Origin of the sequence: Mycolicibacterium arenosum, assembly GCF_024320865.1 — a bacterium.
GTDB classification, from domain to species: Bacteria; Actinomycetota; Actinomycetes; order Mycobacteriales; family Mycobacteriaceae; genus Mycobacterium; species Mycobacterium arenosum.
In genome coordinates this window covers 112,765-228,107 of record NZ_JANDBD010000003.1, presented here as the reverse complement: position 1 = coordinate 228,107, position 115,343 = coordinate 112,765, and the positions used below count along the sequence as shown (strand labels likewise).

98 protein-coding genes, 1 tRNA gene and 4 pseudogenes (2 of these 103 only partly in view) are annotated in these 115,343 nt (G+C 68.3%); 54 read left to right on the top strand and 49 right to left on the bottom strand.

Annotated features, from left to right (window positions below; translation table 11 throughout):
• A protein-coding gene (locus tag NM203_RS08300; RefSeq protein WP_255059355.1) for an endonuclease/exonuclease/phosphatase family protein crosses the window boundary here: on the top strand, positions 1–198 show its end. Its footprint begins 2,043 nt before the window's first position; only the last 198 of its 2,241 coding nucleotides appear in the window; its start codon lies beyond the left edge, outside the window; it ends in the stop codon at positions 196–198.
• Positions 199–208: 10 nt separating this feature from the next.
• Here the strand turns inward: NM203_RS08300 and NM203_RS08295 are convergent, their stop codons facing one another.
• Complete coding sequence (locus NM203_RS08295; protein WP_255059354.1) at positions 209–562, bottom strand: VOC family protein; 354 nt, start codon at positions 560–562, stop codon at positions 209–211.
• A gap of 113 nt (positions 563–675) precedes the next feature.
• Here NM203_RS08295 and ppk2 point away from each other — a divergent pair.
• A pseudogene (gene ppk2, locus NM203_RS08290) lies at positions 676–1,520 on the top strand (polyphosphate kinase 2).
• A gap of 22 nt (positions 1,521–1,542) precedes the next feature.
• On the opposite strand, the gene NM203_RS08285 reads toward ppk2, so the two are convergent.
• A complete protein-coding gene (locus tag NM203_RS08285; protein ID WP_255059353.1) occupies positions 1,543–2,577 on the bottom strand; it encodes a glycerophosphodiester phosphodiesterase family protein in 1,035 nt (344 codons plus the stop codon).
• A gap of 89 nt (positions 2,578–2,666) precedes the next feature.
• Between NM203_RS08285 and NM203_RS33100 the strand changes: the two genes are divergently transcribed.
• The 10 genes from NM203_RS33100 (at position 2,667) to NM203_RS08230 (ending at position 11,308) form a co-directional block, all read left to right on the top strand.
• Positions 2,667–3,566 (top strand): peroxiredoxin, encoded by a 900-nt coding sequence (locus NM203_RS33100; RefSeq protein WP_303624314.1) that lies wholly within the window; start codon positions 2,667–2,669, stop codon positions 3,564–3,566.
• Between the two features lie 148 nt (positions 3,567–3,714).
• Positions 3,715–4,575 carry a glycoside hydrolase family 26 protein gene (locus NM203_RS08270; RefSeq protein WP_255059352.1) on the top strand — a complete coding sequence of 287 codons (861 nt, stop codon included), beginning with the start codon at positions 3,715–3,717 and terminating at the stop codon, positions 4,573–4,575.
• Positions 4,572–5,813: a GAF domain-containing SpoIIE family protein phosphatase gene (locus tag NM203_RS08265; protein ID WP_255059350.1), complete on the top strand. Its 1,242-nt coding sequence runs from the start codon at positions 4,572–4,574 to the stop codon at positions 5,811–5,813. Before NM203_RS08270 ends, NM203_RS08265 begins: the two co-directional genes overlap by 4 nt.
• A gap of 50 nt (positions 5,814–5,863) precedes the next feature.
• On the top strand, positions 5,864–7,789 hold the full coding sequence (locus tag NM203_RS08260; protein WP_255059721.1) for a glycosyltransferase: 1,926 nt from the start codon (positions 5,864–5,866) through the stop codon (positions 7,787–7,789).
• Complete coding sequence (locus NM203_RS08255; RefSeq protein WP_255059720.1) at positions 7,789–8,124, top strand: STAS domain-containing protein; 336 nt, start codon at positions 7,789–7,791, stop codon at positions 8,122–8,124. The genes NM203_RS08260 and NM203_RS08255 overlap by 1 nt, the downstream gene beginning before the upstream one ends.
• A complete protein-coding gene (locus NM203_RS08250; RefSeq protein ID WP_255059348.1) occupies positions 8,117–8,530 on the top strand; it encodes an ATP-binding protein in 414 nt (137 codons plus the stop codon). The genes NM203_RS08255 and NM203_RS08250 overlap by 8 nt, the downstream gene beginning before the upstream one ends.
• Before the next feature lie 153 nt (positions 8,531–8,683).
• Positions 8,684–8,986, top strand: coding sequence for a hypothetical protein (locus tag NM203_RS08245; protein WP_255059347.1), 303 nt, complete (start codon positions 8,684–8,686; stop codon positions 8,984–8,986).
• A 59-nt stretch (positions 8,987–9,045) separates the two neighbouring features.
• Positions 9,046–9,669, top strand: a complete 624-nt coding sequence (locus NM203_RS08240) for a CYTH domain-containing protein (RefSeq protein ID WP_255059346.1) — start codon at positions 9,046–9,048, stop codon at positions 9,667–9,669.
• A gap of 94 nt (positions 9,670–9,763) precedes the next feature.
• Positions 9,764–10,633 carry a glycoside hydrolase family 16 protein gene (locus NM203_RS08235; RefSeq protein WP_255059719.1) on the top strand — a complete coding sequence of 290 codons (870 nt, stop codon included), beginning with the start codon at positions 9,764–9,766 and terminating at the stop codon, positions 10,631–10,633.
• 42 nt (positions 10,634–10,675) lie between these two features.
• A complete protein-coding gene (locus NM203_RS08230; protein ID WP_255059345.1) occupies positions 10,676–11,308 on the top strand; it encodes a TetR/AcrR family transcriptional regulator in 633 nt (210 codons plus the stop codon).
• Here the strand turns inward: NM203_RS08230 and NM203_RS08225 are convergent.
• From NM203_RS08225 to NM203_RS08205, 5 genes are all read right to left on the bottom strand, one after another.
• Positions 11,295–11,585, bottom strand: coding sequence for a DoxX-related protein (locus tag NM203_RS08225; RefSeq protein WP_255059344.1), 291 nt, complete (start codon positions 11,583–11,585; stop codon positions 11,295–11,297). The genes NM203_RS08230 and NM203_RS08225 overlap by 14 nt on opposite strands.
• A 38-nt stretch (positions 11,586–11,623) precedes the next feature.
• The gene (locus NM203_RS08220) at positions 11,624–11,968 is read right to left on the bottom strand and encodes a hypothetical protein (protein ID WP_255059343.1); all 345 of its coding nucleotides are present in this window, start codon (positions 11,966–11,968) and stop codon (positions 11,624–11,626) included.
• 1 nt (position 11,969) lies between these two features.
• Positions 11,970–13,061, bottom strand: a complete 1,092-nt coding sequence (locus NM203_RS08215; RefSeq protein WP_255059342.1) for an oxygenase MpaB family protein — start codon at positions 13,059–13,061, stop codon at positions 11,970–11,972.
• Between the two features lie 157 nt (positions 13,062–13,218).
• Positions 13,219–13,566, bottom strand: coding sequence for a hypothetical protein (locus tag NM203_RS08210; protein WP_255059341.1), 348 nt, complete (start codon positions 13,564–13,566; stop codon positions 13,219–13,221).
• 334 nt (positions 13,567–13,900) lie between these two features.
• Complete coding sequence (locus tag NM203_RS08205; RefSeq protein WP_255059340.1) at positions 13,901–16,978, bottom strand: ATP-binding protein; 3,078 nt, start codon at positions 16,976–16,978, stop codon at positions 13,901–13,903.
• Between the two features lie 111 nt (positions 16,979–17,089).
• Between NM203_RS08205 and NM203_RS08200 the strand changes: the two genes are divergently transcribed.
• Together NM203_RS08200 and NM203_RS08195 are read left to right on the top strand one after the other, a co-directional pair.
• Positions 17,090–17,929 (top strand): class I SAM-dependent methyltransferase, encoded by an 840-nt coding sequence (locus NM203_RS08200; protein ID WP_255059339.1) that lies wholly within the window; start codon positions 17,090–17,092, stop codon positions 17,927–17,929.
• A gap of 516 nt (positions 17,930–18,445) precedes the next feature.
• Positions 18,446–19,219: a dienelactone hydrolase family protein gene (locus NM203_RS08195; RefSeq protein WP_255059338.1), complete on the top strand. Its 774-nt coding sequence runs from the start codon at positions 18,446–18,448 to the stop codon at positions 19,217–19,219.
• Here the strand turns inward: NM203_RS08195 and NM203_RS08190 are convergent.
• From NM203_RS08190 to NM203_RS08180, 3 genes are read right to left on the bottom strand one after another with little or no spacing between them, the layout of a single operon-like run.
• The gene (locus tag NM203_RS08190; RefSeq protein WP_255059337.1) at positions 19,216–19,590 is read right to left on the bottom strand and encodes a VOC family protein; all 375 of its coding nucleotides are present in this window, start codon (positions 19,588–19,590) and stop codon (positions 19,216–19,218) included. The two genes, NM203_RS08195 and NM203_RS08190, sit on opposite strands and share 4 nt — an antisense overlap.
• Before the next feature lie 55 nt (positions 19,591–19,645).
• A complete protein-coding gene (locus NM203_RS08185; protein ID WP_255059336.1) occupies positions 19,646–20,500 on the bottom strand; it encodes an SDR family oxidoreductase in 855 nt (284 codons plus the stop codon).
• A gap of 33 nt (positions 20,501–20,533) precedes the next feature.
• Positions 20,534–21,277: an SDR family oxidoreductase gene (locus tag NM203_RS08180; RefSeq protein WP_255059335.1), complete on the bottom strand. Its 744-nt coding sequence runs from the start codon at positions 21,275–21,277 to the stop codon at positions 20,534–20,536.
• A gap of 96 nt (positions 21,278–21,373) precedes the next feature.
• Here NM203_RS08180 and NM203_RS08175 point away from each other — a divergent pair, with 96 nt between their 5' ends.
• On the top strand, positions 21,374–21,997 hold the full coding sequence (locus NM203_RS08175) for a TetR/AcrR family transcriptional regulator (RefSeq protein ID WP_255059334.1): 624 nt from the start codon (positions 21,374–21,376) through the stop codon (positions 21,995–21,997).
• 467 nt (positions 21,998–22,464) lie between these two features.
• On the opposite strand, the gene NM203_RS08170 is transcribed toward NM203_RS08175, so the two are convergent.
• From NM203_RS08170 to NM203_RS08135, 8 genes and pseudogenes are all read right to left on the bottom strand, one after another.
• Positions 22,465–22,617, bottom strand: coding sequence for a DUF2256 domain-containing protein (locus tag NM203_RS08170; RefSeq protein WP_255059333.1), 153 nt, complete (start codon positions 22,615–22,617; stop codon positions 22,465–22,467).
• Between the two features lie 75 nt (positions 22,618–22,692).
• Complete coding sequence (locus NM203_RS08165; protein ID WP_255059332.1) at positions 22,693–23,583, bottom strand: alpha/beta hydrolase; 891 nt, start codon at positions 23,581–23,583, stop codon at positions 22,693–22,695.
• A 150-nt stretch (positions 23,584–23,733) separates the two neighbouring features.
• Positions 23,734–24,978 (bottom strand): acyl-CoA dehydrogenase family protein, encoded by a 1,245-nt coding sequence (locus NM203_RS08160; RefSeq protein ID WP_255059330.1) that lies wholly within the window; start codon positions 24,976–24,978, stop codon positions 23,734–23,736.
• 59 nt (positions 24,979–25,037) lie between these two features.
• Positions 25,038–25,670 (bottom strand): TetR/AcrR family transcriptional regulator, encoded by a 633-nt coding sequence (locus NM203_RS08155; protein WP_255059329.1) that lies wholly within the window; start codon positions 25,668–25,670, stop codon positions 25,038–25,040.
• Positions 25,671–25,741: 71 nt separating this feature from the next.
• Positions 25,742–26,074, bottom strand: a pseudogene (locus NM203_RS08150) (class I SAM-dependent methyltransferase); the annotation flags it as partial.
• A 12-nt stretch (positions 26,075–26,086) separates the two neighbouring features.
• Positions 26,087–26,197, bottom strand: a pseudogene (locus NM203_RS08145) (nitroreductase/quinone reductase family protein); the annotation flags it as partial.
• Positions 26,198–26,306: 109 nt separating this feature from the next.
• On the bottom strand, positions 26,307–27,623 hold the full coding sequence (locus NM203_RS08140) for a DUF1254 domain-containing protein (RefSeq protein ID WP_255059327.1): 1,317 nt from the start codon (positions 27,621–27,623) through the stop codon (positions 26,307–26,309).
• 308 nt (positions 27,624–27,931) lie between these two features.
• Positions 27,932–28,002: transfer RNA gene (locus NM203_RS08135), tRNA-Gly, on the bottom strand.
• A 515-nt stretch (positions 28,003–28,517) separates the two neighbouring features.
• On the opposite strand from NM203_RS08135, the gene NM203_RS08130 reads away from it, so the two are divergent.
• A complete protein-coding gene (locus NM203_RS08130) occupies positions 28,518–29,672 on the top strand; it encodes a hypothetical protein (protein WP_255059326.1) in 1,155 nt (384 codons plus the stop codon).
• Positions 29,673–29,760: 88 nt separating this feature from the next.
• Here the strand turns inward: NM203_RS08130 and NM203_RS08125 are convergent, their stop codons facing one another.
• On the bottom strand, positions 29,761–30,615 hold the full coding sequence (locus NM203_RS08125) for a cutinase family protein (RefSeq protein ID WP_255059324.1): 855 nt from the start codon (positions 30,613–30,615) through the stop codon (positions 29,761–29,763).
• A 107-nt stretch (positions 30,616–30,722) separates the two neighbouring features.
• Here NM203_RS08125 and dcd point away from each other — a divergent pair, with 107 nt between their 5' ends.
• From dcd to rfbA, 11 genes are all read left to right on the top strand, one after another.
• Positions 30,723–31,292 (top strand): dCTP deaminase, encoded by a 570-nt coding sequence (gene dcd / locus NM203_RS08120; RefSeq protein ID WP_255059323.1) that lies wholly within the window; start codon positions 30,723–30,725, stop codon positions 31,290–31,292.
• Between the two features lie 16 nt (positions 31,293–31,308).
• Positions 31,309–32,595, top strand: coding sequence for a VWA domain-containing protein (locus NM203_RS08115; RefSeq protein ID WP_255059322.1), 1,287 nt, complete (start codon positions 31,309–31,311; stop codon positions 32,593–32,595).
• Between the two features lie 26 nt (positions 32,596–32,621).
• Positions 32,622–34,346, top strand: a complete 1,725-nt coding sequence (locus NM203_RS08110; RefSeq protein WP_255059321.1) for a hydroxysqualene dehydroxylase — start codon at positions 32,622–32,624, stop codon at positions 34,344–34,346.
• Positions 34,347–34,348: 2 nt separating this feature from the next.
• A complete protein-coding gene (locus NM203_RS08105) occupies positions 34,349–37,150 on the top strand; it encodes a helix-turn-helix transcriptional regulator (RefSeq protein ID WP_255059320.1) in 2,802 nt (933 codons plus the stop codon).
• Between the two features lie 86 nt (positions 37,151–37,236).
• Positions 37,237–38,553 carry an ammonium transporter gene (locus NM203_RS08100; protein WP_255059319.1) on the top strand — a complete coding sequence of 439 codons (1,317 nt, stop codon included), beginning with the start codon at positions 37,237–37,239 and terminating at the stop codon, positions 38,551–38,553.
• Between the two features lie 177 nt (positions 38,554–38,730).
• On the top strand, positions 38,731–40,395 hold the full coding sequence (locus NM203_RS08095) for a DUF7159 family protein (RefSeq protein ID WP_255059318.1): 1,665 nt from the start codon (positions 38,731–38,733) through the stop codon (positions 40,393–40,395).
• 88 nt (positions 40,396–40,483) lie between these two features.
• Positions 40,484–41,824 (top strand): UDP-glucose dehydrogenase family protein, encoded by a 1,341-nt coding sequence (locus NM203_RS08090; protein WP_255059317.1) that lies wholly within the window; start codon positions 40,484–40,486, stop codon positions 41,822–41,824.
• 23 nt (positions 41,825–41,847) lie between these two features.
• Positions 41,848–42,174: a DUF1330 domain-containing protein gene (locus NM203_RS08085; protein WP_255059316.1), complete on the top strand. Its 327-nt coding sequence runs from the start codon at positions 41,848–41,850 to the stop codon at positions 42,172–42,174.
• On the top strand, positions 42,171–43,481 hold the full coding sequence (locus NM203_RS08080) for a cytochrome P450 (RefSeq protein WP_255059315.1): 1,311 nt from the start codon (positions 42,171–42,173) through the stop codon (positions 43,479–43,481). Before NM203_RS08085 ends, NM203_RS08080 begins: the two co-directional genes overlap by 4 nt.
• 2 nt (positions 43,482–43,483) lie before the next feature.
• The gene (locus NM203_RS08075) at positions 43,484–44,230 is read left to right on the top strand and encodes a maleylpyruvate isomerase family mycothiol-dependent enzyme (RefSeq protein WP_255059314.1); all 747 of its coding nucleotides are present in this window, start codon (positions 43,484–43,486) and stop codon (positions 44,228–44,230) included.
• Between the two features lie 9 nt (positions 44,231–44,239).
• Positions 44,240–45,103: a glucose-1-phosphate thymidylyltransferase RfbA gene (rfbA, locus tag NM203_RS08070; protein WP_255059313.1), complete on the top strand. Its 864-nt coding sequence runs from the start codon at positions 44,240–44,242 to the stop codon at positions 45,101–45,103.
• On the opposite strand, the gene NM203_RS08065 is transcribed toward rfbA, so the two are convergent.
• From NM203_RS08065 to NM203_RS08045, 5 genes and pseudogenes are all read right to left on the bottom strand, one after another.
• The gene (locus tag NM203_RS08065; RefSeq protein WP_255059312.1) at positions 45,057–46,316 is read right to left on the bottom strand and encodes a YibE/F family protein; all 1,260 of its coding nucleotides are present in this window, start codon (positions 46,314–46,316) and stop codon (positions 45,057–45,059) included. The genes rfbA and NM203_RS08065 overlap by 47 nt on opposite strands.
• A gap of 174 nt (positions 46,317–46,490) precedes the next feature.
• On the bottom strand, positions 46,491–47,642 hold the full coding sequence (locus NM203_RS08060; protein WP_255059311.1) for a cytochrome P450: 1,152 nt from the start codon (positions 47,640–47,642) through the stop codon (positions 46,491–46,493).
• The gene (locus NM203_RS08055) at positions 47,639–47,893 is read right to left on the bottom strand and encodes a ferredoxin (RefSeq protein ID WP_255059310.1); all 255 of its coding nucleotides are present in this window, start codon (positions 47,891–47,893) and stop codon (positions 47,639–47,641) included. Before NM203_RS08055 ends, NM203_RS08060 begins: the two co-directional genes overlap by 4 nt.
• A 5-nt stretch (positions 47,894–47,898) precedes the next feature.
• The gene (locus tag NM203_RS08050) at positions 47,899–49,095 is read right to left on the bottom strand and encodes a cytochrome P450 (RefSeq protein WP_255059309.1); all 1,197 of its coding nucleotides are present in this window, start codon (positions 49,093–49,095) and stop codon (positions 47,899–47,901) included.
• Between the two features lie 670 nt (positions 49,096–49,765).
• A pseudogene (locus NM203_RS08045) lies at positions 49,766–51,274 on the bottom strand (MFS transporter); the annotation flags it as partial.
• 59 nt (positions 51,275–51,333) lie between these two features.
• Between NM203_RS08045 and NM203_RS08040 the strand changes: the two are divergent.
• Positions 51,334–51,897 carry a TetR/AcrR family transcriptional regulator gene (locus NM203_RS08040; protein WP_255059308.1) on the top strand — a complete coding sequence of 188 codons (564 nt, stop codon included), beginning with the start codon at positions 51,334–51,336 and terminating at the stop codon, positions 51,895–51,897.
• 101 nt (positions 51,898–51,998) lie between these two features.
• Here NM203_RS08040 and NM203_RS08035 read toward each other — a convergent pair whose 3' ends face one another.
• From NM203_RS08035 to NM203_RS08020, 4 genes are all read right to left on the bottom strand, one after another.
• Entirely contained in the window at positions 51,999–53,273 is a 1,275-nt protein-coding gene (locus NM203_RS08035; protein ID WP_308212816.1) for a pyridoxal phosphate-dependent aminotransferase, read from the bottom strand.
• 31 nt (positions 53,274–53,304) lie between these two features.
• Positions 53,305–56,283, bottom strand: a complete 2,979-nt coding sequence (locus NM203_RS08030; protein ID WP_255059717.1) for a (Fe-S)-binding protein — start codon at positions 56,281–56,283, stop codon at positions 53,305–53,307.
• A 342-nt stretch (positions 56,284–56,625) separates the two neighbouring features.
• Positions 56,626–59,070, bottom strand: a complete 2,445-nt coding sequence (gene iniR / locus NM203_RS08025) for an isoniazid response ATPase/transcriptional regulator IniR (RefSeq protein ID WP_255059307.1) — start codon at positions 59,068–59,070, stop codon at positions 56,626–56,628.
• Positions 59,067–61,037 carry an Hsp70 family protein gene (locus NM203_RS08020; protein ID WP_255059306.1) on the bottom strand — a complete coding sequence of 657 codons (1,971 nt, stop codon included), beginning with the start codon at positions 61,035–61,037 and terminating at the stop codon, positions 59,067–59,069. Before NM203_RS08020 ends, iniR begins: the two co-directional genes overlap by 4 nt.
• Positions 61,038–61,246: 209 nt before the next feature.
• On the opposite strand from NM203_RS08020, the gene NM203_RS08015 reads away from it, so the two are divergent.
• The 4 genes from NM203_RS08015 to NM203_RS08000 all read left to right on the top strand — a co-directional run bounded on the left by NM203_RS08015 (position 61,247) and on the right by NM203_RS08000 (position 66,530).
• Complete coding sequence (locus NM203_RS08015) at positions 61,247–61,801, top strand: Rv0340 family IniB-related protein (RefSeq protein WP_255059305.1); 555 nt, start codon at positions 61,247–61,249, stop codon at positions 61,799–61,801.
• 265 nt (positions 61,802–62,066) lie between these two features.
• A complete protein-coding gene (locus NM203_RS08010; RefSeq protein WP_255059304.1) occupies positions 62,067–63,083 on the top strand; it encodes an IniB N-terminal domain-containing protein in 1,017 nt (338 codons plus the stop codon).
• 100 nt (positions 63,084–63,183) lie between these two features.
• The gene (locus NM203_RS08005) at positions 63,184–65,019 is read left to right on the top strand and encodes a dynamin-like GTPase family protein (RefSeq protein WP_255059303.1); all 1,836 of its coding nucleotides are present in this window, start codon (positions 63,184–63,186) and stop codon (positions 65,017–65,019) included.
• An 11-nt stretch (positions 65,020–65,030) separates the two neighbouring features.
• Positions 65,031–66,530 carry a dynamin family protein gene (locus NM203_RS08000; protein ID WP_255059302.1) on the top strand — a complete coding sequence of 500 codons (1,500 nt, stop codon included), beginning with the start codon at positions 65,031–65,033 and terminating at the stop codon, positions 66,528–66,530.
• Here the strand turns inward: NM203_RS08000 and NM203_RS07995 are convergent.
• The 9 genes from NM203_RS07995 to NM203_RS07955 form a co-directional block, all read right to left on the bottom strand.
• The gene (locus NM203_RS07995; RefSeq protein WP_255059301.1) at positions 66,527–67,042 is read right to left on the bottom strand and encodes a hypothetical protein; all 516 of its coding nucleotides are present in this window, start codon (positions 67,040–67,042) and stop codon (positions 66,527–66,529) included. The genes NM203_RS08000 and NM203_RS07995 overlap by 4 nt on opposite strands.
• A gap of 28 nt (positions 67,043–67,070) precedes the next feature.
• A complete protein-coding gene (locus tag NM203_RS07990) occupies positions 67,071–67,505 on the bottom strand; it encodes a hypothetical protein (RefSeq protein ID WP_255059300.1) in 435 nt (144 codons plus the stop codon).
• Positions 67,506–67,545: 40 nt separating this feature from the next.
• The gene (locus NM203_RS07985) at positions 67,546–68,475 is read right to left on the bottom strand and encodes an LLM class F420-dependent oxidoreductase (RefSeq protein WP_255059298.1); all 930 of its coding nucleotides are present in this window, start codon (positions 68,473–68,475) and stop codon (positions 67,546–67,548) included.
• Positions 68,476–68,484: 9 nt separating this feature from the next.
• The gene (locus tag NM203_RS07980) at positions 68,485–69,105 is read right to left on the bottom strand and encodes a TIGR03085 family metal-binding protein (protein ID WP_255059297.1); all 621 of its coding nucleotides are present in this window, start codon (positions 69,103–69,105) and stop codon (positions 68,485–68,487) included.
• A 2-nt stretch (positions 69,106–69,107) separates the two neighbouring features.
• Positions 69,108–70,940, bottom strand: coding sequence for a glycoside hydrolase family 15 protein (locus tag NM203_RS07975; protein WP_255059296.1), 1,833 nt, complete (start codon positions 70,938–70,940; stop codon positions 69,108–69,110).
• Positions 70,933–72,327, bottom strand: coding sequence for a glucose-6-phosphate dehydrogenase (zwf, locus tag NM203_RS07970; RefSeq protein WP_255059295.1), 1,395 nt, complete (start codon positions 72,325–72,327; stop codon positions 70,933–70,935). The genes NM203_RS07975 and zwf overlap by 8 nt, the downstream gene beginning before the upstream one ends.
• Positions 72,324–73,703 (bottom strand): mycothione reductase, encoded by a 1,380-nt coding sequence (locus tag NM203_RS07965; protein ID WP_255059716.1) that lies wholly within the window; start codon positions 73,701–73,703, stop codon positions 72,324–72,326. The genes zwf and NM203_RS07965 overlap by 4 nt, the downstream gene beginning before the upstream one ends.
• 67 nt (positions 73,704–73,770) lie before the next feature.
• Positions 73,771–74,316 carry a hypothetical protein gene (locus NM203_RS07960; protein WP_255059293.1) on the bottom strand — a complete coding sequence of 182 codons (546 nt, stop codon included), beginning with the start codon at positions 74,314–74,316 and terminating at the stop codon, positions 73,771–73,773.
• 52 nt (positions 74,317–74,368) lie between these two features.
• Positions 74,369–75,085 (bottom strand): oxygen-binding di-iron domain-containing protein, encoded by a 717-nt coding sequence (locus NM203_RS07955; RefSeq protein ID WP_255059291.1) that lies wholly within the window; start codon positions 75,083–75,085, stop codon positions 74,369–74,371.
• 40 nt (positions 75,086–75,125) lie between these two features.
• Here NM203_RS07955 and NM203_RS07950 point away from each other — a divergent pair, with 40 nt between their 5' ends.
• A complete protein-coding gene (locus NM203_RS07950) occupies positions 75,126–75,995 on the top strand; it encodes an alpha/beta hydrolase family protein (protein WP_255059290.1) in 870 nt (289 codons plus the stop codon).
• On the opposite strand, the gene NM203_RS07945 is transcribed toward NM203_RS07950, so the two are convergent.
• On the bottom strand, positions 75,992–78,493 hold the full coding sequence (locus NM203_RS07945; protein WP_255059289.1) for an excinuclease ABC subunit UvrA: 2,502 nt from the start codon (positions 78,491–78,493) through the stop codon (positions 75,992–75,994). The genes NM203_RS07950 and NM203_RS07945 overlap by 4 nt on opposite strands.
• 235 nt (positions 78,494–78,728) lie before the next feature.
• On the opposite strand from NM203_RS07945, the gene dnaK reads away from it, so the two are divergent.
• Genes dnaK through NM203_RS07925 form a run of 4 tightly spaced genes read left to right on the top strand, consistent with a single transcriptional unit; the run spans position 78,729 to position 82,881 of the window.
• Positions 78,729–80,582, top strand: coding sequence for a molecular chaperone DnaK (gene dnaK / locus NM203_RS07940; RefSeq protein WP_255059288.1), 1,854 nt, complete (start codon positions 78,729–78,731; stop codon positions 80,580–80,582).
• Positions 80,583–80,626: 44 nt separating this feature from the next.
• Positions 80,627–81,259 (top strand): nucleotide exchange factor GrpE, encoded by a 633-nt coding sequence (gene grpE, locus NM203_RS07935; RefSeq protein ID WP_255059286.1) that lies wholly within the window; start codon positions 80,627–80,629, stop codon positions 81,257–81,259.
• 37 nt (positions 81,260–81,296) lie between these two features.
• The gene (dnaJ, locus tag NM203_RS07930; protein WP_255059285.1) at positions 81,297–82,487 is read left to right on the top strand and encodes a molecular chaperone DnaJ; all 1,191 of its coding nucleotides are present in this window, start codon (positions 81,297–81,299) and stop codon (positions 82,485–82,487) included.
• A gap of 31 nt (positions 82,488–82,518) precedes the next feature.
• On the top strand, positions 82,519–82,881 hold the full coding sequence (locus NM203_RS07925) for a heat shock protein transcriptional repressor HspR (protein WP_255059284.1): 363 nt from the start codon (positions 82,519–82,521) through the stop codon (positions 82,879–82,881).
• Between the two features lie 68 nt (positions 82,882–82,949).
• Here NM203_RS07925 and NM203_RS07920 read toward each other — a convergent pair whose 3' ends face one another.
• The 3 genes from NM203_RS07920 to NM203_RS07910 are packed head-to-tail and all read right to left on the bottom strand — an operon-like array spanning position 82,950 to position 85,703.
• Positions 82,950–83,843, bottom strand: a complete 894-nt coding sequence (locus NM203_RS07920) for an aldose 1-epimerase (protein ID WP_255059283.1) — start codon at positions 83,841–83,843, stop codon at positions 82,950–82,952.
• 15 nt (positions 83,844–83,858) lie between these two features.
• Positions 83,859–85,025, bottom strand: coding sequence for an FAD-binding oxidoreductase (locus tag NM203_RS07915; RefSeq protein ID WP_255059282.1), 1,167 nt, complete (start codon positions 85,023–85,025; stop codon positions 83,859–83,861).
• Between the two features lie 27 nt (positions 85,026–85,052).
• The gene (locus tag NM203_RS07910) at positions 85,053–85,703 is read right to left on the bottom strand and encodes a GAP family protein (protein WP_255059281.1); all 651 of its coding nucleotides are present in this window, start codon (positions 85,701–85,703) and stop codon (positions 85,053–85,055) included.
• 144 nt (positions 85,704–85,847) lie between these two features.
• Between NM203_RS07910 and NM203_RS07905 the strand changes: the two genes are divergently transcribed.
• Positions 85,848–89,000, top strand: coding sequence for a multicopper oxidase family protein (locus NM203_RS07905; protein WP_255059280.1), 3,153 nt, complete (start codon positions 85,848–85,850; stop codon positions 88,998–89,000).
• Between the two features lie 5 nt (positions 89,001–89,005).
• Here the strand turns inward: NM203_RS07905 and NM203_RS07900 are convergent, their stop codons facing one another.
• Genes NM203_RS07900 through NM203_RS07890 form a run of 3 tightly spaced genes read right to left on the bottom strand, consistent with a single transcriptional unit; the run spans position 89,006 to position 93,503 of the window.
• The gene (locus NM203_RS07900) at positions 89,006–89,956 is read right to left on the bottom strand and encodes an antibiotic biosynthesis monooxygenase (RefSeq protein WP_255059279.1); all 951 of its coding nucleotides are present in this window, start codon (positions 89,954–89,956) and stop codon (positions 89,006–89,008) included.
• A 2-nt stretch (positions 89,957–89,958) separates the two neighbouring features.
• Positions 89,959–92,679: a molybdopterin-dependent oxidoreductase gene (locus tag NM203_RS07895; protein WP_255059278.1), complete on the bottom strand. Its 2,721-nt coding sequence runs from the start codon at positions 92,677–92,679 to the stop codon at positions 89,959–89,961.
• Entirely contained in the window at positions 92,676–93,503 is an 828-nt protein-coding gene (locus NM203_RS07890; protein WP_255059277.1) for an FAD binding domain-containing protein, read from the bottom strand. The genes NM203_RS07895 and NM203_RS07890 overlap by 4 nt, the downstream gene beginning before the upstream one ends.
• Positions 93,504–93,677: 174 nt before the next feature.
• On the opposite strand from NM203_RS07890, the gene NM203_RS07885 reads away from it, so the two are divergent.
• A complete protein-coding gene (locus tag NM203_RS07885) occupies positions 93,678–94,628 on the top strand; it encodes a putative antibiotic biosynthesis monooxygenase (RefSeq protein WP_408633314.1) in 951 nt (316 codons plus the stop codon).
• 4 nt (positions 94,629–94,632) lie between these two features.
• Here the strand turns inward: NM203_RS07885 and NM203_RS07880 are convergent, their stop codons facing one another.
• Entirely contained in the window at positions 94,633–95,199 is a 567-nt protein-coding gene (locus tag NM203_RS07880; protein ID WP_255059275.1) for an Rv0361 family membrane protein, read from the bottom strand.
• A gap of 198 nt (positions 95,200–95,397) precedes the next feature.
• On the opposite strand from NM203_RS07880, the gene clpB reads away from it, so the two are divergent.
• On the top strand, positions 95,398–97,944 hold the full coding sequence (gene clpB, locus NM203_RS07875) for an ATP-dependent chaperone ClpB (protein WP_255059274.1): 2,547 nt from the start codon (positions 95,398–95,400) through the stop codon (positions 97,942–97,944).
• A gap of 68 nt (positions 97,945–98,012) precedes the next feature.
• Positions 98,013–99,311 (top strand): alpha/beta hydrolase domain-containing protein, encoded by a 1,299-nt coding sequence (locus tag NM203_RS07870; protein ID WP_255059273.1) that lies wholly within the window; start codon positions 98,013–98,015, stop codon positions 99,309–99,311.
• Here the strand turns inward: NM203_RS07870 and NM203_RS07865 are convergent.
• Complete coding sequence (locus tag NM203_RS07865) at positions 99,308–99,988, bottom strand: SDR family NAD(P)-dependent oxidoreductase (RefSeq protein ID WP_255059272.1); 681 nt, start codon at positions 99,986–99,988, stop codon at positions 99,308–99,310. The genes NM203_RS07870 and NM203_RS07865 overlap by 4 nt on opposite strands.
• Before the next feature lie 179 nt (positions 99,989–100,167).
• On the opposite strand from NM203_RS07865, the gene ttfA reads away from it, so the two are divergent.
• The 8 genes from ttfA (at position 100,168) to NM203_RS07825 (ending at position 108,609) form a co-directional block, all read left to right on the top strand.
• A complete protein-coding gene (gene ttfA, locus NM203_RS07860; protein ID WP_255059271.1) occupies positions 100,168–100,971 on the top strand; it encodes a trehalose monomycolate transport factor TtfA in 804 nt (267 codons plus the stop codon).
• A gap of 14 nt (positions 100,972–100,985) precedes the next feature.
• Positions 100,986–101,762: an SDR family NAD(P)-dependent oxidoreductase gene (locus tag NM203_RS07855; protein WP_255059269.1), complete on the top strand. Its 777-nt coding sequence runs from the start codon at positions 100,986–100,988 to the stop codon at positions 101,760–101,762.
• A complete protein-coding gene (locus tag NM203_RS07850; protein WP_255059268.1) occupies positions 101,762–102,664 on the top strand; it encodes a hypothetical protein in 903 nt (300 codons plus the stop codon). The genes NM203_RS07855 and NM203_RS07850 overlap by 1 nt, the downstream gene beginning before the upstream one ends.
• Positions 102,657–103,304, top strand: a complete 648-nt coding sequence (locus tag NM203_RS07845; RefSeq protein ID WP_255059267.1) for a TrmH family RNA methyltransferase — start codon at positions 102,657–102,659, stop codon at positions 103,302–103,304. The genes NM203_RS07850 and NM203_RS07845 overlap by 8 nt, the downstream gene beginning before the upstream one ends.
• A 77-nt stretch (positions 103,305–103,381) precedes the next feature.
• A complete protein-coding gene (locus tag NM203_RS07840) occupies positions 103,382–104,539 on the top strand; it encodes a glycoside hydrolase family 76 protein (RefSeq protein ID WP_255059266.1) in 1,158 nt (385 codons plus the stop codon).
• A complete protein-coding gene (locus tag NM203_RS07835) occupies positions 104,540–106,492 on the top strand; it encodes an acetoacetate--CoA ligase (protein ID WP_255059265.1) in 1,953 nt (650 codons plus the stop codon). It begins immediately after the preceding gene.
• Complete coding sequence (gene nhaA / locus NM203_RS07830) at positions 106,489–108,327, top strand: Na+/H+ antiporter NhaA (protein ID WP_255059264.1); 1,839 nt, start codon at positions 106,489–106,491, stop codon at positions 108,325–108,327. The genes NM203_RS07835 and nhaA overlap by 4 nt, the downstream gene beginning before the upstream one ends.
• Before the next feature lie 111 nt (positions 108,328–108,438).
• A complete protein-coding gene (locus NM203_RS07825) occupies positions 108,439–108,609 on the top strand; it encodes a hypothetical protein (RefSeq protein WP_255059263.1) in 171 nt (56 codons plus the stop codon).
• A 3-nt stretch (positions 108,610–108,612) separates the two neighbouring features.
• Here NM203_RS07825 and NM203_RS07820 read toward each other — a convergent pair whose 3' ends face one another.
• Positions 108,613–109,167: a TetR/AcrR family transcriptional regulator gene (locus NM203_RS07820; RefSeq protein WP_255059715.1), complete on the bottom strand. Its 555-nt coding sequence runs from the start codon at positions 109,165–109,167 to the stop codon at positions 108,613–108,615.
• Positions 109,168–109,261: 94 nt separating this feature from the next.
• On the opposite strand from NM203_RS07820, the gene NM203_RS07815 reads away from it, so the two are divergent.
• From NM203_RS07815 to NM203_RS07800, 4 genes are read left to right on the top strand one after another with little or no spacing between them, the layout of a single operon-like run.
• A complete protein-coding gene (locus NM203_RS07815) occupies positions 109,262–110,281 on the top strand; it encodes a Rieske 2Fe-2S domain-containing protein (protein WP_255059262.1) in 1,020 nt (339 codons plus the stop codon).
• Between the two features lie 7 nt (positions 110,282–110,288).
• The gene (locus tag NM203_RS07810; protein WP_255059261.1) at positions 110,289–111,365 is read left to right on the top strand and encodes an NAD(P)H-dependent amine dehydrogenase family protein; all 1,077 of its coding nucleotides are present in this window, start codon (positions 110,289–110,291) and stop codon (positions 111,363–111,365) included.
• Between the two features lie 18 nt (positions 111,366–111,383).
• On the top strand, positions 111,384–112,283 hold the full coding sequence (locus NM203_RS07805) for a TIGR03620 family F420-dependent LLM class oxidoreductase (RefSeq protein WP_255059260.1): 900 nt from the start codon (positions 111,384–111,386) through the stop codon (positions 112,281–112,283).
• Positions 112,284–112,331: 48 nt separating this feature from the next.
• The gene (locus NM203_RS07800; protein WP_255059259.1) at positions 112,332–112,868 is read left to right on the top strand and encodes a hypothetical protein; all 537 of its coding nucleotides are present in this window, start codon (positions 112,332–112,334) and stop codon (positions 112,866–112,868) included.
• Positions 112,869–113,385: 517 nt separating this feature from the next.
• Here NM203_RS07800 and NM203_RS07795 read toward each other — a convergent pair.
• Complete coding sequence (locus NM203_RS07795) at positions 113,386–113,547, bottom strand: hypothetical protein (RefSeq protein ID WP_255059258.1); 162 nt, start codon at positions 113,545–113,547, stop codon at positions 113,386–113,388.
• A 19-nt stretch (positions 113,548–113,566) separates the two neighbouring features.
• On the opposite strand from NM203_RS07795, the gene NM203_RS33295 reads away from it, so the two are divergent.
• Positions 113,567–115,057 carry an SMP-30/gluconolactonase/LRE family protein gene (locus NM203_RS33295; protein ID WP_255059257.1) on the top strand — a complete coding sequence of 497 codons (1,491 nt, stop codon included), beginning with the start codon at positions 113,567–113,569 and terminating at the stop codon, positions 115,055–115,057.
• 226 nt (positions 115,058–115,283) lie between these two features.
• On the opposite strand, the gene NM203_RS07785 is transcribed toward NM203_RS33295, so the two are convergent.
• Positions 115,284–115,343, bottom strand: partial view of a hypothetical protein gene (locus NM203_RS07785; RefSeq protein WP_255059256.1) — the 3' portion only. Its footprint extends 474 nt past the window's final position; 60 of the gene's 534 nt are visible here — the last part of the coding sequence; its start codon lies beyond the right edge, outside the window — the gene reads right to left on this strand; the stop codon is at positions 115,284–115,286.

Here is a 115,343-nt window from a genome sequence, read left to right as displayed (position 1 = left end):
ATCGAGGAGGACGACATCGACGACAACGACGTCGGGACTGGCGTCATCCCCCGAGTCGAGGACGCGCACGCCGCCGCCGGGTTCACCGTGCTCCACGAGGGCATCGACGGCCGGATCTCCGGGAGTCTCCGGATCCGGGTCGACGACGGCTGGTACGCGTTCACCTGCGCGATATCGCGGTGGCACCCATCAGCATGAGTGCCCCCGACTAGTACTCCACGAGGAAGTTGCCGATCAGCGCGATCGTGTTGCCGTCCGGGTCGCTGAGCCTGGCGATGTCGACGCCCTTGTTCACGCTCTCGACCGCACCGGGGGCCAGGCCGTTGGACGTGGCGTCGTCGACAGCTGCGGCCAGGTCGTCGACCGCGAAGTTCAGCAGGCCGGAACCGGCGCGTTCGTGATCGACGAAAACCTGCACCCAGCCTCCGGGAACCACCTGCCACTCCACCAGGGCGGGCATCGGATTGTTGTCGGCAGGCCGGCCGAAGAGCTTTGCGTACCAGCGTTCCGCCGTGTCGATGTCCGACACGGGAACGACGGCGAGTAGATGGTCGAATGACACGGTTGACTCCCTTGCTTCACGAGTACTGACCCGCCCGGACGGCGAAACTCGTCGGTGAGGCGGGCACATCGGGTGGGTACCCGATCAGCGGACAATCGCACTACGATTCGCCGATGAGTAAGAAGAAGCCCGCCAAGAAGCGCAAGCGCCTCGACGGCAAGCTGCCCAAGGACGTCTACGAGGCCGAATTATTCCGTCTCCAAACGGAATTCGTGAAGTTGCAGGAGTGGACCCGACACACGGGCGCACGCGTCGCGGTGGTCTTCGAGGGCCGCGATGCCGCGGGCAAGGGCGGCACCATCAAGCGCATCACCGAGTACCTCAGCCCGCGCGTCGCCAGGATCGCCGCGCTGCCCGCGCCCACCGACCGGGAGCGCGGTCAGTGGTACTACCAGCGCTACATCGCCGAGTTGCCCGCCAAGGGCGAGATCGTGCTCTTCGACCGGTCCTGGTACAACCGGGCCGGCGTCGAGCTGGTGATGGGATTCTGTACGCCGCAGGAGCACACGCTGTTCCTGCGGCAGACCCCGATCTTCGAGCAGATGCTTCTCGAAGACGGCATCCTCCTTCGCAAGTACTGGTTCTCGGTGTCCGACGACGAGCAACTGCGACGGTTCAATCCCGGATGAACGACCCGGTCCGGCAGTGGAAACTCAGCCCAATGGACCTCGAGTCGGTGTACCGCTGGGAGGACTACTCGCGGGCGAAGGACCAGATGATGGTGCATACCGACGTTCCGGAGAGTCCTTGGTACGTCGTGGAGTCCGACATCAAGAGGCACGCCAGGCTGAACATGATGGCGCACCTGCTGTCGACCATCGACTACGAGGAGGTCGAGCTTCCGAAGGTGGAGCTACCGGAGCGGCCGATCCTGAGCCAGACCTACGAGCGGCCCCCGCGTTCGCTCTCCACCTACGTCGACGATCACGTCGCCACGTTGATCGGGGATCGCGAGTAGGCCCAGCGTGTTCCGGCGTCTTTCACGTACCGACCTTGCGGTACGCGGGCGGCAGGGGCATGCCCCGCTCCGCCATCACCTGCCGCAACACGGTGGGATAGTCGGTGATGATGCCGTCGGCCCCGGCGTCGATCTGCGCGTTCATGCTGCCGGCGTCGTTGATCGTCCAGGGAATCACCTTGAGCCCCAGCGCATGTGCGCGGTCGACGAATGTGCTGTCAGCCACCAGCGCGAAGCCGGGATCCTTCGGTGTCAACCCGTACGGTACCGAGTATCCGGGCGAGAGAACGTTGGCCCCGACGAGGGTCGCGGCCGTAATCGGGTCACCGACCACCGCCGGATCGACTCCGTTCAGCCACGGTGAACCCGGCACCCAGGTCGTCTCGTCCCAGAGTGCGACCAGGGGCACGGAGGGTTCCCGCGCCCGCACCATCGGCAGCGTCCGCCAGTCGAAACTCTGGATCTCGACCTTGTCGAGCTTGCCGGCCGAGCGGACCGCACCGAGTATCACGTCGACGAAGTCGGCTGGCGGCGCTGATGTTTCGGGCCTCTCCGCCTCCACCTTGGTTTCGATGTTGTATCGCACGTTCGCACCGTAGGAGTCGGCGAGCGCGAACACCTGCGGCAGCGTGACGATCCTGTTACCGGTGACCACCTCGGCTTTCGGGAACGCGGCCAGCAGTTCACCGCAGTCCAGGGTGTTCAGTTGTGCCGCGGTGAGGTCGACCACCAGCTTGCCGACATAGGGGTATTGCGGATCATCGGGGAACAGGGGTGCGGTGTCGGCGCACTTGTCCGCCTGGATCACCGGGTCGTGCCAGACCATCGGCTGGCGGTCCCTCGACAGGACGATATCGAGTTCCAGCGTGCTCACCCCGAGTTCGAGGGCTTTCGCGAATGCCCGCAGTGACTCCTCGGTGGTTTCACCGCGCCCTCCGCGATGTGCCTGCAGGTCGAAGTCGGATGCCGCGGCCACGGCGTTCGCGGGTGAGATCAGCGCTGCGATGACGGCGCCGGTGCCGAGAGTACGAGCGACGGTAGTGCGGGGTGGCCTCATCCGTCGACGCTAACCCGCTGCCGGAACCTCGAGGGTCTGGTCGAGCCGAAGCCGCGGTGATCGATCGAGCCCCGCGTTAGTCTTCGCACATGATCGCGGGCGACAAGGCGCCTAACTTCACCCTGTCCGATCACACCGGTCGGCCCGTGGCGTTGTCCGCGCTCCTCGCCGGGGGACCGGTCGTGTTGTTCTTCTTCCCGATCGCGTCCTCGCCGATCTGTACCGCCCAGGCGTGTCACTTCCGGGATCTGAGCGACGAGTTCGCCAGGGTGGGCGCCCAGCGGGTCGGCATCAGCACCGACACCGTCGGCAGGCAGGCCCACTTCGCCAGGCAGCGCTCCTTCGACTATCCGCTGCTCTCCGATGCGGACGGGGTGGTGTCCGAGATGTTCGGGGTGCGCCGGGGCAGATTCGCCAAGCTCAGAACCTCCGTCGCGGCACGCGAGACGACCCGCCACGGCAGGCACACGCGGCGCCGCGGCGTGCTGGCCCGGTTGATGCCGGTCCGACGGACGACCTTCGTCATCGGCACCGACCGGACCGTACTCAAGGTCGTCTCGAACGAGGTGCGCGCGTCGGTCCACGCCGACGAGGCCCTGCGGTTCCTCGAGGAGCACACCGCCCTCCATGGCGGGTCGACGCCCGCGGAGCCGGACACCGCGCAGGGGGATGCGGCGGCCGACCGCATCGACTCCGGCATCGACCTGGCGCTCGAAGCTCCGATCGAAGCGGTACACAGCGCGGCGACTCCGCCGAGTTGGCCGAGAAACGATGTGCGGGGTCAGATCCTCGCGTGGTGCGCGCACCGCACCTCGGTTGCGGAACTCGCCGCCCGGCTGGCCCTGCCGCTCGGTGCGACGCGGTTCCTGGTCGACGACCTCGTGACGCAGGGGTACCTCCGGGTGCACGCCCCACTGGGGGACACGATGTCGATCGCCGAACGACGCGAGTTGTTGACGAGAACCCTGGCCGGTTTACGCGCCCTCTGAGGGTTGACGCGGGTCGGCATCGGCGTTTGCCGAGCACCGGAAAATTATCGCTGGAGACGATTTCTCGATTACCCTCATCGGCCTTCCGGTTTAGCGATGTACTTTGTCGTGAATCACTCTCGCTGTCGTTGCTCACCAAGGGAGGACCATGGACCGCCCGTTGCGATTCGGCGTCAGCACCCCCGGTGGACCGCTGGCTGTCGAGGAGTTGCGGTCGGTCGCGCGCGTGATTAGCCGTAGCCTCGATATCGTGCTGTGGTTCGAGGATTTCGCCTCGCCACCGCCAATCGCGGAATTTGCTGTGGCCCGTCGGTGGGGCGCGCGTCCGATTGTCACCTGGGAGCCCTGGCTGTGCCGCGGCCATGCCCGGAATGTCTCCTCGGAACCCTTCCAACTCATCGTCGAGGGCCGCTACGATGCCTACCTTCGACGATGGGCCGACGAGCTTCGGGACTTCGGTTCCACCGTCTACGTGCGATTCGCTCACGAGTTCAACGGCACCTGGTATCCGTGGTCACCGGCGGGCGGCACCTCGGCGTCGGCGTACACGGCGGCCTGGCGGCATCTGCACTCACTTTTCGCGGCCCACGGCGCCGCCAACGTGAGGTGGGTCTGGGCGGCCGATGCCTCCAGCGAGCAGGAGGGTGCGCTTCAGGACTGGTATCCCGGCACCGACTGCGTCGACGTGCTGGCCGTCGACGGCTACAACTGGGGTACCTCACTGCCAGGGGCGCGCTGGGTCACGCCACCCGATCTGTTCGCGAGGCCCCTCGAGCAGCTGCGCGGCATAGACGACGGCAAGCCCATCCTCGTGACCGAGGTGGCGTGCGCCGAGGCGGGCGGAGACAAGCCGGCCTGGATCGGGGACCTCGTACGGGAGCTGTCCGGCCAGCGAAACGTGACCGGGTTCGTGTGGTTCGACCACGACAAGGAAACCGATTGGCGGTTGACGAGCTCGCCCGAATCGGCGCAGGCCATGGCGGCGGCGTTGCAGGACGTGGCGGCGTGACGGCCGCCGAGTTGAACGTCCGGTTCGCATTGCCGCCGGACGTCGAGGACCACCGGGTGCGGGCGGTCGAGCAGCTGGAGATGCTCGACTCGCCACCCGAGGAGCGGTTCGCGCGGATCACCCGGATGGCGCGCACGGTCTTCGGCATTCCCATGGCGGCGGTGTCGCTGCTCGACCGCGACCGCCAGTGGTTCAAACAGGTCGACGGTCTGGAGCTCGGTGACAACGGCAGCATTCCCAAGGGCAACACGGTGTGTCAGGCGACGATCGCGCGGGCGTACGACAACCCGAACAACCCCGCCCTGATCCTGGAGGACGCCACCGAGAGCGAGTTCGCAGCCGTACCCGGAATCGGCGGCGAGGACGGCATCCGGTTCTACGCGGGCTACCCCTTGTACGGGCCGGGCGGTCACGCCGTCGGGACGTTCTGCATCTACGACACCGTTCCGCGGGCGCTGAGCGACGCCGATCTGGAGACTTTCACCGAGCTTGCGGCGTGGGCGCAGCGGGAGCTGGAGCGCTCCGACGACCTCGATCGGGCGTCCTCAGTGCAACAGCAGCTACTGCCAAGGGAATTGGGGGATCTCACCGGCTACACGGTGCGCTCGATGTGCCTTCCCGCGTATGCCGTCGGCGGCGACTTCTACGATCACTACCGGGTCAAACGGGGCGTCGTCTTCACCGTCGCCGATGTCATGGGTAAGGGACTCGGTGCCGCCATTCTCGCGGCGAGTGTGCGGTCGGCACTGCGCGCCGCATCGCGCGCGGTGGATCAACTCAACGTCGAGGTCGACCTGGCCGACGTCGTGACTTCGGTCGCCGAGCAACTGGCCGACGACCTGACGCTCACCGAATCCTTCGTCACCGTCTTCCACGCCCGGCTCGACGTAGAGCGCGGACTGGTGAAGTTCGTCGACGCCGGACACGGATTGGCGGTGATCGTGCGGGCGGACGGCTCCGTCGAGCCGCTCCACAGCGCGGGGCTCCCCATGGGAGTGCTGCGCGACGACGTCTGGCAGTCGGTCGAGGTGCCACTCAACCCCGGCGACACCCTGGTGATCGCATCCGACGGGGTGCTCGACCTGGTCGGCGACGGCGTCGACGTGCGGCCGGCCTTGCGGTTCGTCGCCGAGCACCCGGGCCCCGACGACTTGTGCAAGCAGGCGCGCGCTTTGGCGGCTGCGCGGCCGCCGCTAGACGATGTCACCGTGGTCGCGGTGCGCCGGGAGCCGGTGTGACGCGGCACCGGCTGCCCGAGCAGTCACCGGGCACCTACCCGTCGCCGGGTATGCGGCTGCTCATCCTGGTGACCACTCTGCTCGGCGTCAACTACATCGTGTGGCGGTGGCTCGCGTCGGTGAACTGGGCGGCGTGGTGGATCGCGGTCCCCTTGGTGATCGCCGAGACCTACAGCGTGATCGACTCGCAGTTGTTCGGGCTCACCATGTGGCGGCTGCTTCGCCGCAACGCACCGCCGCCTCCGCCCGAGGGCGCCACCGTCGACGTCTTCATCACGACGTACAACGAGCCGATCGAGATGGTGATGGAGACCGCCGCTGCGGCCCAACGGATTCGGTATCCGCACACCACGTGGATCCTCGACGACGGGGCCCGCGACGAACTGGCTGCAGCGGCCCGCCAGCAGGGCGTCGGGTACATCACGCGGTCGGCGCACTGGACCGACGACAAGCCGCGGCACGCCAAGGCGGGCAACCTGAACAACGCCCTGCTCGAGACGCACGGCGAGTTCATCCTCGTGCTCGACGCGGATCAAGTGCCCGACCCGAAGCTGCTGGACAACACGCTCGGCTACTTCCGCGATCCCTACATGGCGCTCGTGCAGACGCCGCAGTACTTCCACAACGTTCCGCTCAGCGATCCGCTGGGGAGCCAGGCGCCGCTCTTCTACGGGCCGATCCAGCAGGGCAAGGACGGCTGGAACGCCGCCTACTTCTGCGGATCGAACGCCGTGCTGCGGCGCGAAGCCCTGATGCAGCTCGGCATCTCGAGCTATGTCGCGGCGGTCGAGGAGGGCGTCAAGCGCACCCTCTACACCGCGCGGCGGATCCTGAAACACGCCGCTGCTCAGGATATGTCGGATCAGCCCGAGCTTAAGGCGGCCTTGGCCTCGGTGCAGCAGGCGGTGCGTGAGGCGCGCAGGCAACTGCACGACAAGCAGCCTCTCGCCGAGATCACGTTCGAGTTCCAGCAGAGAGTCGACGCCGCCGCACGCTCGGTGGTCGATCGGGACGTCAGCGCCATGCGCGCCGATCTGGAAGCCATCGCCGCCCTCAACGAGGACCCCGAAACCACGGCTACGACGGTGCTCTTCGACGACGAGGCGTTGGCGTCGCTGGCCGGGCGTGAGTGGTCGCCGTTGGGCGCGATCGAATCGATCCAGGCGATGATCCGCGCCGTGGACGTCGGTCGTGACGACGAAGCGCAACCCGTGCTGCCGATGGCGACGATCTCGGTGACGGAGGACATGGCGACCTGCATGCGTATGCACGCGATGGGTTGGCGGTCCGCCTACCACCACGAGGTGCTGGCCAAGGGGTTGGCGCCGGACGACGTGCGCACGATGCTGACCCAACGGCTGCGCTGGGCGCAGGGCACCATTCAGGTGATGTTGCGTGAGAACCCGTTTCTGAAGCGGGGTTTGAGCATCGGCCAGCGGTTCATGTACTGGGCGACGATGTACAGCTATCTCGCCGGATTCGCCGCGCTCGCGTATTTCGCCGCGCCGGCGATCTACCTGGTGTTCGGAATCATGCCGGTCCAGGCGTACAGCTGGGACTTCTTCGGCCGGTTGATCCCGTTCCTGCTACTCAACCAGTTGATGTTCTTCATCGTCAGCCGCGGGACCCCGACGTGGCGGGGGCAGCAGTACAGCTTGGCGCTGTTCCCGGTGTGGATAAAAGCCTGCTACACGGCGTTTCTCAACGTGTTCTTCGACCGTCCGCTGGGATTCGCGGTGACTCCGAAGACCCGTCAGGAGGTCGGTGCGGTGCCCTGGCGCCTGGTGAAGTGGCAGCTCGCCACCATGGCACTGCTGGTTTTCGCCTCGGTCATCGGAATCATCCGCCTGTACCTCGGCGCCAACTCCGTTCTCGGCGTCGGGGTGAACCTGTTCTGGGTGATCTTCGACATTCTGATCCTGAGTGTTGTGGTGCAGGCGGTGCGCCACCGCGGACACGTAACGGAAGGGACATGATGAGCCGTTTTCCCACGCGGACAATCGAATCGGGGGTGGTCGTGGTACGGCCGGAGGGGCGGCTCAACATGGTGGCGGCGCCCGCGTTGCGGAAGGAGCTGAACGGTCTCATCGAATCCGGGGCGACGCGCGTCGTGGTGGACCTCTCCGGCGTTGAGTTCATCGACTCATCGGGGTTGGGTGCGCTCATCTCCGGGCTCAAGGCGGCGCGTCAGGCCGGAGGCGACCTGCGCATCGCCCGGCCCACCAAACAGGTCAGCACGGTGCTCGACATCACCAACCTCAACCGTGTGCTGACCGCATTTCCCGATCCGGAGGCGGCATTCGATGCCTAGCCCGGAATCGGCGCACGTGCTCGAGACCAACACCGGTCCCGACACGTTGGCGGCCATTCAGGCCACCCTCGACGAGGTGTGGTCGGCACACGACGTACCGGAACTGGTGCGGATGCATGTGGATCTGGCCGCGGGGGAGATCGGCGCCAATATCGTCGAGCACTCGGCGGACGGGCGTTCGGTCCGAATGCGGATGGAGGTCCGGGTGTCACCGGAGGCCGTCCGGACGACGTTCACCGACGACGGTCGGGCCACGCCGATCGATCTCAGCGAGCTGGCGATGCCCGACGACATGTCCGACCGCGGCCGCGGCCTGGCCATCGCGTACCGGGTCCTCGACGAGCTGTCCTATCGCCGCGACCGCGAGGGTAACCACTGGACCCTGGTGCGCGTGCTCGAGGAGTAGCCGGCCCACGCGCGTGAGCGCAATGCGCACAACCAGGGTAAACGCGAGCAAGATCCGGTTGTGCGCACAAGCGCGCCACCGTGCCCGCACCGGCTTAGCTTCAATCTCGTGAATCGAATCCCCCTCGGGGACAACAGAGATTGGAGACATCCCGTGTACACCTTCAAACGCATCATCGCAGGACTCGTGGTTGGCACCGCCGTGACCGTCGCCCCCGCGGTCGCCATGGCCGCTCCCGCGTTCGCCTCGCCGAAGGAGAACGTCATGACGGCTGCCGCGGAGCACGATGCCGCAGAGAACCTCGCGCACGCTCACCACGGAGCGGGCCTCGGCACCGCCCACGCCCAACACGACGTCCTCCGCGTGTCCCGCGCCGGCCACATGACGTTCAAGGACGATGGCGGACACCAGATGACCTACGCCCGGCACGTTGCGGCGACGGCGGAGAGGCCCTGACCGGGCGTACTTTCCGCTCCTTACCCGAAGTGCCCTGCTGCCTGGGCTACGGTGAGCGCATGTCCGAATCCGACGGCGGTGATTTCGAATTCGAGCGGAAGTTCTTCGTCCGCGAACTGCCGGCGTCGGCGTTATCGGATCCCACTCCCGCCGTGATCGTGCAGGCGTACCTGTTCGCCGCCGACGGGTACGCCGTCCGGGTGCGGGTGCAAGGGCCCGCTCCGCGGTCGGGCGGCGACACGTCCGCCCAGCTGCTGGAAGCCGTGGGCGAGGAGTGGATAGGGACCATGACCGCCAAGGGGCCCGCGATCGGTGGCACCCGCTACGAGGCTGAGCGCGAACTCGATCCACTCGTCGCGGCGGAGATCGTGCGGCGTTCCGAACACGTCGTCGCCAAAGTCCGATACTCGATGTGGTTGGGCGAGGACGGGTGGATCATCGACCGGTTCCTCGGCGGCAACGCGCCGCTCCTGCTCGCCGAGGTCGAACGAGCCAGTCCCGTCGTCGGTCTCGCCATTCCCTCGTTCTGCGTGTCCGAGGTGTCCGAGGACGACCGGTTCCGCAACGAATACCTGGCCCACCAGCCGTTCGGCGCCTGGGTCGGCGAGTACGTCCGTGATCTCGACCGGCTGGGCCCCACCTTCGTCGACACGCTGGGCTCGAATCGGTTCGAAGACACCTGAGCGACTCGCTTGGCGATCGACGGTCAGCGCTCGGACACGCTGCGTTCGAGTTCCGGATTCGTGTCGGCCCCCTTATTGTGTGCCTGTGCCTGAGATGGATCGCCGCAGTGTGATGATGATGATGGGTCTGGGAGTGGCGGCGGTAGCACTGCCCGCCGGGGTGGCCAGTGCGGAGCCGGTCGTGGGGGACAGCCCACCCGTGCCGGGGGCTCCGACTCCGCCGACGGCCGACGTCGGACCGCTGTTTCTCTTCCAGGACGAGTTCAACGGTGCGGCGGGGAGCCCACCTGACCCGGCGTCGTGGCACATCGTGCCCGCCCGCGAGACCATCAAGAATCCGAATGAGTGGGACAAGCCGTTCAACATGGGCCGGTACGTGACCGACCAGGAGCACGTCTTCCAAGACGGCAACGGCAACCTGGTGATCCGCGCGACGCGGGGACCGGGCACCACGATCCAGGAGAAGTACGCCAGCGCGAAGATCGTCGGGCTGTGGCGGGGCGGCATCGGCACCACCTGGGAGGCACGCGTCAAGCTCAACTGCCTGACGGACGGGGCGTGGCCGGCGTTCTGGCTCCTGAACGACGATCCCGTGCGCGGCGGCGAGGTCGACCTGGTGGAGTGGTACGGCAACCGCGACTGGCCGTCGGGCACCACGGTGCACGCCCGACTGGACGGTGAGTCGTTCGCAACCGATCGGCACCCCGTGGACAGCGAGTGGCACACCTGGCGGATGTCGTGGACGCCGGCGGGGATGTACTTCTGGAAGGACTACGTGCCCGGCATGGAGCCTTTCTTCCAGGTTCCGGCGAACTCGTTGCAGGACTGGCCCTTCAACGATCCCGGCTACACGATGGCGCCCGTGTTCAACATCGCGGTGGGCGGCTCGGGTGGCCGCGAGCCGGCTGGGGGCAACTACCCGGCCGAGATGCTGGTCGACTGGATCAGGGTCTTCCAGGGTTAGCGTCGGGGTTCCTCCTGTTCAGGGGGTGTTAGATTCGGCATCATGCCCCCCGCCAGCAGCGCCGCGCCACGCGGCCGGGCGGCCCACCTCGGCCCGGAGCGGCGTCGACCGCAGGTGCTGGACGCGGCGTTGGCCATCACCGTGGAGCAGGGGGTGGCGCAGGTGACGATCGGTTCGATCGCCGACCGCTTGGGCGTCACCCGCCCGGTGATCTACGCCTGCTTCGACGATCGCGTCGCGCTCATCACCGCGCTGCTGGAACGTGAAACGGCCGCACTGAGCGAGGCACTGGTCGCCGCCCTGAAGTCGGCGCGGGGTGAGGAGCCGGAAGTGGCGTTCATCAACGGCTACCAGTCCCTGCTGAGGGCGGTGGCCCAGCGACCGAATTCCTGGCGCGTGATCTTCTCGGCCAGTCCCGACCCGGCGGTCGCAGGTCGTTTCACGCGGGTCCGTGCACAACTCGGTGAGGCGGCGTCCGCGTCGATCGGCCCCGTGCTGACCCGCTGGTGGGGCATCACCGACGCCGAGGCGAAACTGCCGATCCTCGTTGAGTTCCTCATGTCCTCGTGTGAAGCCGCGGTCCGTTCACTGCTGGACGACGACAACCCCTGGGGGGTAGATGATCTCGGGGAGTTGTACGGGCGGATCGTCTGTGCCGCTTTCAGCGCCGCCTGAGCACACGTCGCCGCGCAGTGCTGGACGCGCGGCCGCCGAGGTGTGCCCCGTAGCCGACGCCCGCGATCGTCGCCAGCATGCGCGTACGCGGCGCCCGGATGCCGAGTCCGATTGCGGTCGCTGCCACCCCGTTGAGGTAGACGTATCGCCGCGTTCGTCGGGGAAAGGCCCGTCGGGTCAGTGACGTGAAGAGGTGCGGGTTGGTCAGATGGGCGACCCCGACGCCGGCGAGGATCACGCCGGCGAGTCGGGGGAGACGGGCACCGGTTGAGGCCATGCTCTCGCTCCTAGCGTGAATGTTGCTGTTGAGAAACATCATTCGCTGACTCGCCTGTCTTCCGGGTTGAGGAGAAGCACGAGTCCGGCGCCGACACCGAGCGCCAGCACCGCCGAAGCCCACCCGCGCCGCCACAGGACCGCCGACTGACATCCGTCGACGTAGCCGCTCTGCGATTGCGGGGGCGACGGGGGCTGCTGATCGGCGATGGCCGCTTGGTCGTACGAGGACGCGAAACCCGTTCCGCAGTCGATGCGGAAGCCCCACCGGTCGTACTCGTCGAGCTCGACCGGCCAGAACAAGGCGAAGATCCCGATGACGAGCAGCGCGCCGACGATCAGTGCTGAGACGAGCGGGTCCCGCAGTAGTGCCGCTGGTTTCATGTCAGTTCATGGATCCCAGGATGGGCTCCGATTCGATCAGCCCCTCGTCGCTGGGCTCAACGCGCTCACCGAAGACGCGAGCCGCCTGGCGAGCCCTGAGTTCCTGATGCGCTACGGCGGGCGCCTCGAAGCCGTAGCGACGGCGCGCCTCGGCCGGGGTGAGTATCTCCGGGGTGACCGGCGGTACCCCGAGCAGGATGGGCGCCGCGATCGGCACCGTCGACGGCGACAGCACTCCCAGTGCGAGTACCTGAGCCCTCGGGCTGAGACTGCCCACCAGGAACGCCGTCCGCAGCACCGGGCGCACGAGGACGTCGATGATTCGGGACTGCTTGATACCGCTCATCTCCCGCATCCAGTCCGGCATCGTCGCGATGCTGCCGGCCCGCAGAACCTCAGCCGCGATGCGGGCCACCGGCCGGGCGGCCTTCGGCATCGGCGGCATCATCACCTTGGCGTTGAGCAGGTGCTCCATTGCCTCCGTGGCTATTTCGCTGGCGGCAAGGTGCGGGCGCATGCGCGCGAAGTACTGGCGGACACCCTCACGGGTGCGCGGCACGTCATCCGGTGAGCAGGTCTGGAATTCGGCGGCGACGGCGCATTCGCGCCAGTAGCGCGCTTCCTCCTCCGGCGAGAGTGGGCCGGGCCCGTACTTCTCGTAGCAGTAGAGGATGGAGTGCCAAGCCGTGAGGTGAATCCACAGCTGCGAGGCGGGGTCGTTGGCGTCGTAGCGACCGCCACCGTAGGGTTCGGTGCCGATTGCCTTGGAGTGGATCTTCACCAGAACGTCTGCAGCCGTCGATGTTTCGCGGGAGCCGCCGAAGGCGACCATGGCGAAGTAGCGAACCGTGCGGTCATAGCGCGTCCGCGGGCGCCTGTAGATGTCGTGGGTCTTGTCCACGGCGGCAACCAGGCTGGGATCGAGTTCCTCGATGACGACGGCCCGTTGGAATCCCACGGTCAGGGAGGACGGGTAGCTCCATACCTTCCAGGCCACCGAGTCCGGGCCGAAGAAGCCGTAGTCCTGGTGGGGTTGCACTCGGCTGCCGGCTAGGCGCCGGCGGAGCGGTCGCGGTGTTGTCGTCGTGGTCATGGGACCGACCATAACCCGAGAAAATACATATGTGAAGGAAATTCCTTCACATATGTACGGTAATGCTTCACGGGCGTAGCAAAACACCTATCTCCGCCGCGAACACGACGCCGCCCGCGCGCTCTGATGAGCGCGCGGGCGGCAGAAGTGTGAAGGGTTACCGGTTGTTGCCCGGCGCATTGCCCGAGTTGCCGGGGCTGGTACCGGCGTTCTGGGTGGCGGTGAGGTCGCCACCCGGAAGGCTGCAGAACGTCTGCGTGTCGCCGGTCTGGTCGACGGCGCCCAGCACGGCGGCTGTCACGTCGGTGCCGCAGACGGCGGCGATGATCTGAGCGGCAACATCGACGTTGACGTTCTTGGCGATCTCGACGTTACCGACGCCGACGTTGATCAGTCCGTCCTGCAGGTTCACGGGCGGGGCGGCGTTGGCGATCCCGAAACCGCTGAACAACAGCGATCCGCCGATGGCCGCGCTGATCGTCGTCCGCTTGATGGTGTTCTTCATTCGTGTTCACTCCTTGTGATCTGGGAAGCGACAAGCCGGTCCCCGACCGTTTATGACTTGCACCGGAGGCAGGATCGGCCTGCCTAGAGCGGTGTGCACTTTGCGCTTCCCGTTCTCCTGGCTACCCCGTGACTGTGGGCGAGAAACACATCTGGCAGGAGTTTCATCGGAATATTACTGAACACAGCAAACCTAATTAACTGAAGCGATAATAATTTCTCGCGGTTATTTGTTTCGACGTGGCTCTTCTTGAAGTCGGGGCGCCCGTCAAGATCGTTACTCGCGCACGGTCACTGTTGCGCGATTACCGACCGTTGATCTCTGACGGCGGCCATCAGCCGGTGATCTCCCAACGATCTTCGCCGCGATAGCTGCACCGGATTCCGGTGACGAGATTCCGGTCGAGATGCTCGGCGGCGTTCGGTAGCACCTGCTCCAGGCGACGCAGTGCATCGCGGATTCGGCCGGCGACCGCCTTCCGCGCACGCTCCGTGGGGTTGTTGGCGAACGCCCGCTGACGACCACCGAATCCGGTGCCGGCGCGGATCTCTGCGACTAGCGCGTCGTGCTCGTCGTCGATGTCGGCCAAGCGGTTCGCGTCGCCCTGCTCCGTCGCTTCCTCCCGCATCCCGGCCAGTGCGGCGATCCGTCGGCGGTACTCGTCAGCCGAGCGGCGATCGTGGATCGGGCCGGCGTCGTCGGACGTGACGCCGGAAGCCACGAGGTCCAGCACGTGCACCTCGACGCCCGGCTGTCGTACCAATGAGGCGATGTCGCGCATGCCCTTGCAGTCGCGTACGGCAGCGGTCTGCCCGTCGTACGTCACCTCCCAGTCGAGGCCGCGTCTGCGCAACACGTGGGACGCCGCCGTCGCCGCGCTGCGCTGCACCGCGTCGAGATCGGCGCGTGCCTCGGCCGACATCGAGGCACCGAGTCGTTCGTATACCCGGCACGCCCGCGTCAGTAGGTCCTCCGCACGGGCGTGTTGGCCGAGGGCGGCGGCGAGCTTGCCCGCCGTGTGGGCGTGGCTGCCCGCGAACGCGACGAGTGCGCCGTTGACGCCGCATGAGTCGGCCAGCGGTTCGAGCTCGACCAACAACTCGGCACACAGGGTCCGGTCGTCCACGGCGACGGCGGCGACGGCGAGTTCGCGGACGAACACCGACCAGAGGTAAGACCGCTCCGCGCGCCAGGTGCCCAGGTCGTGGACCGCGGCGATGTGGCGGCTGGCGTCTGCGAGGTTGCCCGCCCTTGCGTTGAAGCCCGCGGCGACGGCGTGCGCGTGTATCGGCGCGCCGGTCCAGTGCCTGACCGCCTCGTCCGCGAACGCCACGAGCTCCGACGCCGCTCCGCGGGCGCGGACCAGTTCCAACCGCTGAGACATCGCAACGTTCTGCGTGTCCGGCTCGCGGAGCCGCTCGCCCAGGGCGACTGCGGCGTCGATCAGCGACTCGGCCTTCTCCAGCTCGTTGTGCAGTAGCGCGCGGAACGCCCGCCGCGTGGCCAGCGTGTAGCGGTGCCGCAGCTGTCCTTGCCGTGCCAACAGCGCCAGGCACTCGTCGAGGGTGCCGTCGAACGACACGCGTCCGTTCTCCAGCAGAGCGTTGGCGTGCAGCAGCAGCCGCTCCGCCAGGCGTTCGGGATCGCCGCCGCGCCGAGCGAGACCGACGAGCTCGACGGTCACCTCGACTCGCTCCGAGGCGGCGCCGGGCGTCCAGAGCACGTCGTGGCGGGCGAGGAGGCAGTCGGCGAGGACGTCCTGGTCGCCGGTGGTCCGTCCGAGAGCGAGCGCCTGCTCGGCGAGCTCCCTCGCCTGCGAGCGTTCCTCGGCGACCGAGTGCGCGAGCTCGCGGGCGAGGGTGGACGTGAGCTTGGCCCGCAGTGCGGCGTCCGCATTGGGAACGTGGTGCAGTGCGGCCTGGAGTTCCGCGGTGACCTCGTCCCGTCGGGTCGCGAACTGCGAGCCCAGCCCGGCCGCGGCCAACGCGACGAACGCACCGGCCCTGGGGTCGTCTGCGAGTCGCGCGGCGCGGCGAGCCTGGTGAAGCAGGTTTCGGGCCTCGGCGGCGCGGCCATCCCGAGCCAGCAGGTCCACCTCGGCCAGCAGCACCTCGACCAACACGATTGCGGGCGGATTCACAGCGGCGTCGGCGATCGAAACGCGCAGCAGCCGGAGATGCTCGGCGGCCTCCGGGAGAGCCGATGAGGCGCGATCCGTCCGTGCGGCTCGCAGGGCCCACCTGACAGCCTCGTCGAGGCCGCCGGTCGCCACTGCGAAGCGGAGGTGCCGGGCGATCTCGGAGGGAGCCACCCCGGATACCCGTTCGGCTCGCGCCGCGAGCGCCCGACCCACGGCGAGGTGCAGAAGCGGCCGATCCTCGGGCGCGACCGACGCCGCGAGGACTTCGCGATAGAGGTCGTGTGCGAACCGCGTTCGCCCGTCGGCGATCATCAGGACGCCGGCCGCCGCAGCATCGTCGACTGCCTGCTCGACTTCGGCACGGGAGCAGCCGAGCGTCGCTGCGACGACGTCCGGCATCACAACCGACCCGGCGAGCGCCGCCGCGCCGAGCATCCGTGAGGTTCGCGGATCCAGGCGCCGGGCCCGGCGGTCGATGGCCTCGCGGATCGCGGACGGAACCTCGTCGGCCGGGGAACCGTCGGCGGCCGCCAACGCGAGTTCTCGGAGGAACAGCGGGTGACCGCCGGCCCGGCGAAGCAGCGTCGCCACCTCGCGGTCCTCGAGCGAGCGTCCGGTCAGCACGGTCGCCAGTTGGGCGGCCGCCTCGGCGCCGAGGGCTCGAAGTCTGACGTGCTCGGCGCGGGCCGTCACGGCGGCCAGTCGCTCCGCCAGCCGGTCCCCGAGCTCGTCGTGTCGGTAGGCCCCGATCACGCTCACCGACGACGGCCACGCGGACGCGGCGGCGAGTTCCAGGAGCTCCAGCGACGAATCGTCAACCCACTGAAGGTCGTCGAGTACTACCACCACGCCGCGGTCGGCGGCCAGCGTTTGAAGCCAGACCAGAGTCGCGTCCAGCATCAACATCCTTCCGCGGCTTGATGATTCGACGCCCGCCGGCTCGCCGAGACTCGACACGACCGTTGCGACGAGGCCGACGTCCGCTCCGGCCGCGGCGCGGGCCGCGTCGGTGCCGACGGCCCGCACCACCGCGTTGAGCGCCTGGGTCCACGGCCAGAAGCCGGGCGCTGCACCGCCGTACAGGCAGGTGCCCCAGGCGAGGACGGATTCGGACGGGGAGCGCAGCGACTCCCGCAACAGCGACGTCTTACCCATGCCGGCGGATCCGCTCACGAGGATCAAGCGACCCTCACCGCGCCGCGCGCCGGTAATGACGCGGCTGACCGCGTCCAGCGGGGCGTCGCGTCCGAACAGAACGCGCGCGTCTGTCATCCACCCATTGTCGCTGGCGGCGGTCTAGCAAACTGCCAGAACGAATCTTCCGTGATGTCCGATCGATCTGGCGCCTTCAGGGTGACGGTGACATCGAATGAGGAGGACGTCATGGGATTCGATCCGATTCAGTACAAGCAGACGACGCGTCAGCAGTGGGAGGACGCGGCCGAGGCCTGGCACCGCTGGGGGCCGGTTCTCGAGGACTGGCTGGGCGCTGCGACCACGCTCATGCTCGACGCCGCGCGGATCGGCGATGGGGTGAGGGTGCTCGACGTCGCAGCGGGTGCGGGCGGACAGAGCCTCGCCGCCGCTCGGCGCGGTGCGCAGGTCGTGGCCACCGACATCTCGCCGGCGATTCTGCAGTACGCCGAGAAGCGGGCTGCCGACGAGGGACTCGTGCTGAAGACCGTGGAATGCGACGGGGAGCAGCTCAGTGACAGGGTGGGCGGGCGATACGACGCGGTGATCTCGCGCCTCGGCCTGATCTACCTGCCCGACCAGCGCGCGGCGGTATCCGGATTTCGCGACGCCCTCGACGACGGGGGCCGGGTCAGCGTGGTGGTCTACTCCACGCCCGACCGGAACGGTTTCTTCGCCGGACCGGTGTCGGTGATCCGAGCCCGCGCCGGCCTGCCCGCCCCGGCACCGGGCCTGCCCGGCCCCTTCAGCCTCGGCGCGCCGGGGGTGTTGGAGGAAATGCTGACGTCAGCCGGCTTCCACGACGTGACCGTAGAGTCGTTGGACGCACCCCTTCGGCTCCCGTCCGCTGCCGAGTGCCTGCGGTTCGAGCGAGAGTCCTTCGGGGCGCTGCACCAGATGCTCGCGGGGGTCCCGGACGACGAGCGCGAGGACGTCTGGGACGAGGTGCACCAGGTGTTGCGGCAGTACCAGGCCGATGACGGGTTCGTCGGACCCTGCGAGCTGCTAGTCGGATCGGGGACGCGATGACCGAAGCGGGGTCCAGCAGTAGGGCGGACGAAAGAGGCTCGCGCGGCCGATAAGAGTCACGGCGTGATTCGCATCAGTAGCCGTGTCCGTGCAGGCCCGCGGGGGGAGATTCCTGCTGAATGCGCCTCTTGGCACGTTTCTTTGGGGCGCTATCGCGACCTATGCAGTGAAGGTTCTATTCCACGGCCATCGGCATGCACGTGCAAATCCCCGGCATGCAGCCACTGACCTTCAGCTGCCGCGACTCCGTCTCTGGTTGGACAAGCGATTCTCATGGCAGGGCAACGCACCGGCCGCACGTGAACGCGCCGATTACGAGGTGATGGGCACGGATTGGCTTACGCTCGTTGAGAAATTCGGGCTGGCCCAGTATCTGCACATACGCGGGTAGTGCTGAACGCATTGCCCTTGCGGTCGACCCCGCAGTCACACGCGATGGCCGAGTGCGGCACGCCAGCCGATCAGCTTGAGGCGAACGCGGTTCTGGCGCGCGCGAATCGTGGCTAGCGTGACCACATGATCGCCACTAGAGAAGTCACCTACGACGCCGACGGACTGACGATGGTGGCGCACCTGGCGCGGCCAGACGGCGAGGGGCCCTGGCCTGCAGTGCTCATCGGACATGACGGGATCGGTCTCGACGACTATCAACGCGGCCGCGCCGACGACCTCGCAGAGCACGGCTACATCGCCCTCGCAATGGACTACCACGCGGGCCGGACCTATTTCGGCGACCCGGAGGCGATGTTGGCGCGGGTGATGCCCCTGATGGCCGACCCCGCCCGCATGGAGGCCATCGGCCGTGCGGCGCTCGACGTTCTACTCGCCGAGCCCGGCGCCGACCCCGACCGGCTCGCGGCGCTGGGATACGGTGCCGGCGGCCGAATCGTGTTGGAACTCGCCAGTGCGGGAGTGCCTTTCAAGGCACTCGCCGCAATCCACCCCGGCTTTCCGGCCGCCCGCGCCGACGATTGGCGGGGCGTGGACGGAGCCTACCTACTGTGCACGGGCTCCGAGGACCCACTGTGCACGCCGGATCAACTGCTCGCATTCACCGCCGCGCTCCAGAATGCCGGAATCGATTGGCGCGTCAATGTTTACGGTGGTGCCAAGCACGCCTTCTGGGCCGCTCCGACGAACGCCGACGGTTCGTTGACCGGAGGCACCACTCACGTCCTCGACACGGTGCCCGGCGTGGGTCACCACGCTGTGCACGCGACACGGGCGTGGCAGGCGGTGCTCGACCTGCTCGACGAAGCGGTTGGATCGGCCGATAACCCTGTGCCCTAGGCGGATTGACCGACGTAGTAGCGATTGCCGTCGATGTCTCGGAAGCTGAACATGAGCGGAGCCGTTTCCCAGTCGAGGAGATCGCCGACGTCGAGTCCCTGTTCCGCGAGCGCAGCGTGCGCGGCGCGGGCGTCGGGCGTCACCAACCGGATGCCCGTGTCGATTCCCGTCGGAAGCTCGCTTCCCGTGGATACGAGCGCGAGCGATGGACCACCCGTCGAGGGTGCGAGTTCGATCCAGCGAAAGCCCGGCTGCAGTTCCGCGTCCATCGTGGTGATGAACCCCAGTGTCTCGAAGAGGGCCTTCGATTGATCCTGATCGCGGACGGGCACGGCGACGCAGTGAAGTCCGGTGAAGAGTTCGGCTGTCATGTGCGTGGTGACTCGAATCCGCGCGAGAACTCATCGGTGCCGCCCCCGAACGGGATCACTCGGTGAATCTCACCGACGCCGCGACGGACTTCTGGGGCGCCAGTGCCGCGAGGCGCTCGGTCAGTGCAGTCCGAATGGCCTCGTAGCTGTCTTCGCCGAGAACGAGCCGTAGTGGGGGATCGCTCTGGCGTGTGGTGGCGTAGACGAGCTCTGCGATCTTCCGCGGATCACCGGTGAGCAGGGCGCCCGCGTCGGCGTCGCGCATGTCCCGTCGCAGCCGGCCCACGGCGGTCGACTCGTACGGGGGCGTCGCCTCGACGAATCGCATGCCGGAGAGGAACGACGTTCGAGTGGCTCCGATTTCGACCAGTGTGAGATGGATGCCGAAGTCGACGACCTCCTGCGCGACACTCTCGGTGAACCCCTCCAGTCCCCATTTGCCCGCGTGGTAGCCGCTGTGCGTGGGCACGGTGGTCTGTCCGCCCAGGCTGGAGATCTGGATGATCCGGCCGCCTCCCTGCTCTCGCATCGGCTTGAGGAACGCTCGCGTAATGAGCATCGGGGCGACGAGGAGGACCTCGATCTGATCGCGGATCTGATCGGGGCTCATCTCCTCGGCGGCACCGACGAGCGCGTAGCCGGCGTTGTTGACGACAACGTCGACGGGATGCGCGGCGAGCACGCGTGAGATCACGGTATCCACATCGGCGGGCGGGCTCAGGTCGAGCACCTCGACGGTCAGGCGATCGCCGTAGCGCTTTCGGAGGTCGTCGAGCCCGTCCGCTCGGCGCGCGGTCGCGGTGACCGAGTCACCTTGCTGCAAGGCGTATTCGGTGATGTTTCGGCCTAGTCCGCCCGTCGCGCCGGTGACGAACCAGTGGCGAGGGGAGTCATCACGGCCGTGAGTCATGACAAACACATCCTTTCGTGAACGGTAACCGGGTCAGAACTGGCTGGCTCCACCGTCGACGTAGACCTCCGAGCCGGTCATGAAGGAGCTTCCGTCGGACGCCAGGAACGTCACGACGCTACCGATCTCCTCTGAGCGGGCGCGCCGTCCCAGCGGCACGGTGGAGGTCAGGTCGGCCAGCGCGTCGTCGGCTCCGGAGAAGAGGTCGTTCAGGCCCGGTGTCTCGGTGAGTCCGGGTGCGACGACGTTCACGCGGATCCCACGGTCGATCAGTTCGGCGGCCCAGCTGCGGCCCAGGGACCGGATCGCGGCCTTGGACGCGGCGTAGACGCTTGCACCGGGGGCCGCTTTCACGTCGCCGTTGGACCCGCACAGGATGACCGACGCGCCCTCGTTGAGCAGTGGAAGAGCGGCCTGCACCGCGAAGATGATTCCGCCGACGTTGGTATCGAAGATCCTGGTGTGGTGCTCCCAGGTGAGATCCCCGAGCACCGCGAACTCGTTGATGCCCGCGTTGGCGAACACGACGTCGAGTCGGCGCCCCGTGTCGGCGATGGTGGCCGCCATACCGTCGAGGTCGGACTGCTGTGTGACGTCGGCGCGGATGAACGAGGCCCGGTCGACGCCGATGTCGGCGACGGCTGCTTCGAGGGCGTCCGCACGCCGACCCACGAGAAAGACGTAGGCCCCCTCCTGCGCAAGTGCACGAGCCGCGGCCAGCCCGATTCCCGACGTTGCTCCGGTGACGAGTGCGGTCTTTCCTACCAGTGACGACACGGGACCCTCCAGTTTTGTACCGATCGGTTTCACGGTCAACCTATCAGTTTTGTACCGATCGGTAAACCGAGTGCGAGGTGCGCCTAGGATCGGGGGATGGACGCAGAGCGACGGCACGCCGGAGGTCGACCTCGCACCTTCGACGAGGGTCGAGCGCTCGACGCCGCGATCGAGGTGTTCTGGCGGCTGGGCTATGAGGGGGCGTCACTGACGGAGCTCACCAGGGCCATGGGGATCAACAAGCCGAGTCTGTACCACGTGTTCGGTAGTAAGGAGGCGCTCTTCGCCCGCGCCCTCGAGCGGTACGGTCTGGTGGCCCACGGCGAACTGGATGCGGTACTGGCGAAGTCCACTGTCTACGAGGTTCTCGAGTCCTATCTGCGCTCCACGCGGGAGGCCATGACCCGCACCGGCACCTTGCCGGGGTGCCTGTCCATCCAGGGTGGGCTGGCCTGTGCGCCGGACCACGCCCGGATCCCGCTACTGCTCGCCGAGTACCGGCAGGGCCTCGAGGACGCCGTGGCGAAGGCGCTGTCCAGGACCGAGGACGCGTCCGGCGTTGACACCGCGGCACTGGCGGCCTACACGGTGACGGTCGGGCAGGGGCTCGCGGTCCACGCGGCGGCGGGAGTCGCCCCCGAGCGATTGGACGTCGTCGTTGACGTGGCCCTGGCGGGGCTGAGAGCTCTTGTCCCGCAGGGTGTGCCGACGTGCGACTGACCGGCGCACCGGCCGCCACGCCGACCCTGAAACCGCGCGGTTTCAGCACATCTCGGCACACCACCCACTACCTCGAGTGCGGGCTCCTCCGGTGGACCCCGCATGATCTTCGTCCACGGCTGGCCCGGCATCGGTCTGATGTGGCGCGCACGGACTTCGACGCGCTCGCGCGGGCCTACCGGGAGAGCGGCTACAGATCCTCGTGCGCGTGGTATCTCAACGGCGCCGCCAACACCGCCTACGCGCGTGCGGCACCCGAGGGCGGGCGTCTCACGATGCCGGTCCTGTTCGTCAACGGCGAATGGGATCCGATCTGCACCATCACCGGCAATCGCCAGGGGCGACCCCATGCGCGCGGCCTGCGCGGAGCTCACCGTCGCTCACCTGCCCGCGGGGCACTGGCTACCGCTGGAATGCAAGACGCAACTCGTCGAGACCATTCGAGATTGGCTGCGCGGGTAACCGTCTCACTTGGCAGGCTGCTCATCGGCTCTCCCGGTGCGACGGCAGCGCTCCGAGCAGTACACGACGCGATCCCACACTCCGCGCGTGCGCCACTTGCGACGGTTCGTGAACGGCCGTCGGCACACAGGGCACGTCTTGGTTTCCTCGGGTGGCATGACGAGGGCATTCCCGTTTTCGCGCGGATCCAGTCGATCGGTGCAGTGCACAACGGCGCCTGTGCTGCGTACGTGTCAGGCCACCGGCAGATGCCGGTGCAGGAAGTCGACGTAGTCTCCGACGGCGTGTTCAAACGCGTCTCCCAGGTAGATGTCGAAGTGCCCGCACGGGTATTCGACGATCTCCGCGCAAGCCGCTCGTTCCCCGTGCCTGCGACTCGCCGCTGCGGGCGCGACGGTGTCGTCTCGGCACAGCGCGAACAGGATGGGGCAGTCGAGCCGAGCGGCACGGCGGCCCGGAAAGTAGGTCGCGATCGCGAGCGCGAAGCGTGCGCACACTTCGTTGCGGAACGCCGGAGCGGTGTCGGTCAGCGCCCGGTATCCGGGTTCGCAGTCGTGGGCCGACATGAGCGAGGCTGATCGAGGGGGACCGGACAGGGCGGCCATCACCGGAGTGCGTCCGAGTGCGGCCGCCACCACGTCTCGAGTGGCCAACGCCGTCACCTTCACGGTGGATATCGTGCCGCTTGCGCGCGCCGAGGCGAACCCGTCGGTGAAGGGGCACTGGGAGATTACGGCTGAGATGCGACCGTCGGCGGCGGCGACGTCGATGACCAGACCGCCGCCGAACGACGAACCGAACAAGGCGATTCGATCGCCGTCGACGCCCTCGAGACGGCGAACGTAGGCGACGGCGGCCGCCCAGTCTGCCAATTCCTTCTTGATGTCGAGAAGCTGCCGGGGCAGACCGCCGCTGGCGCCGAAATGCCGGTAGTCGAAGACCAGGCACGCGTAACCGGCCTGCACGAAGCGCTCGGCGTAGGCGTCGAGTCTCATCTCCTTGACCCCGCCAAGGCCGTGCCCCAAAATCACCGTCGGCCGCGGTGCGCCCTCGGTGGCGGGGGTGTACAGCCAACCCGCGCACCGGTCGGCGCCGGATTCGAACGAGACGTCCACACGGGTCATGCGGCGCACCTGCGACGGCACTGTTCCGCGGCATCGGCCATCCGGTCGTCCTCCTCGCCGATTCGCTTCAGTGAACAAGTGTACTTACTTCACGGTAATATAGCGGACGAATCGCGTGCAGACGTGGGCCTGAGGCGCAGGCCGGCTTCCCTAGCCGGTGACGTCGCGGCCGATGAGCTGTCGGGCGATGATCCACTGCTGGAGCTCGTTGGCGCCTTCGAAGATCTCGAGGATCTTCGCGTCGCGATACATCTCCTCGAGCCGTACCGACTCGCCGGTTTCGCCGACGTGCCGGGCGAAACCGAGCGCACCGTGGATTTGGATGGCCTCTCGAACAAGGTCGTTGGCCAGGCGGGTGCCGTACGCCTTGGCCATCGCGGCTTCCGGCTCGGCGCTGCGGTCGCCACGATCGAGCAGGGTGGCCGCCTTCTGGTATAGCGTGCGGGCGCACTCGATCTCGGTGGCGCGCTGAGCCATGGTGAACTGCCAGTGCTGCATCGCGCCGAGTGGGTGCCCGAAGACGTGGCGGGTCCGTAGTCGTTCGACGGCGAGATCGAGTGCCGCCTGGGCGACGCCGACTCCTGCGGCGCCGATGCCGATCCGTCCGCGTACGAGCGCGGATAGCGCGACCCCCAGGCCGCCGCCCGCTGTGCCGAGCAGGTTGGCGTGGGGGACTAGGACGTCGGTGAACTCGATGTCGGCGGTGATCTGTCCGCGGTGTCCCATCTTCAGGTCCGGGGTGCCGATGCGGACCCCCGGCGACGACAGATCAACCAGCAGCATCGTGGCCCGGTTGCTTCCGGCCCCGGCTCGCACCAGCACCGAGACCCAGCCGGCCACAATGCTGTTGGTGATCCAGCGCTTGCGCCCGTTGACGACGAAGCCCTCCGGGGTGTCCTCGGCGACGGTGCGCATCCGTTCGGCGGTGAGATCGGAACTGGTGTCGGGTTCGGTGGTGGCGAAGGCGAAGGCCGTGCGTCCGCCGATCAGTTCCGGGATCAGGCGTGCTCGCAGGGCGTCGGTGGCGAAGGTGAGCGTTTGGGGTACGAGGATGCACTGGCCGTCGTAGACCCCGGCCATCGACGAGGAGTGATAGGCGATCTCCTCGGTCACGGTGCAGGTGCCGAGCATCGGATGCTGTAGTCCGCGACCGTATTCCGAGCTGAAGGGCACGGCGAACAAGCCCTCGTCGGCTAGCCCGCGGAAGGCCTCCCACGGAAAGCTGTCGGCGGACTCCTCGCGTTCACCGATCTCGCGTGCGTGAGGGACGAGTCGCTTCTCGACCGCGGCGCGGGCTTCGGCGCGCAACGCGACGATCTCCTCGGGCAACCACACGTCGTGGGTCATCCGGTCTTGGGTGCGCGGGACGGACGGCGGTGCGTCGACCTCGGGCATGTGGCCTCCTTCGAACGATCGCATGACAATAACAGTCACGATTGACCGGTTTTCCTCGGCTACGCGTCGACGCCGAGCAATCGGCGGGCCAACGAGCGCCACAACGCGAGGTGAGGGTCGGTCGCGGGATCACGTTCGACGAACGAGTAGGTGAGTGCTACTCCTCGCATGCTGGTGAACAGCACGTCGCGCACGTCGTCGAACGCCGGGTGGCTGCTGTGGACCGGTCCGAACATCGTGGCGACGACGTGCTCGATGGCGCGGCCCAGCCTGCGTTCGGATGCGGCGAGTTCACGTCGCACACCGTCGTCAGTGCGTGCGGCGTTCCACAGTTCCATGGCGGCCCAGAAGTACGGCTGCCGAAAGGTGTTCCACAACTGGCCGACTGCCCGATCAACCCGCGCTCCGCCACCGGGATTCCGGTCGGCGGTGTGCTCGAACCACCGCTCCATCTCGGCGATCCGCTGATCGGCGAGGTGGTGTACAGCGGCGACGACCAGGGCGTCGCGAGAGGGGAAGTGGTGCAGAAGTCTGCCTCTGGTGACGCCGGAGCGCTCCTGGATGGCGACGGTCGTCGTGCCGCCGTATCCCCGCTCCACCAGGAGGTCGACGGCGGCGTCGAGGATGAGCGCGTGACTGTCGGCCCGCCGACTCGTCTGCGACCGACGGAGTTGCGCGGCGGTGGATGCCATGCGAGCAGACTAACGAATGCACGGCTCCCGGCAGTCAGAATTGACCGCAAATCGACGCTGCCCGCCGGGGATCAGGTGGCGGCGAAGTCGGCTTTGCGGGCGCGCAGGAGGTATCCGGGGAACTGCAGGCGCCCGAGCCGGTCTCGTTCGAAGGGCAGTGTCAGATTGGGAAGTCCCGGTAGCGCTTGGACTTTCGCCAGGATCGGTGCCGGGCGAATGAAGTCGATGTCGAAGTAGCGTCCGACCGCGGCGTGAAGCTCGTACGCGTCGACCTCGTTGGGCTTGGATGCCATGTCCGCGGGATAGGCGCCTTTGGCGAAGACCAGGATGTAGTAGTCCGCACCCGGTGCGGCGGCGCGGTGTACGGATTTCAGGTAGGTGTCGCGCTTGTCCACCGGGAGCGTGTCGCGAGTGCTCTAGCGGGATTTGGGAACCATGACGGGAATCTCGCGGTCCGTCCAGGATTGGTACGAGTCGAAATCGGCGTAGGCCTCGACCAGGTGCGGCCACAGCCGCGCTCGCTCGTCTGCGCTAGACGACGTCGGAACGCAATTTGTAGTACTCCTCGACCATCACCTCGATGCGGTGGCGGGACAGGGCCGTTGACGGTTTCAGCCGCGGCTCACCGCAAGCCGCTCAACCCGCCGACACCTTTCGGACCGCCGGTGGGTACCAGCGTCCGTCGAGGACATCGGCCTTGGGGGCGTAGAGACGCATCGTGACACCAAGGGGTCCCAGCGGGGCGGGCAGCCAGTTCGCCACGCGCTCTTCACCGGGATTGGTGTGCTGGAGGTAGAGGTCCAGGGAACCATCTGCGTTGTAGGTCAACCGATCACGGTCACCGATGGCGAATCGGTCGAGTTCGTTCGCAACCTGATAGCCGTCGGCGTCGTACATCGTCACCGACCAGAAGGCGTAGGCGGGCGGGAGCTTGTCGGCGTCGAAGTGGATGACGTAGTCGTGCTCACCGCTGATCGGGTTGCCCTCGGCATCGGCGGTCAGTAGCGGGTACACCGCATCCTCAGGCGGGTTGGCGCCCAACCCGATCAGCGTCACCACAGCCCGCTTGAAGTACGAGTTGCCGTACACGCCGATGTTGTCCGCCAACACGTTCCACCCGTTCGCACTGGTGCCCAACGTCGGTAGGGAGGCCGTCATGGCGGCCAGCGCGTCGGCCTTGCCGGCTTCGAGCTCCGCCTGGTCGTCGGCACTGAATCGACTCGCGTCGAACGGCTTTCCGGGTGCGATACCCAGCAGTGCGATTCGAGCCAGCTGCGAGAAGTCGCTGGCGTGCGGCGGAATCACCGACAGCAGCTTCGCCGCGTACGCGAAGTAGTCCAGCGCCGTCATACCGTTGACGATCTTGAGCGGTTCGGTCGTCACGTCGTAGTCCGCGTCGACGCTGTGCTCGGGTGCTTTATCCAGCGGGGTGATGGTGTAGCCGTCTTGCACGACGTGCACCGCGGGGTAGTCGACGACCCCGTTGGTCTGGGTGCGTCCGATGATCCACACGTACGGTGTCGGCGCGGCGATGACGGGCAGGCCCGACGGCAGCTTCCCGGTGTAGCCGGGTCCGACGATGACCCACTCGCCTGCCTCGGTTCCCGTAGTGCGCTTGCCGGGGTTGGCGAAGACGTCGGTCCACATGTCGATGCACGGCAGCATGTAGTACCGGTCGTCGGTGTCAGGTGCGGACAGTTTCACCGGTCCTGCGGTGAGGTCGAGCCAGGCCGAGGAGTACAGGGTGTCGAAGTTCGGTCGCACGACGGCGCGGAAGTCGGCGGTGGGGAAGGCACGCAAATGCGAGAACCGATTCGGTGGGCCGGAGCCCGGCGTGGTGCCGATGGGCGAGTTGACCGCCTGTAACCGGGTGATGTCCATCGTGATGAGCGGGTAGAAGTACACGAACGCTTCACGGCTCAGCGTCCGTAGGTCAGCAGACAGGGTGCTCACAGATGCTCGCTTTCCGCACGTCGCCGCTGAGCACGGTGCTCACGACGACGGACAACCTACCTTCGCGCTCGGAGTAAAGCGCCGACTCGCTGACACTCACGTGAATTTCTCAGACTCGAACCGACGGGGGCTTTCCGCAGCTGCGTACGAGCGGTCGGGCCGCCAACCTTGAGCGGTCACGCGACACCTCACCATCGACCCCACCGGGGACTATCGACCCCGCGAAGTCCCTGCGGCCGCCCACGAAAAAAGCTCTGAACCCCCAACGAGGGTTCAGAGCTATTCGGATGTCTTGCGACAGCACACGGAGCCGATGACGGGAATCGAACCCGCGTATTCAGCTTGGGAAGCTGATGTTCTGCCATTGAACTACATCGGCGCTGCCAGCAGCGCTGGTGGTTACGAAGGCTAGCATCCGGCGCGGCAAGCCACCCCTGGGCCTGATCGGATGGGGCCACTGGCCCCGGCGGGAGGGCCCATCGGAACGGGCGTCACGGGTGCCAGGCGCGGCACCGGCGCGTGGTCATCGGCTGACCACGTGTCCTCGATCGCGGTCGCCGGCAACTGTCCGCGCACCTTCATCGAGCGGACTTCGAGTTCTCCCAGGGCTTTTCGACGCTGTATCACCGAACGAAGTGCGAGGCAGAAGGACCGTCGCGCAGTGAACCGGGCCGCGCTGTCGGTATCTACCGGCCCGGTGCGGTCGTCGGCGACTCCCTGCAGATCAGATTGCCGGCACGGCAGGAGCCTTACGTTCGTAACTTTGCCAGTCTGTTCAAGTCGCTACTCAAGGTCCTACTATCAATTTGCCAGAACGGCCGGGAGGTGCCGTGTTCGCACGCGAAATGGCACCAGCGCGAACCCCGACGTGAATGCGCGCCAAGGGAGGGGCCCATGTCGATGAACGTCAACCACCCAGTGGCCGGGGCACGGCAGTTCGTGGCGGACCCCCCGTTCTGGGGCTCCAAGACGGCCTCCCGAACGGGGCCGGCCTGGCAGAAGAACCCCGGTGCGTCCTACGGCATCTGGGTGGCCGCCATCCTCGGGTTCACGTTCGTGGGCAGCGCCCTGGTCGGAGGACTGTATCTCTTAGTCCCGCGAGACTTCCTCGCGATCGTCGGGCCAATAGTCATACCCGTCTTAGCAGTCGTATTCATCGCCTGTGTCGGCGGCTGGTATTGGTACTCGCGGTCTGGGAGCAAGAAGATCGTCATTTCCGTCGCGAACCACAGTCTCACAGTCAACACGCGGCCAGGCGATGTCTATTTGTTCAGTACTGCGAAGTTGGGCACCTGGGGGCAGACCGGTGGCATGACCATGGGTACGGCGCTGCACCTGCAGTGCGGGCCGCACCGGTTCGTTCTCGGCGGACGAGATCGCCGCGTTCCTGCGGGAACTCGACTCGACGCGCCGGACGTGGGCTACGGCCTCGAGATGGACATCGACGCGCAGTTGCCAGCCGCGGAGTTCGAGGAAGTTCTCGCCCTGGTCGGTGGTTCGCGACCCGTGTCCGCCCGAAGCGCGCTGGATAAACCATCTCAGGCACCGAGCGGGCTGACCCGCTGCCTGCTGTTCACCAACCCGCTGCTGGCTCAAGAGTTCGGGGCGTTCCAATACCGGCAACGGAACGAATTCATGCAATCGGTCAGCCGACCTCGGCTGGCCATCGATGTTGGACCAGAGGCGATTTGGGTGGTCGACCCGAATACCAACACCGTGATCGCCTCGGCGTGGCCCGCGCAGGTGAGCGCGACGCCGGTGGTCTTTCAGCCCAGGCTTCCCTTTGGACTGTTTCTCTTCGGCGGTATCGCGAGCTATGCAGTGAGCAGGTTCTATTCCACGGCCATCGGCATGCACGTGCAAATCCCCGGCATGCAGCCACTGACCTTCAGCTGCCGCGACTCCGTCTCGGGCTTGGACAAGCGATTCTCATGGCAGGGCAACGCGCCGACCGCACGCGAACGCGCCGATTACGAGGTGATGGGCACGGATTGGCTCACGCTCGTCGAGAAGTTCGGGCTGACCCAGTATCTGAAAACACGCGGGTAGGGCTCAACGCAGAGCGGAAGGACGGGTTATCTCTGGTCCGGTCCGTGGAACCGATGACGGGAATAGCATCCGGCGCGGCGCGGCACTCCTAGGCCTGAGCGGATGGGACCGCCGGACCGGGAGGCGGGCCCATCGGGACGGGCGTGACGGGTGCCAGGTGCGGCACCGGCGCTTGGTCATCGTCCGAGACCACCAGCGCGGTCGCGTCCGGCCCTGGCGCAGGTTCCTCGCCCGCGGCTGCCGCAGTCGCCGCCTCCGCCGCCCACTCCGCCTGCAACCGCTGCACCGCGAAGGTCGCGCCCTGGTTCACCAGGCCCAGTTCGGTGTACTGGTTGTGCACCGCGAAGCCCCGGCCACGCGGATCGCACACCAGGTCGTTGTCAACGCACAGGTCGACCGACTTGGCCGCGTAGTACGGCCCCACGACGACGTCCGGATCCTTGAGCACGTTCATGAAGCGGGTCGACGGCTTGCCGAACAGCACCACGGCCGCGACGTGGTCGGCGACCTCCGGCGGCATCGGCGCGGGCACGTCGTCGGGTGAAACACCCTCTGGCACAACACTCGCCGTGACGAAGCCCATGACCGCCGCACCCTGGGAGAAGCCGCCGAGCACGAGCTTCGTGTCCGGACAGCTGGCGACGGTGGACAGGATGTGGGCGCGCGCGTCGGAGATGCCCTGCACGGCGGTCGAGAACGCCATGGTGGCGGGGTAGTCGACGGCGTACACGCCGACCGACTTCGGGCCGACCTGCGAGCGCACCGCGTCGACGAAGGCCTGTCCGGTGGGCCCGACGCCGGGCGCCTCGGTCGTGCCGCGGGCGAACACGATCTCGGCATCGGGGCACGGCGCCGCGGTCGCCGGCCCGGCAAGCCACGGCGTCACGACCGCGGCCGATGCCACCGCCGTCACAATGACACCCGTCCGTCTCATCAGTCCCATGGGCAAATGCTGTCACTCGGATGTGCGTCATGCGCTCCAACTGCGCGAACACACAGAGTTTCGATAGGAAAGTCGGCGATTCCTTAGACACCGTTAGGGTCGTACGCGTGCTGCTCTCCGATCGCGACATCCGCTCCGAGATCGCCGCCGGTCACCTCGGCATCGACCCCTTCGATGAGGGAATGGTCCAGCCCTCCAGCGTCGACGTGCGACTCGACAACCTGTTCCGCGTCTTCAACAACACCCGCTACACCCACATCGACCCCGCGCTCCGCCAGGACGACCTGACCACGCTCGTCGAACCCAAGGAGGGCGAGCCGTTCGTGCTGCACCCCGGCGAGTTCGTGCTGGGGTCGACGCTCGAGCGCTGCAGTCTGCCGGACAACCTCGCGGGTCGGCTCGAGGGCAAGTCGTCGCTCGGCAGGCTCGGCCTGCTCACCCACTCGACGGCGGGGTTCATCGATCCCGGCTTCAGCGGCCACATCACCCTCGAGCTGTCGAACGTGGCCAACCTGCCGATCACATTGTGGCCGGGGATGAAGATCGGCCAGCTCTGCCTGCTGCGCCTGACGAGCCCCGCCGAGCACCCGTACGGCAGCAGCGCGGCCGGATCGAAGTACCAGGGCCAGCGCGGCCCGACGCCGTCGAAGTCGTATCAGAACTTCATCAGGCACTGAACGAGGGGGAGGGGTCATGGCGCAGCTCAGTAAAGGCGCGAACACGGGGGTTCCGACCGCCAGGCTGATCGTCGAGGTGACCTGGGCCGTCGCCGGCGACGTCGACATCGACGCCAGCGCGCTGCTGCTCACCGCCTCCGGCAAGGTGCGCAGTGACGCCGACATGGTGTTCTACAACCAGCCGGCGTCCCCCGACGGTTCGGTGCGGCACCTCGGTGCGGGCGCTCGCGGCGGGCAGCGCCTCGAGGTGGACGCCGCGTCGGTGCCCGCGGACATCGACCGCATCGCGTTCACCGCGACGATTCACGACGCGGCGGCCAAAGGTCATTCCTTCAGTCAGGCCAGTGGACTGGCCATCTCGGTGCTCGCCGACGGTGCCACCGTTGCCGACTTCCCGCTGTCGGGCCTCACCACCGAGACCGGGCTGATCTTCGGCGAGCTGTACCGACGACAGGGCGCGTGGAAGTTCCGCGCCGTCGGGCAGGGCTACGACTCCGGGCTGGCCGGCATCGCCACCGAGTTCGGCATCGCGATCGACGACGCGCCCGCCGAAGCCACACCCCCGGCGCCCCCGGCGCCCACGATCGACATGAACAAGCAGCGCCAGGTCAACCTGCGCAAGATGGTGTCCGACCAGTCGCCCGTCCTGCTCCAGAAATTCGACGCCGCAACGGTTTCCCTGGAGAAGCGCGGTCTCTCGAGTGAGCGTGCCGAGGTGATCCTGGTGCTCGACGTGTCGGGCTCGTCGCACCCCCTGTTCAAGAACGGCAGCTATCAGGAACTCATCGACAGGTTCCTCGCCGCCGCCCTGCTCTTCGACGACAACGGCACCATCGACACCCTGCTGTTCGACCACCGTGTGCACGATGCGGAACCGGTGACCGTCGCCAACCGGGAGGGCTGGACGGACCGCACCACAAAGCGCAAGGGCATCTGGGGCACGACGAAGTACGCGCCGCCCCTCGAGCGGATCGCGCAGGGACTCAGGCGCGGCGCCACCATGCCCACCTACGTCGCCTTCGTCACCGACGGCGGCAACAGCGACCGCAAGGCCGCGGCCGAGGTGGTGCTGCGCGCGTCGGGACTGCCGATGTTCATCCAGTTCATGGCGATCGGCCGCGAGGACGACTTCCCGTTCCTGCAGAAACTCGACGAGCTCACCGGCCGTGAAGTCGACAACGCCGGCTTCGTCGCGGTAGAGAACGTCAAGGCGATGAGCGACGAGGATTTCTACGCACGGGTCATGTCGGAGTTCCCCGCCTGGCTGGCTGCGGCGCGAAAGGCCGGCATTCTCGGCGCCTGAGCCCGAATCCCCGATAAAGTCACGCCGTGACGAGGGTGGCGATCCTGGGTGGGGGCGTCGGCGGTCTGAGCGCCGCGCACGAGTTGTCGGAGCGCGGTTTCGACGTGACCGTGTACGAGGCGCGCGGCGAGTTCGGCGGCAAGGCGCGATCCATGCCGGTGCCGGGGTCGGGCACCGACGGGCGGCAGGACCTCCCCGCCGAGCACGGGTTCCGCTTCTTCCCCGGCTTCTATCGGCACGTCACCGACACCATGAAGCGCATCCCGTACGACGGCGGCTCGGTGTACGACAACCTCACCAAGTGCACCGAGATGCTCATGGCGCAGGCCGGCGGCCGCAACGAGTTGATCGCGCCCGCAGGGTTTCCCACGTCGCTGACGCAGATGATCACCGGCTTGCGCAGTATTCGCGAACTTGTTCTCACTGCGGGCGTGCCCGTCACGGAGTTCGCCGTGTTCGTCGAGAAGATCCTCACGGCCATGACGTCGTGCGACGAGCGACGCCTCCACGAATTCGAGGCGACCAGCTGGTGGGACTTCGTCGAGGCGACGCGCAAGTCCGCGGCATATCAGAAGTTCCTCGCCACCGGGATGACGCGCACGCTCGTCGCCGCGAAGGCCGACCAGATGTCCGCCCGCACCGGTTCCACCGTGCTCTGCCAGCTTCTCTACGACATGCTGCAGATCGACGGCCGGCTGGACAACGTGCTCGACGGACCGACGAGCGAGGTGTGGATCGACCCGTGGCTCGCGCTGCTGGAACGCCGCGGGGTGACGCTTCGTCCGCACAGCGGGGTGTCCGGAATCCTCTGCGACGGCGAGCGAATCACCTCGGTGACGATCACGACGCCCGACGGCGACGAGTCCATCGAGGCCGACCACTACATCGCCGCACTACCCGCCGAGCGCTTCGAACTGCTCATCTCACCGGCGATGCGCGCCGCGGAGCCCCGCCTGGCGCTGATCAGCGAGCTCAAGAAGGAGTGGATGACCGGTGTCATGTTCTACCTCGACGAGGACGTCCCGCTCGAACACGGCCACGCCATCTTCATCGACTCCGAGTGGGCGCTGACGGCGATCTCGCAGAAACAGTTCTGGCCGGACGTCGACCTCGAACAGCGCGGCGACGGACGTGTCGAAGGGGTTCTCTCCGTTGATGTTTCGGATTGGACCAAACCCGGACCGGTGACCGGCAAGGCCGCGTCGGCGTGCTCGAAGGAGGAGATCCGGCAGGAGGTCTGGGCCCAGCTGGTCGCCCACATCGACGACGGGTCGCTGCGGGAGTCCAACGTGGTCACGTGGTTCCTCGATCCCGCGATCGAGTTCCCGAATCCCGGTCAGGCCACCAACGCCGAGCCGCTGCTGGTCAACACCAAGGGGTCGTGGGCGCACCGACCGGACGCCACCACCGCGATCCCGAACCTGTTCCTGGCGGCCGACTTCGTCCGCACCAACACCGATCTCGCGACGATGGAGGGTGCGAACGAAGCGGCCAGGCGGGCGGTCAACGGCATCCTCGCGGCGACGGGATCGACCGCGCGGCGCTGCGACGTCCACGCGCTGCAAGAGCCCTGGGTGTTCTGGCCGTTCCGGCAACTCGATCGACTTCGGTGGCGACTCGGGCGCAAGCCCGCACCCGCACCGTTCCGCCTCAACGAGGACGGCGAACTCGAACCGACCGGCCTCGCCGCACGCGCCGCGTTGGCGACCCTGCGACGCCGCGGCGGCAGCGCGATCCTGGGGAGGAGGTAGGCGTGGCCACCGACGTCATCGCGCACGCGGTGGCCAACACGGCCATCGAGGGCTTCCTGGATGCGCAGGACGGTCCGCGGGCGCTGGTCGTCGAGGGCGAGGCGGGCATCGGCAAGACCACCCTGTGGTCCACGGCGTGCGACGCCGCGCGAGCGCGTGGGCACCTCGTCGCCACCTCGCGTCCGAGTGAGGCCGAGTCGGTGCTGGCCTACGCCGGGGTGGCGGATCTGCTGGCCGAGGTCGACCCCGCCGCCATCGAGGCCCTGCCCGACCTGCAGCGTCTGGCGGTGTACCGGGTGCTTCTCACCGCGGGATCCGAGGGTCCCGTCACCGACCAGCGGGTCGTCGCCGCGGCCGTGGCGGCGGTCCTCGAGGCGCTCAGCAGCGAGCGCCCGGTGCTGCTCGCGATCGACGACGTGCAGTGGCTGGACACCTCGAGCAAGGCCGTCGTCGCATTCGTCGCACGCCGGCTGACCGGCCCGGTCAAGTTCCTCTTCAGCGAGCGATGCGAACCGCTGCAGGGCACGACGACGTCGTGGCTGAGGTTCGGCGGCCTCGAAGCGGTGTCGAACCTGCGACTGGGCCCCGTCAGCCTCGGCGCCCTGCACGCACTGATCCTGCGCAAGCTCGACCGCTCGTTCTCGCGGGCCGCGATAGTCCGCATCGCGGAGGTCTCCGGCGGCAACCCGTTCTACGCGCTCGAATTGGCCCGCGCGATGGACGACCGGGGTTCCGCGTCGCAGACCGGGCTGCCCAGCACGCTGGCCGAGTTGGTGCGGGTGCGCCTCGGCAAGCTCGACGCCGACGTGCGCAAGGTGTTGCTCACCGTCGCGTCCGTCGCCGCGCCGACGGTCGATCTCGTTGCGCGCGCCAATGATTCGACACCCGAAGAGGTCGTGGAGTTGCTCGAGGGCGTGGAGACCGACGGCATCATCTGGATCGACGGGAACCAGGTGCGGTTCGCGCACCCGCTGCTGGCGCGCGGTATCTACGGGGACGCGGCGCCCTTTGCCCGGCGGGCGATGCACCGCTCGCTCGCCGCCATCGAATCGCAACCCGAACTCAAGGCGCGGCATCTGGCGTTGGCCGCCACCAGCGCCGACGAGGACACGCTGGCCGCTCTCGACGGCGCCGCGGACACCGCCCGTACCCGCGGCGCACCGGCCGCGGCGGCCGAACTGCTGGAGCTGGCGATCGGGCTGGGTGGCGACAAACCGTGGCGCCGCCTGCGCGCCGCGGGCGATCACTTCCAGGCGGGGGACACGAAGCGCGCCCGCACCCTGCTCGAGGACACCGTTGAGGAGTTGCGACCGGGCGTGCTGCGCGCCATCGCCTTCAACCTGCTCGGCGCCATGTGCCTTTTCGACAACCGCTACGCCGAGGCGACGCAGCTGCTGACCAGATCCGCCGAGGAGGCCAGCGACCTGCCGACCGTCGTCGTGCAAGCCCTGATGTCGCTGTCGTGGGCGCAGGGCATGGGATCGTTCGCGGAGGGGATGGAGGGGGCCGAGGGGGTCTCGGAGAAGGGCCTCTTCGACGTCATGCGGGAGAACTCGCGCCGCGCAGTCGAATTGGCGGACGACCCCGGCGTCTCGCCGTCGGTGAAGAGCCAGGCGCAGGCCATGTGGGCGCACACCCTGTTCATCCACGGCGAGGGCGTCGACCGGACCGCGATCGACACCGCGCTCGCGCTCGAGGACGACGCGGACGACGTCGCGTTCCCCTTCAAGGCGAGCGCGGTCAACGCACTGCTGCTGGCGTGGACCGGCCGGCTCGACGACGCGGCCGAGCAGCTGGTCGGCGTGCGGGGGCACTACGACGAGCGCGGCGCCGATCGCAGCATGATGGCGGTGGCCAGCTACCAGGCTCTCGTCGAGATGTGGCGCGGAAACCTAACTGCCGCAGCTACTTTCGCCGATGAAGCCGTTGAGCGGGCGCAACAGCTGGGTGGCGACCACGTCGAGATCATCCCGTTGAGCGTCCGCAGCGTGGTCGCCGCCCAGCTGGGTCTGGAAGAGGCCGCCCGCGCGGACGCCGACACCGCGTTGCAGTCCGCGCTCGAGTGCGGGGCCACGCGGATGGCCGACTGGCCGCGGATGACGCTGTGCCTGGTGGAGGTGTCGCTCGGCAACCACGAAGCGGCGGTGGCGGCCGTCGCACCGCTGCTCGAGCGCCTGCAGATCGTGCCCGGTACCGAGCTGATGCACTCCTGGTATCTACCCGACGCCGCGGAGGCGCTGATCGCGTTGGGCCGGCTCGAGGAGGCCGATCAGATCGTCGACGTCCTGGAGCGCAACGGGCGGCGGGTGGACCGGCCGTGGATGCTCGCCGTCGCCGGCCGCTGCCGGGCCATGTCGCTGGCCGCGCGCGGCGACGTCGTCGAGGCCGAGCAGGCCGTGCGGGTCGCACTGGACTGGCACGACCGGCTGCCCATGCCGCTCGAACGCGCGCGGACCCTGCTGCTCCTCGGTCAGCTGCAGCGCAGGCGCAGGCTCCGGGATCCCGCGGCCGCGACCCTGCGCGCTGCAGCATCGGTGTTCGAGGAGATGGGCGCCGCGCTCTGGGTGGCACGCGCCGAGGCCGAGCTCGCCAGGGTGAAGGGGAAGCGCGGCGACGGTACCGTGCTCACCGCGTCCGAACAGCGCGTCGCGGAGCTCGCGGCCACCGGCATGACCAACCGCGACATCGCCGCGACGCTGTTCATCAGCCCCAAGACCGTCGAGCAGAACCTCGGCCGCGTCTACCGGAAACTGGGCATCAAGAACCGCGCCGCGATCGGCAGCCGGCTCGCCGACATGCCGTGAGCAGTCGGTAACCGCCGCGAAACACGAAACATGCCGGAAACACGTTCGTCCCTCAGCTGAAACGCGGCGCCGACATTCTCCTTCGAATGCAGGAACTCGATCCCGCCGCGACCGCCTGGCTGCTCGCCAGCACCGCCCTCGTGCTGCTGATGACCCCCGGTCTGGCCATCTTCTACGGCGGCATGGTGCGCACCACCGGCGTCCTGAACATGATCATGATGAGCTTCATCTCGATCCCGCTGGTGACGGTGGCCTGGCTGCTGGCCGGCTACTCGCTGGCCTTCTCGGGTGACGGCGGCGGATTCGGCCTCATCGGCGACCTCGCGCACTTCGGGATGACGGGCATCGCACCCGACACCCTGCACGGCGCGGTCCCGGAACTGCTCTTCGCCACGTTCCAGCTCACGTTCGCGATCATCACGGCCGCGCTCGTCAGCGGTGCGATCGCCGACCGCGCCCGCTTCTCCGCGTGGGTGGTGTTCGTGCCGGTGTGGGCGATCGTCGTCTACTCAGTGGTCGCGCACTGGGTGTGGAACCCCGAGGGCTGGCTGTTCAAGCTCGGCGTGCTCGACTACGCGGGCGGCCTCGTCGTCGAGATCGTCTCCGGTGCGTCGGCTTTGGCGCTCGCCCTGGTGCTCGGCCCGCGCATCGGGTTCAACAAGGACGCCATGCGGCCACACAACCTGCCCTTCGTGCTCCTCGGCGTCGGCCTGCTGTGGTTCGGCTGGTTCGGCTTCAACGCCGGCTCGGCGCTCGCCGCCAACGGCATGGCCGCGGCGATCTTCCTCAACACGCTGGTGGCCGGTTGCCTCGGGATGCTCGGCTGGCTCGCGGTCGAGAAGTTCCGCGACGGTCGGCCCACGACGTTCGGCGCAGCGTCCGGTGTCGTCGCGGGCCTGGTCGCCATCACGCCGTCGTGCGGCACGGTGAACACGCTCGGCGCGGTCGTCGTCGGGCTGGCAGCGGGCGTCGTGTGTTCGTTCGCGATCGGCCTGAAGTTCAAGGTCGGGTACGACGACTCGCTCGACGTCGTCGGCGTGCACTTCGTCGGCGGTGTCGTGGGCGTGCTGCTGATCGGCCTGCTCGCAACCGAGGTGATGACCGGCGGCGCGGCGGGCCTCTTCTACGGCGGCGGTTTCCTGCAGTTCGGTAAGCAGGCGCTGGGGGCCGCGGTCGTCGCGGTCTACGCGTTCGGCGTGTCCTACCTGCTGGCCAAACTCATCGACCGGGTCATGGGCTTCCGGCTCAGTCCGGAGGACGAAACCACCGGCGTCGACTTCACCCAGCACGCCGAGACCGCATACGCCGAAGGCGTGCACGGCCACCTCGCGAACCGGCGCCCGTCGGGCCTCGGGGACCTGAACGCTCCGCGCCCCCGACCGGACGCCGCCGACGAGAACTGAGTCGATGCCGGCCGCCCACGCGAGTAGCCTCGGATGGGCGTCCCGGCCACGTGCATAGCTAACGCCGCAGGTGTAACGATCGTGCAGGTCGGGTCGATGAAACAACTAGTCGGCGCACCGCGACAGGTCATCGCGCGGAGGCGACGGATAACCGTAGCAAACATATTGGAGGGGTCAGTGGACATCGTACTAGGTGTGTCGTTGACGCCTAAGACGGTCCGCTTGGTGCTGGTCGAGGGTGAAAAGGGCGACGGTCCGATCGTCGACCACGACACCTTCGAGGTGTCGCCGTCGGACGACTCAGCAACCAACGGCGTGGCCGAGCAAGTGGTCGCCGCAGTACTCGGAACCCAGGAGAGCGCGGCCGAGGGCGGGCACGTCCTGAAGTCCATCGGCGTCACCTGGAGTGATCGCGCCGAGGCCGCCCAATTGCGCGACGGCCTCGCGGCCCACGGCATCCGTGACGTGATGCTCGTCTCCGAATTGCACGCCGCGGGTGCGCTCGCCCAGGCCGCGGGCCGTGCCGTCGGCTACACCAGCACCGCTCTGCTCTTCATCGACCGCGATACCGCGACGCTGTCGGTCGTCCAGAGCGACGACGGGTCGATCGTCAAGGTGCTCAGCACCGATTTGCACAGCAGCGACGCCATGGCCGTGCTCGGCGAGATGGCCGCCGCGGTCGAGGCTCACTCCGCGCCGCCGCAGGGCATGTTCGTCGTGGGCTCGGGTGTCGACATCGCCGCTGTCAAGGAGCACCTGCAGGGTCTCGTCGCCCTGCCCGTCAGCGCACCCGAGGAGTCGTCGCTGGCACTGGCGCGCGGCGCCGCGATCGCCGCGGCCACCGCGCCCGCCCTCGACGCCACCACCGCTGGACTGGCGTATTCACAGGATCCCGACGGCCCCACCGCAGGCGGCGATTACCTCGGGCTGGCGGGGGCGGCGACGATGCTGCGTCCCGTCGACGACCCGTACGACGACGGGTACGACTTCGATGCCGATCGGCCCGCGGACGAGGGCAGCAAGCCGTTCCTCCTGGTGGGTAGTGCACTCACGTCCATCTTCGTCATAGGCGTGGTGGCTCTCGTCATCTCGCTGGCCGTCAGCATCCGGCCGACCGCCGACCAGCGTCCTCAGGCGGTGCCGCCGCTCATCCCCGCAGCACCCGCCGAGGTGGTGCCGTCGGTCCCCGAGGCAGTCGTCCCCGCGCCCGCGCCCGCCCCGGCCCCGGCCCCGGCGCCCGCACCCGCGCCGGAGACGATCAAGGCCCCGGTGCCCGTAGTCCAGCAGGCTCCGGCCCCGCAAGCACCGCCGCGCAACGTGTACGTCGAGGCCCCGGCGGCACCCGCGCCCGCCGCACCGGCCCCGGTACCGGCCGCCCCGCCGGCACCGCTGCCGGTCGCCCCGGCGCCCGTGCCCGCGTACAACCCGCCGGCGATCGTGCCGCCGGTCCTCTTCCCGCCGATCTGGCAGCAGCCGCAGTGGAGGCCGCCGACCCAGCGGCCGCCGTGGCAGCAGTGGCCGCCGGGCGGATACGACGATGACGACGACTGGCCGCAGGCCCCGCAGTGGCCCACTCAGCAGCCTCAGCAGCCGCCGTACACGCCGCCGCAGGCGCCGCCCTCGCGGCCGGACTACCCGCAGTGGCCGGGTCAGGGATCGGGTGGCTCACCCGGTTCGCAGTGGCCCGGCAGCGGTAACGACGGTGGTAGCGGAGGCCGTGGTGACGGCGGCGGTCGCGGTGGCTACGGCGGCGGTGGTGGCGGCCAAGGTGGCTACGGCGGCGGTGGCGGCGGCCAAGGCGGTGGAGGCGGCCAGAACTGCTTCCTGATCTTCTGCAGCTAGGCGCGGACCGCTCACTCGTCACCCAACGTTGGTCTGCCGCTCAGTGTCGCGTTGCAGTTAGCTCATCGCAGCCGCATATCCAGGCAGTATGCGATGCACCGTATTCGGTACCGGTTACCTCGGAGCCACGCACGCCGCGGGAATGGCGGCGCTGGGCCACGAGGTGGTCGGGGTCGACATCGACCCCGGCAAGATCGCGAAGCTGGCGTCGGGTGACATCCCGTTCTACGAGCCCGGACTGCGAAAGATCCTGCGCGAGAACATCGAAGCGGGCCGACTGCACTTCACCACCGATTACGACGAGGCGGCGGAGTTCGCCGATGTGCACTTCCTCGGCGTCGGCACCCCGCAGAAGAAGGGTGAGTACGGCGCCGACCTTCGCCACGTGCACGCCGTCATCGACACGCTGGTGCCCAGGCTGCGCCGTTCCGCGGTGATCGTCGGCAAGTCGACGGTGCCCGTCGGCACCGCCGCGGACCTCGCCGAACGCGCCCGTGGGCTGACACCGGCCGGCCTCGACGTGGAGATCGCGTGGAACCCGGAGTTTCTGCGTGAGGGTTTCGCCGTCCACGACACCCTGCACCCCGACCGCATCGTGCTTGGCGTGCAACGTGATTCGCGCCATGCCGAGTCGGCGATCCGCGAACTGTACGCCGACATGCTCGCCGACGAGGTGCCGTTCCTGGTCACCGACCTGCAGACCGCGGAACTGGTGAAGGTCTCGGCGAACGCGTTCCTGGCCACCAAGATCTCGTTCATCAACGCCATCTCCGAGGTGTGCGAGGCCGTCGACGCCGACATCACGCTGCTCGCCGATGCGCTGGGCTACGACCCGCGCATCGGTCGCCGATTTCTCAATGCCGGACTGGGATTCGGCGGCGGCTGCCTACCGAAGGACATCCGTGCGTTCATGGCCCGAGCGGGAGAACTCGGCGCGAACCACGCCCTGACGTTCCTTCGCGAGGTCGACAGCATCAACATGCGCAGGCGCACCCGCATGGTCGAACTGGCCACCAGGGCCTGCGGCGGCTCGCTGCTCGGCGCCAACATCGCCGTGCTCGGAGCGGCCTTCAAGCCCGAGTCCGACGATGTCCGCGACTCGCCCGCGCTGAACGTCGCCGGTCTGCTTCAGCTCAACGGCGGCACCGTGAACGTGTACGACCCCAAGGCCATGGAGAACTCGCAGCGCGTGTTTCCGACGCTGAACTACTCGACGTCGGTCGCCGAGGCCTGCGACCGCGCGGACGCGGTGTTGGTGCTGACCGAGTGGCAGGAGTTCGTCGACCTCGATCCGCATCAGCTCGCCGACATCGTGCGCGCGAAAGTCGTTGTGGACGGCCGCAACTGCCTCGACGTCGCCACCTGGCAGCGGGCGGGCTGGACGGTGCACGCGCTGGGCCGCAACCTCGCGGAGGCGAAGGCGTCGTAGTACGTCGTCGTAGCCTGGGGTCCATGACGGTCTACGCACTGAACCTGTTCGACGTCGCCGACCGCGACGAGTACCTGGCCTACTCCAAGCGCTCGGTGGCCGAGGTCGCGCGCTACGGCGGCCGGGTTGTCGCGCTCGGCAAGTTCGCCGACAACGTGCAGGGTGACTTCACGCCGCGGCAGGTACTGATCCTCGTCGAGTGGCCCAGCCGGGAGGCCTTCGACGGCTACTGTTCCGATCCCACGCTCGGCGACCTGCACGCTCACCGCGAGAACGGCACCAGCTCCTACGTCTGGCAACTGTTCGATCGGTTGGACGATCTGCGACCGGTGCTTAAGCTCGGGTCATGACGGCCCGTCAGCGACTGCACTGGTTCGCCCTTCACGGTGTCATCCGCGGGTTGGCGTCCTTCGGCGCCAAACGCGGCGAGATGCAGGGCAGGCTCATCGCCGACCCGGCGGTGCGCACCGACCCCGGGGGCTTCGCCGACGAACTCCGGGCGCGCGGACCGCTGGTCCGCGGCCGTGCCGCCTGGCTCACCGCCGACCACGCCATCGCCCACCAGTTGCTGCGCTCCGACGACTTCGCGGTGACCGCGATCGGCCGCACGCTGCCGGGCCCGCTGGGCTGGCTCGAGCAGCGCACGACGGTGCAGGGCCGCCTGCACCCGCTGCTGCCTCCGTCGCTGCTGTCGGTCGAGCCGCCGGAGCACACCCGCTATCGCAAGACCGTGTCGTCGGTCTTCACCACCAGAGCCGTTGCCGCCCTGCGGGACCGCGTGCAGCAGGCGGCCACGGCGCTGATCGCGGAGCTGGACGGCGGGACCGTCGACGTCGTCGACCGCTACTGCTCCCAGCTGCCCGTCACCGTCATCGGCGACATTCTGGGGGTCCCCGACGCCGACCGTCCGCGCATCCTCGAGTTCGGCGAGCTCGCCGCGCCCAGTCTGGACATCGGGCTGTCGTGGCAGCAGTACCTCGCCGTCGAGAACGGGCTCGACGGGTTCAACGCCTGGCTGAGGAACCACATCGCCGCGCTGCGCCGCGACCCCGGTGACGACCTGATGAGCCAGCTGATCGAGGCCTCGGACGACGGCGCACGCCTCAATGACGAGGAGTTGCGCGCGACGGCGGGCCTGGTGCTCGCCGCCGGTTTCGAGACCACGGTGAACCTCCTCGGCAGCGGTATCCGGATCCTGCTGGAGCACCCCGATCAGCTCGCGATGGTGCTCGAGGACCCGGAACTGTGGCCGGGCGCGGTCGAGGAGATCCTGCGGCTGGAGTCGCCGGTGCAGCTGAGCGCACGCATCGCCGTCGTCGACACCGAGGTGGCCGGCCGCACGGTGCGCGCCGGCGAGCTCGTCATCCTCTACCTCGCCGGCGCCAACCGCGACCCCGCCGTCTTCGAGGACCCGCACCGCTTCGACATCACCCGCGAGAACGCGGGTAGGCACCTGTCGTTCTCCGGCGGCAGGCACTTCTGCCTCGGTGCCGCACTGGCTCGCGCGGAGGGCGAGGTCGGCCTGCGGGCGTTCTTCGAGCGCTATCCCGATGCCCGGCTGGCGGGCTCGGGAAGTCGTCGCGACACCCGCGTGCTGCGCGGCTGGGCGGAGCTCCCGATCGCGCTCGGGCAGGCGCGGGCAGGCGTACGTTCCTAGGTGTGGACTTCCGAGCAGCCCTCATCGAGGAGACCAAGGCCTTCGCCGATCTCTACCGTGACGCCGACCCGGCCACCCCGATCCCGACGTGCCCCGGCTGGACGCTCCAGCAGCTGTTCAAGCACGTCGGCCGCGGGAACCGGTGGTGTGCCCAGATCATCGGCGAACGCCGCACCGAGCCACTGGATCCCAGAGAGGTCCGCGACGGCAAACCGCCCGAGGACCTCGACGACGCGATCGCGTGGTTCAACTCCGGCGCACAGCTGGTCGTCGACGCAGTCGACCACGTCGGCGCAGAGGCACGGGTGTGGACGTTCAACGGCGGGAAACCCGCGGGCTGGTGGATCCGGCGCCGCGTCCACGAGCAGGTCGTGCACCGGGCCGACGCGGTGCTTGCCCTCGGCGGCGATCTGACGCTGCCCGCGGAACTGGCGGCCGACGGCGTGAGCGAGTGGATCGACCTGGCCGTTCAGGCGCGTCGCCCCGACCCGCCCCTGGCGCGCGGGTTCACCCTGCACCTGCACGCCAGCGACGACGGCCTGGGCCCGACCGGTGAGTGGACGATCACCCACGACGAGGACGGCCTGAACTGGTCGCACGACCACGTGAAGGGGGAGGCCGCGGTGAAGGGGACGGCGACGAACCTGCTGCTGGCGATCACGCGCCGCGCGTCCTCGGCGGATGCCGCTCTCGAGGTGTTCGGCGATGCCGCGGTATGGGATGGCTGGCTGAGCCGCACGCCGTTCTAGGCTGCTGCCATGCGGGGAATCATCCTGGCGGGCGGATCGGGCACCCGGCTGTATCCGATCACGATGGGCGTCAGCAAGCAGCTGCTGCCGGTGTACGACAAGCCGCTGATCTACTACCCTTTGTCGACGCTGATGATCGCCGGGATTCGCGACATCCAGCTGATCACCACGCCGCACGACGCGGAGGCCTTCCGTCGATTGCTCGGGGACGGTTCCGATTTCGGGATCAACCTGAGCTACGCGGTCCAGGACCGGCCGGACGGGCTGGCGCAGGCGTTCGTGATCGGCGCCGACCACATCGGCGGCGACTCCGTCGCGCTGGTGTTGGGCGACAACGTCTTCTACGGTCCCGGCCTGGGCACCAGCCTCAAGCGCTTCCAGAACGTCAGTGGCGGAGCGATTTTCGCCTACTGGGTGGCGAACCCGAAGGCGTACGGCGTGGTCGAGTTCGACGCCGACGGCACCGCACTGTCGATCGAGGAGAAGCCGTCGACGCCGAAGTCGCAGTACGCGGTGCCGGGCCTGTACTTCTACGACAACGACGTCCTGGAGATCGCCCGATCGCTGGAGAAGTCGGCCCGCGGTGAGTACGAGATCACCGAGATCAACCAGCGCTACCTCGACGCGGGGCGGCTGTCGGTGGAGGTGATGGCGCGCGGCACCGCCTGGTTGGACACCGGCACCTTCGACTCGCTGCTGGACGCCAGCGATTACGTCCGCACGATCGAACGCAGGCAGGGTCTCAAGATCAGCGTCCCCGAGGAGGTCGCGTGGCGCGTCGGGTTCATCGACGACGATCAGCTTGCGGCACGGGCGAACACGCTGCTCAAGTCCGGTTACGGCGCCTACCTTCTGAAACTGCTGGAGGGTTAGCGCGCTGCGGGGTGGCGAGCACCGCCGCGATGCCGGTCGTCAGCGGCACCGACAGCGCCAGCGCGATCCCGCCGACCGCCGACCTGGCGATCTCGATGGCCACGTTCTCACTGGTGAGCACGTCGCCGAGCGAGCGGTCGGCGACGCTGAACAACAGCAGGAGCGGTAGCGCGCTGCCTGCGTAGGCGAGAACCAGCGTGTAGACCGTGCTGGCGATGTGGTCACTGCCCACCCGCATCGCGCCGACGAAGACGTCCTTGCGCGACGCTCCGGTCTGGGCGAGTTCGAACACCGCCGACGCCTGGGTGATCGTGACGTCGTTGAGCACGCCGAGCGAGCCGATGATGAACCCGGCCAGCAGCAGACCGGTGATCGACACGTTGCCGAGGTAGGCCGCGACGGCGTTGTTGTCCTCCTGGGAGAGTCCGGTCAGATGCGTCAATTCGATTGCCGCCCAAGACAGTACCGCCGCGAGCAGCAGTGAGGTGAGCGTGCCGAGCAGGGCTGCGCTGGTGCGAAGGCTGACGCCGTGGGCGAGGTAGATCACCGCGTAGAGGATGATCGCCGACGCCACCAGCGACACCGGAACCGCGGAGGCCCCGTCGCGCAGGGCGGGGAGCAGGAACACCACGAGAACGACGAACGCCACGACGATGCCGAGCAGGGCGCGCAGCCCGCGCCACCGGGCCACGGCGACGACCACGATCGCGAACACCGCCGCGAGGCCGGCGAGAGACCAGGTCCGTTCGTAGTCGTAGAAGGCGTAACTGGTCGCACCGGTCGGGTCGACCTGACGAGTGATCCTGACGTGTTCACCGACGGCGAGGTTGGGTTGCCCTGGCCCGTTGCTGAACTCCACCAGCGTGTACGCGCCCTGGTTGGGGCCCGAGTCGATCGCGATCTGAGACTGTCGGCAGTTCGCGTCACCCTCGACGCGAGCGGGCTCCGATGTGAGCACCTTCCCCACCGACTGATCGCCGCAGGCCGCGGCCCTCGTGGACACCACGTGCCCGGCTTCCGTCGTCACCGCGTTGCCCGAGGAGTTCTGGTACGGCAGCGGGATGTCCACGGTCTGCTGCGCCGGCCACAGCAGACCGGCGCCGATGACGACGACGACCCCGATGCCGACGAGCAGGCCGACGACGATCTTGGCGGCCAGCGGGCCGAGGGGCGCCGGGCCGGACGCGTGCGAGTGCGAATGGGAATGCGTCACCCGGACAGGTTAGAGGTGAGGGCTGCGCGAGGTGCCTTGCGGCTGTCTCGTTTCCTCCGCGCCGGAACGGGCAACTGAAGCCGTTGTCGCCACGGCATCGAGGGTCGAGATCTAAGCCGTATCGAACCTTCCTTCGTCGCGCTTTCGGATCAACACGGGAAGCGACCTCGCTGATCACCATGTCACTGGCAGCGAAAGTAAGCCGCGCACTGCGCTATTGGTTCGCCATGGCAGGTCATCCCGTTCGATCGCGAAAGTAAGTGTTGGAATGCGGGCCAGAAGGGCGCTGAGGCCGACGTCGAGTTCCATGCGGGCCAGGGGCGCGCCGAGACAGTGGTGCGCGCCGTGACCGAAGGCGATGTGCGGATTCGGGTTCCGGTCGAGTCCGACCTGATCGGGGTCGGGGAACACGTCGTGCTGGCGATTGGCGATCGCCGAGGCACCCACGACGATCTCGCCCGCACGCACGTTGACTCCGGCGATCACGAGATCTTCGGTGGCCATCTGGCCGAACGTCCCCGCCACCCCACTGCCCAGCGGGGTCAGCCGCAGGAGTTCCTCTATCGCCGAGGGCATCTGCTGGGGATCGCGTCGTAGCGAGTCCGCGAGACCCGGGTTCTCGAGCAGGCGGTAGGTGAAGTTGGCGAGCTGCGTGGCCGTCGTCTCGTGACCCCCGACGAGCACGCCGGCTGCCAGATCGACCATCTCCTGCTCGTCGAGCCGCTGCTCGTCGTCGCGGGCCGCGATCATCACCCCGAGCAGGTCGTCGGCTGGCGCGGCGCGTTTCGTTTCGATCAGCGCCTTCATGTAGTGGTCCAGGTCCTCCTCGGCCGACACGACCCGCGACGGATCTGCAGTCGACATCAGGTCCCTGGACCACTGGGCGAACCTCTCGCGATCGGAGTCCGGGACACCCAGCAGTTCGCTGATCACGGTGACGGGAAGGGGCAGACAAAAGGCTTCTATCAGGTCGACGGGCGGACCGTGGCGCAACATGTCGTCGATCAGGGCGGCGGCGATCGCCTCGGTGCGTTCGCGTAGTGCTGTGATTCGGCGGGCGCTGAAGGCACGCACGACGATTGATCGGACCCGACTGTGGTCGGGTGGATCCATCATCGAGATCGAGTCGTGGTTGCCGGGTTTGGCGAGCTCGGCGCGGGAGAACCTCGGGTCGGTCAGGAGTTGACGAATGTCATCGTGGCGGGTCAGCAGCCAGGTGACCCGGCCGTCGATTTCGAACCGGTGTGCCGGCCTCTCGGCCAGGGCCATCGTGGCCTCGGTGAGGTCCAGGCCCACTTCGTCTGCGGGGAACTGCGATTCGTTCATGGCACGACTCCTTCCGAATGGTGCGGTGTCTCGGGCTCGGGATCCTCGGTGAGCGTCAACGCGCCCGACGGGCAGCAGGCGACGGCGCGGCGCACGGCGTCGAGGTGGGCGGCCTCGGGAACTCGGGTGAGCAACACGACGATCCCGGTGGCGTCGTCTTGGTCGAAGACACCGGGGGCGGTGGTGACGCACATGCCTGCGCCGATGCATGTCTCTGAGTCGGCGTGTAGCCGGACGACGCGGTCGGACACGGGAGCTACCAGGTAACCGGGAGTGCGTGGACGCCGTACACGGCCTGGCGTCGGCGGTAGGCGATGTCTTCGAACGGCACGCCGAGCGCCAGGTTGGGGAAGCGGCGAAGCAGCGCGGGGAAGGCGATGCGCATTTCGGCTCGGGCCAGCGGTGCGCCGAGGCAGTGGTGGACGCCGTGCCCGAATGCGACGTGTCCCAGCGCACCGCGACGCACGTCGAACCGGTCGGGGTCGGTGACGAAACCGGGGTCGCGGTTGGCCGCGGGTAGGTAGACGACGACGCATTCCCCCGAGGGGATGGTGTGCTCGCCGATGGCGACTTCGCGGGTCGTGATGCGTTCCACGCCGCTGGGCACGATGGACAGCCACCGCATCAGTTCTTCGACGGCGGGTTCGATCAATTCGGGGTCCTCACGCAGAGCGGCGAGCTGGTCGGGGTGGCGCAGCAGGGCCAGCGTCCCCAACCCGAGCATGTTGGCGGTGGTCTCGTGTCCGGCAATGAGCAGCAGGGAGCCGATGCCGACGAGTTCGTCGGCCGACACCTGGTCGCCGTGACTGCGCACCAGCGCACCCAGCAGGTCGTCGCCGGGATCGGCTTGGGCGAGCGCCACCAGGCCGGCCATGTAGCGACGTTGCTCCCGATCGACCTGCAATTGCTCGGCGGGACTGAGGGTGGAGTCCACCATCGCCTGGGCTCGCTGCTGGAATTCATCCCGGTCGTGGTACGGAACCCCGAGCAGTTCGCAGATGACCAAGGAAGGCACCGGCAGCGCGAAATGGGCGACAAGGTCGGCGGGTTGGGGTTGGACGGCCAGATCGTCGAGGAATCCGTCGACGATCTCGGCGATGCGTGATTCCAGCGCCGCGACCCGGCGAGCGGTGAACGCGGACACCAGCATCCGGCGCAGCCGGGTGTGCTCGGGCGGGTTCATCTCGAGGAGGTTGCCGGCCCGCATCGCGGCGGCCTCCTCGTCACTGACCGGGCCGAAGTCGGCGGCGGCCACCGCGAAGTCGGCGCTGTTGGCGAGCACGGTGCGGGCCTGCTCGTGGTCGGTGACGACGTATGCCAGCTTGGGCGTGGCCGAGAACATCACCGGAATCCGAGGTAGCGCGCCGTCGTTGCGGGCCCGGGTCAGCTCCGTGTCGGGGTCGAACACGTTGTCGCGCTGCAGGATCTGCGGCAATGCGGTGCTATCGGACATCGTTGGGGTCCTCTCGATCGGCGGTTGGGGGCGGGGTGAACAGCGTGGTGGTGGTCAGTTCGAGGAGCAGGTCGGTGTTCCCTGCGGCCTGGCACACCTGCGCCAGGTGCACGATGGCGTCGCGATCGCCGTGTCGAACCGCCTCGGCGGCCAGGCGGCGTGCATCGGTCCAGCGCCGCGCACCGGCCATCGCCATCGCGGTCAACGTCAACGCGGCGGGAGCGCCGTGACAGGCGGCCTCGCGAGCCAGTCGTTCGGCCTTATCCCACTGCCGTCGTTGGGCCCGCACCGCCGTCAATGCGGTCAACGCCGGACCAGGGTTCGGACACGCCGTCGCAAGCGTCTCCGCGCGCATCCAGTCGTACCGGGTGGCGGTGCGCCGCTGCACGAGCGCCGTCAGAGCCGCAGGTTCGCCGCGGGCTGCCGCGGCCCGGATATCGGCGCGGTCGACGCGGCCCGCCTGCGCGATCCTGACCCCGGTGACCGAGGCTTCGAGCATGCCGCCGACGTCCGCGCCCACGACCGGTCTCGCGATCGCCGCCGCCGTGCGCCCGGCCGCCGCGCGCAGCGCAGACAGCCTCGTTCGGCCGCTGGCGGTGTCATCCTGCCGCACCGAGTCACGGCGGCCCGGCGGCGGCGCGGTCGTCGCCGTAATGAGGCGCCACGACACGACGGCCGCGGCCAGGAGCAGCACAGCCGTCACAGCCGAGGTCATCTGCATCGCGCTGACGAAGGCGCTCCGGCTGGCGCCGACGATCTGCTCGCTCAGGCTCGGCGCTGCGTCACCCGCCGCGGTCATGGCGGAGGCGAGGGATTCCCTGGCCCGTTCCGCGATGTCGTCGGCGACGCCGGTAGGAAGGGTCAGATGGCGCCGGTAGAGAGCGGTGTGCAACGAGCCCAGCAGGGCGATGCCGAGGGCGGCGCCCAACTCGTATCCGGTTTCCGACACCGCCGCCGCTGCTCCTGCCCGTTCGGCTGGCACCGCTGATACGACCGCATCGGTGGTCACGGTCAGCGCCAACCCGACGCCGAAGCCGGTGACCGCCAGCCCGGCGGCCAGCCACCCGTATCCGGGCACGACCTCGGCCGCCGCCACCGCGGCGACACCGGCCGCGGCACACGCCAAACCCGCGGCGATGACCCGGCTGCGGCCCGAGCGCGCCACCAGCCAACCCGCTAGGAACGCGGTGAACAGGCTCGCCAACGTCATCGGCGACTGCGCGATACCCGCGGCGAGCGGCCGCAGCCCACGCACCAACTGGAGGTACTGAGACAGGTAGAACAGCAACCCACTGAGCGCGAAGATGGCCAGCACGTTGGCCACCACCGCGCTCGAGAACGCCTTCGACTGAAACAGTCCCAGGTCGAGAAGCGGGGCTGCGGCACGGCGCTGCCGAGCGACGAACAACGACCCGCATACCGTTGCGACCACCGCCGCCCCGACCACGGTGACGTCGAGGCCTTCGCTGGCGAGCAGCTTGATCGAATACACCGCGGGGATGATCGTGGCCACCGACAGCACCGCACCCAGCACGTCCAGCGGCGCCGAGTGCGGCGCCCGCGACTCCGGCAACAACCAGGCTCCAGTGATCAGCAGCAGCACCATCACCGGCAGGTTGATCACGAAGACCGAACCCCACCAGAAGTGTTGCAGGAGAACGCCACCCACCAGTGGTCCGGCAGCCGCGCCGGCGGTCGCCGCCCCGCCCCACACCGCGATTGCGGTAGTGCGTTGGCGCGCGTCCGGGAACATCGTCCGGATCAGGGACAAGGTCGACGGCATCAACGTCGCACCGGCCACACCCAGCAGCGCACGTGCCGCGATCAACCACTCCGCGGTCGGTGCGAACGCCGCCAGCAGTGATGCCGCCCCGAAGCCGGCGGCCCCGATCAGCAGCAGTCGTTTCCGCCCGATCCGATCCCCCAGGTTGCCCATCGTGACCAACAACCCCGCCAGGGCGAAGGAGTACACATCGACGATCCACAGCAGCTGCGTGGCCGAGGGGTCGAGATCCTCGGCCAGCGACGGCACGGCGAGCGAGAGCACCGTGGCGTCGACGGCGAGCAGGAGCACCGCCAGGACCAACACGGCCAACCCCAACCACTCCTTGCGGCCAGCGGTCCTCACCTCCGCGTGGTCGTTGGTTGGGCCGTCGATCGACCGCTGGGGATCAGCCATGACGGTCAACCTACCGTCCAGACGGTCGGTTAGCCAACCCCCGGCGGTATGCTCAGCTGGTGACGACGGTTCAGCGCGATGCGATCCGCACTCGCCGCGCCCTCTTGGAAGCGGCCGAGCGTGCGCTGATGGTCCATGGCCCCCAGGTGAGTCTCGAGGCCGTCGCACGGGACGCCGGCGTCTCCAAAGGCGGCCTGTTGCACCACTTCCGCAGTCGAGAAGCGCTTCTACGAGCGTTGTGCGAGCACTGGATTCAGCAGTACGACGACGCAGTCGCCCGACACCTGGAACCCGACGATGGACGACCCGGTCGATTCTGCCGGGCGCACATCAGGGCAGCGTTCGACCCGTCGATCGGTGACGGGCCGTGGCGCAACATCGCGGTGCAGTCAGCGCTGCTGGCCATCCCCGGCCTCTTCGAGCACGCCCGCATCAACGGTCGCCGATGGGAGGCGGAGATGGCCAGCGACGGACTTCACCCTCAGCGGGTACTGATCATCTCGCGCGCACTCGACGGCGACTCGATGACGGAGATGTTCGATACGCCGAGCGACGACGACGAGCGGACGACGCTGCGAGACCTTCTCCTGGTCCTCACCGAGCGGAACGAACCGCTGACTTGATCGCCGGCGTGTGCACACTGTGGCACCACTCCCGGAGAGCGAATAGTTCCGCTCTCCGGGCGCCCTAGCGTTCTCAGCCTCGCCCGAATCGCGGGGATCGTCTACTGACGGTAACTCGCCAGGAAGTTGCCGAGCCGGTCGATCGCGTTGGCCAGGTCGCGAGCCCACGGCAGCGTGACGATGCGCAGGTGATCCGGTGCGGGCCAGTTGAATCCGGTGCCCTGTGTGACGAGGATCTTCTCCTGCAGCAGCAGATCGAGGACGAGCTGCTCGTCGTCGTGGATGTCGTGCACTTCGGGGTCGAGGCGGGGGAACGCGTACAGCGCACCCTCCGGCTTCACACAGGAGACGCCGGGGATGTCGTTGAGCTTGGTCCACGCGACGTCACGTTGCTCGAGCAGCCTGCCGCCGGGCAGCACCAGGTCCTCGATGCTCTGATGGCCACCGAGCGCCACCTGAATGGCGTGCTGCGCAGGCACATTCGGGCACAGTCGCATGTTGGCCAGCAGGTTGATGCCTTCGAGGAAGCTGCTCGCGTGCTCCTTCGGGCCGGTGATGACGAGCCATCCGGAGCGGTAACCCGCGACGCGGTAGGCCTTCGACAGCCCGTTGAACGTCAGCGTCAGCAGGTCCGGGGCCACGGTCGCGAGGCTGATGTGTTCGGCGTCGTCGTACAGGATCTTGTCGTAGATCTCGTCGGCCAGCAGCAGCAGCTGGTGCTTGCGGGCCAATTCGACCATCTGCTCGAGGATCTCGCGCGAGTACACCGCGCCGGTCGGGTTGTTCGGGTTGATCACGACGAGGGCCTTGGTGCGCTCGGTGATCTTGGATTCCAGATCCGCGAGATCGGGCTGCCAGCCCTGCGTCTCGTCGCACAGGTAGTGCACCGGCGTGCCACCGGCGAGTGCGGTCGACGCCGTCCACAGCGGATAGTCCGGAGCGGGGATGAGCACCTGATCGCCGTTGTCGAGCAGCGCCTGCAGCGTCATCGTGATGAGTTCGGATACGCCGTTGCCGAGGAACACGTCGTCGACGTCGAACTTCGGGAAACCGTCGACCAATTCGTAGCGGGTGAACACGGCGCGCCTGGCGGCCTGGATGCCCTTGGAATCGGAGTAACCCTGCGCGTACGGCAGCGCCTGGATCATGTCGCGCATGATCACGTCGGGCGCCTCGAAACCGAACGGCGCGGGATTGCCGATGTTCAGCTTGAGGATGCGGTGGCCCTCCGCCTCGAGCCGGGCCGCGTGATCGTGTACCGGACCACGGATCTCGTACAGGACGTCCTGCAGTTTGGTCGACTGCGTGAACGTGCGCTGACGCGGCTGATGGCTCGTATGCCAGACGTTTCCGGGTGGCAGCTGTGGCGGACTCACGTCCTCATCGTCCCATCACGTGTCCAGCGATTTACCTTTTCGGCGGGCGCTTGACGCCCTTGGCGATGCCCAAGCCCTTGACCTCGACGCGCGGCGCCTCGTCGACGGGCTCACTCGCCTGACCGTTCGACGACGATCCGTTGTTCGACTCCACCTGCGGCGCAGCGGGTTCCGGCTCGGGTTCCGGTGCGGTCTCCGGCGCGGGTGCGGCTTTGGCGGCACCCTTCTTGGGCGGCCGCTTGGCCTGGATGCCCAGGCCCTTGACCTCGACGGCGGGCTTCTCCTCGGCCGGTGCTTCCGCCGCCGGTGCTTCCGCTGCGGGTGCAGCTGCCGGCGCCGCTGCGGGTGCGGCCTTGGCAGCGCCCTTCTTCGGCGGCCGCTTGGCCTGGATGCCCAGGCCCTTGACCTCTACGGCCGGCTCGGCGGCTGGTTCGGGAGTCGCCTCCGCCGCGGGGGCGGGCTCGGCCTTGGTCGCGGCCCCCTTCTTGGGCGGCCGCTTGGCCTGAATGCCGAGACCCTTCGCCTCGACGGCGGGCTTCTCCTCGGCTGCCGGTGCCTCGGTGGCAGTCTCGGCGGCGGCGCCCTTCTTCGGCGGGCGCTTGGCCTGGATGCCGAGTCCCTTGGCGGGCTTCGCCGCTTCGGTCTTGGCGGCGGGGGCCTCCTCGACCTCGACCTCGTCGACCTCGTCGTCCTGAACCTCGCTGACGTCCTCGACCTCGGCGGGCGCTGCCGCAGCCTGTTGCTTGGCACGTTCCTCGGCGAGTTCGGCCGACCACTTGGCGGCCGTGCCCTTCTCCGGCAGCGTGAACGTGGACGAGTCGAGCGACCCCAGCAGCAGCTGCGCCACGTCGAGCACGTCGGCTTCCTTGCCCATCTTCTCGGCGACGTCACCCACGCCGTCGGTGATCATCACGCGGCAGAACGGGCAGCCGGTGGCGATCGTCGACGCGTCGGTGTTCAGCGCCTCTTCGACGCGCTCGTGGTTCACGCGCTTGCCGATGTGCTCTTCCATCCACATCCGCGCGCCACCCGCGCCGCAGCACAGGCCGCGGTCGGCGTGCCGTGGCATCTCGGTGAGCGTGGCACCGGCCGCGCCGATCAGCTCGCGGGGCGCGGCGTACTCCTTGTTGTGCCTGCCGAGGTAGCACGGATCGTGATACGTCACGTCCTGGCCGACTGGCGTGACAGCGACGAGCTTCTTGTCGCGCACCAGGCGGTTCAGCAGCTGAGTGTGGTGCAGCACAGTCCAATTGGTGCCCAGCTGCGAGTACTCACGGCCCAGCGTGTTGAAGCAGTGCGGGCAGGTGACGACGATCTTGCGGTCGACGGTCTCGACACCCTCGAACAGCTCGTCGATGGTCTCCTTGTTCTGCGCGGCGAGCTGCTGGAACAGGAACTCGTTACCCGCGCGGCGGGCCGAGTCACCGGTGCAGGTCTCACCGGCGCCGAGCACCAGGAACTTCACACCCGCGGCGGAGAGCAGTTCGGCGACGGCCTTGGTGGTCTTCTTGGCGCGGTCCTCGAAGGCGCCCGCGCAGCCGACCCAGAACAGGTACTCGAAGCCGGCGAAGCTCTCGACGTCCTCGCCGTACACCGGCACGTCGAAGTCGACCTCGTCGATCCAGGTCTTGCGCTCCTTGGCGCCCTGGCCCCACGGGTTGCCCTTCTGCTCGAGGTTCTTGAAGAGCACGCCGAGCTCGCCGGGGAACTCGGAGGCGACCATCACCTGGTAGCGGCGCATGTCGACGATGTGGTCGATGTGCTCGATGTCGACGGGGCACTGCTCGACGCAGGCGCCACACGTCGTGCAGGACCACAGCACGTCGGGGTCGATGACGCCGAGCTCCTCGGCGGTGCCCACCAGCGGGCGGGTCGCCTGCTCGGGGCCCGATCCCATGACGCGCTCGAAGCCGGACTCCGGCACGTGGTCGTGCGAGTGCTCCTCGCTGTGCTTCTCGCCGCGAATCGCCTCGCCGACGCCACCCTCGGGGGTGTTCTCGAGCGGGCTCTCCTTGTCACCGAGGATGTAGGGCGCCTTCGCGAACAGGTGGTCGCGCAGGTTCATGATGACGAGCTTTGGGGACAACGGCTTTCCGGTGTTCCAGGCCGGGCACTGCGACTGGCAGCGGCCGCACTCGGTACACGTCGTGAAGTCGAGGTAGCCCTTCCAGGTGAAGTCCTCGATCTTGCCGCGACCGAACACCGCGTCCTCGTCGGGATCCTCGAAGTCGATGTACTTGCCGTCGTACTCCATCGGCAGCAGCGGGCCCAGCGCGTTGGGCAGCCGCTTGAACGTGACGTTCACCGGCGCGAGGCCGATGTGGAGGTGCTTGGAGTGCAACACGATCAGCAGGAAGACGAGCGCGACACCGATGTGCAGCAGCAGCGCCACCCGCTCGATGATCAGGTTGGGCGTCTCGCCGAGTGGCGACAGCAGCGCACCCATGCCGTGGGAGAAGAACGCGCCCCAGCCGTAGGGCAGGTTGTCCGTCGCGACCGCAGCGCCGCGGAACAGGGCGTAGGTCCAGATGACGTTGAAGATCATGAAGAGGATCACCCAGGCGCCACCGGTGTGCGATCCGTAGAACCGGGAGTCGCGGCCGATCTTCTTCGGTTCGCGCTTCACGCGGATGAGCGCGAACGTGATGATGCCCGCCAGCACCGCCAGCGCGAAGAAGTCCTGAAGGAAGCCCAGCGCGTCCCAGTGCCCGACGAACGGGATGGCGAACTTCGGGTAGAACAGCACTCCGAAGGCCTCGAGGTAGACGGTGCCGAGGACGAAGAAGCCCCACATGGTGAAGAAGTGGGCGACGCCCGCGACGTTCCAGCGCAGCAGACGGGTCTGCGCGAAGACCTCTTCGACCTGCGTCAGGATGCGGGTCTTCATGTTGTCCTTGCGGGCATCCTCGTCGATCGTCTTCTGACCGGACGAGATGAGCTTCACGAGGAACAGCACCCGCTTGGCGGCGAGGGCCAGCACGACGATCAGGCCGATGACGCCGATGATCATCGTGATCAACACCAGGGTGTGCTCGTCCACGCGTGCCTCCCGAAATAACAGCTACCGACGAGTAACTTGGGCTGGTTACTGGAGGGTAACTTACGCTTTATGCCAGCTCATAGTTGCACCTAGTAATACAAGGTCGCTACGAAGGCATACCTAACTCGCAGCGGGCGGGACAACTCGCACCGCAGCGCCGCAGCGCGGGGGCGAGATCGCCGTTTCCGCCCTGGTGACCCACTTCGACGTGGTCGGAAGCCCTGTGCGGCGCCGCACTTGTGGTCTTTGTGGTCGTGACGGCGCCGGCTTTGCTGTGGCGGTTGTCACTGTGCGAGACCTGTCAGCCGCCGCTCACCCCAGGATGGCGCGCAGCATCGAGAGCATCTCCGAGCGCGACTCCGCCCCGAGTCGGCGCCGGATCCGTGCGACGTGGTGCTCAACCGTCTTGGCGGAGATCAACAGCTGACTCCCGATATCGCGGTACTGCATGCCCTGCAGCAGGAGTTCGGCGACCTCACGTTCCCGATCCGACAGCCGCGCGAACGGCGCCGACGCCGGCGGGGTGGTCGGCGTCGAGGAGGTCGACACCGGCTGCGGCACCGGTTCGTCGTCACCGACCGAGGCCAACTTGAGGTCGCGGGCCACCTGGAGCATGGCACCCGACACCCGCCCGTCCGTCGCGTGCAGGGCGGCCTGACTCGCCAGGCGCGTCGCATCCCAGGTCAGGCCGTACTGTCCGAGTGCCCTGGCCGCCGCGGTCACGTCGTCGACGTCGACGTGGTTGGCCAGCACCCGCAGCCATGTACGGCCCGCATCGGCCAGCGCCTTGGCGAACGCACTCGACGACGCCGCGGCCGTGAGCGCCTGGCCGTGGGGTGCGACGGCCTTCGGGTCGTTGGCCAGGATTCCCGCGTGCACCCCCGCCCAGTGCAACGGCACCGCCCACAGCACCGGATCACCGAGTGCGGCAAGCAGTCCGAACGCCTCGTTGAGCGGATGCCGCAGCCGATCGACCTGCTGCAGACGGCCGGCGGCCACCCACAACTCGCCGAGTGGAAGCAGTGAGAGCAGATCCGTCGACTGCTCGGACAGCACCTCGACAGCGGTGAACCAGTGCTTCTGCATGGCGCCGGTGTCGCCGCTGCGCCGGGCGATCGCGGTCTGCAGCGCCGCCGCCCACAGTGCGTCGCGCCGGTGCAGGTCGGCGGTGAGTACGGCGGCCGCGTCGGCCGAGGCCGCCGCGAGTTGACCGTCCTGCATGCGCACCCAGCCCTGCAGTAGACGGTGCCGGTGCGCGCTGAAACCGTGGTAGCCGTCCTCGTTTCCTCCCGTGCGCACCGCGCGGGCGATGACGCTGCGCGCGCGGACGGGATCACCGCCGTGCAGCGCCACCAGGGTGACGAGTGCCGCCGCCGAGTCCGGTGCGACGCCGGGCGGCCGCTGCTCGGTGATAGCCTGCGACAACCGTGCCACCGCAACCGAATACGGTGCGTCGAGCGTGAGCACGAGGCCCTCGGCCAGGCTGCGTGCGGCCCGCGCCGTCGACGTCGGCGGCCCCACGGCGTCGAGATCGAGGGCGGCCCGCGCCGACGCCGCGTCGCCCGTCGCCACCGACACCACCGCATGGGCCGCCGCGAGGTGCGCCGTGTTGCCCGCCTGCTGCGGGCCGAGCCAGCGGAACAGATCGGCGGCTTGCGCGGTACCGCCGTCGTGCATCGCGATGCTCGCCGAGATCCGCACCGCCGTCGCGCGTTCCGCTGCGTCGTCGGAACCCAACAGCTCGTCGGCCAGTCGGCCCGCGGTCGCGCAGTCGCCGGTCATCGCCAGGGCGTCGGCGAGTCGTGCGGTGAGAGCCGTGGCCCCCGCCTGCGCCGCGGCGCGGTAGAGCCGCGCAGGCTGCCCCGGTTCGCCCCGGTCGTCGGCGGCTCGCGCGGCGAGCACGTCAGCCAGCCGCCCGTCCCGCATCCCGTGCTCGGCAAGCCGAAGCGCGAGATCGGTTGACAGCGTGGACATCTCGAGCTGCGACTGCAGCAGCGCCGTCTCCACCTCGTGGTGGCGGGCCGTCCCGACGACCTGCGCGAGGCCGCGGTGCAGGCCTCGGACGAACGCGGTGTTCAGCGCGGGGGAGAGCAACCCCGTCGCCCTGGCCCGATCCACCAACCCCGCCGCCTCGGTGCCGCTCACGTGCAATGCGGCGGCGACGTCGTCGGGCCCCAGCTCGGGGGTCAACGTGCACAGCAGCAGCGTGTCGAGCACCGGCTCGTCGAGCCGGACCAGGCGTTCGACCAGCGTGACCCGCGCCGCCTGCACCGCGGCCGATGCCGGCGCATCCCCGTCGGCCGCGAGCGCGGCACGCGCGGCGGGATACAGCAGGAAGGGCAGGCCCGCGGTCGACGCCATCAGGGCGCGCCCCAGCTCCGGCGGCGGTGTCGCCCCCATGATCTCGGCTGTTGTGCGGACGAGTTCCCTGCCGGGCAGTGGTCCCAGCTCGACGACGGGTGCCTCCCGCGCCATGGCGGTGGCGAGTTCGGTCAACGCCGCGCGGTGTGCGAGCGGCAGTGCCGACACGACGACGGTGGTGCCGGGCTCGTCGACGACGGCCGTGATCCGCTGCAGCTCAGCGTCATCCAGCAGATGCGCGTCGTCGACCACGATCGCCGCTTCGCCAGCGGTTGGCGGTACCCGGCTCAGCACCGTGACGCCCGCGCTCCGGAGCGCGGTGCGAATGGCGGTCAACTCGGTGGTCTTGCCCGTGCCGATCCCGCCGGTCACGAACCGCTTGACCGGGTCGGTCACGGCTGGGGCGGCACCAAGATGGGCACTTGGACTTCGGGCACCAGCGCCGGACTCGAGGCGACCACGGACTCGGGCACCACGACGGGGCTCGACGGCGGCGGCGTGATCGGCGTGATGGGCTGCGCCGTGGGCGTGTCCGGCGTGATCGGCGGCGGCTCGATCGACGAGCTCGGGGTGATGGGCGGTTGCGTCGTGGTCGAGGTGCTCGTCGACGTCGACGTCGACGGGGTGGTCGTCGTCGTGGTCGTCGTCGTGGTGGTGGTCGTGGTGGTGGTCGTCGTCGTGGTGGTGGTCGGCGACGTCGTCGTTGTCGTGGGGGACGTCGTCGTCTCGCCCGTGGTCTGCGGTTGCGAACTCGTCGACGTCTGTGGCGCCTCGCCCTGCGTCGTCTCCGAGGTCTTGGTCACGATGTTCGTGGTGATCTTGCCGTCCGAGCCCGTCGAGGTGATCGTCACGACCTCGGTGACGGGGTCCAGCTCATCCGATGAACTGGTCAGGCCCACCACCGCGAAACCGCCTGCTGCCAAGAGGAACGCGGCCGCGGCGGCGCCGAACAGGATGGGCGGGCGCCGGTACCAGGGGGTCAGCTCCTCCTCGGGGAGTTCGTCCTCCTCGTCGTGCGCGTACTCGATGTCCGGGCGGGCGTCGCCGGGACCGCCGTAGGGGTCGGCGAAGTCGTCCGCGGCGTAGTCGGTCGTCGGTATGCCGTCGGCGTCCTGCGACCAGGCCAGCGAACTGGAGGCCGAGGTCTGGGCCGCGTCGGGTGTGGCGGGCGCCATCTGCGTCGCGTCCGGCGAGGCGCCGGCAACACCGGCGGCTCCTGCAACACCGGCAACACCGGCCGCACCGGCAGCCCAGCCCAGCGTCGGGGCCAGGCCCGTCGCGCCATCGGCCGCCGGTGCCATCCCGGTGGCCGCGTCGGGGGCGAGGCCGAAGTCGGCGACGACCACGGCACCGGCCGCGTTGGCCAGCTGAGGCTGGGGCGTGGTCACCACCGGCGCGCGCAGATGCTCCGAAAGCCGTTGGGTGACAAGGGGAATGGCGGCGCCACCACCGACGGTCGCCACGGCGGCGATGTTGGCGAGCGGAATCCGGTAGCGCGCCAGCACGTCCTCGATCGCGCTGACCAGCCCGCTCAGGGGCGGATCGATGAGGCGCTCCAACTCGGGGCGCGTCACGCGGAACTCCGATGCGTGGCCGGGCAGTTCGACGGGAATCACGGTCGCGGTTTCGGAGGAAAGCCGCTCCTTGGCCCGCCTGGCCTCGTCGCGCAGGCGCCCCAGCGAGCCGACGGCCGCCGTGCTGGCAGGGTCGGACTCACGTGCCTCGGCGATCCCCGTCACGACGTGGTTCAGCAGGGTCTGATCGATGAGGTCGCCGGAGAACTCGTAGTGCCGCACGGTGTCGCCGACGAGCGCGAGACCGGCGCTGGCGTCGGCCAGGGTGATGCTGGTGCCGGTACCGCCGATGTCGACCAGCACGACGATGCCGTTGGCCGGTAGCCCCGGCGCGGCGCGCAGGCCCGCCAGGGCGGCCCCCGCATCGGGAATGATCGACGCGGGAACGCCGTTGGGCGAAAGGCTCGGCCTGGTCTGAAGGGCGGCCCGCAGGGCGCCGATGACTGCCGGGCTCCACTGGGCCGGCACCGCTATCGAGATCGGCGCTCCGCCACCGACGGTCCGCGCCATCGCGTCCAGGGCGTCGACGAGGATGTCCTCCGCCCGGTGCGAGGTCCCGTCCGGCGCGACCAGGGCCACGGGATCGCCGACCCGCTCAACGAATGACGTCAGGACCAGGCCGGGCGGGCCCGCGGACGGAGCCAGCTGGGGATTCTCCGAGGGCACGCCGACTTCCGGGGCGCGGTCGGGGAACAGCGTGACGATCGCCCGCCTGATCACCGGGGGCCTACCCTCGCGGATGGCGACCAGGTTCGTAGTCCCGATCGACAATCCCAGTGCGTCGCTCATGTGCCTAACCTCTATGACCTCGGTTTCGCAAACAGCCCTCACCATAGCCGTCCGTGCCGATCGAAGGGGGACGAAACCCCCTAGTGGAATCGAACCCCTAACGGTCCTCCCCCTAACCGGTGTCGGGGACGGGTGGGCTGCGCACCGATCTCTCAGGCGGCGAGCGCCGATAGCATCGGCGGTAACCGCACACAGGAAGGAGGCACGTCATGGCCAACTCGCTCCTCGACTTCGTGATGTCGCTGATGAGCGACCCCGACGCCGCCGCCCGGTACGCAGCGGATCCGGCACAGGCGCTCGCCGACGCGAACCTCTCCGGCGTCACCGCCGCCGACGTCAACCACCTCATCCCCGTCGTGGCCGAGTCGGTGTCCTCCGTCGCCCCGAGTGCCGGTCTCGATGCGTTCGGCGCCGACGCCGCGAGCAACGTGTGGACGAGCGGGGAGGCGACCGCCGCGTTCGATGCCTTCGGTGACCACCTGCCGCAGCAGGTTATCGACGACCCGTACGGCACGCTGAATCACGTTGTGACGACCGGTGATCCGGGGTCGGTCATCGACACGGCCGGACTGGACGTCCCGGATGTGCCCACCGTCGCCGGCCTCGACGACATCCCGCAACTGGATGCGCCCGTCATCGACGATCTGCCGTTCGCCGACGTCACAGCCGACGACGGCTGGGTCCAGCAGGTTCACGACCAACTCGACCAGCACGGCATGGCGGCCGAGATCCCCCACGGCCCCGAACTGGACGACCTGATCTAGCCGATGGTTCTCTCCGCACACGACGGCGCAGCCCTTGACGGGCTGCGCCGTCGCTGCGTTTGCGCACGTCGCGGGGCTGACTCACGGACCCCCAGGGGCATCCCCTAATCCCCTAATCTAGATCCCCCGAACACCCCACTACGGGATGTCCACGCGAGGGGATCCGGCCCCGTTTCCGATGCCTCCGCCGCTCAATAACGTGGTCTTCAGTTCGCCGGAGCGATCCGGTGACCAGACCGAGAACCCGCCTGAGAAAGGAACCCCAATGACCAACCTCATCGACTTCATCCTGGATCTCTTCCGCAGCCCCGATGCCGCGGCACGGTTCGTCCTGGACCCGGACAACTCGCTGCGCGACGCCGGCCTGCCGAACGTCACGGCGGCGCAGCTGCAGGCGGTCGCCGCGACCGCCGCTCCCGCCGGCCTGGTGCTCGGCGGCGGCGACCCGGTGCAGGGCCTGCAGCAGGCGGTGGCGAGTCACCACAACATCGCGTCGCCGACCTGGGCCCCCAACAACGAGTTCGCGAGCAACAACAACGTGCCCATCGCGAGCAACAACGACCTGATGAGCCCCAACCAGTCCGCCGGGTCGAACGCCCAGAACGGCGCCTTCAACCTCGGCTTCGGCGACATCACCCTGGGTGACAAGACCAGCAACACCGCCACCGAGGGCGGCGTCGTGAACACCGGCACCGCCGGGGACATCGACACCACCAGCGTGAAGGGCGACGGCAACGTGGTCGGCGACGACAACAACGCCAACACCGGCACGGTCGTCACCGGGGACCACGGGTCCACGACCATCGGCCAGGGCAACGACACCGAGATCACCGATCAGTCGCAGAACGCGGGCGGTGACGTCATCTCCGATAACGAGGGCCCGGTCATCAAGGACAACGACATGTCCGGCGGTCACGGCGGCAACGCCGGCGCCGACGGCGGCGGCAGCCTGATCGGCATCGGCACCGGTGGCAACGAGGCCAACGCCGGTGGCGGCGGCGGTGGCGGGTCGATCATCCTGACCGACTCGCACAGCAGCACCAACTCGGGCAACACCTCGGTCGGTGGAAACCAGACCACGGTCGGCCAGGACTACGCCCAGGACAGCTCGGTGAACACCACCGTCGAGACGACGAACGAGATCCACACGGACAACTCGGTCGACGACCACAGCTACTCCGACAGCAGCCTGACCAGCAACGTGGCGTCGAACAACGACACCGACATCGCGTCGCACAACGACACGGCGTCGCACAACTCGAACGAGATGGACGCGTTCTGATCGACCAGTAGCGAACGGGGCGGGGATCACCTAGGGCACAGCCGGGTGATCCCCGCGCCGTTGCGTCTACCGTGACACGACGGCATTTCGAGGAGAACCCATGACGCAACCGAACGACCCTCGCAAGGTCAAGGTGATCCTCGAGCTCATCGACCACACCAGCCGCATCGCCGACACCTACGAGCGCGGCGACCTCGTCGAACGGCTCGCAGTGGCCAAGGAGCGCATCAGCGACCCGCAGATTCGCGTCGTGATCGCCGGCCAGCTCAAGCAGGGCAAGAGCCAGCTGGTGAACTCGCTGCTGAACGTGCCGGTCGCCCGCGTCGGCGACGACGAGAGCACGGTGTTGCCCACCTTCGTCTCCAGCGGTGACCCGGCGTCGGCACGGCTCGTCGTCGCCGACGCCAACGGCGAACCGCAGCGGGTGGACGTGCCGGTGGACGACCTGAAGAAGGATCTGCGGTTCGCCCCTCAGGCCGGCGGACGCGAGGTGCTGCGGATCGAGGTGAACGTGGCGAGCCCGTTGCTCAACGGCGGGCTGGCGTTCATCGACACGCCGGGCGTCGGCGGCCACGGTCAGCCCCACCTGTCGGCGACGTTGGGGCTGCTGCCCGAGGCCGACGCGATGCTGATGGTCAGTGACACCAGTCAGGAGTTCACCGAGCCGGAGCTCGTCTTCATCCGGCAGGCTCTCGAAATCTGTCCTGTCGCAACGATCGTCGCCACCAAGACCGACCTGTACCCGCACTGGCGCGAGATCGTCGCGGCGAACGAGGCGCACCTGCGCCGGGCCGGGATCAACACGACGATCACCCCGGTCTCTTCAGCATTACGCTCACACGCCATCCAGCTCAACGACAAGGAGCTCAACGAGGAGTCCAACTTCCCGGCGATCGTGAAGTTCCTCAGCGAACGCGTGCTGACCCGTGAGACCGACCGGGTGCGCGATCAGGTGGTCGCCGACATCCGTTCCGCTGCAGAGCATCTCAAGCTCTCCGTGGAGTCCGAGCTGTCGGCGCTGAACGATCCGACCACGCGCGAGAAGCTGACGGCGGACTTGGAGCGGCGCAAGCAGGAGGCGACCGACGCGCTGCAGAACACGGCACTGTGGCAGCAGGTGCTCAACGACGGTATCGCCGACCTCACCTCCGACATCGACCACGATCTGCGAAATCGCTTCCGCCACATCACTGCGCACACCGAGAAGGTCATCGACAGCTGCGACCCGACTCAGCACTGGGCCGAGATCGGGTCCGAACTCGAACAGTCCATCGCGACGGCCGTCGGAGACAACTTCGTCTGGGCCTTCCAGCGCGCCGAGGCGCTCGCAGCCGATGTCGCCCGCACGTTCACCGAAGCGGGCTTGGACACCGTCGACATGCCCGAGGTCAGTGCCCGCGACATGGGGGCCGGTTTCGGTGAGCTGAAGTCGGTGGCGCGGCTCGAGGCCAAGCCGATCGGCAAGGGCCACAAGGTCGTCACCGGTATGCGCGGTTCCTACGGCGGCGTGCTGATGTTCGGCATGCTGACGTCGTTCGCGGGTCTCGGCATGTTCAACCCGCTGTCGCTCGGCGCCGGCCTGGTGCTCGGCCGCAAGGCGTACAAGGAGGACATGGAGAACCGGATGTCGCGCGTGCGCAACGAAGCGAAGATGAACACCCGGCGCTTCGTCGACGATGTGTCCTTCGTCGTCATCAAGGAGTCGCGGGACCGGCTGCGGGCCATCCAGCGCCAGCTGCGCGACCACTACCGGGGCATCGCCAACCAGACCACCCGGTCGCTCAACGAGTCGCTGCAGGCCACCCTGGCCTCGGCTCAGCTCGAGGAGACCGAGCGCGCGACCAGGGTGCGAGAGCTGGAGCGGCAGCTCAACATCCTGGTGCAGGTCGTGGACAACGCGATCAAGCTGGAAACTCCTCCAATCGGCGCCGCCTAAACTGTTCCCCGATGAGCACGAGTGATCACGTGCGCGCGATCCTCGGCGGCACCATTCAGGCGTATCGGGCGGACCCCCATTACGCCCAGCGCCCCGACGTGCACAACCAGCTGGACTGGATCGGCAGGAGGCTCAACCAGCCGATCCGCATCGCGCTGGCCGGGACGCTCAAGGCGGGCAAGTCCACGCTGGTCAACGCTCTCGTCGGCGAGGACATCGCTCCGACCGACGCCACCGAGGCCACCCGCATCGTCACCTGGTTCCGCTACGGCCCGACGCCGAAGGTGACGGCCAACCACCGAGGCGGTCGTCGGTCCAACGTGCCGATCGTGCGCGAGGGCGTGACCGGCGAGCGTGCGCTGTCGTTCGACTTCGCCAGCCTCGATCCGGTCGACGTGGTGGATCTCGACGTCGAGTGGCCGGCGGCGGAGCTCGTCAACACCACGATCATCGACACCCCCGGTACGTCGTCGCTGTCGCGCGACGTGTCCGAGCGGACGCTGCGCCTGCTGGTGCCCGACGACGGCGTGCCCCGCGTCGACGCCGTGGTGTTCCTGTTGCGCACCCTCAACGCCCCGGACATCGCGCTGCTTCGGCAGATCGGGGAACTGGTCGGCGGATCGTCGGGAGCGCTGGGCGTCATCGGCGTGGCCTCGCGTGCCGACGAGATCGGGGCGGGCCGCATCGACGCGATGATGTCGGCGAAGGACGTCGCGGGCAGGTTCACCGAGGAGATGGACCGCACCGGCATCTGCCAGGCCGTCGTCCCGGTGTCGGGGTTGCTGGCGCTGACCGCTCGCACGCTGCGGCAGAGCGAGTTCGTCGCGTTGGAGAAGCTCGCGGGCGTCGACGCGACCGAGCTGACGAGGGCCATGCTGTCAGTGGACCGCTTCGTGCGGGAGGACAGCTCGCTGCCCGTCGACGCGCCGACGCGCGCGGCGCTACTGGACCGCTTCGGCATGTTCGGCCTGCGGATCTCCATCGCCGTGTTGCGCGCGGGCGTCACCGACTCGGTGGCGCTGGCCGACGAGCTGCTGGAGCGCAGCGGGCTGATCGCGCTGCGCGACGTCATCGATCAGCAGTTCGCGCAGCGATCCGATCTGCTGAAGGCGCACACCGCGCTGGTGTCGCTGCGGCAGTTCGTGCAGGCCAATCCGATCTTCGCCACGCGTGAGATCCTCGCCGACATCGATCCGCTGCTGGCCGACACGCACGCATTCGAGGAACTCCGGCTGCTCAGCCAATTACGTTCTCGGACAACGACGTTGAATGACGACGAGATGGCGTCGCTGCGGCGGATCATCGGCGGCTCCGGCACCGACGCGGCGAGTCGGCTCGGCCTGTCGCCCGACGCCCCGTACGACGGCCCGCGCGCCGCGTTCGCCGCCGCACAGCGCTGGCGTCGACGTGCGGACCACCCGCTCAACGACCCGTTCACCACGCGGGTGTGCCGCGCCGCGGTGCGCAGCGCCGAGGCTCTCGTCGCCGAGTACCACGCTCGCGGGCGCTAGGGCTGTTCGACCGGGCTCAGCGGCGGCGGTGACACCGTCACGGTGCTCGTCGAGGTCACCGTGCTGGTCGACGTGCTGACGCTCGGCGTGGTCGTCGTCGTGGTGGTGCTGGTGGTCGTGGTGGTGCTCGTCGGCTCGGTTGTCGTCGTCGTGGTGGGCGGCGTCGACGACTCCGGGGTCTGCGTCACCGTCTCGGTCTGGGTGACCGGGGGGACGACCGCGCCCGACGTCGCCGAGGTGGACGACGGGGACGACGTCGTGGTGGTCGTGTCGGAGGTGTCGTCATCGCCGGAGACGAGCGCGATGATCGCGTACACCACCAGCGCCAGGATCACCGCGCTTACGGCGCCGAGGCCGACGAGCCCGGCGGGTTTGCGATACCAGGGCGTGTCGGCCGGATGCTCCGGCAGGCGCCCCGTCTCGGCGTAGGCGTCGTACTTCGGCGCGTACGCGGTCGGCTCCTCGTCGGCGTAGTCCGAGTAGTAGTCGGGATCTTCGGGACCGCGCGGCATGCGCTCCACCCTAGATCGACTCCCCGAGTCAGGGCTGCGGGTACAGGGTGCGTGTTTCGTTGAGACGCGGCCGCTGCCGCGTCGTCGTCACGTCGTTGTCCCTGGTGCGGGGCGGCCGCCGCGACGTCGACGGATCCGAGGTGTCGGTGCCCGACGTGGTGGTCGTCGTCGCACCGGGGTCGTTGATATCGGACGTGACCGGCGGACTGGTGCTGGTGATCGTCGGCGTCGTGGACGTGCTGGAGGAATCGGTGACTCGACCCGACCCCGTCGTCGTCGGGTCGAGGAAGTACTGCTGTACGGGCGCGGGCTCGTCGAACTCGCGCACGAATGTCGAGATCAGGAGGTACAGCAGCGCCAGCACGAGCAGGGCGGCCACGCTCGCGCCGGCAAGCGTCGACGTGCGCTCGTGCCAGGCCGGTTCGACGGAGACGCGGTCACGCCGGTCGTCGTCGCGGGTCACGGGGAGTGATAGTAGCCGCGCCGGCGACACCGGGCCGGGTTCATCCCAGTTGCGGGATGACGTCCTGCGCGACGTACGCCAGGTGGTCCAGATCGTGCATGTCCAGCACCTGCAGGTACACCCGCTGCACTCCCGCGGCGGCGAAGGGCGCCAGGCGGTCGACGATCTCGCCGGCGCTTCCGACGGTCGGCGAATTGCTGCGCAGTTCCTCGAGCTCGCGGCCGATCGAGCCCGCCCGCCGGGACAGCGTCGACTCGTCGCCGCCAGCACACAGCACGAACGCCGCGGAGTACGTCAGGGAGTCGGCGGGGCGCCCCTCCGTCTGCACCGCGGCGGCCACGCGCTCGTACTGCGCGGTGAGCACGTCCAGCGGGACGAACGGGATGTTGAACTCCGAGGCGTACTTCGCGGTCAGCGCCGGTGTCCGCTTCGGGCCGCCACCGCCGATGACGATCGGGAGCGGGTCCTGAACCGGCTTGGGCAGCGCGGGGGAGTCGATGATGCTGTAGTGCTCGCCGGTGTAGTCGAACGTCTCGCCGGTCGGGGTGGCCCACAGCCCGGTGATGATGTCGAGCTGCTCGGACAGCCGGTCGAAGCGCTCCTTCAGGGGCGGGAAGGGGATGGCGTAGGCCTTGTGCTCAGCCTCGAACCACCCGGCGCCGAGGCCGAGTTCGACACGGCCACCGCTCATCTCGTCGACCTGAGCCACTGCGATGGCGAGCGGTCCCGGAAAGCGGAACGTCGCCGAGGTGACCATGGTGCCCAGCCGGATGCTCGACGTCTCACGGGCGATGCCGCCGAGAGTCACCCAGGAATCGGTGGGGCCTGGAAGCCCGTCGCCGGCCATCGCGACGAAGTGGTCGGACCGGAAGAAGGCGGAGTAGCCGAGGTCCTCCGCGGCTTTCGCGACGGCGAGCTGGTCACCGTAGGTGGCTCCTTGCTGGGGTTCGACGAACACGCGGAAGTCCATGAGGGGAGCCTAGAGTCCCCCGCGACCGTCGCGCACCGCGGCGATCCCGGCGTCGTCGCCCGTCAGCTCGACCCGCGCCTGATCCCGACCCGAGATGTACATCAGCAGCTCGCCCGGCGCACCCGTCAGCACGACGGACGGACCCTTACCCACGGTCGTCAGTGTCTTGCCCTCGGGGGTGCGCACCACCACGTTCGCGTCGGCCTTGAGCGCCATGCGTGCCATCACCGAGACCTGACGGGTCACCGCGGTGGTGGTCGCATCGTCGAGCACCCGCGGCTCCCACGGCTCCACGGCACGACGGACGTCCTCGTGGTGGATGAACATCTCCGCCACGTTGATAACCGGGTCGAGCAGTTTGAACGGCGAGAACAGCGGCGGCCCGGAGGCGACCTTGTCCAGCAGCTCGGTCCAGTCGGTATCCGCGGCGACCTGTCGGGTGACCCGCTCGGTGTAGTCGGCGAGCTGGGGGATCATGATTCCCGGTGCGGCGTCCAGCCTGCGTTCCCGGACGACCAGGTGCGCGGCGAGCTCGCGGTTGGTCCACTCCCCGCACAGCGTCGGGTGGTCCGGGCCGGTGTCCCGCATGGTCTGTACGAGCGCCGCGCGCTCCCGTTGTGCGACTGACACGTCTACTTCTCCTCATCGAGTGCGCGATCGAGGTTGATCGCGGCGCTGACGAGCGCGAAGTGCGTGAAGGCCTGGGGGAAGTTCCCGACCTGGTCGCCCGTCGCGCTCACCTGTTCCGCATACAACCCCACGTGGTTCGCGTAGGTGAACATCTTCTCCAACGCGAGTTGGGCGTCGGCCAGCCGCCCCGCCCGCGTCAGCGCTTCGACGTACCAGAACGAGCACAGTGAGAACGTGCCCTCCTCGCCGTCGAGTCCGTCGGTCTCCGGCGTGTACCGGAACACCAGGCTGTCGGTGACCAGGTCGCGCTCGATCGCCTCGAGGGTGGACAGGAACTTGGGGTCGGCCGGTGACAGGAACTTCACCATCGGCATCAGGAGGACGGCGGCGTCCAACGCGTCGCCGTTCTCGGTCTGCATGAACGATCCGCGATCGGCGTCCCAGCACTTCGTCGTGATGCGTTCGTAGATCTCGTCGCGGACCCGCGACCACGTGGCCACATCGCCGGGCAACCCGCGCCTGCGCGCGATGCGGATGGTGCGCTCCAGCGCCACCCAGCACATCAGCAGCGACGTCGTGTAAGCCCGCCGCTCGCCGCGCACCTCCCACATGCCCGCGTCATCGCGCTGCCAGTTGTCCATCACCCACTCGACGAGTGCGACGACGTCGTGCCAGGCGTCGTCGCTGATACCGGGTCCGTGCTTGTCGAAGAGGTAGACGGAATCGATGACCTCGCCGTAGATGTCGAGTTGCAGTTGCTCGACCGCCGCGTTGCCGACGCGCACCGGTCGCGAGTCGCGGTAGCCGCGCAGGTGGTCGAGTTCGACTTCGTCCGGCGGGACGTTCCCGTCGATGTCGTACAGCACGCGCAGCGGGCCGAGGTCGTCCTCGTCCTCGGTGGGCGGGACCTCGCGGTCGCGGCCGATGCGCTCCGACAGCCACGCGGTGAACGCGCGGGCCTCGCCGGTGAACCCCAGTCTCAGCAGTGCGTACAGAACGAAACCCGCGTCGCGGATCCACACGTATCGGTAGTCCCAGTTCCGGTTACCCCCAACGTGTTCGGGAAGGCTGGTGGTCGGCGCGGCGATGATCGCGCCGGTGGGTTCGTGGGTGAGCAGCTTCAGGGTGATCGCCGAGCGGTGGACGGTCTCGCGCCAGCGGCCGGTGTAGCGCGACTGCGACAACCAGTTCCGCCAGAACGCCGTGGTGGCGTGAAGCAGCGCGTCGGTCATGTCCATGGTGTTGCAGGACGGCTCATCGTGCTCGCCCAGCACCTCGAGCACGAACGTCGCCGTGTCGTGGGTGGTGAGCTCGACGTCCGCGTGCACGCGTCCGTCGTCGGCGATCTCGAGCTCGGTCGAGGCGACCAGGCCGAGACGTAGCCCGTCGCCGGTGAGCAGCACGCCGTCGCCCGACTCCTCGGCCCGGCACCGTTGGCGTGCGTAATCGGGGCGGGCGTCGAGCAGCGTGTGCATGCGGATGCGTCCGCGCACGCAGCTGACCCGGCGCACCATCCGTTGCCGGTGCTCGGGGTCGCCGGCGCCGAGAATCGGCATGAAGTCGTGGATTTCGGCGACGCCGTCGTCGGTGAGGAAGCGGGTGATCAGCACGGCGGTGTCGGGGTAGTAGAACTGCTGGGTTCTGGTCACCTCACCGGCGGGCGCGAGCCGCCAGCTGCCGCCGTCGTCGGGGTCCAGTACCGCGGCGAAGACGCTGGGCGAGTCGAACCGCGGCGCGCAGAACCAGTCGATCGTGCCGTCGGTTCCGACGAGCGCACTGGTGCGCAGGTCGCCGATCAGGCCGTGCTGGGAGATGGCGAGCCAGTCGTCACCCATCGCCCAACCGCCATCCGTCCGGACCCGCCAGCTCGGTCGCCTCGGCGGGTCCCCACGACCCCTTCGGGTACGGCTGCGGCTGCGGGGGATCGTCGAGCACCGGCTGGCACACCTGCCACAGTCGGTCCACCTCGTCGGCGCGGGTGAACAGCGTCTGATCTCCCCGCAGCACGTCGAGGAGCAAGCGCTCGTAGGCCTCGAGGCCGTCGGAATCGTCGGCACTGGAATCGAATTCGACCGCCCGCGGTGCCAGCGTCAGGCTCGGCCCCGGCTTCTTGGTCAGCAGGTCCAGGGTGACGGCGGGAGTATCGGTGAGCTCGAGAACGAGTCGGTTGGGCGGCTGCTCGCCGAACGTCTCCAGCGCCGGCGTCCGAAAGGTGAGGGTCACGGTGCGCCGCGTCTCGGCCATGGCCTTGCCCGTCCGCAGCAGGAACGGAACCCCCCGCCAACGCTCGGTGTCGACGTACGCCTCGAGTGCCACGAACGTCTCGACCGCCGAGTCGTCGTCGACGCCGTCCTCGTCGCGGTAGCCCTCGTACTGACCGAAGACGACCCTGGCGGGGTCCAGTGGGCGCATCGCCTCGAAGACCTTCGCCTTGGCGTCGCGCAACGACGTCTCGTCGAGGTCGGTCGGCGGCTCCATCGCGACGAATCCGAGGACCTGGCACAGATGCGTCGAGATCATGTCGCGGAAGCAGCCGGTCGACTCGTAGAAGCCGCCCCGCCCCTCGATGGTCAACTCCTCGGGGACGTCGATCTGCACCGAGCTGAGATGGTCACGGTGCCAAGCGGGTTCGAGCAGACCGTTGGCGAATCGCAGGGCGAGGATGTTCTGCACGGCCTCCTTGCCGAGGAAGTGGTCGATGCGATACACCCGGTCCTCATCGACGACGTCCTTCAGCGCGGAGTCCAGGTCGCGGGACGACTCCAGATCCGTCCCGAAGGGCTTCTCCACGACGATCCGCGCGTCGTCGACGATGCCCTCTCGCCCCAGCATGCCGATCATCGGCAGCATCGCCTGCGGTGGCACCGAGAGGTAGACCAGCGTGCGGGAGTTCTCGCCGAGTGCCCCGCGAGCGGTCCGCACCGCCTGCGCGAGGTCGGCTCCGTCGTCGGCATCGGACACCTGAAAGGACAACCGCTGCAGCAGGTGTCGCAGTACGCCGTCGTCGACATCGGGCCCGCTGTCGGTCAGCGAGGTCCGTATCGACTCGCGGAACTCCTCGTCGGAACCGGGGGAGTGCCTGCCGGAACCGATGATCGCGTAGTCGTCGGGTAGCCGGCCGGCGGCCGCCAGCCGGTACAACCCCGGAAACAGCTTGCGCTCGGCGAGATCACCCGTCGCGCCGAACAGGACGAAGACGTGCGGGTCGAGGTGATCGGTCACGACGGCTCCCGCACGTCGCGCAGCGCGTTCTCGACGACTTCCGTGAGCGCCGGGTGAATCCAATACGGCTGGTGCGCGAGATCATCGGCTCGGACACCGAATTGCATCGCCACGACGAAGATCTGGATCAGGCTAGCCGCCTGCGGACCCATGATGTGCGCCCCCAGGATTCGGTGGCTGTCGCGGTCCACCAGCACCTTGCACAGCCCGGTGTCGTCCCGCATCGCCCAGCCGTACGCGACGTCTCCGTACGGGGTGCGGCCGACGAGATAGTCCGGATGGGTGTCGCGGCACCTGCTCTCCGTCAATCCGACGGAGGCCATCTGCGGATCGGCGAACACCGCCGACGGCACCAGGTCGTGGTCGACGGCGCGCATCCGGTCGGGGTGCAGCAGGTTGTGGGAGACGACCTCAGCCTCGCGGTTCGCGACGTGCTTCAGCGGAATGGGGGCACTGACGTCGCCGAGGGCGAAGACCCCGTCGGCCGTGGTGCGGCAGAACTCGTCGACCACGATGCGACCGTCGTCACGGGTGTCGACGCCCGCCGCGCCGAGGTTGAGGCGGTCGCTGTTGGGCCGACGGCCGGCTGCGACCAGAAGCGTGTCCGCCTCGACCGTGCTGCCGTCGTCGAGGCGCAGCCGCAACCGCCCCGGTGCACCGTCGAGGGACTCGAGCCCCGCGCCGAGCCTCAGGTCGTAACGCTCCCGCGCGATCTCGGTGTAGCGCTGCCTGATCTCGTCGTCCTGAGGGCCGCCCAGCAGTGTGTCGGACTGCTCGATGACGACGATTTCGCTTCCCGCGCTGGCGAATACGTGCGCCAGCTCCGCGGCGATGTAGCCGCCGCCGAGGACGGCGAGGCGCTGCGGCGGCTCGTCGACGCGCATGATCGTGTCCGAGGTCTCGAACGGTAGGCCGGATTCGGCGACGACGTCCGGAATCACCGGTCGGCCGCCGTTGGCCAGCACGACGCGGTCGGCGGTCAGTTCGGTGCGGGTGCCGTCGGATGCCTCGACCAGGAGGGCGCGCGGCCCGGTGAACTCGGCGCGGCCCGAGTAGAAAGTGGTGTAGGCGCCGTCCTCCCGATCCTTTCGCCCCTCGTCGGAGTGCTGGTCGGTGCGGCCGAAGACGCGGTCGCGCAGCTCGCGCCAGCGCACCCCCCGTAGTTCGGCGTCGACGTTATAGCGGTCGGCCGCCGCCGCGGTGTCGGCCACGCCTGCCGCGTAGATCAGCATCTTCGACGGGATGCAGCCGTAGTTCAGGCACGTGCCGCCGGCACGGCGTTCCTCGACGAGGCCGACGCTGAGGTCGGCGAAGGACTCGTTGACGACCGCGTTACCCGATCCCGTTCCGACGATGACGATGTCGTGATGCACCAGAGGTCATTTCCCTGATCGGGGCGACGGTCAAACGACATGAGACGTAAACGTCAGATGCGCGACATTTTCAGAAGGCGTCGACGCGCTCGATCGCCACGAACATGCCGTGCCCGGTGGCGTCGTTGGTGAAGCGTGTGCCCGCCTCGGTGGCGTCGATCGTCCAGCCCAGGGCGCGGTACGTCCGGTAGTCGATCGTCACGGTCGGGATGTCGCCGAGATTGCCGAGCACCCAGGTCTGCGTCCCGTCGGCGGTGATCCGCACGCCGTTGGCCTGCCCGCCGTCGACGGTCGGCGAGTCGACGAACTGCGCCTCGCAGCCGACCGAGTCGGCGTCGATCTGGCAGCGGGTCTTCCCGGACTTGGTCTCGATGTACGCGTAACCGTTCTCGATCGGCAACTGGTCGCCGGGCGGCGCGGGGGTCGGCGTGGACGGCTCTGGGACCAGCGGCGGCTCGGACGTCGGCGTCGTCCGAGACGGGCGGGGCGTCGGGACCGTCGGCTCGGTGAGGTCGGCCGACCCCGATTCCGGACGGCCGTCGGTGACGGTGCTGCAGCCCGCTAGCAACGCCGCGACAGCCAGCAGCGCGGCAGCCAGCCGCCTCGTCGTCGTCACCTCTTGACGGTACCCGGGCTGTGACGGGTGTGAAACTCGTGGCGACCGCCCGTTATGAAGCCGTGCCCATCGCGGCGTAGCCGTCGGACAGCGCTCGCAGTTGCGCGGCCCCGTCGCCGCGATAGGAGGAGCCGTGCATAACCGCCAGCGTGGTCGGCCGCAGATCGGCGAGCGCCGCGAGCGTCGGCGCGAGATTCGAGTTCAACCCCGTCGCGTGGAAGAAGCCCTCGGCCTGCAGGGCGGGACCGACGACGTCGTTCTCGGTGAGCGCCGGACACCTGCCGGTGTGGGTGAAGAGGTCACCGGCCAGCAGCGTCGACGTCGTCTCGTCGAACCACAGCCCGGCCTCCCAGTTGTGCGGCACGTGCGGAGTCGGGATGAATCGCAGCCGATGACCACCGATGTCGACGGGCGATTCACCCGCCGCGACGGGCGGGCGATCGCACATATCGGACAGCGACAGCATGCAGGCCAGTTCGCCGTGCACGACCTCGGCGTTGGGAGCGGCGTCGAGGAACAGGTTCATCGCGCCGCACTCGTCGGCCTCGAGGTGCCCGAAGGAGATCCACCTCAGGGTGCTCAGTGGGACGACGCGGGACACCGCCTCGGACACCTGCGGGAAGAGGAAGCGCTGGCCGGTGTGGAACAGGAAGGGCTCGTCGCCCATCAGCAGGAACTGGTTGAACGTGAACCCGTGCTCGGTGATGCCCGGAATCCACGTCGAGAGCCGGTAGATGCCCGGCCCGATTTCGTCGACCTCGGTGTCCATCACCTCATGGTGCGCCTCGCGGACGTGACGGAGCAATGACGTGCGCGGTGGTCGGGAGGACAGCATCCGGCTGATTGGATTGACTGGTGAGGTGCCGACGGGGATCAGTCGCCGTTCCGTACTCGGCATCGCCGGGGCACTGGCCGCGACGATGGCCGCGTGCTCGTCGGGCACGCCGTCCGCGCGCAGCGCCGCGATGACCCGGTACACCTACGGCGACCACCCCAGCCAGTACGCCGAGCTCACCCTGCCGGACGCCGTCGCCGCCGCGCCGGTCGTGGTCGTGGTGCACGGCGGCTACTGGGGAGCGAGCTACGGCGCCGAACTCGGACGGCCGCTCGCCGTCGATCTGGCCGCGAACGGGTTCGCAGCGCTCAACGTCGAGTACCGGCGACTGGGTGACGGCGGGGGCTGGCCGCAGACCGGAGACGACGTCGCAGCGGCCGTCGCCACGCTGCGTGACCGCGATGGTGTCGATTTGAGACACGTTGTGGGCCTGGGACATTCGGCGGGCGGACAACTCGCCGGGTGGCTGGCCGCGCAGGGGCCGCTGACCGGGGTGGTGCTGCAGGCCGGGGTGCTGGACCTCGTCGCCGGGTCCGCGGCGGGCCTGGGTGGCGGTGCGGTCGAGGCGTTCCTGGGCGGCACCCCGGAACAGCGGCCCGACGCCTACGCGCAGGCCTCGCCGCTCGCACGCCTGCCACTGCGGGTTCCGTCCATCGCCGTGCACGGCACCCGCGACACCCTGGTGCCGATCGACCAGTCGCGGCGGTTCGTCGACGCCGCACGGGCCGCAGGCGATTCCTCGGAGCTGCGCACGTTCGACGGCGACCACTTCGACCCGATCACCGTCGGCACCCCGGCGTGGGCCGAGTGTCTCGACGCGGTGCGGCGGCTGACCGGCCGCTAAACACGCGCCAGCAGATACGGCGCCGTGCGGCTGGCCTTCGAGTGCGCGACCTGCTCCGGCGGCCCCGCCGCGACGATCGTGCCCCCGGCGTCACCGGCGCCGGGTCCCAGGTCGATCACCCAGTCCGCGTTCGCGACAACGCCCATGTCGTGTTCGGCGACCACGACGGTGTTTCCCGCGTCGACGAGTTGATGCAACTGCCGTTCCAGCCGTTCGACGTCGGCGGGATGCAGGCCGGTCGTCGGCTCGTCGAGCACGTACAGCGTGTGCCCGCGACGGCTGCGCTGCAGTTCGGTGGCCAGCTTGATGCGCTGCGCCTCGCCGCCGGACAGTTCGGTGGCGGGCTGGCCCAGCCGCAGGTACCCCAATCCGACCTCCCGCAGGGTCGTCAGGCTGCGCGCCGCGGTGGGCAGGTCGACGAGGAACTCGGCGGCGTCGTCGACCGTCATCTGCAGCACGTCGGCGATGGTGCGGTCGCGGTATCGGACCTCGAGTGTCTCGTCGGAGTAGCGGGCGCCGCGGCAGGTCGGGCAGGCCGCGTAGGTGCCGGGCAGGAACAGCAGCTCGACGGCGACGAATCCCTCGCCCTGGCAGGTGGGACACCGACCTTCGGCGACGTTGAACGAGAATCGGCCCGCGCTCCAGCCGCGCCTGCGTGCCTCCGGTGTCTCGGCGAACGCCCGGCGGACCGCGTCGAACATGCCGGTGTACGTCGCGAGGTTGGACCGCGGGGTACGCCCGATCGGTCGTTGGTCGACGGTGATCAGACGGCTGATCACCTCGACGCCGTCCGCGGTCACGCCCGCGCTGGCGTCCACGTCGATATCGGGCATCTGGTCGTCGTCGGCAGCCGTATCCGCTTCGGGCGCAGCCGTTTCAGCGCCGAGATGGCGGCGCGCGACGTCGCCGAGCACCTTGCACACCAGCGTCGACTTACCCGAGCCCGAGACGCCGGTCACCGCGGTGAACACTCCGAGCGGAACGTCGACGTCGACACCGCGCAGGTTGTGGAAGTCGATGCCGCGCAACCGGAGTGTGCCACTGCGCTCGCGCTTTTCCCGCCCGGTGCCGGTCGCGGCGTCGAACAGATACCTCCGGGTGACGGACGATTCGACGTCGGACAGCCCGGCGATGGGGCCGCTGTAGAGCACCTCGCCGCCGTGCTCCCCGGCGCCGGGCCCGACGTCGACGATCCAGTCCGCGCGCCGGACGACGTCCATGTCGTGCTCCACGACGAACAGCGAGTTACCCGCCCGCCGTAGCCGGTCCAGCACCGTGAGCAGTGGCTCGGCGTCGGCGGGATGCAGGCCGGCCGACGGCTCGTCGAGGACGTACAGGACGCCGAACAGGCCCGAGCGCAACTCGGTGGCGAGCTTGAGGCGTTGGAGTTCGCCCGGCGACACCGTGGGCGTGCGGCGGTCCATGCTCAGATAGCCGAGGCCGAGGTCGATCAGCACCTCGATCCTGGCGACGAGGTCAGCCGCGATCACGGTGGCGACCTCGGTGAGCTCACCGGACTCGGTGGACTCGTAGGCGGCCTCGAACTCGGTGCGCTCGGCCGCGGGGCGGAGCGCCTCGGCGAGTTCGGCGAGCGGCATGGCCACGTAGTCGGCGATCGTCCGGCCCGCGAAGCTGACCGCCAGTGCCTCGGGACGCAGGCCTGAACCGCCGCACACCGGACACGTTGCGCTGTCGACGAATTGGAGGACGCGGCGGCGCATGGTGGCGCTCTGCGAGTTGGCCAGCGTGTGCCGGACGTGGCGCTCCGCGCTGGAGAAGGTGCCGTTGTAGTAGTAGTCGGCGGTCACCGGGTTGACGCTGGGGTCGATCTCGACGGTCGGCTGGTCATCGGTGAACAGGATCCAATGGCGTTGCCGTTTGGGCAGTTTGCGCCACGGCCGATCGATGTCGTAGCCGAGCGTGATCAGGATGTCGCGCAGGTTCTGCCCCTGCCAGGCGCCGGGCCACGCCGCGACGGCGCCCTCGCGGATCGACAGCGTCGGATCGGGCACCAGCGTCTGCTCGGTCACCCGGTGCACGCGGCCGAGCCCGTGACACTCCGGGCACGCGCCGATGGCGGTGTTGGCGGAGAACGAGTCCGAGTCGAGGCGCACCGTCGCCCCCGGCGGGTACGTGCCCGCGCGGGAGAACAGCATGCGCAGCAGGTTCGACAGCGTGGTGACGGTGCCGACGGTCGACCGGGACGACGTCGAACCGCGGCGCTGCTGCAGTGCCACCGCGGGCGGCAACCCCGTGATGTCGTCGACCTTCGGCGCCCCGGCGGGCAGCAGCAGCCGGCGGGCGTAGGGGGCGACCGATTCGAAGTAGCGGCGCTGAGCCTCGGCGTAGATCGTCCCGAACGCCAGCGACGACTTGCCCGACCCGGAGATCCCGGTGAACACGACGAAGGAGTCGCGTGGGGCCGCGACGTCGACCGCTCTGAGGTTGTGGACCCGCGACCCCCGGACGCGCACGTAGGCGTCGATCGTCGGGTCCATGACGTTCATTGTGCTGGTTCGCAACGACACGGAACCTCACTACGCCAACCGGTCGATGACGTTGTCACGTTCCGAGTCGCCGACGCTGTAGGGAACAAATCCCGCAAGACCCCCGTTGACCCTTTCGACAACTTGAGTGGATCAGGCTCAAGTCTGGGTTGACTTCCACAGTTCCGCACCTAGACTTGCGCGTGGTCCACTCAGACCGGAAACGTTCTATCAGGAGGAAATCAACATGGCTCGTGCGGTCGGTATCGACCTCGGGACCACCAACTCCGTCGTCGCCGTTCTCGAAGGTGGCGACCCCGTAGTCGTCGCGAACTCGGAGGGTTCGCGCACCACCCCGTCGGTCGTGGCGTTCGCCCGAAACGGCGAGGTCCTGGTGGGTCAGCCCGCCAAGAACCAGGCGGTCACCAACGTCGATCGCACCATCAGGTCGGTCAAGCGCCACATGGGCACCGACTGGGCGGTCGACATCGACGGCAAGTCCTACACCGCGCAGGAGATCAGCGCCCGCATTCTGCAGAAGCTGAAGCGCGACGCCGAGAGCTACCTCGGTGAGGACATCACCGACGCGGTCATCACCGTGCCCGCGTACTTCAACGACGCCCAGCGTCAGGCCACCACCGAAGCCGGCCAGATCGCCGGCCTCAACGTGCTGCGCATCGTCAACGAGCCCACCGCGGCCGCGCTGGCGTACGGCCTGGACAAGGGCCAGAAGGAACAGACCATCCTGGTCTTCGACCTCGGTGGCGGCACGTTCGACGTCTCGCTGCTGGAGATCGGCGACGGTGTCGTCGAGGTTCGCGCCACGTCCGGCGACAACCACCTCGGTGGCGACGACTGGGACGACCGGATCGTCGAGTGGCTCGTCGACAAGTTCAAGGCCAGTGCCGGTATCGACCTGACCAAGGACAAGATGGCGATGCAGCGGCTGCGTGAGGCCGCCGAGAAGGCGAAGATCGAGCTGAGCTCGGGCCAGAGCACGTCGATCAACCTGCCGTACATCACGGTCGACGCGGACAAGAACCCGCTCTTCCTCGACGAGCAGCTGAGCCGGGCGGAGTTCCAGAAGATCACTCAGGACCTGCTGGACCGCACCCGCAAGCCGTTCCAGTCCGTCGTCTCCGACGCGAAGATCTCGGTCGGCGAGATCGACCACGTCGTGCTGGTGGGAGGTTCCACCCGCATGCCCGCGGTCACCGACCTGGTCAAGGAACTCACCGGCGGCAAGGAGCCCAACAAGGGTGTCAACCCCGATGAGGTCGTCGCGGCCGGTGCCGCCCTGCAGGCCGGTGTGCTCAAGGGCGAGGTCAAGGACGTTCTGCTGCTCGACGTCACCCCGCTGAGCCTCGGCATCGAGACCAAGGGCGGCGTGATGACCAAGCTCATCGAGCGCAACACGACCATCCCGACCAAGCGCAGCGAGACCTTCACCACGGCCGACGACAACCAGCCGTCGGTGCAGATCCAGGTGTTCCAGGGTGAGCGCGAGATGGCGGCGGCCAACAAGCTGCTCGGCAGCTTCGAGCTCACCGGTATCCCGCCGGCTCCGCGCGGGGTGCCCCAGATCGAGGTCACGTTCGACATCGACGCCAACGGCATCGTGCACGTCACGGCCAAGGACAAGGGCACCGGCAAGGAGAACACGATCAAGATCCAGGAGGGCTCCGGCCTCTCCAAGGAGGAGATCGACCGGATGATCAAGGACGCCGAAGCGCACGCCGACGAGGACCGCAAGCGGCGCGACGAGGCCGACGTTCGCAACCAGGCCGAGTCGCTGGTGTTCCAGACCGAGAAGATCGTCAAGGAGCAGCGCGACGCCGAGGGTGGTTCGAAGGTTCCCGCGGACACGCTCGACAAGGTGGATTCGGCTGTCGCCGAGGCCAAGTCGGCGCTCGAGGGCACCGACATCGCCGCCATCAAGTCGGCGATGGAGAAGCTCGGCGTCGAAGCGCAGGGTCTCGGCCAGGCGATCTACGAGGCCGCGCAGTCCGAGCAGCCCGCCGGTGACGGTGGCGCGTCCGCTCACCGTGACGACGACGTGGTCGACGCGGAGGTCGTCGAGGACGACGAGGAGCGCAAGTGACACGTAGTTCGTCTGGTGAAGAGCGAGATCCGCACGACGAGCCGGTGACCATCACCGACAAGCGGCGCATCGACCCCGACACGGGCGAGGTACGTGCGGACAGCGTCGGTGGGCAGGAGCGCAGCGACCAGGGATCCCATTCGGCGTCGGCCCCCAGTGGGCCGGCGCCGGAGGGTCCCGCCTCCACGGAGTCCGATGAAGCCGCCGAACTGAAGGCGACGCTGCAGCGGGTGAAGGCCGAGTACGACAACTACCGCAAGCGGTCCGTTCGTCAGGAACAGGCCGCGGCCGACCGCGCCAAAGCCGGTGTCGTCGTCCTGCTGCTCCCCGTGCTCGACGATCTCGAGAGGGCGCGCAGTCACGGCGATCTCGAGTCCGGTCCGCTGAAGTCGGTGGCCGACAAGCTCACCGCCGCCTTCGAGAACCTCGGATTGACGGCGTTCGGAGCCGAAGGTGACCCCTTCGATCCCGATCACCACGAGGCCGTGCAGCACGAGGGTGACGGGTCGAATCCGGTGCTGGGCACGGTCATGCGTCAGGGCTACCGCCTGGGCGAGCGGGTGCTGCGGCACGCGATGGTCGGCGTTGTCGACGCCCCCGCGGATTCCGACACGAACACGCAAGTCGGCTCAGCTAACGCCGCCGACAGCCCACAGAGCCGAGAATCGAACGAGTAATGACACTCCGCGAGTCGCAGTGAGGAGGTGACGCGGAATGGCCCAACGTGAATGGGTCGAGAAGGACTTCTACAAGGTGCTGGGCGTCGCCTCCGACGCCAGCGAGTCCGAGATCAAACGGGTGGCGAAGAAGCTGCTCGCTGAGAACCATCCCGACCGGAACCCGGGCAACGCCACCGCCGACGAGAAGTACAAGGAAGTCGGCGAGGCGCGGGACGTGCTGACGGACCCGTCGAAGCGCAAGGAGTACGACGAGACCCGTCGGCTCTTCGCGAACGGCGGCTTCGGCAGGCGCTTCCCCGGTGGCGGCGGAGGTGGCGGCGGCTTCAGCGGTGGATTCGGCGGCGACGGAGCGGAGTTCAATCTCGGCGACCTGTTCGACCAGGCCGGCCAGACGGGTGGCGCCAACATCGGCGACCTGTTCGGCGGGCTGTTCGGACGCGGCGCGCAGCAGCCCCGGCCCAGCAGGCCGCGGCGTGGCAACGACCTGGAGACCGAAACGGAGCTGTCGTTCCTGGAGGCCACCAAGGGTGTCGCGATGCCGTTGCGGCTCACCAGCCCCGCGCCGTGTACGAACTGTCACGGCAGCGGCGCCAAGCCGGGCACCAGCCCGCGAGTGTGCGCGACGTGCAACGGCTCCGGCGTCATCAGCCGCAACCAGGGCGCGTTCGGATTCTCCGAGCCCTGCACCGACTGCCGCGGTAGCGGTTCGATCATCGACGAGCCGTGCGACGAGTGCAGGGGTACCGGCGTCACCACCCGGACCCGCACGATCAACGTCCGGATCCCACCGGGTGTCGAAGACGGACAGCGCATTCGGCTCGCCGGACAGGGCGAGGCGGGGCTGCGCGGCGCACCGTCCGGTGACCTCTACGTCACCGTGCACGTGCGCCCCGACAAGGTCTTCGGCCGCGACGGCGACGACCTGACCGTCAGCGTTCCGGTGAGCTTCCACGAACTCGCGCTGGGCACAACGCTTTCGGTGCCGACGCTGGAGGGCAAGGTCGGTGTTCGCGTGCCGAAGGGTACGTCGGACGGTCGGATCCTGCGGGTGCGTGGCCGCGGTGTGCCGAAGCGCAGCGGTGGCCACGGCGACCTGCTAGTCACCGTCAACGTCGCCGTACCGCCGGGCCTCGAGGGTGAGGCGGCCGAGGCGCTGGAGGCGTACGCGAAGGCGGAGCGCGCCAGCGGGTTCGACCCGCGGGCCAATTGGCAGGGGAACGTGTGATGAGCGCCTGCGCGAAGAGCAGAGTGTGCTGATGAGCGCCGAGCGGAATGAGGACGCGAGAACGTTTCTCATCTCGGTGGCTGCGGAGTTGGCCGGCATGCACGCGCAGACCCTGCGGACCTACGACCGGCTCGGGCTGGTGAGTCCGCAGCGCAGTTCCGGTGGTGGACGCCGATATTCGGAGCGCGACGTCGACCTGCTCCGCGAGGTGCAGCGGCTGTCGCAGGACGAAGGCGTCAATCTCGCGGGAATCAAGCGCATCATCGAGCTCACCAATCAGGTGGAGGCGCTGCAGAGTCGGGTCGCCGAGTTGTCCCGTGAGGTCGAGCGACTGCGGGCGACCGCGCCCAAGAGCACCGCGCTGGTGGTGTGGCAGCCGCGTAAAGGCCGCTGACCTTCCCGCTGAACAGACGCAAAATCCCCTGAATCCGCTGATTTCAGGGGATTTTGCGTCTGCTCGCGCTAGTAGACGGTGATCGAGAACCGCGCGGTATCGGGGGCGTCCCGAGTGGCGACGCGGTAGCCACCGCGCCGCAGCGCATCGGTCGGCGCCGTCATCGGCTCGATGCCGATGAGGTCGTCGGAGGCGGGCGCGAACAACTGAGCGCAGGGGTACCCGGTGTCGAACGTCACCTCGATGCGCCGGTCGCCTCCGTTGAGCGCGAACACCGATCCGGCGGCGACCTCGTCGAAACCGTCGTCGTACTCTATGCCCTGCAGCGATTCGGTTCGTGAGGGCCGGCTTTCGCGTTCCCCGGTGGGCAGCCCGCGCTCGTCGACCAGCAGGTGTCGCATGGTCGGGGTGGACAGCGACCAGTCGTCACGCGGAACGCCGGGGATGCGCAGGTACGGGTGGTAGCCGTAGCACAGCGGCACCGCGATCTCGGTCGTCGGTGCGACGGTCGTCTCGACGGTGAGCGTCCGGTCTCGCAGTGTGACCGTCTGAGTGAGCTTGTGCGGGAACGGAAACGACGCCAGCAGCTCCGGGCTGTCGTAAGCCAGCACCGCCGTCACACCGTCGTCGGCTTGCGCGGTCACCACCCAGTCCGGGTTGGCCGCGAGCACGCCGTGCATCGGCGCGCCGTTGGCGTCGGTGCGCACCCCGTGCTCGCCCGCGGTGAGCGCGACGACCCGACCGTCGACCGTGTAGTCCGGCGCGCTGAGCCGATTCGCCCACGGGTAGAGGATCGGAATGCCCATGGTCTTCCCGTCCGACACGTAGGCCTCGAGGCCGCGCCGCTGCCCGAGGAACTCGAGGTCACCCTCGGCGAACGACGTGCCGATCATGCCCGCCGACGGAACGAACGTCGCGGTCATCGACGGAGAGGTGAGTGTGACGGTTGCGTAGTCGGGCACGCGGCGATTGTTCCACTACCCGGTTAACGGGTCGTGCTGAATGCGGTCGGGGTCGGCGCCTTTGGCCACCAGCGCGGCGACCGTCGCCTCGACCATCGCGGGTCCGCCGCACACCAGGATCTGCCGGTCGCCCCAGTTGCCGTACCGCGTGACCACGTCGGGCAGCGTCCCCGACTGGCGCACGTGCAGGCCGCGCGGCGGTTCCGGATCCGGATAGTCGCCCGCCCACGGGGGATTGGTCGCGAACTCCGACACGGGCGTCACCGACAGCCACGGGTTCGTCGACGCCACCTGCCACAGCGTCGGCAGGTCGTAGAGATCGCACGGGAACGTTCCGCCGTAGAAGAGGTGCACGCGCGGGTTGACGCCGTATCGGGTGAGATCCATGATCAGCGTCCGCAGCGGCGCGAGGCCGGTGCTGCCCGCGACCATCAGCACGTCGCCGGCGTCGCGGTCGACGTGCATCGCGCCGTGCGGACTGGAGACGCGCCACCGGTCACCGGGCGCCGTCTCCTCGACGATGGCCCGGCTGACCATGCCGCCGGTCACGGAACGCACGTGGAACTCGAGCGCGCCGCTGCGATCGGCGGGGATCGACGGGCTCAGGAAGCGCCACCGCCGCGGCCACTGCGGCACCTGCACCGTGACGTACTGGCCGGGGTGGTAGTACAGCGGCTTGTCGAGTTGCAGCCGGATCACGGACACGTCGCGGGTGGCCCGGATGTGCTCGACGACGGTGCCGTCGCGGTAGGCCGGGCCCTTCTCGGCGTCGGCGGCGCCGCGCATGATCCCGATCATCAGGTCGACGACGTCGCGGGCCGCGTCGGCGAGCCGGGTGTCCCATCGGTCGGCGAAGTGGGTGCGCATCGAGTTGCCGAGGGCCTGGCGCATCGTGTCGTAATGGGCCTGTGTCACACCGTACTTCCGGTGGTCGCGACCCAACTGGGCGAGGAACGCGACCGGCTCGTCCGCACGCTGTGCGATGACCTCCCCGAGGAAGTATGTCAACGCCGCCGCGAACGCCGTGCGCTGCCCGGTCATGTCGGGCGGGAACAGTTCGCGGGCAGAGGTGTCGATGGCGAACCAGCGGGTGTAGAACTCGCGGACCAGTGCGTCGGATCCGTTCTCCGGGTCGAGCGCAGCACGCAGCACCTCCAGCGCTTCGCGATCGTCGAGTCCCACGGCGACCGAGTTTAGTTGCGCTCGCGGTTACAGCCCGTGCACGCCCTTGTACAGCACCATGAGTCCGAGGACGACGAGGATCGCGGCGATCAGGACCGCGTGCTGAGCCTCCATCCAGTCCTTGAGCCTCTGCAGCGCCGGATCGAGTCGCTCGCCGGACACCGTGTACGCAAGGATCGGGAGTACCACCGTGGAGGCGGCGATCGCCACGTAGTACCCGACCCCCAGCGCCGCGCCGGTGCGACCCAACCCCTCCGTGCCGATCGCCAAACCCGCTGCGGCGCACATGAACAGCACCTTGGGGTTGACGACCACCAGGATGATCGCCGTGAGGAGCGCCCGCGGCGGGGTGATCGTGGCGAAGGTGCTCATCCACTTCGGCGTGTGCTCGGAGCGCTTCCTGGTCAGCCACTTGTAGACGCCGAACGCGATCAGCGCGGCACCGACGACGATGCGGACGTAGACCGCCCAGCTCGGCGGCCTGTTGAGGCCGCCCCCCAGGAGGCTCGACACCTCCACGAAGATCTGCGTGAGCGCCGCGAGGCCCAGCACCCAGCCGGCGAGGTACGCCAACCCGGTGGGCCGCGGCCGGGCGGAGTGCAGCACCAGCACCGCCGGGATGATCGACAGTGGCGACAGCGCGACCACGAGGGCTAGGGGAATCAGTTCGCTCAACACCGGTTCAGAACCTATCAGCGGTCGGCGGACTCGCAGTAGGGCAATTTTTGAAGCGGACGTCAATATTTGCGAAAGCGTCGGTCCGCCGCCCCGGTTTCGGTAGCGTGAGCGCGCTTGCAGACTTTGCTGGGTCGGAGGGAAGCCATGTCGTTCCACACGCTGAAGCGGACCTTCGCCGTGGGGGTGGTCATCGTTCTGACGGTTCTGTCGACGAGCTGCGCCCCGGAGGCGAAGATGTCGACCAACCCCGCCCCCGGCGTGAACGCGGGCCCCGACGGGAAGCCCGCACCGTTCCGCGAACCGGTGCGGCTGTCGAGCGAGGACGGCGTGCTCGAAGTGCGGCTGTCAGCACATCAGGGCACCGTCAACCTCGACACCGTTGAGAAACCGGTCACCAACTTCATGGTGTTCGGATTCGATCTGATCAACGGCACCAGCTCGGACGGATCGGTGAAGGGGGACAACCTCTATCCCGCACCGACCCTGCGCGTCGACCCCGGCGAGAAGCTGATCGTCCACTACGACAACGATCTTCAGGATCTCGACATCAAGGACTTCTTCGACCCGGCGATGACCCCCAGGGGCGACGACGTGCCGATGTATCCGCCCCAGCTCACCGAGGCCCCGCTCAACCTGCACACCCACGGACTGCACGTCAGCCCGTCCGGCAACGCCGACAACGTGCTGCTGTCGATTCCCGCCGGAATGGGCAACACCTACACCTACGACGTGCCCGAGAACATGCCCAACGGGCTGTACTGGTACCACAGCCACCGGCACACCATGACGACGCAGCAGACCTACGCCGGCCTGGCCGGACTGCTGGAGATCGGGCGCCCCGACGGGAATCTGCCGCTGGTGACGCAGAACGACATTCCGGTGCGCACCATGGCCTTTCAGTACAACTACGTCTTCGACCGGAAGGGCGGCGGGCATCAGCTCAACAACTACAGCTGGCCGCAGTTCGTCAGCACGCTGACTCCGCCGAAGGGATCCCAGCTCGCGGACGGAACGTACCGGCCCAGCCTCGCGCCGGTGAACATCGCCCAGACGAGCAACGGTTCGCAGTACCTGACGCCGTGGTGGGCGGGCCCGCTGTCGCCGCACAACAACCGGGGCCAGACCCAGTTCATCCCGCAGAACCTGATGAGCTTCGACAGTCCGACGGTGAAGATCCCGGAGAACGAGGCGCTGCCGGACAACGAGCGTGACGTCCAGTTCACCGTCAACGGCCAGTTCCAACCCGAGCTGAAGATCAAACCCGGTCAAACCGAGATCTGGGCGGTGGCCAACATCAGCGACATCGGTTACATGACAGTGCGATTGACCGAGACCGCGACCGGGAAGCATCCGAAGTTCGCCATCGTCGGTCAAGACGGCAACCCCTACACGCAGGTCCAACGGCCCGTCTACGGCGACGGCACCACGCTGAGCGTCCCGCCGGGGTCGCGGTATGCGATCGCGGTCACGATGCCCGCCGAAGGCGACCTGGTTCTGGAGTTCCCGCCGAACCCCGAGGCCAAGCCGCTGGTGCTGCCCGGTGTGGTGTACACCAACAACGGCACCGAGAACACCCCCGCGGTCCTCGGCACGCTCACCGTGGATCCGAAGTACATGAGCTTCGCCGACGGGTTCTTCGTCTTCCCCACCCAGACCCTGATCCGCGCCACACCCGACACCAGCGGACCGGGTCGGACCACGGCCTTCGAGCCGGGACAGAACCTCGACGCCTACACGTCGTTCGTCGACACGTCGGTGATGGATCCCGCGGTCACGAGGGAACTGACGATCACCGACACCATCGGCGGTGATAAGGCGAGCAAGAACGACCCCAAGGCCGTCATCTACATGTTCGAGCCCGCCGGCTTCCCGAACGTCGCGCTGATACAGCCGCGACTGAACTCCGTTGAGGAGTGGAAGATCAACAACCTCAACAACGACGCGCACCCGATGCACATCCACGTCAACGACTTCCAGGTGATGGGCATCGACGACCCGAATCGGGGGGTCACCGGCGTGCAGCCGTGGGGGCTGGACAACGTCAACGTGCCCGCGCCGATCTTCAACGACATGCACGTCGTCACCACTCCGGCCACGCTGACCCTGCGTCAGGAGTTCGCCGAGTACAAGGGCACCTACGTGATCCACTGTCACCGGCTGAACCACGAGGACAACGGGCTGATGGCGACCATCAACGTGATCCCCGAGGTATCGAGCTACGCCGTCGCGATCCCTGGCGGTAACGGCAAACCCGCCACGGTGCAGGTTCGGGATGGCAACGGCGACAGCGTCATTGCAACCGTGACACCGTTCCCCGGCTTCGAGGGCAGTCCCTCGGTGGCGATGGCCGACGTCAACGGCGACATGATCCTCGACCTGGTGGCGGGCACCGGGAAGGGCGCGGCGCCCGAGGTGGCCGTCTACGACGGGAACGACACGACCGAGGGCCGATTCAAGACCGAGCTCACCCGGTTCGCGCCCTTCGAGTCGGCCTTCACCGGTGGCGTCACGGTGGCGGGCACCGACATCGACGGAAACGCCATGGCGGACAACATCATCGTCGGCTCCGGTCCGGGTATGGAGTCACAGGTGAAGGTGTACTCCTCGACGCTGCCCGCCGAACGCGGCACTGAGCCGGACGTGTACTCGACGTTCACCCCGTATCCGGGGTCGGAGTCCGGGGTGCAGCTGGCCACCGGCATGGTGGAGATGGGCTCGGGACGCGAGAGCATCGTCACCGCACCGGGTCCGGGTGAACCGCCGGTGCTCAAGACCTTCCGGTGGGACCTGTACACGCCGACGGCGCGGGCGCAGGCCAACGGCACCTCGACCGAGCACGCGGGGAAGCCGACCGACCCGGTGCAGACGACCGAGTACCTCGCCTTCGACGAGAACTACACCGGCGGCGTGGCACTGACCACCGGCTGGGTGGCGGGCGCCGAAGGCGGTGCCAAGAGCATCGTGACGAGCCAGCTCGGCGGTGAGGGCCGGGTGGCGGTGTGGTCCACCGGGTCGCTGCTCGACGGTCAGCCGGCGATCTACCTGGACAGCCCGAACCACCACGACACCGACGTGAAGTACAGCCGAATAGCGTCTTTCGTGCCCTTCCCCGGCAGGCCGAGCGGTGTCACCGTCGCCACCAGCAGCACGACGCACGGCGCAGATCTGCTGATCGCCGGGCCGGGTGAGGTGCGCAAGTACACCCTGGAGCGCCCGTCGGCCGACGCGAAGACGGTCGCACCCAAGCGGATCGCGGCGCTACCCGGAGTCACCGCGGGCGCCCTCGGCGGGCGCTGAATCGCTCAGGTGACGAAGTAGAAGATCACGGTCCAGGTCGCCAGTGCCACGACACAGATGCCGAGGCCGCGCCAGTTGGTCCGGGCGACAGGCGCATTCGGAGGTGGGCGCAGCCAGTGCTTGAGCAGCGGGTTGACGTAGAACGGCATGGTGATGAAGCTCATCGCGAAGCTCGAGATGAGGTTGCCGATCAGCAGGCCCAGCCACAGCGGCATGTGCAGCGGTGACAACGCGAGCGTCAGCAGCACGACCGTCGGATAGAGACCGACCCACACCGCGATCGACGTCTTGAAGTCCGACGGCGGGGGAGCCTCGTTGCCCTGGTCGTCGAAGGCGAACCAGCTGCCGAACGAGTTGTCGATCGTGCGGGACTGGAAGTCGGAGAACTTCTCACCCTCGGCGAGTAGCGCCCGCCGTTCCTCGGAGATCAGCCACTTGTCGAGGTCGGCGGCGTTCTCGTACCGGTACAGCGCGGTCCACTCGTCCTGAACGCCTTCGACCGGTCGGAACAGTTCCGTGCCGCGGAAGCCGTCGAACTTCAGTTCCGCCAACCGAAGTCGCTCCTGCCACGCCAGGAAGTCGTCGACGTACTCGGGGGCGACGCGGTGGGTGACCACCACGGTGACCAGCTGATCGGTCGGTCTGGCACCGCCGCTGATCACCTGCTGCGTGCCCGGTCCGTCGAAGAACCGTTCGCCCGATGCGAGCAGATCCTGCCGGGTGGCACTGTTGATCCACGCCTGAACGTGCGCGACGGAGTCGAAGCGGTAGACCACCACCCAGTCCGATTGCACGGCGGTCGGCGGATTGATCTCGGCGCCGAGGAAGCCGGGATATGCGGCTGCCTTGGAGTTCACGTCGACCTGCCAGGCCTCGAATTCCTGCTCACAGCCCGGCCGAACCTTCTGGCCGATGATGACGGTGGCGGCGGTCCCCGCCGACTTCTTCAGGTCCATGGCTAGGTGGTGACCGGCGTTAGCGCCTCGTCGGCGAGTCGGGCGTAGATGCGTTCCGGCGACAGCGGCAAGTCGCGGAACCTGACGCCCGTCGCGTCCTCGACGGCGTTGGCGAGGGCGGGCGCAACGGGATTGATGCAGCACTCCGCCATCCCCTTTGCCTTCATCGGGCCCAGGGAGTCGCCGGATTCCACGAAGAACGTCTCGGTGCGGGGCACGTCGGCGTACGTGGGGATGCGGTAGTTGCGCAGGTTCGGGTTGCCCATGACACCGGCCGCGTCGACGCGGAAGTTCTCGGTGAGCGCGAACCCGAGGCCCATCGCCACGCCCCCGTCGACCTGACCGAGCACCTGCGCGGGGTTGATGATCACCCCGGCGTCCGTCGCGTGGACGCTGTAGAGGATCCGGATCTCACCGGTCACCCGGTGGACGGCGACGCGGAAGCCGTGCGCGTTCGAGGTCACGCTGCGAGGGGAGCCGTAGGCCTTGCGCGACTCCGTGAATCGCGCACCCCGTGCACGTCCCGCGGCGATGAGTTCGGTCAGCGACAGCCGGGTGTCGCCGCACACCACACCGTCGTCGTCCATCCGGCAGTCCTCGACTGCGGCCCCGGTGTGGGTGGCGGCGAAGCTCAGGATGCGCCGCCGCAGCGCGCTCGAGGCGTAGTTGACGGCGTTGCCCGCGACGAACATGCCCGCGCTGGCGAAGGCGCCGGTGTCGAAGCCGGTCCGGTCGGTGTCGGACTGGACCAGCACCACCCGGTCCGGCGTGGTGCCGAGGTTCGTCGCGGCGATCTGCACGTGCACGGTGGACGTACCCTCGCCGAATTCGACGGTCCCGACGGCGATCTCGTATCGGCCGTCATCGCGTAGCGTGGCCCACGCGTCGGAGATGTGGTCGGTTGGCGGGGCGGTCTCGTGCAGCGACGAGGCGGCGCCGGAACCGATCAGCCAGTCCGCACCCAGATCGTGACCGCTGTCGTCACGCTGCAGCGCCGCGTCGACGAGATCGATGCACTCGGTGACGCCGTCCTCGGTGAACTCGACGTCCTCGGGGTGGTCGCCGATCGCCAGCAGTCGGTCACCGGGGCGGACGACGTTGCGCCTGCGCACGTCCATCGGGTCCAATCCGAGTTTCAGCGCCAACTCGTGGATGGCGCACTCGACCGCGTAGGCCGGCTGAGTCATGCCGTACCCGCGCAAGGCGCCGCTCGGCACCGTGTTGGTGTACACCGACCAGGCGTCGAAACTCTTGTTGGGACAACGGTAGAGCGCGATCGCGGCACCCGCGGCGAACAGCGTCTCCCCGCCGTGGTTGCCGTAGGCGCCGGTGTTCGAGATGTTGTGGTACGAGAACGCCGTCAGGGTGCCGTCCGACGTGGCGCCCAGTTTCACCGTCACCTTCATCGGATGTCGTGGCGACGCGGTGGTGAACTCCTCCTCGCGGGTGAACTCGAACGAGACCGGGCGGCCGGTGTCGAGGGTGGCCAGCACCGGCAGATCCTCGGAGATCAACTCCTGCTTGCCGCCGAATCCGCCACCGACCCTGGTGCAGAACACCCGAAGCTGATCGGGGCGCAGGCTGAAGAGGTGGGCCAACTTGAGCTTCGCGATCGACGGTGATTGCGAGGCCGTGCGCACGTTCAGCCTGCCGTCCTGCATCCAGGCGATGGTGCCGTGCGTCTCGAGGTGTGCGTGCTGGACCCTGGGCGAGAAGTACGTGGCCTCGTGAATGACGTCGGCATCGGCGAAACCCTGGTCTACATCGCCGATTCGGCCGTGTAGTTCGAGTAGGACGTTGCGGGTCTTGTCGTGCGCGAACGGATCGTCGTAGGTGTGCAACTGCGGTGCGCCGTCGGCCATCGCCTCTTCGGGATCGAAGACCGCCGGGAGCACCTCGTACTCGACGACGACTTCTCGAACGCCCTCCTCGGCGGCGCGCACCGAGTCGGCGAGCACCGCCACCACGCGCTGACCCGCGAAGCGGACGACGTTGTCGAGCATGTAGGTGTCGTCCGGGTCGACGAGGTGATCGGTGTGGATCGCCGTGCTGTAGCGCTTCCTGGGAACGTCCTCCCAGGTGTAGACGCGATGCACGCCGGGCACCGCGAGGGCCGCCGACCTGTCGATCGACACGATGCGCGCGTGCGCGTGCGGGGAGTGCAGCACCTTGAGGTGGAGCATGCCCTCCATCCGGGTGTCCATCGTGAACTCGACGGTCCCGGTCACCACTCCGACACCCGCGGGTGCGCCGACGCTGGTGCCGACGGCCTCGCCGGGTTTCGCCTGCTCGATGCCGCTGACGCCGGTGACGGCGTCCTCGATCGCCCGGTATCCCGTGCAGCGGCACAGGTTTCCCTTCAACGCGCGAGGGAGGTCCTGCGTCTGCTCGTCGGTGAGCGCGGCGGAGGTCATGATCATGCCCGCGGTGCAGAACCCGCACTGGAAGCCCGGCGCGTCGCGGAACCGCTTCTGCATCGGATGCAGGTTCTCCGGCGTGCCGAGGCCCTCGATGGTGGTGACCTCGCGGCCGTCGGCGCGGAACGCCGGGGTGATGCAACTGTGCACCGGTGCTGCGTCGAGCCACACCGTACACGCGCCGCAGTCGCCGGCGTCGCAGCCCTTCTTGACGCCGTGCACGCCCAGCGAGCGCACGAAGGTGCGCAGGCACTGGCCGGGATCCGGTTCGGCGTCGTACTTTTCGCCGTTAACCGTGTACGTCATTCCTGGACCCCCATGCTGAGTTCGGCGCGGATCTGTTCCGCGTAGTACGTGGCCAGGTGGTGCCGGTGGCCGGGGGAGCCGTTCGGATCGTCGAACCACACGTCGTCGCTGATCGAGTCGATGCGATGCCGCAGCGCCTCGGGCGTCGGCATGGAGTCGAAGCCGAGCCGAACGGGGTGGGTGGTTCCCGCCGTGATGGTGAGCAGCAGATCATCGGTGGCCGGGCTCTGGGTGCCGATCATGAAGATCGTCGAACGGCCCATCTTGGTCAGCGTGAATCGGCGGTGCGCGGTGCGCTTCTGCAGAGCGTGGGCGGGGATGTGCACCGTGCGCAGCAGCTCGCCCGGCGCGAGGACGGTCGCGTGGTTGCCGGTGACGAAATCGATTGCCGCGACGGTTCTCTCGGTACCGTCGGCCGCCCACAGGGAGTAGGTCGCCTCCAGGGCGACGGTCATCGTGATCATCGGGCCTGCGGGCAGGGCCATGCAGATGTTGCCGCCGACCGTCGCGGTGTTCCACACCTTGAACGACGCCAGGAACGCCTCGCAACTGGTGGGGATCAGTGCGGCGGCCGGCCATTCGGCTGGCGCCCGGAACGCGTACAGATCGCGGATGGTGCACATGGCACCGATCTCGAGACCCGCTGAGCTGGAGAGCAATTCGGTCCAGCCGAGCGGTGCCAGGTCGATCAGCCTGCGCACGTCGGGCTGCTGATCGGAGAACAGCCACGTGCCGCCTGCCACCCACGCGTCACCGTCGCGCCACAGTTCGCCGGGCCGGTCGGGTGGTCGTCGCACGACGTCGGTGACCGTGGTGATGTCCATGGAATCTCCGCTCTCCGGGGCTGCTCGCCAGAGCCTAGAAGGTTTGCTGAGCTGCGGGGCCGAAACCGCCTAGAAATTTTGACGTTTCCGTTAACGACTGGTATCGGTGTTGTTCAGGCGGTGAACCGTGTGACTCCTGCGATCGGCGGTGTGTTCGCTCGCGGAGGTGGAAAGATGGGCCCGGTGACCGCAACCGCCATCACCGTCCTGCACCGGCCGGTGAGTCCCGAGGGCTTCGAACAGTGGCTCGAGGCATTGCGCGCGTCGGCGGCCGACGGTGTCGTCGAGTCGGCGGTATCGGCACACGCCGACGAGCGTCTCGACTGCGCGGTCGCCGTGACCTTCGGAACGGAGTCGCAACTCGACGCCTGGCTCGACGGTGCCGACCGGGCGAGCGTGCTTCGCGACGGCGCCCTGCGGGGCTTCCACCGAGCGGCGACGGACCTCGTCGTCGTCGAGGGCGGCGCGCCGCCGTCGGGCGCCGCGGTGTTCCGGCATCCGGTGGCCCCCGGCCGAGAGGCAGCCTTCGCGCGGGCGCAGGGCGATCTGACCGAGGTGAGTTCGGCGTTCGCGGGCTACGAGGGCACGGCCGTCTTCCCACCGGGGCCGTCGGGCGAGTGGACGTCGATGATCCGGTTCCGCACCGAACGGTTGCTCAGCGCCTGGCTGCAGTCCAGTGAGCGGTCGGCGTCACTGCCGAGCCTGCGTTCGACGCTGACCCGCGAGTTCTCCGTATCGGCATCGGAGACGACGCCGTTCGGTACCACCGTGCGCATCGAGGACGGCAGGGCGGAGCTGACGCCGAGTTGGAAGTCGGCGATGCTCGTCCTGCTGGTGCTCTATCCGATCGTCATGTTGCTGTCGCGGTTCCTCAGCCCGGAACTGCGCGACCTCGGCGCCGCGCCGTGGCTGGCCACGTGGCTCGGACTGGTGGTCAGTGTCTCCGCGCTGCAATGGGTGCTGATGCCGTTCGCGGCGCGGCGGATGCGGCGCTGGCTCGATCCCGTGGACGGTGCGAGCCCGGCGGTGTCACTGCGCGGCGCCGCCGCCGTCGTGGCGGGGTACGCGCTGACGTTCGCGGTCTTCGACAACGTGACGTGGCTGCAGTTCTGGGATCATCACTGACGCGTCAGAGTTCGCACCACTTCCACTCGTCGCCTTCGCGCGCGAAGTCGAAGTCGTTGGCCGACTCGCCCTGCTGTTCGATGCTGACGACCGCCGTGTCCCCGGTGACGTCCATCTCGAGGACCGTGAGATTCAGGCGACCGCTCTCCTGCCGGGATGCGAGGAACTCCTCCTCGGTGAACTCGGGATCGTCCTGCAGCTCCTCGCACACGATGGACTCCATCGCGGCGAAGTCCTCGTCGTTCCAGGCTTTCTCGAATGCGTCGACCTGGTCCTCGATCTGATCCTCGTCGGAGGCCGCGGTGGCGGTGGTCGACGGCCCCGATCCGCCGCCCGAGTCGGAGCGGGACACCAGCACGACGGTCAGCACCACGGCGACCAGGGCGACGATCGCGACCGTGATGCCGCCGATGATGAGCGGCGTCTTGTTGCGTCCGACGGGCGCGTGATCCGGCACCCAGAGCTGCCAGCCGGGCGGCGGCGGAGGCCACGTCGGGTCGGGCTGCCAGTTGGGCGGCGGAACCCAACCGGGAGGGACGGGCGGCCAGTTCGGCGGCGGATTGAAGCGCATGGGAACAGTGTGCAGGGCCGGCGGGTCGACGGTCGGGCCCGGCACACCTAGAGGCCTTTGGTCTCTATTTCGGGTATGCCCAACGGGATATTCGTTAGACTTGAGCGGAACAGACTCAACCTTATCGACGTTGTACGACCCGACAAGCATTTTCCGTGGCCGTGTCCTGCGGCCACCAGACATCGAAATGGAGGTGTCGTGGACTCGTTCAATCCGACCACGAAGACCCAGGCGGCCCTGACCGCGGCGCTTCAGGCGGCTACTGCTGCCGGAAACCCGCAGATCACGCCCGCCCACCTGCTGATGGCGTTGCTCACGCAGAACGACGGCATCGCCGCGCCACTGCTGGAGGCGGTCGGAGTCGAGCCCGCGACCATCCGCGCCGAGGCCGAACGCCTCATCGCGCGGCTGCCCAGCGCGTCCGGGTCCAACTCGCAACCGCAGCTGTCGACGGAGTCGATCTCCGCCATCACGACCGCGCAGCACCTGGCGACCGAGATGGACGACGAGTACGTCTCCACCGAGCACCTGCTGGTCGGCCTCGCCAGCGGCACGTCGGAGGTCGCCAAGCTGCTGACCAACCACGGCGCGTCGCCGCAGGCGCTGCGAGAGGCGTTCACGAAGGTGCGCGGCAGCGCACGCGTCACCAGCCCCGACCCCGAGGGCACGTATCAGGCTTTGGAGAAGTACTCCACCGACCTGACCGCCGCTGCCCGCGAGGGCAAGCTCGACCCGGTTATCGGGCGCGACAACGAGATTCGTCGCGTCGTTCAGGTGTTGAGCCGCCGCACCAAGAACAACCCGGTGCTCATCGGCGAACCCGGCGTCGGCAAGACGGCGATCGTCGAGGGCCTCGCGCAGCGCATCATCGCCGGCGACGTGCCGGAGAGCCTGCGCGACAAGACCGTCGTGTCCCTGGATATGGGCTCGATGGTCGCGGGTGCCAAGTACCGCGGTGAATTCGAGGAGCGGCTGAAGGCCGTGCTCGACGACATCAAGAACTCGGCAGGCCAGGTCATCACGTTCATCGACGAGTTGCACACCATCGTCGGTGCCGGTGCGACCGGCGAGTCGGCGATGGACGCGGGGAACATGATCAAGCCGATGCTGGCCCGAGGCGAGCTGCGGATGGTCGGGGCGACCACGCTCGAGGAGTACCGCAAGTACATCGAGAAGGACGCCGCGCTCGAGCGACGGTTCCAGCAGGTGCTGGTCGGTGAGCCGTCGGTCGACGACACCGTCGGCATCCTGCGCGGGCTCAAGGACCGCTACGAGGTGCACCACGGTGTCCGCATCACCGACTCGGCCCTGGTCGCGGCGGCCACGCTCAGTGACCGCTACATCACCTCGCGCTTCCTGCCGGACAAGGCCATCGACCTGGTCGACGAGGCCGCCTCCCGGCTGCGCATGGAGATCGACTCGCGGCCCGTCGAGATCGACGAGGTCGAGCGGATCGTCCGTCGTCTCGAGATCGAGGAGATGGCACTGGCCAAGGAATCGGACGACGCGTCGAAGGATCGGCTGGAGAAGCTGCGCGCCGAACTGGCCGACAAGAAGGAGACGCTCGCCGAGCTGACCACGCGCTGGCAGAACGAGAAGAGCGCCATCGACGTCGTCCGCGACTTCACCGAGCAGTTGGACAGGCTGCGCGGCGAGGCCGACCGGGCCGAGCGTGACGGCGACCTGGCCAAGGCCTCCGAACTCCGCTACGGCCGCATCCCCGAGCTCGAGAAGAAGCTCGACGCGGCTCTGCCCGTGGCCGAGGCTCGCGAGAACGTGATGCTCAAGGAGGAGGTCGGACCCGACGACATCGCCGATGTGGTGTCGGCGTGGACCGGGATCCCGGCCGGCCGGATGCTGGAGGGCGAGACCGCCAAGCTGCTGCGGATGGAATCCGAGCTGGGCAAGCGGGTCGTCGGCCAGGTCAAGGCCGTGCAGGCGGTGTCCGATGCGGTGCGCCGGACGCGCGCCGGCGTTGCCGATCCCAACCGGCCGACCGGTTCGTTCATGTTCCTGGGCCCGACGGGCGTCGGCAAGACCGAACTCGCAAAGGCGTTGGCGGAGTTCCTGTTCGACGACGAGCGGGCGATGATCCGCATCGACATGAGCGAGTACGGCGAGAAGCACTCCGTCGCAAGGCTGGTCGGTGCGCCTCCCGGCTACATCGGCTACGACCAGGGCGGTCAGCTGACCGAGGCCGTGCGTCGACGCCCGTACTCGGTGGTGCTGTTCGACGAGGTGGAGAAGGCCCACCCGGACGTGTTCGACGTGCTGCTCGCAGTGCTCGACGAGGGCAGGCTGACCGACGGTCAGGGCCGGACGGTCGATTTCCGGAACACCATCCTGGTCCTGACCTCCAATCTCGGTGCAGGCGGTTCCGAGGAGCAGGTGATGGCGGCGGTGCGCTCGGCGTTCAAGCCCGAGTTCATCAACCGGCTCGACGACGTCATCGTCTTCGACAGCCTGCAGCCCGACGAGTTGGTGTCGATCGTGGACATCCAACTGGCCCAGCTGCAGAAGCGCCTGAGCCAGCGCAGGCTCACCCTCGAGGTGTCGTTGCCCGCCAAGCAATGGCTGGCCGAGCGCGGGTTCGACCCGCAGTACGGTGCGCGGCCGCTGCGCAGGCTGATCCAGCAGGCGATCGGCGACCAGTTGGCCAAAATGTTGCTGGCCGGTGAGGTGCACGACGGCGACGTGGTTCCCGTCAACGTCACCCCCGACGGCGACGGCCTGGTTCTCGGCTAACCCGTGATTTCGGCGCGCTCACGACCCGAGGTTGGGTCGTAAGCGCGCCGAAGTCGCAAGATGGGGGCGTGATATCCCACGTTCCCGGACCGCCGAACCTCTTGCTGGGCGCCTACGACATCTCGCTCCTCGGCTACTCCGCCGACGAGTACTTCGTGTCCGGTACCGCCACGGCGTCATCGGGGGAGCGGGCCGACTACACGACGCGGGTGGTCACGCTCACCCCACCGGAGTTCAACGGCACCGTCGTCGTCGAGTGGCTGAACGTCAGCGGCGGCATCGACGCCCCCGCGGTCTGGTTCATGGCGCACCGAGAGCTGGTCCGAGCGGGGTACGGCTACATCGCGGTGTCCGTGCAGCGCGTCGGCGTCGAAGGCGGCGACAATCTCGTCGGCATCGACATGTCGCTGAAAGCCCAAGACGCCGAACGCTATTCGCCGCTGAACCATCCCGGCGACGCCTACGCCTACGACATCTACACCCGGATGGGCCGCCTCGTCCGCGACGGTGAATTCGGGCTTCGACCCGAGTACGTGCTGGCGGTCGGCGAGTCGCAGTCGGCGATGTTCCTGACCACCTACGTCAACGACGTCGACGCGGAAGCGGCCGTCTACGACGGGTTCCTCGTTCACTCGCGCTTCGGCACCGCTGCCCCGCTCGACGGCAGCAGTGCGCTCGAGACGACGACGCCCGCGCCGTTTCGCGACGACCTGAGGGTTCCCGTCCTGACCGTGATCACCGAGACGGATCTGCTCGACGGGCACCTGCTCGGCTATCGACACGCGCGACGCCCGGACGACGAGCACCTGCGCGCCTGGGAGCTACCGGGCAGCGCCCACGCGGACAACTACACGATCAAGGTCGGCTTCATCGACAGCGGCGCCGCATCGCTCACCGAACTCGCGGCGGCCTACGCGCCGACCGACCAGCTCATGGGCCAGCAGCTGTCGTACTACATCAACTTCGCGCCGCAACACCACTACGTGCTGCAAGCCGCCGTCGCCGCCCTGCACCGCTGGGTGCGCGACGGCGTCCCACCGTCCACCGCCCCGCCGCTGGAGCTGGCTGACGGCGCGCTCGTCCTCGACGCCAACGGTCTTGCCACCGGAGGCGTCCGCATTCCGTGGGTCGACGTGCCCGCGGCCCGCACGTCGGGCACCGCTCCGGATGAAACCCCGATGTCGTTCCTGTTCGGCTCGGGGGAGGTGTTCGACGCCGCGACCCTCGCCGCGCTGTACCCCGCCGGGAGCGGCGACTACCTGGCGCGCTTCGAAACGGCCCTCGATCAGACGATCCGGCACGGTTTCCTGCTGGCCGCCGACCGAGCCGAGATCCTCGACCTGGCCGCCGCGATGTATCCCGGCTAGCTGAACGCGGCGCTGGGAACGTCGGTCTCCTTACCGAGGACGGCCTCGACGATCCTCGCCGCCACCGCGTCGGGGTCGAGGCCGGTCGGCAGCTTCGGCGGGTCGCCGGCGATCGCGCGATCGGCCAGCCCGGTCTCGGTGTGCGGCGGCCGGACGTCGACGATGCGGATCTTGCGGCGGCGCGCTTCGGTGCGGACCGCGGTGAACAACGCCGCCGCCGCCGCTTTAACCGCCGAGTAGACGGCCATGTTGGGCAGCGGCTGCTCGGCGACCACGGCGCTGATCCCCGCGATCACGCCGCCCGCCTCCATGGCCGGCAGCGCCGCGCGGACCAGTCGCAGCGGGGCGAGGAAGTCGACGAGCACCAGGTCGTCGACGGTGTCGTCGTCGATGTCGGTGACCGGACCGAAGGCCACCACCCCGGCGGCGATGATCACGCCGTCGAGCCGTCCGTGCTGCGTGACCGCGGCCTCCACCAGCGAGCGCGGGGCGTCCGGTTCGCGCAGGTCGGCTGAGTGGATGTGCGCCCCGTCGATGCCGAGGGCGGCCAGTGCGTCAGCCGAACGGCCGCTGATCGTCAGGTCGGCGCCGCGACCGGCCAGCAGTCGGGCGATGCGTGAACCGAGGGCGCCGGTGGCGCCGACGACGAGGAAGGCCTTGCCGGAGAGGTCGCTCATCGGATCATTGTGCGCGACTCTTCTCGTCGATTCGTCCGCCGAGCAGACGTGAACGGCCCTCAATCGCCGCGATTCGGGGCCCCTCGGGTCTGCTCGCAGGAGGAACTCTTCCCTGGTAACCGGGTTGTGACCTTTTCGAGTTCGGGCGAAAGCGCTACCAGCAAGTAGGCTGTCAGGCAATGGTGCCCCTCTGGTTCACGCTGTCCGCACTCTGTTTCGTGGGTGCGGGCGTACTGCTGTACGTGGATCTCGACAAGAAGCGCGGTCTCGGGCGGCGGCGCAAGTCGTGGGCGAAGAGTCACGGGTTCGACTACGAGCACGAGAACCACGACATCGTGAAGCGCTGGAAGCGCGGCGTCATGTCCACCGTCGGCGACGTCACCGCCAAGAACGTGGTGCTCGGGCAGATCCGCGGTGAGGCCGTCTTCATCTTCGACCTCGAAGACGTGGCCACGGTCATCGCGCTGCATCGCAAGGTCGGCACCAACGTCGTCGTGGACATGCGGCTCAAGGACATCAAGGAACCACGCGAGGGCGACATCTGGCTGCTCGGCGCCATCGGCCCGCGGATGGTCTACTCGACGAACCTGGACGCCGCGCGCCGCGCGTGCGACAGGCGGATGGTGACGTTCGCCCACGCCGCCCCCGACTGCGCCGAGATCATGTGGAACGAGCAGAACTGGACGCTGGTGTCCATGCCGATCGGCAGCACCCGCGCCCAGTGGGACGAGGGTCTGCTCACGGTCCGCCAGTTCAACGACCTGCTGCGCGTTCTGCCGCCGGTTCCGCAGCCCGGCCAGCACGGCGTCACGGGCCAGGCGATCGCCCGCAGGCCCGCCGCGCCCAGCCGACCGCTCGCCCGCCCGGCCGAACTGCCCACCGGCCGCAGCGACCAGCCGGCGGGCCCCGCCGACGTCGGCCGCTACACGCAGCAGCGCCCGCAGGCCCGCAACGGCCGCCAGTCGCCGCATTACCAGAGGTAAGTAACCTGTCGGGCATGTCCCGACCCGTCGCACTGATCACCGGACCGACCTCCGGACTGGGGGCGGGGTTCGCGCGCCGCTACGCCGTGGAGGGCCACGACCTGGTTCTCGTCGCGCGCGACGTCGAGCGTCTGCAGCAGCTCGCGGCCGAACTACGAGACGAGGCGGGCGCGGCCGTCGAGGTCCTGCCTGCCGACCTCGCCGTCGCCGCCGACCGGGAGAAGGTCGCCGAGCGGCTGCGCGCCGGGGTCCGGGTGCTCGTCAACAACGCCGGCTTCGGCACCTCCGGCGAGTTCTGGTCCGCCGACTTCGCGACACTTCAGTCGCAGTTGGACGTCAACGTCACCGCCGTCATGCAGCTGACGCACGCGGTGCTGCCCGCGATGCTCGACGCCGGCGCCGGCACCGTGATCAACGTCGCGAGCGTGGCCGGGCTGCTTCCCGGCCGCGGGTCGACGTACTCGGCGTCGAAGGCGTGGGTGATCTCCTTCTCCGAGGGGCTGGCCAACGGGCTGGGCGGCACCGGCGTCGGCGTGCACGCCCTGTGCCCGGGCTTCGTCCGCACCGAGTTCCACGAGCGCGCGGGCATCGACATGGAGGGCACGCCAAAGATCCTGTGGCTCGAGGTGGACGACGTGGTGCGCGACACCCTGGCGGGAGTCGCCAAGAACGAGGTCGTGATCATCCCGGGACTGCAGTACAAGCTGCTGACCACGGGCGGCCGGATGGTGCCGCGAAACCTGGTGCGCGCCATGACCAAAGTGGTCGGACGCGGTCGCGGTCGGACCTAGTGCGCGCACTCCTCGCCGTTCTGCTGGCGCTCGTCACCGTCGCGGTGGTGGCATGCTCGGACGACGCCGCGGACACCGACGTCTACGGCGCACCGACCGCGGCGATCGGCGAGTCTCAGCAGGTGATCGGCTGGAACGTCGCGGTCGCCAACCTGCGTTTCGACGGCGATTACGTGCTCGTCGACGTCGACGCGTCGGCGGCCCAACCGGGTGGCCAGCACGTCGCAGCGGAGTCGCTGCGGTTCGGGCTGTACGGCGCCCTGGCCCATCCGATCGAGGCCAACGCCATCGGCGGATGCGTCGGCGTCACGAACCTCAACCTTCGGCCAGCAACGTCGCCGACTCCCGAAAGGCTCTCCGGGACGGTGTGTTTGGGCCCGCTGCGAGACCAGAGTCAGGTTCGGGGGGTGTACGCCTACTCGCCGCAGGATCGCATGAAGGGCACCACGTTCGCCTACGCCGCGGCGTACCCGCTGGGCTTGCCGCCGGTGGAGCAGAATGACACCGGGCTGGCGCTCACCACCACCAGCGTGGAGGCGTTCCGCGACGACGGCGCCCAGTTGAACCCGACGGCGCTGGGTGACCCGACCGCGTTCGAGGGCAACGGCTACATGCTGCTCGGGCTCGACATCACCGGCCTGGCCGAGAGATACCGCGACGAGTCGAGGGCACGGGGCGGGCCGCTGATGGTCGTGATCGCCCCCAGCGTCCCCGGCCAGGGGCTGTCGCCCGCGTGCTCGGCGTACGGGGCGTCGCTGTTGGTGCTGCCCGACGCGTCGCTCGACGCCGTGTCGGTGCGGGCCTCGCTGTGCTCCCAGGGCGAGATCAATCAGGCGCTGCTCTACTCCTCGGTGTCGGTGATCGGCACGCACGCCGCGCTGTGGACGACGCCGCGTGACTGAGCCGGGGCCGACGGAGTGGACGGCGGGCGTCAGCGTCGGGGTCGGGCCCTGGCAGGGGCCACTCCCCGACGATCCTCGGTACGACCCCGAGTTGCTCGCCGCCGGTGACACCCGCAACGTCGTCGACGCCTACCGCTACTGGACCCGCGAGGCGATCATCGCCGACATCGACCAGCGCAGGCACCCTCTGCACATCGCGATCGAGAACTTCGGCAGCGACGCCAACATCGGCGCCGTCGTCCGCACCGCCAACGCGTTCGCCGTCGACACCGTGCACATCGTGGGCCGCCGTCGGTGGAATCGGCGCGGCGCCATGGTCACCGACCGCTACCAGCGGCTGCGCCACCACGACGACACCGCGGCGTTGACGTCCTTCGCGGCCGAGGCCGGACTCGAGGTGGTCGCCGTCGACAACGTGCCGGGCTCGGTGCCCATCGAAGGTGCCCGGTTGCCGCGGGAGTGCCTGCTGGTCTTCGGGCAGGAGGGGCCCGGAATCACCGAGGCCGCTCGCCGCAGCGCGTCACTGACGGTGTCGATCGCCCAGTTCGGCTCGACGCGCAGCATCAACGCCGGCGTCGCCGCCGGTATCGCCATGCACGCGTGGATCACGCAACACGCCGACCTCTCCTCCGCCTGGTAGGGCAGGATCAACGGCACCAGGGCGAGCGAAGCGACGGGAAGAACGCCAGGGCGAGCGAAGCGACGGGAAGAAGAACAATGGATCAGCTATGGGCGAATCGCGCGGCCAGCTCGGAGGCGGCCATCGCGAAGCGGCACCTGAAGCGGCTGTGGCACCTGCCGGGCACTCAGCTCGGCGTCGTCGCATGGCCGACCGAGCGGCGCTACTCCACGTTCCGCATGTGGCACTACTGGTGGCAGGCCCATCTACTCGACAACCTGGTCGACGCGCAGCTGCGCGATCCGCAGCCCGAGCGCCTCACCAGGATCAACCGACAGATCCGCGCGCACCGCATCCGCAACACCGGCCGCTGGATCAACGACTACTACGACGACATGGCCTGGCTGGCGCTCGCGCTCGAACGGGCGGGCCGGCTGTGCGGCGTCGAGCGGCCCAAGGCGCTGGAGAAGCTCGCCGACCAGTTCCTCAACGCGTGGGTGCCCGAGGACGGCGGCGGCATCCCGTGGCGCAAGCAGGACCAGTTCTTCAACGCCCCCGCCAACGGGCCCGCCGGGATCTTCCTGGCCCGCTACGACGACAGGCTGCGGCGAGCGCAGCAGATGGCCGACTGGATCGACGAGACCCTCATCGACCCCGAGACGGGCCTGGTGTTCGACGGCATCAAGGCCGGCTCGCTGGTGCGCGCGCAGTACACCTACTGCCAGGGCGTGGTGTTGGGCCTCGAGACCGAACTCGCCGCCCGGACCGAGGACGAGCGGCACGCGTTGCGCGTACACCGGCTGGTGGCCGCGGTCCGCGACAACATGGCGACCGACGGCGTGATCCGCGGCGCGGGTGGTGGTGACGGCGGACTGTTCAACGGGATCACGGCGCGCTACCTCGCGCTGGTCGCGACCACGTTGCCCGAACGGACGCCTGAGGACGAGGAAACCCGCTCGGCGGCAAGGGAACTGGTGGTGAAGTCGGCACAGTCGGCGTGGGACTACCGGCAGACCGTGGACGGGCTGCCACTGTTCGGCGCCTTCTGGGACCGCAACGCCGAACTGCCGGGCGCGGGCGGCAAGAGCGCGGAGTTCGTCGAGGGCGCGGTGAACGCCTCCGAGGTGCCGGAGAAGGACCTGTCGGTGCAGTTGTCGGGGTGGATGCTGATGGAGGCCGCGCACACGCTCACCGACGACGGGCCGCAGCTCGCTTTGGAACTCGAGACCGAGCCGTCGAAGGAGGACGACGAGTAGATGACCGGTGCCGATGAACTGACGGGAAGCTGGACCCCCGGCCAGGCGGACATCGACAATGCGAACCTCACCCGCTTCACGGCGTGGCTCGGCGAGACCGGCCGCGGCGAGTTCGCCGACTACCAGGAGCTCTGGGAGGAGTCGGTGCGCGACGTCGCCTGGTTCTGGGAAGCGGTCTGGCACTTCTTCGCGGTGCGGTCCACGACGACTCCCGAGACCGTGCTCGCCTCCGCGGAGATGCCGGGCGCGCAGTGGTTTCCGGGCCTGTCGGTGAACTACGCATCGGAGGTGTTCCGGCACGAGACCACCGACCGGCCCGCCCTCGTCGCGGTCGGGGAGGACGGTTCGACCGACTGGTCGTGGGAGCGGCTTCGCGAGGAGACCGCGTCGTTCGCCCACCATCTGCGCACGCTGGGCGTGAAACCCGGCGACCGCGTCGTCGGGTACCTGCCCAACGTCGCCGAGGCCGTCGTCGCGTTCCTCGGCGCCGCGGCTGTCGGTGCGACGTGGGCGGTGTGCAATCAGGACGTCGCCGTTCCCGGCGTGGTCGCGCGGCTGGGGCAGCTCGAACCCGTCGTGCTCGTCGCCAGCGACGGCTCGCTGTACAACGGCAAGCGCGTCGACCGCAGCGCCGAACTGGCGGAGATCCGCTCCCAGCTGCCGACGCTGACGGCGACGGTGCTGGTGCCGAGGATCGGGCTGCCCGCCCCGGACGACGTCACGCCGTGGGCGGAGGTGCTGAATCACGATGTGCCGCTGCAGATCACCGCGGTGCGGTTCGGCCATCCGCTGTGGGTGCTGTTCTCGTCGGGGACGACGGGCACGCCCAAGGGCATCGTGCACGGGCACGGCGGGGTGGTGCTCGAACACCTCAAGTACCTGAGCCTGCACCTCGACCTGAAACCCGAGGACCGCTTCTTCTGGCAGTCCTCGACCAGCTGGATGATGTGGAACCTGCTCCTGGGCGGCCTCCTAGTCGGGTCGACGATCGTGCTGTACGACGGCAGCCCCACGCACGGTTCGACCGACCACCTGTGGCAGGTCGCGGCCGATGCGGGCGTGACGGTGTTCGGCGCCGGTGCGGGTTACTGGCTGTCGTGTGCCAAGGAGGAGTTGCGGCCGGGACGCGACTACGCGCTGGACGGCGTGCGCGCGGTGGGGTCGACGGGCTCGCCGTTACCCGCGTCGGGATACCGCTGGATTCAGCAGGGTCTGGGCCGCAGCGTTCCGGTCGTGTCCTGCAGCGGCGGTACCGACGTGGTGACGGCGTTCATCGGCGGGTGTCCGCTGGTGCCGATCCGTGCCGGCGAGCTCAACGTGCTGTGTCTCGGTGCGGCCGTCGAGGCATGGGGTGAGGGCGGCACGCCGGTGCGTGACGAGGCCGGCGAGTTGGTGGTCACCAAGCCGATGCCGTCGATGCCGGTGTTCTTCTGGAACGATCCGGACGGGGAGAAGTACCGCGGGGCCTACTTCGACAAGTATCCCGGCGTCTGGTGCCACGGCGACTGGCTGACGATCACCGATCGGAATTCGGTTGTGGTGCACGGTCGTTCCGACGCCACCCTGAACCGGATGGGCGTCCGGATGGGCAGCGCCGAGATCTACAACGCGGTCGAGGGCCTCGCCGAGGTGCAGGACTGCCTGGTGGTGGGGTGCGAGTTGGACGACGGCGGCTACTGGATGCCGCTGTTCGTCACGCTCACCGACGGCGCCGATCTCGACGACGCCCTGCGCGATCGCATCGTCGCGGCCATCAGGACCGGCGCGTCGCCGAGGCACGTGCCCGACGACGTGATCGCGGTGCCCGGCATTCCGCGCACGATGACCGGTAAGCGCCTGGAGATTCCGATCAAGCGAATACTCCTGGGCGCCAAGGCTTCCACCGTGCTCACGCCGAGCGCGGTGGACCGCCCGGAGTTACTGGACGTGTTCGCGGGGTACGCGCGCACGTGACCGAGCAGACCCGGCCCGCGTCGGCGCCGAGCCGTTTCGGACGGGATCCGACGGCCGCCAGGGGCGGCGAGAACACCGCCGCCGCCCTGTTGCTGCTCTTCACCCTGCTGGCGATCGTGTGGGCCAACTCGCCGTGGGCGCAGAGCTACACCGACTTCTGGAACATGCACGTCGGCCTGGTGTTCGGTGACATGCACGCCGAGTTGAGCGTCAAGCACCTCGTGAACGACGGGTTGATGGCGTTCTTCTTCTTCATCGTCGGTCTGGAGGTCAAGAGCCAGTTCACGATCGGCGAGCTCACCGACAAGTCGCGTGCCGCCGTGCCGGTCGTCGCGGCGCTGGCGGGCCTGGTGGTGCCCGCGGTGATCTTCCTGCTGCTCAACCCCAGCGGCGACGACGCGCGGGCGTGGGGCGTGGTGATCTCCACGGACACGGCGTTTCTCGTCGGCGCCCTGGCGATCATCGGCCCGAAGTTCCCCGCGCGGTTGCGGACGTTCCTGCTGACGCTCGCCGTCGTCGACGACGTCGGTGCGCTGCTGGCGATCGCGCTGTTCTACTCCGACGAGGTCGAGATCTGGCCGCTGGTCCTCTCGTTGGGACTCATCGCGGCGCTGGCCGCGGTGCGTCTGCTGCCGATGGTGCTGCGCGGTCCCGCGTACTGCGCGTTGGCGTTCGCACTGTGGCTCGCGCTGTTCGCCGGGGGTGTGCACCCGACGCTCGCGGGCGTCGCCGTCGCGCTGCTGATCCCGGTGTTCACCCCGGAGCGCGAGCGCGTCGAGGAGGCCGCGGAGGTGATCCGCGCGTTCCGGCAGTCGCCGAACTCCGAGTACGCCAGGGCCGCCACGCGCAGCCTGCGGCAGTCGATCTCGATCAACGAGAGGCTGACCACCAGCGTCGGGCCGTACGTCTCGTATCTGGTGCTGCCGCTGTTCGCCCTCGCCAACGCGGGGGTGCGGCTCGACCTCGCGACCATCTCGGCGGCGTTCCGGTCACCGCTCACGTGGGGTGTCATCGCCGGCCTCGTCGTAGGCAAGTTCGTCGGGATCACCGCCGCGACGGCGCTGGTGCGTGCCACCGGTATCGGGCAGTTGGCGCCCGGCCTGACGCTGCGCCGGGTCGCGGGTGGTGCGGCCCTGTCGGGGATCGGATTCACGATCTCGCTTTTCATCGTCGACATCGCGATCGCCGACCCCGTCAAGCAGGATCAGGCCCGCGTCGGCGTGCTGGCGGCGTCGGTGCTGGCGTTTGCACTGGGCTGGCTCTGGTTCCTGGTCACCGACCGACTGTTCCCGCCGGTGGCCGTCGGCGCCAAGCTGATTCGCGAGGTCGATCCCGACCGCGACCACATGCGGGGCAACCCCAACGCGGAGCTCACGCTGGTGGAGTACGGCGACTACGAGTGCCCGTTCTGCAGCCGCGCGACGGGGTCCATCGACGAGGTGCGCGACCACTTCGGCGACCGGCTGCGGTACGTCTGGCGGCACCTGCCGCTCGAACGGGTGCACCCGCACGCCATGGACGCGGCGCGGGCCGCCGAGGCGGCCGGCCTGCAGGGCAAGTTCTTCGAGATGGGGATCAGGATGTTCGAGTTCCAGGACTACCTGGAATGGGAGCACATCTACCGGTACGCCGACGGAATCGGCTGTGACATCAAGAAGTTCGACGAGGATCTGCACTCGTCGCACGTGCTGCACCGAGTGCAGGACGACGCGCAGGACGCCGAGTTGATGGACCTGAACTCCACGCCCACGTTCTTCGTCAACGGCATGCGGCACAAGGGGCCGTTCGACGCGGCGAGTCTGATTCGGGCGCTTGAGGAGACGGCGCCCGAGTAGCCGATCGCGTCGGGGCAACTCGTTAGCAAGGGAAATTAATTCGGCACGTGGCGCGTTGGACCCTGCAGTACCGAGTTCAGATGAATTCGGTTGCAGTAGAAGGAGTAACTCGTGACGAAGAACACCACCATCGCCGCAGTGATCGCCAGTGGTCTCGCCGCCGCCGTGCTCGGACTGGCCGCGCCCGCGCAGGCCGACATCGGTCACCACGACTGGGCCGTCGACACCAACCAGCAGGCGCACGCGCCGTCGGTCGACACCACGGTGCAGCAGAGCCGCTGATCGCTATGTGCGGAGGTAGCTCACGATCGCGTTGGTCAGCCCGGTGCGGGCGAGGTCGAGGTCGTAGTACGAGCCGAGTTGACGTTCGGACACCAGGCCCCGCATCGCACCGGGTATGAACGACGCCACCTCGCGGACGCGCTCGGGATCGACGTCCACGTCCGCGAAAGCCCTCTGACAGGCCAGAATCCAGCTCCGCCCCCACGACTGGAGTTCCGCTGCCGTCTGCGGGTAGAGCCGCTCGAGTTCGGCGCCGTCGCGGGGGAGGGCGGCCCGCAGCGTCTCGATGGCGCGGGAGTCCGGGGCCGAGAGGCCGTCGAACAGCAGGTCGATGATCGCCGCGACCCGTTCGCGCAGGGGCGCGTCCGGTGTCGCCTGCGACGGCAACTGGCCGCGTCGCTCCGCGGTGCGCTGCAGGACCGCCGCCCAGAGTCCGTCGATATCGCCGAACTGATACTTGATCGCGCCCCAGGTGACGCCCGCGTCCTTGGCGATCCGATTGGCCGACGCCGCCGCGGTGTCCCCGGTGGCCAGCGCGCTCAGGGCGGCGTCGAGCATTGCATCGCGGGTCGCCTGGCCCCGCTTGTTGGTGCGCCGCGCGTTGGTCTCCGCCACTTGACGAATCATAGAACCCTCTGTGATTCTTGTCGACATGGCCAAACCGCCACTGTCGATGAAGCCGACCGGTTGGTTCCAGGTCGCCTGGTCCGACGAGGTCGGCGTCGGCGACGTGCACGTGATGAAGTACTTCGGCGAGGACATGGTCGCCTGGCGGTCGGAGGCCGGCCAGGTCACCGTCATGAACGCCTACTGCGAACACCTCGGCGCCCACCTGGGGTTCGGCGGCAAGGTCGTCGGCGAGGTCCTGCAGTGTCCCTTCCACGGCTGGCAGTGGAGTCAGGAGGGGCGAAACGTGTGCATTCCCTACGAGAGTCGGCCCAACCGCGGCCGTCGCATCAAGACCTACCCCGTCATCGAACGCAACGCATCGATCTACATCTGGCACGACCTCGAGGGTCGCGAGCCGTTCTTCGACGCACCCGACGTCTTCGCGAGCTTCGAGGACGGCAGCAGCGTCGACGACTACTACCCGCAGCAGCGCCTGTTCGAGCAGGGCCACGAGATGCACCCCCAGTACGTGCTCGAGAACGGCGTCGACTTCGCCCATTTCAAGTACGTCCACGAGACGCCGATCAACCCGATCTTCACCCGGCACGATTTCGCCGATGCCGTGTCGTACGTGGACTTCACCATCACCTTCGAGGGCGACGACGGGCAGCGGATCGAGGACGTCAACAGCGGCGTCGAGGCGATCAACGGCGGACTCGGCATCGCCGTCACCAAGAGCTGGGGGATGGTCGACAACCGGACGATCTCGGCCATCACTCCCGTCGACGAGTACACCTCGGATGTCCGCTTCATGGTCTACATCGGCCGCGTCCCCGGTAAGGATTCACCGCGTGCCGAGCAGAAGGCCATCGCATTCGGCGAGGAGATCATCCGCCAGTTCAGGCAGGACATCTACATCTGGAGCCACCAGCGCTACTCGGATCCGCCGGCGCTGTCCACCTCCGAATACGAGGGCTTCACCGCGATCCGCACGTGGGCCATGCAGTTCTATCCCGACGGCCGCGGCGGAAGTGCTGCGGACCTTGCACACCAGAAAGGCTGAGCAGCAGATGAATTCACCGATCCGGGTGTTCCAGGTCGCGACCGGCAACGTCGGTTCCGAGATGATCAAGCGCTTCACCACCCAGTCGGAGCTGGAACTCGTCGGGGTGCACTGCTACTCGCCGGACAAGATCGGCAGGGACGCCGGGGAGCTGGCGGGCATCGGCCCTATCGGCGTGACCGCCACCGGCACCGTCGACGAGATCATCGCCGCCGAGCCGGATGTGCTGACCTTTCACGGCGTCTTCCCCGACGAGGACCTCTACGTGAAGGTGCTCGAGGCCGGCATCGACATCGTGACCACCGCCGACTGGATCACCGGCTGGCACCGTGACACCAACCACCCCCACCCGTCGGGGAAACCGGTCAGCCGGGTCCTTGCCGAAGCGTGTGAGAAGGGTGGTTCGACGTTCTACGGCACCGGCATGAACCCCGGTGTGAACCAGATCCTCGGCGTGGTGTGCTCGGCCGACGTCGCCGAGATCGAGAACGTCACCACCATCGAGTCCGTTGACGTGTCGTGCCACCACAGCAAGGACACCTGGATCGAGGTGGGATACGGCCTGCCCGTTGATGATCCGTCGATTCCCGGCAGGCTCCGCAAGTACACCGAGGTGTTCGCCGACAGCGTGCTGATGATGGCCGACTGCTTCGGTCTCGAGCTCGACGAGGTCGCGTTCAGCTACGAACTCGGCGCCTGCACGAAGGACGTCGACCTGGGCTGGTACGTGCTGCCGAAGGGGTCGCTGGGCGGCAACTACATCAAGTACCAGGGCATGGTGGACGGGGTGGCGCGCGTCGAGACGCACCTGGAGTGGCAGATGACGCCGCACACCGATCCGAGCTGGGATATCAAGGGCTGCTACATCACTCAGATCAAGGGCGATCCCTGCGTCTACAACAAGCACATGATCTTCCCGAAGCCCGGCGTCGACCTGTCGAACCCCGAGAACTTCGCGTCGATCGGCATGACCGTCACCGGCATGCCCGCTCTGCACGCCATCCGGTCCGTCGTCGCGGCGCCGCCCGGACTGCTCACCAGCGCCGACCTCCCGCTGCGGGGGTTCGCCGGACGCTTCGCGTAGGCCGTCTAACATCGGGGCATGACTAAACCCGACATCGACTTCCCCTCGCAGATCGGCGTTTGGTGGGCCAGCGAAACGTGGGCCATGCCCGACGCGCAGGCCGTTGCGCGGGACATCGAGGCGCTCGGCTACGGCTCGTTGTTCATCCCGGAAATCGGCTTCAAGGACGCCCTCGTCGAGTCTGCGGCGTTCCTGTCCGCCACCGAGCGCTTGGTGGTGGGAACCGGCATCGCCAACATCCACGTCCGCGTCCCGTCGACGGCCGAGGTCGCGGGTCGGACCCTGAACAACCTGTTCCCGCGGCGCTTCATCCTCGGGCTGGGCGTGAGTCACGCACCGTTGGTCGAGGGCAACATGGGCGGCAGCTACGCCAAGCCGCTGGCCACCATGCGCACCTACCTCGAGAAGATGGCCGCCGTGCCCGAGCAGATCGAACCCGGCTCAGGACGGCCGGTGCGACTGCTGGCGGCGCTCGGTCCGAAGATGATCGAGCTCTCGGGCACCGACGCGGACGGCGCTCACCCGTATCTCGTGCTGCCCGATCAGACGCGGGTGACGCGCGACATCCTGGGTCCGGACAAGTGGATCGTGTCGGAGCAGGCCGTGGCGATCGGCGGGACGGACGAGGACCAACTGCAGTGGGCGCACGGTCACCTGATGGGATACAGCGGGCTGCCGAACTACCGGAACTCGTGGCTCCGTCAGGGCTTCGACGAGTCCGACCTGGTGCCGGGCGGTTCGGACAAGCTGGCCCGTGCGATCGTCGGCACCGGGTCGGTCGACGACGCCGCGGCCGCGGTGACGGCGCACCTCGACGCGGGTGCCGATCACGTCGTCGTCCAGGTGCTGGGTGACAATCCGACGATCGACCCGCGCCCTGCGCTGCGCGAACTGGCGTCCGCGCTTCAGCTGGGATAGGGAAACGCCCTATATCTCGCCGCGCTGGAGGACGTTAGCGTCGGAGCCATGACTCGTGGCCACTCCGCCCTGTTCTTCGCTGCTCTCTGTCTGGCGCTCGCCGGCTGTTCGGAGACCGAGCCGTCATCCGCGACACCGGAGAACGACGGCGCGGCGGCCATGTCGTCCATTGAGTCGTCGGCGCGCGCCGACACGGCGGGGGACGACGCCGACGCGGTCGACGCGTGTGCGCTGCTCTCGTCGGCCGACGACGTCGCTCCGTTGATCGGCATCACCGTTGACGGCGTCCCGAGCGGGCAGGGCGCCACGACGGCGTGCCTCTGGGAGAACCCCGAGACCTACGTGTCGGTGTCGGTCGACATCGGGGCTCCCGGCACCGCGGTGAACAACACGCTGCCCGAGATCGAGGTGCCGACCGTGCCGGGACCGGACGGAACGCGCAGCCTCGCGGGAGCCGTCGAATTCGCGGCGGACGATCGCTACAACTCGGTGCAGGTCGCGTCGCCGATCGAGATGACCGCCGACGAGTCCACCGCCGCGGCCATGGACCTCATCGCGAAGATCAAGCCGCAGCTGGAAGGCTAGCTCTCCGGAGGAGAACGTAAGCTCCGCAAACGAATTCGAGCTGATCGCGCGTATCGGTCTCGGTAGGTCGCCGATGGGCGGTCGAGCGCACGCGGGCAAGACTTGCCGACGCGTCACGCGTTCGGACGTCGACGGCGCGCGGTCGACGCACTTCGGCCTCTTCTCTACATAGGGGTGTGGGGTTCCGCGGCCGAGAAAGTTCAGGGATTTCCCTGATTCAACGACCGATGAGTTCGGCGATGCTGTTCAGAAGGGGACCCGACCGTGGAGGTCGGGCTGAACAGGGGGAGTCTCAAATGTGCTGCGCAAAATACGTTGGCAGGGTAGGCGCGTTGGCCGTGGCGTTGGGTGTGGGGTTCGCAGTGTCGGCCGCTCCGGGCGTCGCGTGGGCCGACGACACGGGCACGTCGAACAACGCCGATTCGCCGAGTGGCGAGGGCGGTGATCAGTCCAATGCGGTGACTCAGCCGATAAGTGGTGAGGGCACCACCGAAGCCGATCACGACGGCGGTGCGAATCAGACGACCACAACCACGACGACGACCAGCACCACCGGATCGTCGACCACGACCGTCATCGGTGGCGGATCGACGCCGACGGTGACCTTTGGCAGCTCGGGGTCGATCGTGTCGGAGAACACGAGCGCCACCAGAACAGTCGAATCCTCGGAGCCCACCACGCCCGCTACGGCAGAGCCGGTGGAACCGGTCGTCAGCCCGACGGCGACGCCGATCGCCGTGGCGCCCACCGCGACCCCGGAAGCCGTTCCGCTGCAACCCAAGTCGAACGGAGACGTCGACAAGCTCGAGAACGCCGTCGTGCCGAACACCGGCCTCACCGGCCAGCGGAAGACCGCGTCACCGCCGCCGTCATTCGCAGCGCATCCGAAGGGCGGTGAGGTCGCAGGCGCGGACCTCGCAGAACCGACGAACATCGCCGCAACCAACATTTCCGACCTCGCGCAGGCCCGCACATTCAGCGCGCTCGACGCGTTGGTACCCACTGTCGCGGCGGATCCGGCACCGTCGCTACTGGAGGCTCTGGTATCGACGTCGACCAAGCTAATCTCGGCTGGGATGACGTTCACTCTCAAGCTGTTCGCGTCCTACTACGGACCCGGTGGCACGGAGGACTGGCCGACGCTATGGGGGGCGCTTCTACTCGTTCGTCGCCAGTTCAACGAGGCGTTCGGCATCGAGAACACACCCATCGTCCAGGGGACCACGGCCATCACCGACCCCAACGCGGACGGTTACCAACTCGGAACCATCGCCGCGAAAGGTGGCGAGGGCGGCGGTCAGACCGACGCGCAGGGCAATCTCTACGTGCCGGCCGGAAACAAGCTCTACGTCTACTCACCCGACAACGAACTGATTCGGGTCGACACCCTGCCGTTCCCCGTCCTCGACGTCGCGCCCGGTCCCAACGGCGACTACCTCTACGTCGTCGACGGTGACCTCATCAAACAGGAGCCGTGTGCCGGATGTGCGCCGGCGACGCCGAAGAAGCTCGTGCGCGGGCTGGACGGCTCGTACAAGGTCGACCCGACCTTCAAGCTCGACACGTATACGTACGGGCCGAAGACGATTACGCCGGAGGGCTATCGCATCGCCACTGATGACCAGGGTCGGCTGTATGTGGCGCAGGGCATGTGGACGCAGCAGCAGGTGGGTACCGTTCTGGTGTACGACACCGACGGAACGCTGCTGACGCGATTCGGCGATTCGGTGTCCGGGAACCAAAACGACCCGTCCAGTTACGAGTTGGGCAAGTTCAACAACCTCAACGGGATCGCCGTGTCGCCTGACGGGTCGACGATCTACACCACCGAGGCCACCAACAGCCGCGTCCAGGTGTGGACGAAGCAGGCGGACGGCACGTACAAGCAGACCGGCTCGTGGGGCAGCACCTACGCCACCGATCCGAACCACTCGGGAGGTGGCGCGGACGGTCTCAACGCGCCGTACGACATCGGGCTCGACGCCGCGGGTGACGTCTACGTGCTCAGCGCCACCGACGCCAAGGTCGTGAAGTACCACCCGAACGGTGAGAAGGTCACGCAGATGTACGTCGGGTCGGGTAAGACTACCGATGCCGCGACACCCGGCAGCCGCGCTCACGGGATTGCGGTGACGGATCACGGGGACGCGTTCATTCCTCAGACCGGGCTGGTGATGATTCGGGTCTGACATCGAATCCGTCCTCTCCGAGGTTCCGTGCACCGCTAGGTCGATCAGGCCCCCTTTCGCGGGCGCCTGATGGCGATCACAGTCAGCAGTGGCGACAATCAGCCGGCGGATGACACGGGCCCCGCGCAGAGAGTCGAGTTTCGTAGTCGCACAGGAGGTGTCGCATTCAAGGACGCTTCGACACGGCCTCGACAGTGCCCGCTCGGCGAGTGCCGGGTAAGCGTCATCAATCAACCGAATTGGCCGGCGTCCGTCTATTGCGGTATTGGTCCGCGGCGTTATAAAT

Coding starts and splice junctions, on each gene's coding strand:
- NM203_RS07810 (WP_255059261.1), top strand. CDS start 110,289: ATGAATTCACCGATCCGGGTGTTCCAGGTCGCGACCGGCAACGTCGGT.
- NM203_RS07800 (WP_255059259.1), top strand. CDS start 112,332: ATGACTCGTGGCCACTCCGCCCTGTTCTTCGCTGCTCTCTGTCTGGCG.
- NM203_RS08160 (WP_255059330.1), bottom strand. CDS start 24,978: ATGCCCGAGGTCGACGCACCGCCGTCCGTCCCGCGCACCCAAGACCGG.
- NM203_RS07840 (WP_255059266.1), top strand. CDS start 103,382: ATGGATCAGCTATGGGCGAATCGCGCGGCCAGCTCGGAGGCGGCCATC.
- NM203_RS07805 (WP_255059260.1), top strand. CDS start 111,384: ATGACTAAACCCGACATCGACTTCCCCTCGCAGATCGGCGTTTGGTGG.
- NM203_RS08000 (WP_255059302.1), top strand. CDS start 65,031: ATGAGCACGAGTGATCACGTGCGCGCGATCCTCGGCGGCACCATTCAG.
- NM203_RS33100 (WP_303624314.1), top strand. CDS start 2,667: ATGATCGCGGGCGACAAGGCGCCTAACTTCACCCTGTCCGATCACACC.
- NM203_RS07905 (WP_255059280.1), top strand. CDS start 85,848: ATGTCGTTCCACACGCTGAAGCGGACCTTCGCCGTGGGGGTGGTCATC.
- dnaJ (WP_255059285.1), top strand. CDS start 81,297: ATGGCCCAACGTGAATGGGTCGAGAAGGACTTCTACAAGGTGCTGGGC.
- NM203_RS08195 (WP_255059338.1), top strand. CDS start 18,446: ATGATCGCCACTAGAGAAGTCACCTACGACGCCGACGGACTGACGATG.
- NM203_RS08030 (WP_255059717.1), bottom strand. CDS start 56,283: ATGATCATCGGCGTCATCGGCCTGATCGTCGTGCTGGCCCTCGCCGCC.
- NM203_RS08255 (WP_255059720.1), top strand. CDS start 7,789: ATGAGCCGTTTTCCCACGCGGACAATCGAATCGGGGGTGGTCGTGGTA.
- NM203_RS08230 (WP_255059345.1), top strand. CDS start 10,676: ATGCCCCCCGCCAGCAGCGCCGCGCCACGCGGCCGGGCGGCCCACCTC.
- NM203_RS08190 (WP_255059337.1), bottom strand. CDS start 19,590: ATGACAGCCGAACTCTTCACCGGACTTCACTGCGTCGCCGTGCCCGTC.
- NM203_RS07880 (WP_255059275.1), bottom strand. CDS start 95,199: ATGCGCTTCAATCCGCCGCCGAACTGGCCGCCCGTCCCTCCCGGTTGG.
- NM203_RS08270 (WP_255059352.1), top strand. CDS start 3,715: ATGGACCGCCCGTTGCGATTCGGCGTCAGCACCCCCGGTGGACCGCTG.
- NM203_RS07835 (WP_255059265.1), top strand. CDS start 104,540: ATGACCGGTGCCGATGAACTGACGGGAAGCTGGACCCCCGGCCAGGCG.
- NM203_RS07900 (WP_255059279.1), bottom strand. CDS start 89,956: ATGGACCTGAAGAAGTCGGCGGGGACCGCCGCCACCGTCATCATCGGC.
- NM203_RS07985 (WP_255059298.1), bottom strand. CDS start 68,475: ATGGACTTCCGCGTGTTCGTCGAACCCCAGCAAGGAGCCACCTACGGT.
- NM203_RS07975 (WP_255059296.1), bottom strand. CDS start 70,940: ATGGGTGACGACTGGCTCGCCATCTCCCAGCACGGCCTGATCGGCGAC.
- NM203_RS07945 (WP_255059289.1), bottom strand. CDS start 78,493: ATGGACCCGACGATCGACGCCTACGTGCGCGTCCGGGGGTCGCGGGTC.
- NM203_RS07995 (WP_255059301.1), bottom strand. CDS start 67,042: ATGCCGCGCGGTCCCGAAGATCCCGACTACTACTCGGACTACGCCGAC.
- rfbA (WP_255059313.1), top strand. CDS start 44,240: ATGCGGGGAATCATCCTGGCGGGCGGATCGGGCACCCGGCTGTATCCG.
- NM203_RS08125 (WP_255059324.1), bottom strand. CDS start 30,615: ATGGGACTGATGAGACGGACGGGTGTCATTGTGACGGCGGTGGCATCG.
- NM203_RS08155 (WP_255059329.1), bottom strand. CDS start 25,670: ATGGCATCCACCGCCGCGCAACTCCGTCGGTCGCAGACGAGTCGGCGG.
- NM203_RS08170 (WP_255059333.1), bottom strand. CDS start 22,617: ATGCCACCCGAGGAAACCAAGACGTGCCCTGTGTGCCGACGGCCGTTC.
- NM203_RS08130 (WP_255059326.1), top strand. CDS start 28,518: ATGTCGATGAACGTCAACCACCCAGTGGCCGGGGCACGGCAGTTCGTG.
- NM203_RS08240 (WP_255059346.1), top strand. CDS start 9,046: ATGTCCGAATCCGACGGCGGTGATTTCGAATTCGAGCGGAAGTTCTTC.
- NM203_RS08205 (WP_255059340.1), bottom strand. CDS start 16,978: ATGACAGACGCGCGCGTTCTGTTCGGACGCGACGCCCCGCTGGACGCG.
- NM203_RS07865 (WP_255059272.1), bottom strand. CDS start 99,988: ATGAGCGACCTCTCCGGCAAGGCCTTCCTCGTCGTCGGCGCCACCGGC.
- NM203_RS08185 (WP_255059336.1), bottom strand. CDS start 20,500: ATGACTCACGGCCGTGATGACTCCCCTCGCCACTGGTTCGTCACCGGC.
- NM203_RS07895 (WP_255059278.1), bottom strand. CDS start 92,679: ATGACGTACACGGTTAACGGCGAAAAGTACGACGCCGAACCGGATCCC.
- NM203_RS08235 (WP_255059719.1), top strand. CDS start 9,764: ATGGATCGCCGCAGTGTGATGATGATGATGGGTCTGGGAGTGGCGGCG.
- NM203_RS08220 (WP_255059343.1), bottom strand. CDS start 11,968: ATGAAACCAGCGGCACTACTGCGGGACCCGCTCGTCTCAGCACTGATC.
- NM203_RS08260 (WP_255059721.1), top strand. CDS start 5,864: ATGCGGCTGCTCATCCTGGTGACCACTCTGCTCGGCGTCAACTACATC.
- NM203_RS08175 (WP_255059334.1), top strand. CDS start 21,374: ATGGACGCAGAGCGACGGCACGCCGGAGGTCGACCTCGCACCTTCGAC.
- NM203_RS08090 (WP_255059317.1), top strand. CDS start 40,484: ATGCGATGCACCGTATTCGGTACCGGTTACCTCGGAGCCACGCACGCC.
- dnaK (WP_255059288.1), top strand. CDS start 78,729: ATGGCTCGTGCGGTCGGTATCGACCTCGGGACCACCAACTCCGTCGTC.
- NM203_RS07925 (WP_255059284.1), top strand. CDS start 82,519: ATGAGCGCCGAGCGGAATGAGGACGCGAGAACGTTTCTCATCTCGGTG.
- NM203_RS08250 (WP_255059348.1), top strand. CDS start 8,117: ATGCCTAGCCCGGAATCGGCGCACGTGCTCGAGACCAACACCGGTCCC.
- NM203_RS08215 (WP_255059342.1), bottom strand. CDS start 13,061: ATGACCACGACGACAACACCGCGACCGCTCCGCCGGCGCCTAGCCGGC.
- NM203_RS08010 (WP_255059304.1), top strand. CDS start 62,067: ATGACCAACCTCATCGACTTCATCCTGGATCTCTTCCGCAGCCCCGAT.
- NM203_RS08100 (WP_255059319.1), top strand. CDS start 37,237: ATGCAGGAACTCGATCCCGCCGCGACCGCCTGGCTGCTCGCCAGCACC.
- NM203_RS08210 (WP_255059341.1), bottom strand. CDS start 13,566: ATGAAGAACACCATCAAGCGGACGACGATCAGCGCGGCCATCGGCGGA.
- NM203_RS07855 (WP_255059269.1), top strand. CDS start 100,986: ATGTCCCGACCCGTCGCACTGATCACCGGACCGACCTCCGGACTGGGG.
- NM203_RS08200 (WP_255059339.1), top strand. CDS start 17,090: ATGGGATTCGATCCGATTCAGTACAAGCAGACGACGCGTCAGCAGTGG.
- NM203_RS08020 (WP_255059306.1), bottom strand. CDS start 61,037: ATGAGCGACGCACTGGGATTGTCGATCGGGACTACGAACCTGGTCGCC.
- NM203_RS08005 (WP_255059303.1), top strand. CDS start 63,184: ATGACGCAACCGAACGACCCTCGCAAGGTCAAGGTGATCCTCGAGCTC.
- NM203_RS08060 (WP_255059311.1), bottom strand. CDS start 47,642: ATGAACGAATCGCAGTTCCCCGCAGACGAAGTGGGCCTGGACCTCACC.
- NM203_RS08165 (WP_255059332.1), bottom strand. CDS start 23,583: ATGACCCGTGTGGACGTCTCGTTCGAATCCGGCGCCGACCGGTGCGCG.
- ttfA (WP_255059271.1), top strand. CDS start 100,168: ATGGTGCCCCTCTGGTTCACGCTGTCCGCACTCTGTTTCGTGGGTGCG.
- NM203_RS07820 (WP_255059715.1), bottom strand. CDS start 109,167: ATGCTCGACGCCGCCCTGAGCGCGCTGGCCACCGGGGACACCGCGGCG.
- NM203_RS08080 (WP_255059315.1), top strand. CDS start 42,171: ATGACGGCCCGTCAGCGACTGCACTGGTTCGCCCTTCACGGTGTCATC.
- NM203_RS08115 (WP_255059322.1), top strand. CDS start 31,309: ATGGCGCAGCTCAGTAAAGGCGCGAACACGGGGGTTCCGACCGCCAGG.
- NM203_RS08085 (WP_255059316.1), top strand. CDS start 41,848: ATGACGGTCTACGCACTGAACCTGTTCGACGTCGCCGACCGCGACGAG.
- NM203_RS07890 (WP_255059277.1), bottom strand. CDS start 93,503: ATGGACATCACCACGGTCACCGACGTCGTGCGACGACCACCCGACCGG.
- NM203_RS07955 (WP_255059291.1), bottom strand. CDS start 75,085: ATGGACACCGAGGTCGACGAAATCGGGCCGGGCATCTACCGGCTCTCG.
- NM203_RS07815 (WP_255059262.1), top strand. CDS start 109,262: ATGGCCAAACCGCCACTGTCGATGAAGCCGACCGGTTGGTTCCAGGTC.
- NM203_RS07885 (WP_408633314.1), top strand. CDS start 93,678: ATGGGCCCGGTGACCGCAACCGCCATCACCGTCCTGCACCGGCCGGTG.
- NM203_RS08225 (WP_255059344.1), bottom strand. CDS start 11,585: ATGGCCTCAACCGGTGCCCGTCTCCCCCGACTCGCCGGCGTGATCCTC.
- NM203_RS08285 (WP_255059353.1), bottom strand. CDS start 2,577: ATGAGGCCACCCCGCACTACCGTCGCTCGTACTCTCGGCACCGGCGCC.
- NM203_RS08050 (WP_255059309.1), bottom strand. CDS start 49,095: ATGTCCGATAGCACCGCATTGCCGCAGATCCTGCAGCGCGACAACGTG.
- NM203_RS08015 (WP_255059305.1), top strand. CDS start 61,247: ATGGCCAACTCGCTCCTCGACTTCGTGATGTCGCTGATGAGCGACCCC.